At 44.2% G+C, this 115,343-nt stretch carries 89 protein-coding genes, 2 pseudogenes, 1 riboswitch and 1 other annotated feature (1 of these 93 cut by a window edge); of the genes and pseudogenes, 18 read left to right on the plus strand and 73 right to left on the minus strand.

The window, feature by feature from the left end; genetic code table 11:
- Positions 1-358: the 5' portion of a trimeric intracellular cation channel family protein gene (locus MKY44_RS16230; protein WP_341007866.1), read on the minus strand. The gene continues 344 nt to the left of window position 1, outside the view; 358 of the gene's 702 nt are visible here — the first part of the coding sequence; its start codon is at positions 356-358; the stop codon falls past the left edge of the window.
- 182 nt (positions 359-540) lie between these two features.
- Here MKY44_RS16230 and MKY44_RS16235 point away from each other — a divergent pair, with 182 nt between their 5' ends.
- Both MKY44_RS16235 and MKY44_RS16240 read left to right on the plus strand, forming a co-directional pair.
- A complete protein-coding gene (locus MKY44_RS16235; protein ID WP_341007867.1) occupies positions 541-1,182 on the plus strand; it encodes a thiamine diphosphokinase in 642 nt (213 codons plus the stop codon).
- Between the two features lie 296 nt (positions 1,183-1,478).
- Positions 1,479-1,979: a C40 family peptidase gene (locus tag MKY44_RS16240; protein ID WP_341007868.1), complete on the plus strand. Its 501-nt coding sequence runs from the start codon at positions 1,479-1,481 to the stop codon at positions 1,977-1,979.
- 109 nt (positions 1,980-2,088) lie between these two features.
- On the opposite strand, the gene MKY44_RS16245 is transcribed toward MKY44_RS16240, so the two are convergent.
- The 26 genes from MKY44_RS16245 to metH form a co-directional block, all read right to left on the minus strand.
- A complete protein-coding gene (locus MKY44_RS16245; protein ID WP_341007869.1) occupies positions 2,089-2,793 on the minus strand; it encodes a response regulator transcription factor in 705 nt (234 codons plus the stop codon).
- Positions 2,794-2,912: 119 nt separating this feature from the next.
- Positions 2,913-3,962, minus strand: coding sequence for a ThiF family adenylyltransferase (locus tag MKY44_RS16250; RefSeq protein WP_341007870.1), 1,050 nt, complete (start codon positions 3,960-3,962; stop codon positions 2,913-2,915).
- Positions 3,959-4,726, minus strand: coding sequence for a thiazole synthase (locus MKY44_RS16255; protein ID WP_341009873.1), 768 nt, complete (start codon positions 4,724-4,726; stop codon positions 3,959-3,961). The genes MKY44_RS16250 and MKY44_RS16255 overlap by 4 nt, the downstream gene beginning before the upstream one ends.
- A 2-nt stretch (positions 4,727-4,728) precedes the next feature.
- The gene (gene thiS, locus MKY44_RS16260; protein WP_341007871.1) at positions 4,729-4,932 is read right to left on the minus strand and encodes a sulfur carrier protein ThiS; all 204 of its coding nucleotides are present in this window, start codon (positions 4,930-4,932) and stop codon (positions 4,729-4,731) included.
- A complete protein-coding gene (gene thiO / locus MKY44_RS16265) occupies positions 4,929-6,101 on the minus strand; it encodes a glycine oxidase ThiO (protein ID WP_341007872.1) in 1,173 nt (390 codons plus the stop codon). The genes thiS and thiO overlap by 4 nt, the downstream gene beginning before the upstream one ends.
- Positions 6,102-6,118: 17 nt before the next feature.
- Positions 6,119-6,781, minus strand: a complete 663-nt coding sequence (locus MKY44_RS16270; protein ID WP_341007873.1) for a thiamine phosphate synthase — start codon at positions 6,779-6,781, stop codon at positions 6,119-6,121.
- A 224-nt stretch (positions 6,782-7,005) separates the two neighbouring features.
- Positions 7,006-7,115: riboswitch (TPP riboswitch) on the minus strand.
- A gap of 75 nt (positions 7,116-7,190) precedes the next feature.
- On the minus strand, positions 7,191-8,741 hold the full coding sequence (locus MKY44_RS16275; RefSeq protein ID WP_036613631.1) for an ABC-F family ATP-binding cassette domain-containing protein: 1,551 nt from the start codon (positions 8,739-8,741) through the stop codon (positions 7,191-7,193).
- A gap of 138 nt (positions 8,742-8,879) precedes the next feature.
- The gene (locus MKY44_RS16280) at positions 8,880-9,863 is read right to left on the minus strand and encodes a hypothetical protein (RefSeq protein WP_341007874.1); all 984 of its coding nucleotides are present in this window, start codon (positions 9,861-9,863) and stop codon (positions 8,880-8,882) included.
- Entirely contained in the window at positions 9,850-10,401 is a 552-nt protein-coding gene (locus MKY44_RS16285) for a hypothetical protein (RefSeq protein WP_341007875.1), read from the minus strand. Before MKY44_RS16285 ends, MKY44_RS16280 begins: the two co-directional genes overlap by 14 nt.
- On the minus strand, positions 10,398-10,796 hold the full coding sequence (locus MKY44_RS16290) for a hypothetical protein (protein ID WP_341007876.1): 399 nt from the start codon (positions 10,794-10,796) through the stop codon (positions 10,398-10,400). Before MKY44_RS16290 ends, MKY44_RS16285 begins: the two co-directional genes overlap by 4 nt.
- A 16-nt stretch (positions 10,797-10,812) precedes the next feature.
- The gene (locus MKY44_RS16295) at positions 10,813-11,298 is read right to left on the minus strand and encodes a hypothetical protein (RefSeq protein ID WP_062834890.1); all 486 of its coding nucleotides are present in this window, start codon (positions 11,296-11,298) and stop codon (positions 10,813-10,815) included.
- Between the two features lie 62 nt (positions 11,299-11,360).
- Entirely contained in the window at positions 11,361-13,427 is a 2,067-nt protein-coding gene (locus MKY44_RS16300) for a hypothetical protein (RefSeq protein WP_341007877.1), read from the minus strand.
- The gene (locus MKY44_RS16305) at positions 13,417-15,243 is read right to left on the minus strand and encodes an ATPase, T2SS/T4P/T4SS family (protein WP_341007878.1); all 1,827 of its coding nucleotides are present in this window, start codon (positions 15,241-15,243) and stop codon (positions 13,417-13,419) included. Before MKY44_RS16305 ends, MKY44_RS16300 begins: the two co-directional genes overlap by 11 nt.
- Before the next feature lie 7 nt (positions 15,244-15,250).
- Positions 15,251-16,081: a hypothetical protein gene (locus MKY44_RS16310; RefSeq protein ID WP_341007879.1), complete on the minus strand. Its 831-nt coding sequence runs from the start codon at positions 16,079-16,081 to the stop codon at positions 15,251-15,253.
- Entirely contained in the window at positions 16,078-16,791 is a 714-nt protein-coding gene (locus MKY44_RS16315) for a hypothetical protein (protein WP_341007880.1), read from the minus strand. Before MKY44_RS16315 ends, MKY44_RS16310 begins: the two co-directional genes overlap by 4 nt.
- Before the next feature lie 74 nt (positions 16,792-16,865).
- Complete coding sequence (locus MKY44_RS16320; RefSeq protein WP_341007881.1) at positions 16,866-17,885, minus strand: SAF domain-containing protein; 1,020 nt, start codon at positions 17,883-17,885, stop codon at positions 16,866-16,868.
- Between the two features lie 26 nt (positions 17,886-17,911).
- Entirely contained in the window at positions 17,912-19,390 is a 1,479-nt protein-coding gene (locus MKY44_RS16325; RefSeq protein ID WP_341007882.1) for a serine/threonine protein kinase, read from the minus strand.
- A 227-nt stretch (positions 19,391-19,617) separates the two neighbouring features.
- Positions 19,618-20,667, minus strand: coding sequence for an SAM-dependent methyltransferase (locus MKY44_RS16330; protein ID WP_341007883.1), 1,050 nt, complete (start codon positions 20,665-20,667; stop codon positions 19,618-19,620).
- A 6-nt stretch (positions 20,668-20,673) separates the two neighbouring features.
- Positions 20,674-21,453, minus strand: a complete 780-nt coding sequence (locus MKY44_RS16335) for an ABC transporter ATP-binding protein (RefSeq protein ID WP_445670653.1) — start codon at positions 21,451-21,453, stop codon at positions 20,674-20,676.
- Positions 21,450-21,767, minus strand: coding sequence for a thioredoxin family protein (locus MKY44_RS16340; RefSeq protein WP_074095486.1), 318 nt, complete (start codon positions 21,765-21,767; stop codon positions 21,450-21,452). Before MKY44_RS16340 ends, MKY44_RS16335 begins: the two co-directional genes overlap by 4 nt.
- Positions 21,767-22,105: a cyclic-phosphate processing receiver domain-containing protein gene (locus MKY44_RS16345; RefSeq protein WP_017688046.1), complete on the minus strand. Its 339-nt coding sequence runs from the start codon at positions 22,103-22,105 to the stop codon at positions 21,767-21,769. The genes MKY44_RS16340 and MKY44_RS16345 overlap by 1 nt, the downstream gene beginning before the upstream one ends.
- A 19-nt stretch (positions 22,106-22,124) precedes the next feature.
- On the minus strand, positions 22,125-22,973 hold the full coding sequence (locus tag MKY44_RS16350; protein WP_341009875.1) for a deoxyribonuclease IV: 849 nt from the start codon (positions 22,971-22,973) through the stop codon (positions 22,125-22,127).
- Positions 22,963-23,784, minus strand: coding sequence for an Fpg/Nei family DNA glycosylase (locus MKY44_RS16355; protein WP_091029323.1), 822 nt, complete (start codon positions 23,782-23,784; stop codon positions 22,963-22,965). Before MKY44_RS16355 ends, MKY44_RS16350 begins: the two co-directional genes overlap by 11 nt.
- A 6-nt stretch (positions 23,785-23,790) precedes the next feature.
- Complete coding sequence (locus MKY44_RS16360) at positions 23,791-24,600, minus strand: TIGR01457 family HAD-type hydrolase (RefSeq protein WP_341007884.1); 810 nt, start codon at positions 24,598-24,600, stop codon at positions 23,791-23,793.
- 356 nt (positions 24,601-24,956) lie between these two features.
- Positions 24,957-25,895: a ribonuclease Z gene (rnz, locus tag MKY44_RS16365; RefSeq protein ID WP_017688042.1), complete on the minus strand. Its 939-nt coding sequence runs from the start codon at positions 25,893-25,895 to the stop codon at positions 24,957-24,959.
- Between the two features lie 77 nt (positions 25,896-25,972).
- The gene (metH, locus tag MKY44_RS16370) at positions 25,973-29,413 is read right to left on the minus strand and encodes a methionine synthase (RefSeq protein ID WP_341007885.1); all 3,441 of its coding nucleotides are present in this window, start codon (positions 29,411-29,413) and stop codon (positions 25,973-25,975) included.
- A gap of 179 nt (positions 29,414-29,592) precedes the next feature.
- On the opposite strand from metH, the gene MKY44_RS16375 reads away from it, so the two are divergent.
- Entirely contained in the window at positions 29,593-30,138 is a 546-nt protein-coding gene (locus MKY44_RS16375) for a cupin domain-containing protein (protein ID WP_047843398.1), read from the plus strand.
- 96 nt (positions 30,139-30,234) lie between these two features.
- On the opposite strand, the gene MKY44_RS16380 is transcribed toward MKY44_RS16375, so the two are convergent.
- From MKY44_RS16380 to MKY44_RS16415, 8 genes are all read right to left on the minus strand, one after another.
- A complete protein-coding gene (locus tag MKY44_RS16380) occupies positions 30,235-30,909 on the minus strand; it encodes a GntR family transcriptional regulator (protein ID WP_091020712.1) in 675 nt (224 codons plus the stop codon).
- A 102-nt stretch (positions 30,910-31,011) separates the two neighbouring features.
- A complete protein-coding gene (locus MKY44_RS16385; RefSeq protein WP_341007886.1) occupies positions 31,012-32,646 on the minus strand; it encodes an ABC transporter substrate-binding protein in 1,635 nt (544 codons plus the stop codon).
- A gap of 100 nt (positions 32,647-32,746) precedes the next feature.
- The gene (locus MKY44_RS16390) at positions 32,747-33,619 is read right to left on the minus strand and encodes a carbohydrate ABC transporter permease (RefSeq protein ID WP_341007887.1); all 873 of its coding nucleotides are present in this window, start codon (positions 33,617-33,619) and stop codon (positions 32,747-32,749) included.
- A 12-nt stretch (positions 33,620-33,631) separates the two neighbouring features.
- Complete coding sequence (locus MKY44_RS16395) at positions 33,632-34,561, minus strand: ABC transporter permease (RefSeq protein ID WP_339177159.1); 930 nt, start codon at positions 34,559-34,561, stop codon at positions 33,632-33,634.
- A 588-nt stretch (positions 34,562-35,149) separates the two neighbouring features.
- Positions 35,150-35,941 (minus strand): HAD family hydrolase, encoded by a 792-nt coding sequence (locus MKY44_RS16400; protein ID WP_091029314.1) that lies wholly within the window; start codon positions 35,939-35,941, stop codon positions 35,150-35,152.
- A gap of 28 nt (positions 35,942-35,969) precedes the next feature.
- Positions 35,970-36,479 carry a hypothetical protein gene (locus MKY44_RS16405; RefSeq protein ID WP_017688037.1) on the minus strand — a complete coding sequence of 170 codons (510 nt, stop codon included), beginning with the start codon at positions 36,477-36,479 and terminating at the stop codon, positions 35,970-35,972.
- A 125-nt stretch (positions 36,480-36,604) separates the two neighbouring features.
- Entirely contained in the window at positions 36,605-36,814 is a 210-nt protein-coding gene (locus MKY44_RS16410; protein WP_017688036.1) for a DUF896 domain-containing protein, read from the minus strand.
- A 95-nt stretch (positions 36,815-36,909) separates the two neighbouring features.
- A complete protein-coding gene (locus tag MKY44_RS16415) occupies positions 36,910-37,287 on the minus strand; it encodes a LysM peptidoglycan-binding domain-containing protein (protein WP_341007888.1) in 378 nt (125 codons plus the stop codon).
- Between the two features lie 296 nt (positions 37,288-37,583).
- Between MKY44_RS16415 and lexA the strand changes: the two genes are divergently transcribed.
- Positions 37,584-38,210 (plus strand): transcriptional repressor LexA, encoded by a 627-nt coding sequence (gene lexA / locus MKY44_RS16420; protein ID WP_017688034.1) that lies wholly within the window; start codon positions 37,584-37,586, stop codon positions 38,208-38,210.
- Positions 38,211-38,315: 105 nt separating this feature from the next.
- On the opposite strand, the gene MKY44_RS16425 is transcribed toward lexA, so the two are convergent.
- The 6 genes and pseudogenes from MKY44_RS16425 to MKY44_RS16455 form a co-directional block, all read right to left on the minus strand.
- Positions 38,316-39,617: an aldehyde dehydrogenase gene (locus tag MKY44_RS16425; RefSeq protein WP_341007889.1), complete on the minus strand. Its 1,302-nt coding sequence runs from the start codon at positions 39,615-39,617 to the stop codon at positions 38,316-38,318.
- 543 nt (positions 39,618-40,160) lie between these two features.
- Positions 40,161-40,986 (minus strand): annotated as a pseudogene (locus MKY44_RS16435) (IS30 family transposase); the annotation flags it as partial.
- A 129-nt stretch (positions 40,987-41,115) separates the two neighbouring features.
- A pseudogene (locus tag MKY44_RS16440) lies at positions 41,116-41,283 on the minus strand (peptidase G2 autoproteolytic cleavage domain-containing protein); the annotation flags it as partial.
- A gap of 158 nt (positions 41,284-41,441) precedes the next feature.
- Positions 41,442-41,654 (minus strand): hypothetical protein, encoded by a 213-nt coding sequence (locus MKY44_RS16445; RefSeq protein WP_341007892.1) that lies wholly within the window; start codon positions 41,652-41,654, stop codon positions 41,442-41,444.
- A gap of 411 nt (positions 41,655-42,065) precedes the next feature.
- Positions 42,066-43,085 carry a phosphotransferase enzyme family protein gene (locus tag MKY44_RS16450; RefSeq protein ID WP_341007893.1) on the minus strand — a complete coding sequence of 340 codons (1,020 nt, stop codon included), beginning with the start codon at positions 43,083-43,085 and terminating at the stop codon, positions 42,066-42,068.
- Between the two features lie 300 nt (positions 43,086-43,385).
- On the minus strand, positions 43,386-43,508 hold the full coding sequence (locus tag MKY44_RS16455; protein ID WP_341007894.1) for a hypothetical protein: 123 nt from the start codon (positions 43,506-43,508) through the stop codon (positions 43,386-43,388).
- 970 nt (positions 43,509-44,478) lie between these two features.
- Here MKY44_RS16455 and MKY44_RS16460 point away from each other — a divergent pair.
- On the plus strand, positions 44,479-44,577 hold the full coding sequence (locus MKY44_RS16460; protein ID WP_341007895.1) for an Arm DNA-binding domain-containing protein: 99 nt from the start codon (positions 44,479-44,481) through the stop codon (positions 44,575-44,577).
- 32 nt (positions 44,578-44,609) lie between these two features.
- Entirely contained in the window at positions 44,610-45,515 is a 906-nt protein-coding gene (locus MKY44_RS16465; protein WP_341007896.1) for a tyrosine-type recombinase/integrase, read from the plus strand.
- Between the two features lie 167 nt (positions 45,516-45,682).
- On the opposite strand, the gene glnA is transcribed toward MKY44_RS16465, so the two are convergent.
- From glnA to MKY44_RS16560, 19 genes are all read right to left on the minus strand, one after another.
- Positions 45,683-47,011: a type I glutamate--ammonia ligase gene (gene glnA / locus MKY44_RS16470; RefSeq protein WP_340962918.1), complete on the minus strand. Its 1,329-nt coding sequence runs from the start codon at positions 47,009-47,011 to the stop codon at positions 45,683-45,685.
- 129 nt (positions 47,012-47,140) lie between these two features.
- Positions 47,141-47,554 (minus strand): MerR family transcriptional regulator, encoded by a 414-nt coding sequence (locus tag MKY44_RS16475; RefSeq protein WP_017687924.1) that lies wholly within the window; start codon positions 47,552-47,554, stop codon positions 47,141-47,143.
- Between the two features lie 82 nt (positions 47,555-47,636).
- Positions 47,637-48,890 (minus strand): methionine gamma-lyase family protein, encoded by a 1,254-nt coding sequence (locus tag MKY44_RS16480; protein ID WP_341007897.1) that lies wholly within the window; start codon positions 48,888-48,890, stop codon positions 47,637-47,639.
- Positions 48,891-48,973: 83 nt separating this feature from the next.
- On the minus strand, positions 48,974-50,260 hold the full coding sequence (gene hflX, locus MKY44_RS16485) for a GTPase HflX (RefSeq protein ID WP_341007898.1): 1,287 nt from the start codon (positions 50,258-50,260) through the stop codon (positions 48,974-48,976).
- A 124-nt stretch (positions 50,261-50,384) separates the two neighbouring features.
- The gene (locus tag MKY44_RS16490) at positions 50,385-51,356 is read right to left on the minus strand and encodes an AAA family ATPase (protein WP_036613563.1); all 972 of its coding nucleotides are present in this window, start codon (positions 51,354-51,356) and stop codon (positions 50,385-50,387) included.
- 110 nt (positions 51,357-51,466) lie between these two features.
- Positions 51,467-52,030, minus strand: a complete 564-nt coding sequence (locus MKY44_RS16495) for a DUF402 domain-containing protein (protein ID WP_036672757.1) — start codon at positions 52,028-52,030, stop codon at positions 51,467-51,469.
- Positions 52,031-52,330: 300 nt separating this feature from the next.
- Entirely contained in the window at positions 52,331-54,991 is a 2,661-nt protein-coding gene (locus MKY44_RS16500; RefSeq protein ID WP_341007899.1) for a PBP1A family penicillin-binding protein, read from the minus strand.
- A gap of 170 nt (positions 54,992-55,161) precedes the next feature.
- Complete coding sequence (gene hfq / locus MKY44_RS16505) at positions 55,162-55,404, minus strand: RNA chaperone Hfq (protein WP_017687918.1); 243 nt, start codon at positions 55,402-55,404, stop codon at positions 55,162-55,164.
- A 373-nt stretch (positions 55,405-55,777) separates the two neighbouring features.
- Positions 55,778-56,740, minus strand: a complete 963-nt coding sequence (miaA, locus tag MKY44_RS16510; protein WP_341007900.1) for a tRNA (adenosine(37)-N6)-dimethylallyltransferase MiaA — start codon at positions 56,738-56,740, stop codon at positions 55,778-55,780.
- Positions 56,721-57,506 carry a class I SAM-dependent methyltransferase gene (locus MKY44_RS16515; RefSeq protein WP_036613556.1) on the minus strand — a complete coding sequence of 262 codons (786 nt, stop codon included), beginning with the start codon at positions 57,504-57,506 and terminating at the stop codon, positions 56,721-56,723. Before MKY44_RS16515 ends, miaA begins: the two co-directional genes overlap by 20 nt.
- 17 nt (positions 57,507-57,523) lie before the next feature.
- On the minus strand, positions 57,524-59,752 hold the full coding sequence (gene mutL / locus MKY44_RS16520; RefSeq protein ID WP_341007901.1) for a DNA mismatch repair endonuclease MutL: 2,229 nt from the start codon (positions 59,750-59,752) through the stop codon (positions 57,524-57,526).
- A gap of 21 nt (positions 59,753-59,773) precedes the next feature.
- Positions 59,774-62,575, minus strand: coding sequence for a DNA mismatch repair protein MutS (gene mutS / locus MKY44_RS16525; RefSeq protein ID WP_341007902.1), 2,802 nt, complete (start codon positions 62,573-62,575; stop codon positions 59,774-59,776).
- Between the two features lie 207 nt (positions 62,576-62,782).
- Positions 62,783-64,033: a putative amidoligase domain-containing protein gene (locus MKY44_RS16530; protein WP_341007903.1), complete on the minus strand. Its 1,251-nt coding sequence runs from the start codon at positions 64,031-64,033 to the stop codon at positions 62,783-62,785.
- A gap of 201 nt (positions 64,034-64,234) precedes the next feature.
- The gene (locus tag MKY44_RS16535) at positions 64,235-64,795 is read right to left on the minus strand and encodes an outer spore coat protein CotE (protein ID WP_017687912.1); all 561 of its coding nucleotides are present in this window, start codon (positions 64,793-64,795) and stop codon (positions 64,235-64,237) included.
- Positions 64,796-64,870: 75 nt separating this feature from the next.
- Entirely contained in the window at positions 64,871-65,848 is a 978-nt protein-coding gene (locus MKY44_RS16540; RefSeq protein WP_036613548.1) for an aromatic acid exporter family protein, read from the minus strand.
- 348 nt (positions 65,849-66,196) lie between these two features.
- On the minus strand, positions 66,197-66,988 hold the full coding sequence (locus MKY44_RS16545; RefSeq protein ID WP_445670690.1) for an ABC transporter permease: 792 nt from the start codon (positions 66,986-66,988) through the stop codon (positions 66,197-66,199).
- Between the two features lie 38 nt (positions 66,989-67,026).
- Positions 67,027-67,821, minus strand: a complete 795-nt coding sequence (locus MKY44_RS16550; protein ID WP_341007904.1) for an ABC transporter ATP-binding protein — start codon at positions 67,819-67,821, stop codon at positions 67,027-67,029.
- Positions 67,822-67,850: 29 nt separating this feature from the next.
- Positions 67,851-68,855, minus strand: coding sequence for an ABC transporter substrate-binding protein (locus MKY44_RS16555; protein WP_341007905.1), 1,005 nt, complete (start codon positions 68,853-68,855; stop codon positions 67,851-67,853).
- A gap of 159 nt (positions 68,856-69,014) precedes the next feature.
- The gene (locus MKY44_RS16560; protein ID WP_341007906.1) at positions 69,015-70,529 is read right to left on the minus strand and encodes a carboxypeptidase M32; all 1,515 of its coding nucleotides are present in this window, start codon (positions 70,527-70,529) and stop codon (positions 69,015-69,017) included.
- A 349-nt stretch (positions 70,530-70,878) separates the two neighbouring features.
- On the opposite strand from MKY44_RS16560, the gene MKY44_RS16565 reads away from it, so the two are divergent.
- The 4 genes from MKY44_RS16565 (at position 70,879) to MKY44_RS16580 (ending at position 73,074) form a co-directional block, all read left to right on the plus strand.
- Positions 70,879-71,454: a beta-class carbonic anhydrase gene (locus MKY44_RS16565; protein ID WP_100527356.1), complete on the plus strand. Its 576-nt coding sequence runs from the start codon at positions 70,879-70,881 to the stop codon at positions 71,452-71,454.
- 173 nt (positions 71,455-71,627) lie between these two features.
- Positions 71,628-72,194, plus strand: coding sequence for a PadR family transcriptional regulator (locus tag MKY44_RS16570; RefSeq protein WP_036613540.1), 567 nt, complete (start codon positions 71,628-71,630; stop codon positions 72,192-72,194).
- A 98-nt stretch (positions 72,195-72,292) separates the two neighbouring features.
- Entirely contained in the window at positions 72,293-72,790 is a 498-nt protein-coding gene (locus MKY44_RS16575; protein ID WP_036613538.1) for a hypothetical protein, read from the plus strand.
- Between the two features lie 5 nt (positions 72,791-72,795).
- Entirely contained in the window at positions 72,796-73,074 is a 279-nt protein-coding gene (locus MKY44_RS16580) for a YxcD family protein (protein WP_017687903.1), read from the plus strand.
- 155 nt (positions 73,075-73,229) lie between these two features.
- On the opposite strand, the gene tyrS is transcribed toward MKY44_RS16580, so the two are convergent.
- The 8 genes from tyrS to MKY44_RS16620 form a co-directional block, all read right to left on the minus strand.
- Positions 73,230-74,492, minus strand: a complete 1,263-nt coding sequence (gene tyrS, locus MKY44_RS16585; RefSeq protein ID WP_036613950.1) for a tyrosine--tRNA ligase — start codon at positions 74,490-74,492, stop codon at positions 73,230-73,232.
- 116 nt (positions 74,493-74,608) lie between these two features.
- Positions 74,609-74,836, minus strand: a binding site (T-box leader).
- A gap of 120 nt (positions 74,837-74,956) precedes the next feature.
- Positions 74,957-75,385: a DMP19 family protein gene (locus tag MKY44_RS16590; protein ID WP_341007907.1), complete on the minus strand. Its 429-nt coding sequence runs from the start codon at positions 75,383-75,385 to the stop codon at positions 74,957-74,959.
- 20 nt (positions 75,386-75,405) lie between these two features.
- Positions 75,406-75,849 (minus strand): Imm63 family immunity protein, encoded by a 444-nt coding sequence (locus MKY44_RS16595; protein WP_341007908.1) that lies wholly within the window; start codon positions 75,847-75,849, stop codon positions 75,406-75,408.
- Between the two features lie 91 nt (positions 75,850-75,940).
- Positions 75,941-77,410 carry a protein adenylyltransferase SelO gene (locus MKY44_RS16600; RefSeq protein WP_341007909.1) on the minus strand — a complete coding sequence of 490 codons (1,470 nt, stop codon included), beginning with the start codon at positions 77,408-77,410 and terminating at the stop codon, positions 75,941-75,943.
- Positions 77,411-77,709: 299 nt separating this feature from the next.
- Entirely contained in the window at positions 77,710-79,026 is a 1,317-nt protein-coding gene (locus tag MKY44_RS16605) for a nucleobase:cation symporter-2 family protein (RefSeq protein WP_341007910.1), read from the minus strand.
- Between the two features lie 312 nt (positions 79,027-79,338).
- Positions 79,339-80,118, minus strand: coding sequence for an NRDE family protein (locus tag MKY44_RS16610; RefSeq protein WP_076317589.1), 780 nt, complete (start codon positions 80,116-80,118; stop codon positions 79,339-79,341).
- Between the two features lie 46 nt (positions 80,119-80,164).
- The gene (locus MKY44_RS16615) at positions 80,165-80,464 is read right to left on the minus strand and encodes a Dabb family protein (RefSeq protein ID WP_341007911.1); all 300 of its coding nucleotides are present in this window, start codon (positions 80,462-80,464) and stop codon (positions 80,165-80,167) included.
- 54 nt (positions 80,465-80,518) lie between these two features.
- Entirely contained in the window at positions 80,519-81,100 is a 582-nt protein-coding gene (locus MKY44_RS16620) for a TetR/AcrR family transcriptional regulator (protein ID WP_076317587.1), read from the minus strand.
- 223 nt (positions 81,101-81,323) lie between these two features.
- On the opposite strand from MKY44_RS16620, the gene MKY44_RS16625 reads away from it, so the two are divergent.
- The 3 genes from MKY44_RS16625 (at position 81,324) to MKY44_RS16635 (ending at position 84,452) form a co-directional block, all read left to right on the plus strand.
- Complete coding sequence (locus MKY44_RS16625) at positions 81,324-82,439, plus strand: NADH:flavin oxidoreductase (protein ID WP_341007912.1); 1,116 nt, start codon at positions 81,324-81,326, stop codon at positions 82,437-82,439.
- A 226-nt stretch (positions 82,440-82,665) separates the two neighbouring features.
- Positions 82,666-83,517 (plus strand): AraC family transcriptional regulator, encoded by an 852-nt coding sequence (locus tag MKY44_RS16630; RefSeq protein ID WP_341007913.1) that lies wholly within the window; start codon positions 82,666-82,668, stop codon positions 83,515-83,517.
- Positions 83,514-84,452: a DMT family transporter gene (locus MKY44_RS16635; RefSeq protein ID WP_341007914.1), complete on the plus strand. Its 939-nt coding sequence runs from the start codon at positions 83,514-83,516 to the stop codon at positions 84,450-84,452. The genes MKY44_RS16630 and MKY44_RS16635 overlap by 4 nt, the downstream gene beginning before the upstream one ends.
- A 70-nt stretch (positions 84,453-84,522) precedes the next feature.
- Here the strand turns inward: MKY44_RS16635 and MKY44_RS16640 are convergent, their stop codons facing one another.
- Positions 84,523-85,224 (minus strand): pseudouridine synthase, encoded by a 702-nt coding sequence (locus tag MKY44_RS16640; protein WP_076317583.1) that lies wholly within the window; start codon positions 85,222-85,224, stop codon positions 84,523-84,525.
- Between the two features lie 203 nt (positions 85,225-85,427).
- Here MKY44_RS16640 and MKY44_RS16645 point away from each other — a divergent pair, with 203 nt between their 5' ends.
- From MKY44_RS16645 to MKY44_RS16665, 5 genes are all read left to right on the plus strand, one after another.
- Positions 85,428-86,060, plus strand: coding sequence for a DUF1963 domain-containing protein (locus MKY44_RS16645; protein ID WP_341007915.1), 633 nt, complete (start codon positions 85,428-85,430; stop codon positions 86,058-86,060).
- 341 nt (positions 86,061-86,401) lie between these two features.
- Positions 86,402-87,610 (plus strand): MFS transporter, encoded by a 1,209-nt coding sequence (locus MKY44_RS16650; protein ID WP_341007916.1) that lies wholly within the window; start codon positions 86,402-86,404, stop codon positions 87,608-87,610.
- 89 nt (positions 87,611-87,699) lie between these two features.
- The gene (locus MKY44_RS16655) at positions 87,700-88,938 is read left to right on the plus strand and encodes an aspartate aminotransferase family protein (RefSeq protein WP_341007917.1); all 1,239 of its coding nucleotides are present in this window, start codon (positions 87,700-87,702) and stop codon (positions 88,936-88,938) included.
- 275 nt (positions 88,939-89,213) lie between these two features.
- Positions 89,214-90,263, plus strand: coding sequence for a zinc-dependent alcohol dehydrogenase (locus MKY44_RS16660; RefSeq protein ID WP_341007918.1), 1,050 nt, complete (start codon positions 89,214-89,216; stop codon positions 90,261-90,263).
- A 71-nt stretch (positions 90,264-90,334) separates the two neighbouring features.
- A complete protein-coding gene (locus MKY44_RS16665; RefSeq protein WP_341007919.1) occupies positions 90,335-91,072 on the plus strand; it encodes an HAD family hydrolase in 738 nt (245 codons plus the stop codon).
- Between the two features lie 145 nt (positions 91,073-91,217).
- Here MKY44_RS16665 and MKY44_RS16670 read toward each other — a convergent pair whose 3' ends face one another.
- The 4 genes from MKY44_RS16670 to fabD form a co-directional block, all read right to left on the minus strand.
- A complete protein-coding gene (locus MKY44_RS16670; RefSeq protein WP_017687885.1) occupies positions 91,218-91,400 on the minus strand; it encodes a YjfB family protein in 183 nt (60 codons plus the stop codon).
- 471 nt (positions 91,401-91,871) lie between these two features.
- Positions 91,872-101,693: an amino acid adenylation domain-containing protein gene (locus MKY44_RS16675; protein ID WP_341007920.1), complete on the minus strand. Its 9,822-nt coding sequence runs from the start codon at positions 101,691-101,693 to the stop codon at positions 91,872-91,874.
- Positions 101,694-101,728: 35 nt separating this feature from the next.
- Positions 101,729-113,614, minus strand: a complete 11,886-nt coding sequence (locus MKY44_RS16680) for an amino acid adenylation domain-containing protein (protein WP_341007921.1) — start codon at positions 113,612-113,614, stop codon at positions 101,729-101,731.
- Between the two features lie 270 nt (positions 113,615-113,884).
- Complete coding sequence (gene fabD, locus MKY44_RS16685) at positions 113,885-115,090, minus strand: ACP S-malonyltransferase (protein WP_341007922.1); 1,206 nt, start codon at positions 115,088-115,090, stop codon at positions 113,885-113,887.
- Positions 115,091-115,343: the final 253 nt, after the last annotated feature.

The raw sequence follows: 115,343 nt of genomic DNA on the forward strand, positions 1-115,343 counted from the left end.
TAATGGGATGTCCCATGTTCGCCGCGTACAGTGCCCCTTGAATTGCAAATGCTGCGAGTCCAATTGCATCAAACAACGCCTCTGTTCGCTTCCAGTGACTAATCCACTTGAGAGGCAATATAAACGCAACCGCTACAGATACTAAGGCTAACATAATAAGTGATCCCTGACTCCACAGTGTCGTTACAGGTATACCTATAAGTACATTCCGGATAATCCCGCCTCCGAATGCCGTGACAAGTCCAAGCACTAGTACACCCAGAATGTCATACTCCTCTTCCATTGCCACGAAAGCGCCGGACATTGCAAATGCGATAGTGCCTATAATGCTGAATACTTCAAAAATGTGTAAGTCCAACCTGTTCAAACCTCACTTTTCAAGTCATCTCCATGTCGCTCTACCCATTGTATCCGCGAGCACTTAAATTGTGCAACCACATTTTGTGGATTATACTGGTTTGGTGAATATATTTGTACAGGTTCCAACATTATGTTTGGACTATGAACTATTTTTCTCTGAATTAGGAAGGATGAAATAAAATGACGGCGAAACGGATTGTTATTTTTACAGGCGGAAACTTATCTGTAGAATTACTTCAGGAAATACGAGAAGATGATATGATCATCGCGGCCGATCGCGGTGCATTATTTTTAATTGAACACGGCATTCAGCCACACATTTCAGTTGGAGACTTCGACTCCATTAATGAAGAGGAACGTATCATTGTAAGTAACAATAGCATTCGATTCATTACATGTGACCCTGTTCATAAGGATCTTACTGATACAGAAATGGCTTTTGAGACAGCGCTAGATTACGAACCTTCTCACATCTTAATGTTAGGTGCTACAGGTACACGTATGGATCACACACTCGCCAATGTACATATCATGGTTCGCGCGATGCAGCATCATATCTCCTGTGCCATTCAGGACAAGCACAATTACATGACACTGACCACATCCAAAGCTGAAGTTGAGCACCGTGACTATAAATATGTTTCTCTGCTCCCCTTGACTCATGAAGTTACAGGAATAACTCTAGAGGGTTTTATGTATCCGCTAGATCAAGCCACCATACGCATGGGACAATCCTTGGGTGTAAGCAACCAGCTCTTAGGTTCCTCCGGTACAGTCACTATCGATAGCGGCTTATTACTGATTATTCAGAGCAAAGATTGAATCTATTCGAATGCTTTATAGTTATTTATTACGTTTTTGTAACCAGTGATTCAATGAAGAAAATAGGTTCACACATAACAAAGACCCTTGAATATCAAGGGTCTTTGTTGTTTCATCATTAATCTTCATCCGTCAATGATTAATTTTTTGACATTTTTAATCATATTTTAATAAACATACCCAAACCATTGTGGCGCAAGGGATTACACTCCCCTATCCAATTTCTAGGCTGTTACAAAGCTGTTATACTCGCTCTAGCAACTTAACGAAAACGAATTTTGGAGGTACTAACTAACATGAAAACAAACATCTTTGTCCAAAAGGCCGTAACCGTCGGGTTGTGCGCTACACTAGGTTTTGGAGCTGTATTAATGACTAACGCACCTGTTGCACAGGCAGCAACTGCTTCTGTATCCACAGGTCAACAGATTGTTAACTATGGTAAACAATTTACTGGAACTCCATATAAATTTGGTGCTTCAACATCAACAACCAAAGTTTTTGACTGCTCTTCTTTTATGAAATATATTTTCAAAAAGTATGGTGTAGATTTGCCGCGCACTTCCGTGAAACAATCCAAAGAAGGCACAGCTGTGTCCAAAGCTAATCTGCGTGTCGGCGACCTGGTATTCTTCTCCAGCGGTAGCCGTTCTACCGGTTCCAATGTCACTCACGTAGGCGTTTATGCGGGAAATGGTAAGATTCTGCACACGTACGGATCTCCAGGCGTAACCCTCTCTGATCTGGACTCTGGTACTTGGAAGAGAACGTATGTTAAAGCCCGTCGTGTACTTTAGAATTCTAAATTGCTAATAAGTAAAGGCCGGACGATATGTTCCGGTCTTTTATTTTTACCCTCTTTTTGCCACACTTTAAACTGGTGATTCATGGAACCAACTTCATAATCTAATTTTTATCATGCAGCATATAACCGATCCCACGCACAGTATGAATCAGTTTCACACTTCTTCCCTTATCCACCTTAACCCTCAGATGTTTGATATACACATCCACAACGTTGGTATCCATCGCATACTCATATCCCCATACTTCCCGCAAAATATCACTCCGGGTACATGCTTCATTCACATGCAGGGCCAGAAATTCAAGCAATTCGTACTCTTTTGGTGTTAATGTCAGGTATTCACCCGCACGATTTACCCGTCTTGAACGCAAATTCACTTTAAGATCATGAACTACAATTACTTCCTCACCCTCTGGTGTTGCATTCGCAAAAATACGCAATAAGTTTCGTATTCTGGCAAGCATTACGGTCATGTGGATAGGTTCCTCCAACACGTCATTAGCTCCATAATCCAGCCATTCCACGATGAACTGAGGAGATGCATTTGAAGTAATAACCAGTAGAGGTATAACCTGACCTTTATCTAACCATCGTTTTAATTCTAATTTCTGATCCTGGCCACAATGTTTCGTCCCCTCTTCCCGGTCTACCAGGATGATCAGATTAATATGCAACAACGAAGGCTCGACGGATTGGTTTAGTTCGGACCACTCCATTCGTTGCACCTCATACCCTTCGCTACATAAAACATCCTGAATAAGGCTGACCTGCTCTCCTGCTCCAATCAGCAAAATGGCTGTTTTCACTCTTTTTCACCCGGCCTGTCTCTATCCCCACTGCTCGCAGCAATGGTTGGTACAGTTAGCATGCCGTAAAATGAAAAAGTCCATTCCCTCAAGGGAACAGACTTTGCTTCTTTCTTGCTTTAACCAAAGTAACGATGGACGAGCGTACGTGCTTCAGCTGTGTCTTTTGTTCCGTGTACGAGGACACGTCCATCTTGGAAAATGACCATTCTATGGACTCCTGTTGTAAAAGAAACCAGAAATGGATTGGATTCCACTTTTCCTTCTTGAAGCCTGTTCAGGCGATCTGCTGTATGTTGAAGATCCAGATTCATGCGCCGTGCAGGTCGGATCTGAACGGTGTCCCTGCCACACAACACATCTGTTTTCTCCAGATTGGACGCAGAAAGATATGGATACGTTGCCGAAGTACCGCAGGAAGGACAGTCTTGCTTTTTCGCACCATCCACATTGATGGATATGTATTCGTTCCTCCACACGTCAAATGACAATAACTTACGTCTCAATGCATTTGCATTGCCACTAAGTAACTTCATCGCCTCTGCGGTCTGATTCGCCGTTACCATCTGTACGGCTTGAGGTATGATGCCAGACGTATCACAGGTATCTCCACCCAGAGGGACTTCACCCAGCAAACAATTTAAACATGGCGTATCTCCAGGCATAAACGTATAGGTGATGCCGTAACTACCTACGCATCCACCATAAATCCAGGGAATACGGTGCTTCTGTGCCATATCATTAATGAGTAATCGGGTATCAAAATTATCCGTTGCATCCATGATCAAGTCTGTATGCTGAACGAGTTCTTCCAACTCATCTACTCTGACGTCCAACACTTTCCCTTCCACATGAACCGTGGAATTAATGGCAGATAAACGTTTTTCCGCCGCCATTGCCTTCGGTATCCGCTCCATCGCGTCCTGTTCTACATATAATTGCTGCCGCTGCAGGTTACTCCACTCCACATAATCACGATCCACAATCGTTAAGTGTCCGACTCCTGAACGAACTAACGTTTCTGCAATTCCTGTTCCGAGTGCGCCAGCGCCTACAATTAAAACTCTGCTGCCCTTTAATCTGGCCTGGCCTTCCTTGCCAAGTGGCGCGTACCGTTCCTGTCTGGAATACCGATCGGCCTGCTCGGAAGATGTTATTTGATCTGTCATGTATGAACCATTCCTTCCACCGGACTACTGGCTGCTGCATAACGCTTTACGGGAATCATGCCTGCCTCATATGCCAATCTACCCGCTTCTACCCCCAATCGCATCGCTTTAGCCATGTTCACTGGATCCCCTGATCCGGATACGGCTGTATTTAACAAGACGCCATCGGCACCAAGTTCCATCGCATAAGCAGCATCTTTTGGGGAGCGCAATCCTGCATCTACAATTACAGGAACAACGGCCTGCTCTATGATGACTTCAAGGTTATATGGATTGATGATGCCTCTGCCAGCTCCGATGGGAGAAGCGCCAGGCATTACAGCATGTACGCCAAGCAATTGCAGCCTTTTGGCCAGAATGACATCATCCGAAATATAAGGCAATACCGTGAAGCCCTTTTCAAGCAAAATTTCGCAAGCCTTGTACGTTTCAATCGGATCTGGGAGTAACGTCATTCCATCTCCGATGACTTCGACTTTTATCATATCACAAAGTCCTGAAGCCCGTGCAAGCTCGGCAATCCGCACCGCCTCTTCCGCAGTGGAAGCCCCCGCCGTATTCGGAAGAAGTGTGTATTTATCCAAATCCAACGTATCCAGGAAATGCTTCTGATTACGTTCCTCCAAATTCAGACGACGAACAGCAAAGGTCAAAACTTCCGTTTCAGATGCTTCCACAGCCTGACTTTGCACTTCCAGATCCGAAAACTTGCCTGTTCCGAGCAACAATCTGGACTCAAACGTATATTTACCAATGTTCAACATCATCAACCGCCTCCTACAAAATGTACAATCTCAATTCGATCGCCTTCTCTTAATGCTGTCGTTTCATGATACTCGCGGGTTAAAATATGCTTGTTCAGCTCTACAACTACAGTCTTGACTTGCAGATCTAAAGATTGAAGCAGTTTATCCACACGATTCAATCTGTCTTCAATCTCCATCCGTTGACCATTAACGATGATATTCACTGCACCACTCCCTTTCTGTTCAATCGCTCAGGGCTCAGCGCCTCAATTCCGAGCTCTTCTGAGCTTTTGCCCGCGAGCAATTCAGCGATAAGCCTGCCAGTTATCGCACTAAGCAAGATACCGTTGCGGTAATGTCCAAAGGCGGCAAACAGCCCGGGAACACTTCCGCAAGCACCTATATAAGGCAGACCATCCGGAGTTGCCGGTCTTACGCCTGCCCACGCTCGTATAAATTCTGCTTCTTTCATCCCAGGCACCCAGTGGGTAGCCGCTGTTAGCAGCTTCTGAACACCCTGTACAGAAACGCTCAGATCCGTTCTGCCTGGCAGACTGGTTGCCCCGAGCCAAACCTCTCCATTGGCTTTGGGAACAATGTAGATATCCTCTGCATACACCGTTCTGTCAGGTCTGTACCCTGCATGTTCATCTGAGAACTGAACGGCGGCTATTTCACCTTTTACCGACCACACAGGCAAGCTCAGATTCACATGTCTCATCAACTCTTCACTCTGTAATCCAGCCGCTATAATGACATGTTTGCATCTCATCTCACCGATCGATGTGGTGATCCCCTGCACGCCGTGTTCGTTTGCTTGCACACGTATATCCTGTATGTCCTCCATAACCCTTGCTCCCAGTGCTTGAGCGGATTCAGCATATGCCTTCGTTAGATGGACGGGAAGAACCTCACTCTCGTAAGGTCTGTAGTAGGCTCCATACGTATCTCTGTTAAGCCATGATGCCTCCTGTTGCACAACGGAACGATCCCACCATACCTCATCAGCAGAAGCAGACAACGCAGACTTCCGATTGTCCTTGTAACTACTTAATTCACTGTATGAACGAAAAGGAGTTAGGAATCCCTGACGTTGCAGACCAACCTCTACCTCACTGAGTGTAGCCATTAGCACCTGTTGCTCGATAAGTAACTGTCTACTCTGCCTGGCGAGCTTAGCCATCAAAGGATGAGCAAAATCCTCACTATCTGCCGCCAGCATTCCAGCCGCCGCGCAAGAAGTGCCACCTGCAATCGCCGAACGCTCCAGCAACAGCACATCCTGTCCACGGGAAGCAAGCTCATACGCAATGGCACAACCAACAACGCCTCCGCCTACAATAATCGTTTCTGCATGAATCTTATCTGGTCTATCTGTAATGATCTTTTTCATCCTCTCATCTCCTTGATTCAGCGACTCAGACTTTCTGTAGCAACGATAGCCTGCCTTAATAATGCAGCCGCCCGATCCGGGGAATCGCTCGCCCATACATTCGAGATCACAGCGACTCCCTGTGCGCCTGCAAAGCGAATAGCGTGAATGTTTCCCGGTTCGATGCCCCCAATCGCCATGACAGGAATGGAGACACCAGAGCACACTTCAGCCAGAGCATATAATCCTCTTGGTTCAAGATCCGGCTTACTGTTGGTTGAGTAGACATGCCCGAAGAATAGGTAATCGGCTCCCCGTTCTTCAGCGAGTTTTGCCTCATCGATTGAATGAACAGATATACCCAGACGAAGGCGTTGCACATTGCTTATAACAGCAGGGTTATAGTTTCGTATCGCATCTTGCCCCCAATGTACACCGCCATAGATGTCATTCTGTGAAGGCAGCTCTGAACCATTGATAACGATACGACAAGATGGAACGCCAACACCACGCAGACTTTCAGCCCAACCGATCTTTTGTTGCCACGAGAGTTGTTTCTCTCGTATGTGAATATAGTCCACCCATGGCCAAACGTCCTTTGCAGCTTTTACAAAAGATGCTTGATCCCCTGCACCCGTAGATACAACATGCAATTCAAATGATTCTTGAACATGTTCATGAGAAATTACCGTACTGTTCATCTCCTTCCATGCGTGAATGCTATGAAAACACAAAAAAGCCACTCCCGTAGGGGAGTGGCTGCGTATTAATTATAGGACCAGATGACTGACTGATACATACAGTTCATTTCGTGCAATAAAGCTATAGACCCTATAGCCTTAACGTTATACACGCAACTGCATGTTTCAATTCGTTAAACAGACGGTTGAATCCTTCGAATTGCCGTTTGCTCAAGTCATTCACTGAAACGCGCTCGCCACTTCCCTACGCTGGTATGATCCAGATCAGGTGCAAAGGGTCCAGAATCGCATTCTTCCATCTCAGCCGCATCGTGCGGCCCCCCTAGTGTTCATATGAAGTTGTAGCCTATATTACCATAGACGGATTTTTTTGTCACCGTTCATTTCTATTAAGCATTGCTTGAATTGTCTAGTTTTTCTCAGACCATTCTTCAACATTCCATGTTTTGGTGACCCAACCCTCGTAGAAATCAGGTTCATGAGATACCAGTAACACCGTTCCCTTGAATTCTTGCAAGGCACGCTGCAACTCCGCTTTGGCTGTGACATCGAGATGGTTTGTCGGCTCATCGAATAAAATCCAGTTGCTTTCACGCATCAAGAGTTTGCATAAACGAACCTTGGCTTGCTCTCCACCACTCAGCATGTTAAGCGGACGGGTAATATGCTCATTTTTCAACCCACAGCGAGCGAGATGACCACGGACCTCATTCTGGGTCAAATGTGAAAACTCATTCCAGACATCCTCAATCGGCGTGATATTCCCAGCACGAACTTCCTGCTCAAAATAGGCCGTTTCCAGATAATCTCCCAAGAAAGTCTTTCCACTGAGTGGAGATATTTTTCCCAGGATGGTTTTCAGCAGTGTTGATTTACCCACACCATTACAACCTACGATGGCAATTTTCTCACCGCGCTCAATCGTCATCGTCATTTTGGGCAGCAAAGGATACGTGTATCCAATTTCAAAATCAATACCCTCAAAGACCGTTTTGCTGCTCGCGCGGGCATCCTTGAATTTGAACGTTGGTTTGGCTGCTTCATCTGGACGATCAATACGTTCAATTCTGTCCAGCTGTTTCTCCCGGCTCTTCGCTCGACCTGAAGTTGAAGCACGTGCCTTGTTACGCTGAATGAAATCTTCCTGCTTCTTGATGTACTCTTGCTGCTTCTCGTATGCATCAATATGCTGGGCTTTATTCATATCAGCCATCTCGAGGAACTTGTTATAGTTCGCTGCATATCTCGTTAATTTGGCAAATTCCAAATGATAAATGACATTTACGACTTCATTCATGAATTCCGTGTCATGGGAGATTAAGAGGAACGCGTGCGGGTAGTCCTTCAGGTAACGTGACAGCCATTCAATGTGCTCTACATCCAGATAGTTGGTCGGCTCATCCAGCAAAAGAGCTGTAGGTTTCTCAAGCAGAAGCTTGGCAAGAAGCACCTTGGTACGTTGTCCACCACTTAGAGCTGCGACATCCCGATCAAGACCAATTGCGGACAAACCAAGACCATTGGCCATCTCTTCCACTTTTACGTCAATCAGATAAAAGTCGCCCTGTTCCAGTTGTTCCTGAATATCGCCCATCTCTTCCAGCAACTGCTCCAGCTTATCTGGATCTGCATCTGCCATCTGGTCCGTAATATTCATCATTTCTTTTTCCAATTCAAGCAACGGAAGGAATGCATCTTTAAGCACGTCACGTATGGTTTTGCCTGGCGTAAGCTTCGTGTGCTGATCCAGATATCCATAACGGACCTTAGGTGTCCATTCCACTTTTCCACTATCTTTAAGCAATTTACCGGTAAGGATGTTCATTAATGTGGATTTACCCACACCATTGGCACCAACAAGTCCTACCCGCTCTCCGGCAAGTAAACGAAACGATACATTTTTAAATAACGTGCGATCTCCAAAATTGTGACTTACGTTCTCTACTGACAATAAACTCATAAGATGAGGTTGCTCCTATCTATTAGACATTACTTTTGTTATTGTTCCGAAACCCTATTCTAGCACAGGTCCCGTCTTTTCTGAAAGTAATGTAAACAGTTCAGGAACCTCTTACATGAATTTGTCATACAGGCTACCCTAACGATTAGAGCATTTATATTCGAAATAGCCTTGTGCAGCTGCTTGTCTTGCGTCTGTGAACACCTCTTCAGCACGGTAACCATTACCACATGTGGAGGGGTAATAGTACTTGATGTCCGTTAAAGGATCTACCCCACCTACGATGGCCGTTTTCTTCACAAGTCTGCCTCCACCAATCGCATAATTGTTGATCTTTTGGTCACCCACACCTATACCTTGGATAAAGGCCATAATCCCTGTATCGTTAATGGAGTTGTACCAATCTTCCTGCGCAATCAGGGGCATCGTAAACGTATAGGAAATACCGTTCTTTCTGGCAAACTCATTATGGCGGTTAATCACATCAGCCAGATTATCCTGCACAGTGCTTACAATTCGGCTTCGTCTAACTTGCTCAAATACGTCGGCATCCTGAAGCAAAGGAATCTGAGAGCTAGAAGAAAGTTCTTTTTGAAATCCCTCAATCCATTTCCCTGCGTTTGCGTCATAGGCATATACGTAGTCGTCCAGTGTAAAGTTAATACTGTTACCATTAAAATCTGAATATGTATAAGGTTTCTTGGCGCTCCACACTTGCCTGAAAGAATCTTCACGGTTACCCGTCATCTCTGTTTCTGTGGACAACATATAATAGCCATCATAATCCAGAATAACCACGGCAGGAATGTAATTAAACATGTTTCGAATAGCTGCGGGATCATCCTGAATCCCCATATTCAAAGCCATCGTCTGCGTAAATGTTAACAAGGCAAGCTCTTTGTCCGCTTTAACAAACTTGGTTGAATCATAACCTGCTTCATCATTTTGTTTCTCATTCTGATGCATCACTGCGCCTGCATCCATGACTGCGGTTTGAAGTGCAGATCTGTATCGTTGACCAAGATATTGAGCCTCTTCGGCATCTTGGGTATGGAGTGAGATGATCCAGAAGAGCGGGAAAAAGATCAGCACGAATACAATGGATAGCTCAGTAATCTTCATTGAGGACCATACCTCCGTATGTTACAAATACTGCTGAAGCCTGAACTGTACCACTCAACCATTCACCAATGAGCATGGAAGGTGTACGATTTGTATTTTGGAGCGTCACGGTGAAAAAATCCCCTGTCGTCAACGTATATCTTCGGCCAGGATCATCAACCTGTATCACACCTGAGGATGGGAATAGTCTTTCTCGAATCTGGGCTGCATAATATCCATCCTGCACTACCTCATAGGTCCCGTTAAAACTGTTATTGTCCATCGGGTCTGTATAATGAGGTACATATTTCTTATGTAAATGTTCCATCGACACCTCATACAGATTGCCCGTCTGGGCCAGTTGCTCCTCAAACTCAGCCAACATTCGAGGTGAAATATATCCTTTCGTTCGGACAGCATCAACAAAGCGTGTTACATTCTGAACAGCCGTCATACGTGCTATATCATCCTGCCGATCGGCTGTTTCAGCAGCTGGGCACACATAGAGCAAAAGGACTGCGAGCAATACGGCAAGCAGCTTGGATGCGGCATTAATCAATTCACACTGGTCTCCTTCCAAAAAACAATCTTGAGCAGTTCTCCAGTTTCATTTCGTATAAACTCCGGTCTGTAGGTGGCATCGAGCTGGACAGGAATAGTCGCCGTTTTGCTGACAAGTGGATCGATCACATACGAAGTTCCATCTACCTCCACAGGGATGCCTGTACCTGTCATCTGTCTAACGGTATGCAACACTTCCGCACCACTATACTGATACGGATTGGTGGTATGCAGTGTTGTTGTCAGCCGACCTTCCATGCCTGCTGTTGTCTGTACTCTGTCGTTCAATGAAGCTGATAAAAGCTTAACATTCTGTTGCCCGTACAGGCAGGCTGTCACAAACAGGACAACCGCCGTACAAAACAACATGAGATGCTGGGTATTCCGGGACATGTTAAACCAACTCCTGTCAGGATTGCTGGAAGATCAGCCCTCTTACCACGTTGGAACGGTCTTTTACGATAATGGCTTTGAATTTACCACTTGGATTGACATATTGATTGTCTTTTTCACTCATGGTCTGGTTAATAATTCCCACTTTATCGTCAGGTGCAATAACCGAGCCATAGTCCGCATTATTGAGATCCTGTGAAATGTTTAATTGATTGCCATACCATTGACCCGCTTTATTTTTACCTGTAATAACTTGAATACCGAACTGATCTTTGTCCGCGTATTTACGCAGCGCATTCGTTACCTGTGATCCACTGATGGTTGTTCCGTCATACACCGTAAATGCGGCTTGGGACAACTCGGTTTGGATATCAGCAAAATTGTTCTGGGCCGTCTTGGTTGCCTCCTGAGCCGAAATAAACAACAGAACTACAATTGTGATCAGAGCGATTGTTAAGAATATCCCTGCTGCCACCTTTAAAGCGCTTGATGCATTGTTCATGATAAATCCTCCCAAGTTATAAGTTATTAAACTATTTCAGACTGTCACACAGATAAATTGTGCTACAGTTTCTGAATTTGCTCATAATAAATGTTCATCTGCAAGAAACTCATACCAACCAATGGAATGACCAGATACAGAAAGATAAGGGCGTACATGGGTGTAAATCCGATGGTTCTGCCCCATGATGCTTTGACATCAATCATTTTGCTGTATTCCTGCTTGCGTTGTTCAAAATAAAATTCCATCATGCTCTCGAGATCATCGAAGGCTTCACGTATTGATATCTTGCCAAGGGCAAGCTGCAATTTATCAACCAGTCGCTGGAACTCGGGCAAGCCCGCCTCTTCCTTTAATTGTTCAAGTGCAAGCTCTGGTCCATGTTCAAAATGCAACAAACATTTTTGCAGCGGGCGCTTGAAAATGACGGCAAATCGATTAAGCCATTCCAATATCTCCTCGACTGACATCCGGTCCATCTCACGCAAAATGGAAATCACTGTCTGGAATTGATATATTTCATGTCGCATATCCAACCTTCGCATTTTCCGCTGAAATAACATGAGCCATACGGGCATGTAGTACCCAGCTCCACCCATAAGAATGGCTATAATCATTTCCCACCAACGTACATATTGCTTGTTATACACCTCAAGTTTCTGCATAATGCGCGTGATGGTCTCATTCTGGGTATCAAGGTCCATCTGAACGGGAGATAACTGCTGTAATGCGTTGGCGACTTCTTCGTATGTAGCTCCTCGGTTCATTTCTACACTTTTCAGCACGGATTGATCCAATGCTGTTTTTTCCTCAGCTTTCCTGAGATCCGCTTCAGCCATTGCACCAAACATTCGATCATCGCGAATTGGATCATACAAGATGTGGTTACGTTCAACCTGATGCAACAGCAAGATGCAACCCATTGTAAGAACCAAACAACCTGCGAATAACATCACTCGTCGAATGGCAAGCCATTCGTATTTCAACTCTGAGCTGCTCTCCCTCATGAGCCGTATCGTTTGACTGTACTGTGCACTACCAGGTTTTGCTGCAAACAACATCGCCAATTTCCGTATGAAGGTCTGCCTGTACAGAAACTGATCCAACCATGAATGCTTATGCCCTGACCGGTAACGTGTCTCATCGTATTGCTGGAGCCTTTGCAGAAGCAAATAGGCAAGGATGATGATGACATAGATCGATATTTTGGTAACAAAACCGATTTTGCTGCGATAAAATTCATCCATCGTTGGGAAACTGACTCTGGCCCAACGTTCGATTGGAGCGGTGAACAATACCGGAGCAAGAGCGATGATATTAAGTCCTTTGAGCAGGTAATCCAATTTATCACGCCGCAAAATCTCCAGATGAATCTCCTGAGTCAGGTTACCCAGTCCGTTAAGATAAATAGAGCCTTGTGCTCTGTCCTTATCCCCAAACTCCATAACCATATAGGAAACGCCGGCGAATCCTTTGAGAAAACGGTTTGGAGCCACTTCATAATAACGCTCAAGTGCTTCATTTGGATCTGGAGAAGTTAGAGCTTCGTAGATCAGTCTTACCTGTTCTGCTGCTTCTCCTGTACCTGCTTCAGCGGCTTCATAGAGCGCTTCCTCAACCATGCCATGCTGATGATACCGATGCCTTACATCGGCGAAGAGATCCAACATCTGCACCAGCAACCTTTTCTCGATACGACTGAGGCACATATCCAATACCAAGCTATTTAGCACCACAGCACAGAGTACAGAAAGTATCACAAAAGCGATTCCCGGCTGCAGAAGAAATAGAATGACACTTATGCCTCCATAACCTCCAAGAATAATCAGAACCACTGTCATCGTCAGCCTGCGAAGTGAAGGCTCATCCCCAACATGGCGGAATGAAATACGTTTCTGCACCTGTAGAATATAAGCTGATAGCAGTGGCACTTTCATTCCAAGACGGTAGGACTGCAACAAGATTGACCCCAGTCCCTTGAATCCCTTCCCGCTAGGAGCAAAAATCACGCCGGATTGACTTGTTGAACCACCTCCTCTGTGACGTAACATACTTAAAACCAGAAGTGTGATCAGCAAACCTCCTGCACAAATACTTAATACGAGGAGCAAAATCCATTTAATTGTCATGCTGATCACCCCAGTGTTGCTTCATAAACTGTTCAAATCTCTCAGCATCCTGTAATGTCATCTGTTCTCGCATATCCATCATGCATCCAGAGGAGATTGGAGCTGTTGCAACATACGCTCCATCTCTGTACTCCACAACATTACGAAATGTAAAACCTGCCCTCTCTTCCACACTGTCACCTTGATTCGCACGAGGAAGACATTCCGTAATTCGTTCGATATATCTTCGTCCCTCAGCATCTTTCTTCATATGAACATCAAAATTGATGACACTCACAACCTGCTCCTCAGCAATATGCTCATGCTGGAACATACCTGTCTTGAGCAAGGAATTACGGAGAGAAAAGACCAGATCACGAAACGTTTTGGCATGGTGGGTAAACAGGGTGAACAGACTGGCAACCTGAGACATTTGAATCATCCATGCGGCCACCTCATCACTCGCAACCTCACCGAGAATATTGACGGTACCATCCGTTTTTTTCTGCAAATCAAGCCCTTGTTGACCTGAAATGTGTTCAGTCTCTCGGAAACTCAAAATATTACGCCGACTATAGATCCGTCTTAATTGAAGTTCAAACGCCATCTCCTGCACACGAAGGGTGTACGATGCATAGATGTGTTTGACCATAGCCATAAGCAACGTCGTTTTACCAGAACCCTGTGCCCCGGTTACAGCTGTAATCCGGCTTCCTTTCATCAGGTATTGAAGCAGTGTGATTGGCAGTTCTGCGTTGTTACCCGTAATCAATTGTTCAAGTGAAGCATTCGGAATATCGAACTTCCGGACGAAGAACGCCCATGATTCTGCAAAAGGAGGACGAACAACAACAACACGGGAGCCGTCTTTCATCTCGTTCACCTTGTATCCACTTGCTTCCGACAACTGTCCCGGATAATTGTATTTGTATATATTCTGGCATACCCTTTTTAGTTCACGGATGCTTCCGAATGAAAGAAAGGATAGATGAATGGACTTACCTTTATAGAAAATCCAGACACTTTCCATTCCGCTCAGCGGTTCTTCATGTGCATCATCCTCCAGTCCTTGATCCAGCAAATCATTCCATGATGCCGGTTTTCGAAGTCCCATATTATGAACAGCATCAAGCATACCGCTGACACCACCACTAACGCCGTCAATACGTTGGTCCCTTATCTCATCAACAACCGAGAATCCTTTATAGTGTTGGTAGATACGTTGCACGATGATATCGGTCTTTTCTCTGAATCCAAGCTCTCGATATTCGCACTCGAAAACATACTGAATGTCCTCCTCAGAGATATAATAACTTCCTCCATCGTCCGTACCTTCCTCCATTCTCAGTCTGCCAAGATCGTAGGTATCAATCATTCGGGAGAGTGCATCCACACCGAATTGCTGTCGGTACAGATAGAACACAATTTCGAATCGGTCCTGGATCGTCAACAAATCTGGTTCTGCAAACAAAATAACTTCATCTACATTTGATTTGTTCAGCCCTATGCTTCGGGTCAGGAGATCCCCTATCAGATTTTTGACATACGTTTTGTCGCTGATACTGCCTGAGACACAGCCCTTCAGTGCTTTTCTCATCTCGGCACGCTGATTAATTCTTCGACGATATTCTTCTTCATGCAGACCCGCATCCGCGAGCTGACTATGACTAAGCTCATGAAGTGAGTTCTTCACCTTCTCAATCAACATATCAATCGTGAATGATTCCTGTTCAGGAACACGAGCATTCTTTTCACGAAGAAACGTTCTATACTTGAACCAGATATAAGTCAGGCACAGAATCAAAATCAAACTTATCCATATGGTATTCCAGAGCATCGGAGGTTCAGGCTCCCCTTTCCAGCCTCTTCAGAACTGTGCGCATACCTGCACCGTCCATAATCAGGCGAGCGAGTTCGCTCATGCTTGCAGCAAAGCTCCCTTTACGAATATCCTTATCCTCAGTCAAGCTTTCCAACTGCAAGTATCTAGCGACATCTCGCCGATTCATTGCATCCAGGTATCCGGTTGTGTACGGTATCGCAGATATCGTGCCTTTGTATCTGAACTGGCGCCGAATATTGGAAAGCGTTGCACGGGAATGCAAATCGTATTTGTTAATTACAACATGTATATTCTTATTGTTCATTCGTTCTGGCAGGATCTCTTCAAAGAACAACTCCAGATTTCGCATATTTTGATCGAGATTAATTACAACATAGTCCGCCTGTTGCAGCTTGAGCTGTGAATCAACACCAGCATGATCCGCATCCAGAAGAACCAGATCATAATACTCGTTAGCTACATTTAGCAGCTTTTTCACTGTCTCACCATGTTCCTGCGGGGAACGTTCCATCTCATCAATTCTTCCGGTTAGGAAATCAAGTCTTTCCTTCAGAAGTGGCTTGGTATAATCCCTGAGATTGTGCTTATTCAGACTGCCACTCGAATGCAGCCGTTCAATCGCATCCCAGCCACCCTCTTCAAAGGAGAACATAAAATCCGCTGAATCCGTATCTTTGGATGGTATAGCAGCTTCTGTGCCAGTTCCGGCAAGGCCTGCATTAACAAGTAACACTCTTGTCCTGTAGTGAAGTGCCATCGCATAAGCACTAATTAATGTGCTTGAAGTGCAACCTGTTCCTGCAAAAGGGCTCCAAAAGGTAATGGTGCTCATGCTCTCATCCTCTCTGCTTCTTTCATCGCACGGCGACTGCGAACACTTTCCCAACCTGTTAACTGCTCGACCACGCGACACAATGATTTTTTGTAATTTCGTGACAAAGGTCCAAGATGAACTCGGCGATGATGCTCATTCTCAAGTTTAACCGCAGCTGTTAACTCATCCCACGGAAGCACTAAGGATTCTCCTGTCCACACAAACGGACCGCCCTCCAGATACGCCCACAGATAACGAGCTTCAAGCTTGCAGTCAACCCCGTTAATTAAGATCCGCTGAAATGACAGCTCACCAGGCAATGATTGTTCTTCAAGCAGCCGCTTCAACCAACCCTTGCCACGTTCCAGATTGTAACGCTCATAATCACTCACCCAGACTCTTACATCAGCGGTTAGCCAGAGATTACGCGATGCAAAATGTGAGGTCTCCATGTCATATAACACATAGTCATAACTATCCAATCGCTCGCCATTTACTTCAAGATGATTCTCTACAGCTGCCGAAGTGACAAAATGACAAGCGATATCAAATCCTTCAAATTCCGTAATTCGCAAAGACTGCTGACTATCACCTACGCCGTACCCATACTTCTGTTGTAAGGTTCCATCTACGAGCAAGACCTTGTTGCCTGTCGAAGCCAATATCTTGCAAAGATATAACATGAGATCATTCTTCTCACATAAACCCGCAAAGATCCATGTATGCATAGATGTTCAACTCCTTTCTTTTTCTTAAACTCCCTGTTATCTGAATTTTTCTAAATTAAACCTCGGATTTCGCTCTATTCTCCACCCGTTAGCAAGCTCTGTTGTTCTGTTTGTGAAGCATCGACAGGATCATTTACGCTTCCAGAATTAGCTCCTGTTCCGTTCCCTGAACCATCATTCCACATCACTCCATCCGACGTTGCCGGATTATTTGATGATGGACGACTGTTATATGTAACTGAGGATTGTGCCACATCCTGTTCAACCCCTTTTGACGGTGCTGTCATGGAGGCGGCCAGTGAACTTTCAAGCGAACTTCGCACCTGTCTGGATAACTCCTGTTCGGCTCGTCGGACAATATTCGGATCACTCTCCAGCAGTTTTAACACTTCTGAATTGGCAGGATACGTCGCGATTGCAGGTGTCTGAAACTGTGGTTCTACATAGGTTAAGGCATAGATTGAAGCTTTATGTAAATAGGCATCTACAATTGCACTTGAGAGTGACAGAATCTCTTCCTCCGTCATCGTAATCCATAAGGTAGCTGCATTGAGTCGTTCCACTTTTTTCTTCGATAAGAGAACATAGTCTTGTCCGGTCGGGAATTGGATACGAACATCAATAATATCTCCCTTAACAAGTGAGGACGGCAGTAATACAACTTGCAGCTCTCGATTTCTTAAATCAGGCGGAGCCGGTACATCCTCATACACCATCTCGGTGGTAATGGCTGTTCCTTTTTTCAACTCTATTTTGGCCACTTGGCCTTCCATCTGCTTCGTACTGGACCAGAGGTTTCGCGGTGCTTGTGCATCCGGAACAGCAATGAGCTTCAGATCCTCCGGTAATATCGGTTCACCTGCTTCAATATCCCGAATCGTAACCCATCCTTGTGCCCCCGAATCCCATTGTTGCTTTAATTCAGCTTCCTTTTCCTCATATGCCGATAAATAACGGGATTCTACAGCTGACCTGACATCCCCCATCGTTTTGACATTGTAAATAACATATCCTCCGAACACCAACCCTACAGCTCCTGCTCCGATAAGTCCGGCATAGATCAGTTGACGGCTTTGTTTTCTTAATTTAGACAAAAGAGGCTCTCCTTTCGTAATCTCTTCTAATCATGTACTTTCCTTCGTGAAAAGAACGAACGTTTCTTGGGTTGTTGTGCCATCATATGCATTAAAATATGTGAAAACACTTTATCCATCTGTGCGTCCTTGTCAAAAGGATCAATATGCAACGGCAGCCCATATACACTCGATGTATCCAGAGCTTTACGAATGCGCTGAACTGCTTCACTTGCTGCCAGGGGCAGACAATATATCCATTTCTCTCGTGGATACCGATGATGTGATCGAACAAAAGCACCAATCTCCGCCTGTCTCCATTCGGCACCTGAGCCTATAACAATAGGTAGATCTGCACGCAGGAATTCTTCCAGCCGGTTCTGGTCCTGACCACTACCGAGATCCATCACGATGAATTGATAACTCCCCCCAAGCAAAGACAAAATATCCGCTCGCCCGGATTGTTTCCAATAATGCACACCATCCACTGCAAACTGTCTGCCTGTTGGCACCGGTTTACCCGCTTGAGCGATTTGTTGGATTCTTGCAAAGGATTGAGAGCGAGGTGACATTTCAATCACAGCTACTTTGAAGTTTTGCCTTTCGAGATAATGACTGATAGCTATAGCCGTGTGGGTAACCCCTACACCAGATGAAGTACCAGTCAGGGCAATAACTCTTGTTCCCCCATTCAAAGTCATCGTTGTATCTCCACCGGGCATTGTTCCACCGGGTATTCTGAGCAGTTCCTTCCTTACCTCATCAGCAGATTGGAATCGCTCTTCGGCGTTATACCTTAACAGTCTTCTCGCCACAGGGATGTATGTCCGCGGAACATCACTCCGGATAGAGCTTTCCACACCTTGAATCCATTCCGTATACGCACCACTTGTCATAAGATACAGGAGCAATGCTCCGAGTCCATAAAGATCTGAACGCGCATCGGTCTGACCAGAGCCATATTGTTCTGGAGCGGCAAAACCAGCTGTTCCCAACTTAACGGTATCTTCGGCACTTTGCGGTTTGTAACTTCTGGCGATGCCAAAATCGATTAATCTTACTTCATGTTCCGGGGTGATCATGATATTTGATGGTTTCAGATCCCTATAGATGACAGGTGGATTTAGGTTATGCAGATAACTCAACACATCCAGCAATTGTAGCATCAGCTCCGTCAACTGCTCCATCGGGATCTTCCCACGACACTGCTTGAAATACTCACTGAGCGTTAACCCGTCGATGTATTCCATCACCAGGTACGTGTACCCATCTTCATCCGGGACAAAAAAATCAACAATTTGCGGCAATCTTGGATGGCGAAGTGATGTCAGAAGAGCGGCCTCTGTCTCCATACTGCCTTCATATGGCATAATCGTTACACTCTCTTTAATTGCCCATATCTTGCCCGGCAACTTCAGATCCTCCGCCTCGTATACATGGCTCATTCCGCCTGTTCCCAGAATGGATACGATACGATATCTACCTCCCAGCAGGCTTCCGCGTTCCAGCCTGGCCGGATGTCTCATATCAATTCCTCCTTCATTACACAACAAAAAAGGGAAAGCTTCACCGAAGATGAACAGACCGGATATCCGGTTTTGTTCGCTTCGGGATGCTTTCCCTCAGATTTGTTATGGTTAATATTGGTATCATTATAGTACAGGCAGGAATAGATTGTAAAGCACAAAAATTAATGAGCTTAATCGAATCAATTTCATAATACCTTTAGCAGCTTTAATCAAGGCTAGATCTCTTAATATTTGACCATATAAAGTGTAATCTCTTCCCGGTTATGGAACAACTGCTTGGACCGTTGAATCTGCATCCGCGAACGCTCAAACGTATCGATAACATCCTTAATGAGTGCGAGCGGTTTTTTATGCAATAACTTCACGGTAACAATCGCTGTTCCCCCAGGTTGCAGACTGTATAGAAGGTCTGATACAAGTCGGCTCATCAGCTTCGGACTCCAACTCATATCACATACGAGCAGATCGAATTCTCCTTCGCGGAAGCGCACATCCCCTGCGTTTTTCTTCAAGAAAGTCAGTTTTGGTGATGCCAGCAGTGTTGCATCCATCTTCGCCGGATCTACCGCCGTTACTTCAAGCCCGCGTTCAAGCAGGAACGAGGTCCATCCACCTGGTGCTGCACCAATATCAAGTGCTTTATGAAATGAAGTAAAGTCAATGCCAAACGTTTGCTCGGCTTCAAGCAATTTGAACTTAGCACGTGAGATCTGTCCATCTTCTTTTTGAAAACGTACGGCTCCCCCGCTCCAGTCTGACAGGTTCTGTTCAGGTCTGGATACGCCCGCATACAACATATCATTCGCAACAAATACGGAAATGACATATTCAGCATCACGTACAACCCATTCACATCCCAGTTCATCCAGCTTTTCAGTCAGCAATTGCTTCAATGAGGCTGCATTTTCTTGCCAAAAGGACCCTTCTGTCTTCCGTACCTGTAGCACGACAGAGGCACCGGTCAGTTCCTTATGATTCAACAAAATTGCAATCAATCTCTCGATAGATTGCTCCAAATCTTCTGTATTCTCTTGAAACTGAACAGGTTGGATATGACGTAAAAACGTTGGATACTCTTCCAACAGTTTACCTGCAACTTCTTCCTCTGCTACAGGCAGACCCGCAAGCAAAATTTCTCCTGGTACGAGTACTGTGCTCTTCACCGCACCAAACGTACGGCGTAATTCTTCCTGAGCATAAGGGGCAAAGCCATGATTGGCTGTGCAGATAAAACGGGAGAAGTTGCCTTCTTCCCAAGACGATTGTGTACTCAAATTGTGTTACCCTCCAGAACGTACGCGTATCCACGGACGACCGTCATCCCACTGGATATCGACCGGAACATCGTACGTATGCTTAATTGTATCTTGTGTCAAAACTTCATGTTTGGGGCCAGCTGCCGCAATACGTCCATCACGGATCAAGGCCACATGTGTAAATAAAGGTACGATCTCTTCAACATGATGTGTTACATACACAACTGTAATGTTACGCTGGCGCAGACGATCAATCTCAGCCAGCATTTTCTCACGTTCATATAAGTCTAGCCCGGCACAAGGCTCGTCCATAATCAGCAATTTTGGCTCAGCCATTAATGAACGAGCAAGCATGACTTTTTTGCGCTCCCCTTGGGATAACGTTCCAAGCGGGTTGTTAGCCAGGTTGGCAAAACCCATGTCATCCAGCAAACTCTTAGCCTTTGCTTTTACTTCATCAGGAATTGTCTGATAAAAACGCAAAAAAGCATAAGCTCCTGTAGCGACGACCTCCCATACCGGATCTCTTGGCGTGAGTTTCTCAATTAACGTTTGGCTGATATAACCGATTTCCTTACGAACTTCCCTGACGTCACATTGTCCATACAGATTACCGAGCACTTCAATGCGCCCCTGGCTTGGAAACATATATCCATTCATCATTTCCAACAACGTTGTTTTGCCAGAACCATTCCGGCCCAGAATAACCCAATGTTCGCCTTGTTCGATGCGCAAATGTACGTCATCCAAGATTTGATTTTCTTCTCGTCTAAGTGAGACATGTTCCATCGAGATTATACTCATTTCAGCACCGCCTTCCGGATCTCCGAGAGCAAATGCTCTACAGAGCTCATCCGATAAACCATTTTTGGAACATCTAACTGGCCATCAAAGAGCATCACTGCTGGAACGCTTGAAATTTTAAATTGTTGTACAAGTTCAGGAATGTCATGAATGTTCATTTCGAATAAAATACCTTCTGGCAGCATGTGCTCAACAACCTCTAACATACGCCGTGCTGCCGCACATGTCCCACATAAAGGGGTATATATAAATACAGCCTGTGGCATGCCTTCCCATACACTGCGCATTAACATTTTGGATGTAATTGGCTTCATTAACTTTCTTCTCCCGCGGCAACACGCAGCATGACCTCACCCGTCATTGGTCCATTATGAATGGTTACCGAATCCGGTTTATTGCTATATAACATCTCGTACATCTGGCGTTTCCCAAACATACTGGACGTATGCAAATAGATCTCGCGCGGAAATAAACCTTCTCGTACAATAGATGCCGCGACCTCACCGCCATTTGGCGAATCTGGACCAAGCTCATAATCCAGAGACAAAATGTCCACGTCACCTTCTCTTAGCAGCATCAGGCACTCTTCAGCATTCGTTGCCAGAACAAATCCTTTCGGACATGCCCGATAGTCATCCAAAAAAACATGCATACAATCGCTCCTCTCCCCATTATAACCAGGAACGCATGAGCGCTATATCATCACGGTGCGTTCCATCTTCGCCCGTTTCTGTCTCGAGCACAACAACCGCATTTTGGAACTCAGGCGCGGTTAACAATGCTTTCATTGATTCATTTCCGATATATCCCTGTCCTATCCTCGCATGTCTATCCTTACACAAACCAGACGCATATTTGGAATCATTAAAATGTACAGCAGCAACATTATCCCAGTATCCGAGCATCCTGCCTTTATCAAGCATCGCCGCTTCGTTGCCTGACGACCACAAACCTGAAGCAAAAGCATGGCATGTGTCAAAACAAAAAGCAATATGCTCCGGATATCGACTCAATTTGCGAATCTGTATCAATTCTTCCATTGTCGTGCCCATTGGGCCATGATCACCTGCCTGATTTTCAATCAGCACCTTCGAATGTCCATTCCAATTCTCCAAGGCGGTATCCAGACAATGAATGAGGTTCTGATAACCCTCCAGCGGATTGTTTGTTTTGATATGTCCAAAATGGACCACCGTCCCGACAGAACCACAAGCATTCGAAATTTCAAGATCATTGCGAATAGAAGCTATTGTAGCATGAAACCCCGCCTCTCCACGGGTCATGCCCAACGCCGGATTCGTGGGATAGGGTGAATGGGCTATCGAAGCAAGTCCCTGCTGTTCACACCAATCCCTGCACTGCTCAGCATCCTTGAGGTCCAGACTTTTCAGGCTGAGACTACGCGGGTTCTTCGGAAAATACTGAAACGCCGTTGCCCCCATCTCATACGCTCTCTTGGCTGCCTGAAGAAATCCGCCTCTGGTGCTGACATGTGCCCCGATACCGGTTTTAGGCCTCATGCTGGCATTTCGGACAGAAGAACGCCTTCTTGCCCGTAATTTCCACTCGTTCAATCGTTCCCCCGCAGCGCGGACAAGTCTCGCCTTCCCGATCGTACACTCGACATTGCTCGTCAAAGCTCCCTGTCTTCGTATCCCCTTGCATCAGCGGCATTTCCATATAACCGCCCTCAGAAGCTGCTTCGCGCAACACCGACTGCATCGAATGGAACAAGCGCTCCGTCAACTCTGGTGAAGTCGCGATGTTCTGCGTTTTGGAGCTTGGTCTCAGACCAGCAGCAAAAGCAATCTCATCCGAATAACAGTTGCCAATCCCTGCAATAATATGTTGGTTTACCAATGTTGTCTTGAGCGTACCCCGGCGACCTTTCAACAGGGAAGCAAAACGTTCCACGTTCATCCGTCGATCCAAAGGTTCAGGTCCAAGATCAGACATCGCCTCTTCGGTTTCTTTCGAAGTAAGCAGATGTAAATAACCCAAGCGCAGTCCAATGAAGAATAAAATGTGATCGCCAAACTGGATTTCCACTTGTGTGGAACGATCAGGGCGTTCCTCTTCCGTGCCCCAGAAAATCATACCGCCCAACATGAGGTGCAGCACCAGACGTTTGCCATTAGCCAAGTGGAAAATCAGATGCTTCGCTCGGCGCTCAACAAATATGATGCGATTACCTGTAAGTTCATTGATAAACAAATCAGGCTCCGTATTTATCGTTTTATCGCGGTTAATTACAACACCTGTAATCAGTAGATCAAGTATTTTCTCGGACAGCAAGGTCCGGTAATTTTCCATTTCCGGCAGTTCCGGCATCGTACATTACCCCTTTTTGGAAGTTTGGTCTGCCTCTTGCGACAGCCACTCCATCAATTTATGCAAATCTTCAAACACATGATCAGGTCGAGCCTTCGCTGCTTGTATGTGTCCATCCATATTATCCCGTGTTGTCACACCGGTAAGTACCAACAGCGTCTCACACCCTGCTGCCACTCCAGCTGCAATATCAGTTCGCATATTATCTCCGATCACTGCCACTTCATGAGACGCCAGGTTTAGTCGGCTAATGGCTGACTTCATTATAACACTCGATGGCTTGCCAATAACGGTAGGATGAACTCCGGTTGCTGCTTCAATTGCTGCTCCAATAGTCCCCGCCCCAGGTGTCAGTCCATCATCGGAAGGAAGCTGCAGATCCGGGTTGGTCATGATGAATTTTGATCCCGCATTAATCCACCTTAGCGCCTTAGTCAGCTTATGATAGGAAAATTCACGGTCAATCCCCTGTATCACGTAATCTGGTGCATCTTCCGTCAGCTGTAGTCCTGCTTTTTCTATGGCTTCCAGCAGTCCTGCTTCTCCAATACATGCCACTTTTGCACCTGGGGACTCTTCAGCAACATATTCAGCAGCCGCCACAGCAGAAGTACATACTTGAGACGCGTCGGCAGGTATGCCCATCCCGTTCAGATGATCTGCCACACCTTGTGGTGTACGGGAAGAATTATTTGTTACGAATAAATACGGCTTTCCTAGCTCTTGCAGTGTTCGAATAAGCTGATCGGCTCCTTCGATATGATGTCTGCCATGATAGAGCGTACCATCCAAGTCAATCAGATAGGCCTTAATCACACATAGCACTTCCTTTCTTCATTCCATTAACGTTTCATGCCCTTAATCATTTACCTCGAACTTGACCGCGAACCTATGTATTCAGGCAAAAAATAATGGCTTGCTGACATATGCACGCAACAAGTCGAACCGGATCGAACACCGACGGTTTAACTCGCGCGTCTTCTGTACAAGCTTGTCATTTCCTGCGCTTTCCCGGAAAATAATTTGAATCATTTCCCTCTTCATATTGCCCATCCTACACGCTTTCTGACCAGATTGCAAAAGGGACCGCGGGAGTTCCTCTCCCTCAGTCCCGTGCAATTACCCGCATCTTTATATGACGTGTTTAACCGTGCACTGGTTCGCAATCCGGGTTAAGATTCTTGCTTGCGATGCACGACAGGAATAAGCTGGTGTTCGTTTGCAAGTCTGGTATTCGGGAATACGGACTGCGCCTCTTCCAAAAGTGGCTGAAGTTGATCCTCATCCTTATAGCGTGAACTGAAGTGAGTCATGATTAGTTGCCCTACATTGGCTGCTCTAGCCGCTTCTGCCGCTTGTTTAGAAGTACTATGATAGTACTCATGCGCTGTATCGGCCAGATCATGCATGAATGTAGCTTCATGTACAAGTACATCTGCATTGATGGAAAGTGGCTGGACATTGTCACATGGACGTGTATCACCCAATATGGTGATCACCATGCCTCGTTTTGGCGCTCCCAATACATCTTCTGGACGAAGCGAATCACCGTTATCCAGCGTAATGGTTTCTCCACGTTTCAGCCGGCCGAACAATGGGCCTGGTTTCAAACCGTATTCCGCCAGTTTGGCTGGGTCCAGGCTTCCTGGACGATCTTTTTCTGTGATCCGGTATCCATAGCTATCAATCCGATGCTCAAGCAAAGCAGCTTCCACGATAAAACTGTCATCCTCGAACAGGACGCCGCCCGTATGTTCCACGATATTCAAATCATAGTTAACCCGGGATTGGCTCAGCTCCATTGTTGTACTGATCATTCGTTCCGTACCTGGCGGACCATACACGGTTAATGGTGTGGTGCCACCTTGATAGGCTCTGCTCGAAAGCAGTCCTGGAAGTCCAAATACATGATCACCATGCAGGTGAGTAATGAATATTTTCTCCAATTTACTCAGTTTAAGCGGAGAACTTAAAATCTGGTGCTGCGTTCCTTCCCCGCAGTCAAACAACCACAAAGCTCTGCGCTCATCCAACATGCGTAGCCCAATGGAAGTTACATTCCGTTGAAGCGTAGGTACACCAGCATTAGTTCCCAGGAAATATAGTTCCATTCTGGATCGCACCTCTTTCTGTTGCCAGCAAAAAACCTCCGACAATGCGGAGGGCTTTGCCTGACACTCTACTGAATTTATGCCTTCTCTACATTAAAATACTTAGCTTGCGGATGGCTGAATACCATCGCTGATACGGAAGCTTCAGGTTCCATCATGAAACCTTCCGTCAATTCCACACCGATATCCTCAGGCTGTAGTAACTTGAACAACGGCCCTTGGTCTTCCAGATCCGGACAAGCCGGATATCCAAAAGATACTCTGATCCCTTGATAACGTGCACCGTGACGTTGCTTCATGGTCATTTGGGCAGAATCCGGGAATCCCCATATATCTCTCATCATATGATGCACACGTTCAGCTAATCCCTCTGCTACTTCAAGCGCTACGGATTGCAGAGCATGCGAGCGAAGGTAATCCCCTTGATCTTTCCACGCAGTGGATAGTTCACGCACACCGTGTCCGGCCGTAACAACCATGAAACCAACGTAATCCATCTGACCGGATTCAACAGGTTTCAGGAAGTCGGACAGGCACAGGAACGGCTCGACTTTTTGACGTGGGAACGTAAATGTATGCAAAATATTACTGGTGTCCTTTGGATCATAGATAATGACGCTGTTACCACTGGATTGAGCCGGGAAGAAACGATACATGGCATGTGCCTGAATAATCCCGTCACGAACAGCCTCTTGCATGATATCATCCACGACTGCTTTCAGGTCGGTAGCCTTCTTATCACCTGAAGCAAGCAGTTGTTCTACTGAACCGCGCAATCCCAGATGATGTCCAAGCAACATCTGCATGTTCACATATGGCAGGATATGTGATAATGGGTAGTTACGCATCGTATGCCGCTCCAGATCAGGCGGGACAAGAACCGGATGATCTACAGCAATATCCGAACGCTCCACTCGCGTAAGCTCTGGAAGAGCCTGAACAGCTACAGCACCTGAAGCATCAGCTTCTTTTTCTGCTTCCATCTCCAGTTGCATCGCTTCACGTGAAACGGGATTCATCAATTTGTTCGCCAGATCCAGACCGTCCATCGCGTCTTTGGCATATACAACCATTCCGTTGTATTCGGGACGGATACGATTTTTGGTGAATTTACGTGTTAGCGCCGCTCCGCCAACCATAATAGGCACATCAATACCTGCTGTTCGCAAATCCTGAGCGGTAAGAATCATCTGTTGCGCTGATTTTACCAATAGACCCGAGAGGCCGATCGCATCGACTTTTTCTTCTCGGTATGCCTCAATGATACGTTCTGGTGGTACTTTTATACCCAAATTAATGATCCGGTAACCGTTATTGGACAGGATGATCTCTACCAGGTTCTTCCCGATGTCATGCACATCGCCCTTGACCGTGGCCAGAATGATCTTGCCTTTAACCGAAGTCTCGTTCTTCTCCATGAATTGCTCCAGATATGCTACAGAAGCCTTCATAACCTCCGCACTCTGCAACACCTCGGCTACAATTAACTCATTGTTGTTAAAGAGACGACCTACTTCCTCCATCCCCCGCATCAGTGGACCGTTAATCACTTGAAGTGCTGTGTATTTGGCAAGTGCCTGTTCGAGATCTGGCAGCAATCCTTCTTTACTTCCTTCTACTACATATGAAGCGAGACGCTCTTCTAATGAAAGGTTCGAGATTTTTTCCTTCTTCTCAACCTTCTTGTTACGGAACGCTGCTACGAACGCCGCCAAAGTTTCATCATTCGTGTTATATAAAAGCTCTTCCGAGAGCCTGCGTTCTTCTTCTGGAATGGACGCATAACGCTCCAGTTTCTCTGTGTTCACGATGGCATAGTCGAGACCTGCTTTGGTACATTCATACAAAAATACAGAGTTCAGCACCTCACGGCCCGCTTCAGGCAGTCCAAATGAAATGTTACTAATCCCGAGGATCGTATGACATTCTGGCATCGCTTCCTTAATCACTCTTATACCTTCAATGGTTTCTTTCGCTGAACCGATGTACTGTTCATCTCCAGTACCAACTGGGAACACCAACGTATCAAAAATCAGGTCTTCTGGTTTGAGTCCATATTTGTTCACCAGCAAATCGTAAGAGCGCTTGGCTACGTCAAGCTTGTCTTCCCGACTAATCGCCTGACCCCGTTCGTCAATCGTTCCGACAACTACTGCACCACCATATTTATGAAGCAACGGTGTAATCAGCTCAAATTTCTCTTCGCCATCCTCAAGGTTAATGGAGTTAATTATCGCTTTACCTTGCGAGTACTGGAGAGCCAGATCAATTACTGAAGCATCTGTCGTATCGATCATGAGAGGAACCTTTACTTTTTTCACAACCAATTCAAGGAACTTCACCATGTCTTCAGACTCTTCGCGGTCTGGATCTTGTACACACACATCGACAATGTGCGCTCCATTTTTCACTTGAGCACGTGCAATTTCCGAGGCTTCTTCATATTTGCCTTCTACAATGAGGCGTTTGAATTTCCGTGATCCCAGCACGTTCGTACGCTCACCAACCATATATGGACGATTGTCCTGTTCAATATAGATTGGTTCTATACCAGACAATGCTGGTGGATGTGTTCCGTTCATTTCTCTTGGGGGGTACTGGGCAAGTGTATCGCGCATAGCCCGAATATGTGCAGGGGTTGTCCCGCAACATCCACCAGCAATATTCAACCAGCCCTGTTCGGCAAAAGCACCAATCTTCTGTGCAAGCGAGTCTGGTGACTCATGGTAATTACCATTCTCATCCGGAAGACCCGCGTTCGGGTAACAACTAACGGCAACCGATGCCATTCCGGAAAGTGAACGAATGTGATCACGCATGAACTCTGGACCCGTAGCACAGTTTAGTCCTACCGAAATTGGGTTAAGGTGTTCTAAGGATATATAAAAGGATTCGATGTTCTGACCTGCAAGGGTCGTTCCCATCGGTTCTATCGTTCCTGATATCATCAGGGGCAGTGTAACACCACTCTGTTCGAAGGCCTGCTGAATTCCAATGCTGCCTGCTTTTACATTGAGGGTATCCTGTGAGGTTTCGAGTAGTAGCGCATCAACGCCTCCCTCTATTAAAGCAAGCGCTTGCTCCAAATAACTGTCGATAAGTTCCTGGAACGTTACTCCCCCAGTTACAGACAGTGTTTTGGTTGTTGGTCCCATCGCTCCTACTACATAACGTGGAGATTCAGGTGTAGAGAAACGATCAACCGCAGCTTTCGCAATTCTGGCTGCTTCTAGGTTGATCTCGCGTGCCCGATCCTGAATATCGTATTCAGCAAGCACAACGGATGTGGCACCAAATGTATTGGTTTCAATTAAATCGGCGCCAGCCTCCAGATATTCTTCATGAATGCGCTGGATCAGCTCTGGACGAGTAAGCACTAACATTTCATTACATCCATCCAAATCTTCGCCGCCAAAATCTTCGCCAGTCAGATCAACTTGTTGAATCATGGTCCCCATTGCACCGTCGAGGATTAATATTCGTTGTTTTAATGCATCGTGTAGACTAATCTTATCCAATATCTTCACCCCCGCAAAACGTTAAATCTTAGTTTAACAGAAACTAACTTAATGTGAAAGATCGGGTTTGGTCCCGAAAGATGGCGGGTTTGCACGAATATGAACGGAATTTGAGAATCGACAAAAACAAAGCAATCCGATATAATTCAATTAAACCAAGTGGAAAAGAGGGAAAGAACATGGCTGAAATTGTTATCCGAAATACGAACGAACGCATCACTGGTGACGAAAATGTTCGAAATTTCTTGAACAAATACGAAGTATTATATGAGAAGTGGGACGCTTCCAAACTGAACACTGATCTGCAAAATAACTTTGGATTAACTGATGAACAGAAAACCGAGGTTTTGGAAACTTACGATTATGAAATCAGAGATTTGGCTGCACGTCGCGGATACCAGATCTGGGATGTCATCACGCTGTCCGAACAAACACCAGATATCGAAGAAAAGCTGGCCAAGTTCGAAGAGATCCACACCCACGCTGAAGATGAGATTCGTGCAATTGTTGCTGGTAAAGGAATCTTTGTTATCAAAGCTACAGATGATGTGGGCTACTTTAATGTAGAACTGTCTCCTGGAGACGTTATCTCTGTACCTGAGAATACACCGCACTTCTTCACTTTAATGGAGAACAAACAAATTATTGCTGTACGTCTGTTCATCGAAAAAGATGGCTGGATTGCAGATCCATACCCTGATCCTACTTTTATCAAACAAGCCTAACACTCTCGTGTTACAACTTGCTTAACCAAAACCCCTGTTCAATTGAACAGGGGTTTTCGCATATGCATATGGAGAGTAGTATACAACATCGGTGCATTATATAAAATAATGCGGGTATTTCGCCTTAATCGATTCCTGTTCAATAACAACTAGTCTAAGATGAGCTTCCATCACCTGAACAGCTTGCTCGGTCTGACGCTCTGTGATAAGACGATAAATCTCTTTGTGTTGGGAGATAATGACCTCCAGGTTGGAGTCCTCGGCTAGACGTAATAAACGCAATCGATTAAACGGGATATTCAGTTGTTGCAACATTTTCCATGTTCTCAGCTTACCCGTGCCCTGGAACAAAATCTGATGAAACTCTTCATCCAGTTCAAAAAGCCGATAGAAATTGTTTTTTCCTATACAGACTTCCTGCATTGCAATGTTGGTTTCAAGTCGAAATCTGAACTCTTCAGGAAAAGAAACACAAGCCAAAGTAACGATTTCCTTCTCCATCTTCTCCCGCATAAACCTGCCTTCTTCCACATGCTCCAGATTAATATGAGAGACGATCGTTCCACTCTGGGGAATAATGTCCAGCAGTTCTTCTTCAGCAAGCTTCATGAATGCTTCTCTAACGGGTGTTCTGCTCACCTGCAGTTCATCTGCAATCTCTTTCTCTGAAATCTTGGTGCCCGGCTTAAGTTCCAGGTGAAGAATGCGTTCTTTTAACAGGTTATATGAATATGCCCGGGTCGAGCCTCTAATTTTTTGATTAAGTGACATGCCTAGACCTCTTTCTATCAGCCGTATTCATTCATCTTAGCACAAATTACCGTTCCACTTATATATCGGTGTGAAACGGTAATCTGGCCAACATCAACTAAATTATTTCTTGTTTTCTTTGTAAGCTTTGTACGTATCATTTGCCAGCTTCAGATAATTAGATAATCCTTGACTCTCCAGCTCTTTGGCAAACGTATCAAATTCAGACAAGTTCCGCTCACCCAAGATAAATTTAAGTGTATTTTGATCCGAATAGTCTTTCAGTGGTGTGCTCAGAAGTGTCACCCGTTCACGATCTTCTGAAGAGTAAGGAATTGGTGGTTCTGCCGGGATCACTTCCTTGGTATCCTTCATGTCTTGTTGGAATTTCAACTCTTCTTCACTAAACATGGATTGCAGCAGATCTGTCGTACCCCCGTAGGCAAATACTCCACCAGAGAAACCAAAGTCAATACGCAGATCCTTCGTGCCTTTAGGATTCAAGCCATTGTAGTTCACATCTTCTACCAATTTACGTTTTCCGCCCTCTTTGGTAAATGTTTCGCCTTCAACGCCCCATTTGGCAAACTCTTGACCCTCATCACTGTAGTATAACCAATCCACAAATTGCATAATGGCTTTGAAGTTTTCGCTTTTTTGAATTTTCCCGGATATCATGACACCGTTTTCAAGTCTGGAGCCAGACATTAATTGCCCTTTTGGTCCACCAGGTACTGTAATCTTTGCAACTGAGTATTTACCTTCTCCAAGCGTTTTGTTCATATCATTTCGGTGCAGCACCACCGTTTGGGAATTACCATTAATCATGAATGATTTGCCGGATACAAATTTCTGTACAGCCTGATCATCATCCTGTGTAAAACTTTCTTTATCGAGCAATCCTTCGGATACCAACTTGTTAAAGTACGTTAGCATCTCTTTGTATTCTGGTGTTGTAGCTGTGTATACAAATTCATCCTGATCTTCCTTATACGTCAATCCGTTACCAAAACCCCATCCAGCCTTGGTACCAAAGCCAGTAGCAGCGATGTTCAACGTACTATTGAATTGGAAACGATCCGAGAATGGAATGGAATCCGGATAAATCTCTTTCAGTTTCTTCGCTGCATCATACAATTCGTCCCATGTGGTCGGGATGGCGATGTTATTTTCTTCAAAAACATCCGTTCTTACGAGTAATGTGTAATCTGGCCATACTTCTTCATGCAGACCCGGGAGTACATAGTACTTTCCATCTTCCTGTCGAAGTCCTTCAAGTTCATCTTCCAGATCCCATTTTTCCACTTTATCCTTGAAGTTTGGCATCAAATCAATATAATCACTAATTGGCAGGATCGCACCGGATGATACAAATGCAGACTCTTCACCAGGGTACGTTTTAGGAATAACCAGTGGTGCATCACCGGAGCTAATCAACAGAGATCTCTTCTGAGGGTAATCACTCATGGGTACAATCGTTGGCTCAAGCGTAACACCCGTCAGTTCGGTAATTTTATCAAAAAGTAACCAGTCTTTTTTATACGGATAACTAGGTTGATCACTATATAGTATGGAGAGATTAAATGGCTCGGTCGCCTTGAATGTATCCCCTACATTGTACGTCTCCATCGCTGCCTTGGTTTGAACTTCTGTGACGTCACCTCCAGCTCCGGTACCGCTGCTACATGCTGCCAGAACAACGGTCATCATTGATGCCAACACCATTTTACCAACAAACTTACGTGGCTTTTGATTCATTTAGGTTATCCCCCTGAATTTGGTTTAGGTTGACCTTGCCATAGAACTTTTTAAACAACCTCTAAAAGTTAATCATGTGAATCAATTTGTCTGGTACGCATTACTGTTTAACAGACCCTAACATGATACCGGTTACAAAGTATCTTTGGACAAATGGATAGATGGTAAGTATCGGCAAGATGGTTAATACCATCGTTACTGACTTAATATTGGCAGCAATCTGTGTCAGGTTATCAGCTGAGGTTGCACCGGCAGATGCCCCACTTGTCGCTCCTGCAATCATATTGCGCAAATAAATGGTGACCGGGAACAGTTCTTTTTTGTCCAGATACAGAAAGGCTGGGAACCAGGAATTCCAATGACCTACTGCGTAGAACAGCACCATGGTTGCCATAACTGCTTTACTAAGCGGCAATATAATGCGTAACAAAATCCCGTATGTGTTCAAACCGTCAATGGAGGCAGCTTCCTCCAGTTCTTCAGGCATATTTTCAAAAAATGACTTCATGATCAGCATGTTATATATGCTAATTGCGCCAGGAACAACAAGTGCCCACATGGTGTTGTTGAACCCAAGGGAATTAATCAACACATAGTTTGGAATCAATCCACCACTGAAGAACATGGTGAATACGGCAAACATCGTCAGAAACTTGCGACCCATCAACCTCTTTTTGGATAGGGCATATGCGAAAATGGTCGTCATGAACATTGAGATTATCGTACCTACTACAGTGTAGATAATCGTATTTTTATAATTCGTCCAGAACATGCTGTCACGTGAGATGGTTTTGTATGTCTCCACATTGAATCCTCTTGGGAACAAACTAACCTTACCTGAATTAATATAGGACTCACTGCTGAAGGATTGTGCCACGACATTTAAGAATGGATAAAGTGTTATAAATACCACGAACAGCAGAAAGATAACATTGAATACTTTAAACACCTTGTAAGATCTGGATTCCTGCATGATGCTCCTCCTTTACCATAAGCTTCTTTGTGTCAGTCTGCGTGAGATGGCATTTACGGAGAACACCAGAATCAGACCGATCAGCGATTCGAACAAGCCAATTGCGGTAGCATAACTGAAGTTACTCGATTCCAGTCCCACCCGATACAGGTAAGTGGAGATCACATCAGATGTCTCATAGATAAGCGGATTGTACAAGAGTAAGATTTTTTCAAATCCAACTGCCAGGAAATTACCCATGTTCAAAATCAATAACGTCACAATCGTTGGCAAGATCCCTGGTAACGTTACATGAATCGTTTGCTTCCACCGATTGGCACCATCGATACGCGCAGCTTCATACAAAGAATCATCAATGGTTGTCAGTGCAGCCAGATACAGAATCGCTCCCCAACCCATACCCTGCCATACCTCAGAAGTGATATAGATTGTTCTGAACCACTCAGCCCGCTGCATAAAAGGAATATTGTCTCCGGTGAAGAAAGCCACCAGTCCATTAATGGAGCCATTCACTGCTGTCAGCTGCAGGATCATACCCGCAACGATAACGATAGACAGAAAATGAGGCAGATAAGACGCGGTCTGTACAAACTTTTTGAATCGTTTACTCTTCACTTCGTTAAGCATCAAGGCAAAAATGATTGGAACCGGGAATGTAAAGAGTAACGCAAGTCCGCCTAACATCAGCGTATTACCGAATACTCTCCAGAAGGTAGGGTCCTCAATGAACATTTTGAAGTACCTTAATCCAACCCACGTTTCTCCAAATATACTTCCCCCGGGAACAAAACGTCTGAACGCAATCACATTACCAATCATCGGCCCATATTTGAAAATAAGGAGATAAATGATGGGAAGGATTAATAGTGAATACAGCTGCCAGTCTTTGCGAAACAAGGTTGCTGCGGTTCGTAATCTGCTCTCTTTACGTAAAGATGTCATGGTTAACGTTGTTTTAGCGGTTTCCGACTCCATGTGTTTTCACTCCGATCCAGGACTTGATAAGTAAGAGTAATTCATGTACAATCCCCATCGTTTCTCCTCTTGTAGAAGACAACAACTCCTTTAACTTCACCCCCACTACCAAATAGATAATTGCTGAATGTAAGCGATATCAATTTGGTGTATTATGTAGAATCACACAAACCAAGGTGTTTCACATCATTCATTAGCACTTACTAAGTGGTGTGATCTCCAAATCGAAAGAAGATATTCTAAAAATTAAGCGCTTACAATCAATTCAAAATAATAAGCAATAACTCCCTGCTTCCATTTTAATGAAGTAAGTCAAAAAGGAATTGCTTTAGGACAATCTAAATACTAGTCATACTAGTATGTTAGTTATATTCTAATCCAGCTTCCCCCTAATTTCAATAACTTTTAGCAAAAAAAATGGAGATCTCATTTAACAAGGTAATTTAGTCAATAAGTTCAAATAAAAAAACATTGGTAACTTCAAGAACGACATCATCGTTCATTGAAGCTTCCAATGTTTCAGGGTGCTGAGGAAAGATGTTATAGCAGATCTGCTTAGAAATTAGCAATAAGCTGATTTAATTCCGATAAATGTGTTATTTCATGGTCTGGCGCATACGTTTCATTGTTGGTCTTATGCTCACGGTTAATCCATACGGATTGGATGCCAGATGATAAAGCACCACGAATATCAGTCGTTAACTTGTCTCCAACCATCATGCTCTCTTCGGGTTTAACACCCAGTTTATTCAAAGCATGTTCAAATATCGACGGATCTGGTTTTCCTTTTCCGAAGTTACCCGAGATAATAATCTCATCAAAGAAAGGAGTCAACTCAGGTACACCATCCAACTTTTCTTGTTGCAAAGCAGGGCAACCGTTTGTTAACAACAACAGTTTGTACTTTCCTTGTAACTGACGCAAGGTATCCATCGTTTCTTCGTACACATGAGGTCTGGATCTCCGTTCTACTCCAAACTGCGCAGCAAGTTGTTCAGCAAGATCTTCCCGATCTATACCCAACTTCAACAAGCCACGACGCCAGGATTCTTTACGATAAACTGGAGCAAGCTGTTCCAACTGACGGAACTCAGGTTGATCCCCACCAGTAAAGTTAGCCCAAAGGCCTTCAAACGGATTGATTCCAATCATTTTGGTAAAAGGAAAGGTTTCATATGATTCATACAGCCCACGTGCCTCATTACGAACAGCTTCTTCAAGTTCTTCTGGTTTGACCCCAGTCTCTTTCGCTGCGATTAGACAAGTCTCATGAAAAGCTTCTCGAACACTACGCTCATCCCATAATAAAGTATCATCTAGGTCGAACAAAATCGCTTTTAACGCCATTCCGATCATCTACCCCTTTATGCAATAATTACTTTTCGACGGTTTCCACGGTGATCTGGTGTGCTTTTGCAAATTTCAGCAAACGTTCTGCAATCGCATCTGTATCGTAACGGTTCAATAACTTGGTAAACACCCATCTTTTCCCGCGACTGTTATGTTCGATAACAACTGTACCTGGTTCAATTCTGAATTTGACAATATCGTCAACCCCGATTGAACGTTCACGATTTCCCTTCGTCGTTATAATCCGATTACTGCTAATTTTGATGTATGGACGGCGAAGCATGAAGATGACTGCCAAAAATACGTAAAGCAGCATGGTCACCCAGTCCCAAGTTGTCATTGGAGCTTGCACAAGGAATGTGCTCATAAACAGATACAAAAAGGCGAGACCGATCAAAAATATAGGGAACAAAAGGCTGCGTCCCTTAAAGACTTCTTCACCTGGTGTACCTGTGATTGGTTGACCACTTTTTTTGCGTTGCTGATTTAACTGCTTGGAATTTTTCTTAACCGTTCTCTCGAACGAACGCGACATGAGAATCCCCCTTATGTGTCTTTGTATCGGCTTACATAACTGTAAACCAACATTTCCCCCTATAAATTGCACACTCAAAATAACAGGAAGAAACCTAAATATCATAATGATATCCTTAGGTTTCGTTAGTGTTTGAGTTTGCCTTGGTGGCCTTTGTCATTTTCATCATCAACAATCTCAATGGTATCCAGTTGTTGTCTGAAATTACTGCGAATATTGCTCAAATAAATCTCTCTTAGCTCGGCACGTTCAGCAAGTTCTTCCTCCGACAATCCAGTGGACTTTTGCTTACGAGCCAATTCGTTAATGCGTGCTACCAGACTATCTATATCCAAGCTTGTCCCCTCCAAAAATACAAAGTCATATTAACTTTGCCATGATAAAGGCAGCTTGTCAAGCTGACACGCGCTAACACTCATTGATCTGCATTTTATTCTGCAAATTGCGGTAGAGCTAGTACTTGACCCACTTGGATGGAAGTTGTATGAAGTTGATTCACTTTCTTAATTGCTTCTATATAAATACGTGTATCCATATTCGTCGGTTTATGTTCCAAAGAAATACTCCATAATGTTTCCCCTTGTGAAACAGCTATCTTTCCTCCAGGCTGAACATCATTCTCATTGCCGGCAAATACAGTTAAAACGGTGCTGCATCCAATAAATATAATCATAGAGGTAATGGCTACCTTTAACATCCATGAAGAAATCTTGAAACGCGCTAAAACCTTCATGTAGTTCCCTATGTTAGACTTCACCAGTTCCGAATTCATCGGTTCATAAATGCTTTGATAAGTAGAATATCTCATTAAATACCCGCCTCCAAACGTTTGTTCCTATCTGTTGAAATCAATATAACACGAACACTTGTTTTGTTCAATAGATTTTTAGAACAATTGTTCGCTTCTTTTTTGAAGGAGAAATATCTTCATTGAAGTTCTTTTGCAAAGTATTTGCAGTATTATGCTCTGCCTTTTGGACAATTACTGTTCTATAAGTTAAAAAACACTGATTTAATGCTATTTTATTTAGAACTTATGTTTGTACGAACGGAGGTTCTATGTTATAATTTTCCCAAACGTTACTAAAATGGGGTTGATACGGTATGTCGAAGATATCCAGCAGGCAGCAGGCTATTCTGGAGTTTATACGAAATGAAGTCCGGTTGAAGGGGTATCCTCCTTCCGTACGGGAAATTGGTGAAGCTGTTGGACTGGCTTCCAGCTCAACAGTACATGGACATTTGGATCGTTTGGAGAAAAAAGGTTTGATCCGACGCGACCCTACCAAGCCAAGAGCCATTGAGCTTTTGAGCCAGGAAGAGTCTGAGCATTCTCATCAATTTGCTCATAGCGTTGCACGTATTCCTGTTGTTGGTAAGGTTACAGCCGGGGTTCCAATCACTGCAACCGAGAACATTGAAGACTACTTCCCTCTTCCTACACATTATGTAGGCGAACAGAAAGTGTTTATGCTTTCGGTAGTGGGAGATAGTATGGTGGAAGCTGGAATCGTTAACGGAGATTACGTTATTGTCCGTCAACAGCAAACTGCTGATAACGGTGATATCGTCGTTGCAATGACTGAAGACGATGAAGCTACAGTGAAAACGTTCTATAAAGAGAAAGATCATATTCGCCTTCAACCGGAGAATGCGACCTTCGAACCTTTACGTTTGAAACATGTTAGTATTCTGGGTAAAGTCATAGGCCTTTTCAGAGATATTCATTAATATTTAACTAAAGTAACAAAACTAGATGTAATGAAATACGAAAGAGGTTGCCCTGATGAACAGGACAACCTCTTTTTTTCATGTTTATGTTATTTTAGCGGCTAATTATTCACTGCGTTTCAGAACACTTTTGTGATGCGAGAACACATCAAAGCTCTGTTGTCCGTGATATGAGCCCATCCCACTCTCTCCTACACCACCAAACGGGAGATAGTGTGAAGTCATATGAGAAAGTGTGTCATTAATACATCCCCCACCGAAGGATACTTGATTCAGAACCTGATCCTGCAGCTGCTCATCCTGTGTGAAGAGATATAGTGCCAATGGTTTTGGCCGGCGAACGATCTCATCCAGCATCGGGTTCAGGTTACTGTAGGTAAATACAGGAAGAATCGGACCGAAGATTTCTTCTTGCATAACAGGTGATTCCCAGTTCACATCTCCAAGTACAGTCGGCTCAATAAGCAACTGCTCAAATACAGAACGCCCACCAATTAGCGTTTTGCCATCTGTGAGGAATTTCGACAACCGATCAAAGTTACGCGCGTTAACAATATGCGGGAAATCAGCGTTCTGTAACACATCATCCCCAAATTTATCTTTGATCTCTGCGCCAATCATATCGATCAGTTCATCATGAACTTGTTCATGCACAAGCAAATAATCCGGAGCAACGCATGTTTGCCCTGCATTCAGAAATTTACCGCGAACAATACGTTGGGCCACCAGCTTCAGATCTGCATCACTATGGACAATAGCAGGGCTCTTGCCGCCCAACTCAAGAGTTACAGGAGTCAAGTGCTCCGCAGCTGCCTTCATAACAATGCGACCAACACCCGTGCTACCTGTGAAAAAAATATAATCAAACTTCTCTTTTAACAATGCCGTGCTAGCTTCGACTTCTCCTTCCATGACCGCAATATACTCCTGAGGGAAGATCTCCTGAATCAGATCATACGTCAGACGAGATACGGCTGGTGTTAATTCAGAAGGCTTAATAACTGCACAGTTACCAGCTGCAATTGCTCCAATCAGTGGACCAAAGGCCAGTTGGAAAGGATAGTTCCAAGGTGCAATAATAAGAGCCACTCCGTATGGTTCAGGGTAAATGGTACTGACCCCATCCGGCATAACCGAATTGGTTGGGACTTGTTTAGGTGCAGCCCATTCCTGCAGATGTTCTAATGCAAAATCCAGTTCACCCAGAACAATGCGAATCTCGGAACCGTAAGCTTCCGCCTCAGATTTGTTCAAATCTGCCCGAAGTGCATCTTGAATCCGTTGCTGATACTTTTCAATTCCTTTTCTAAGCTGTTGAAGCGCATTAATTCGATACTCGATCTTTTTAGTTTGTCCTGTATAAAAAAATGTACGTTGTTCTGTCACTAGTTGTTTTGCCTGATCCATAATAACATCTCCAATTAATTATTTAAAATTAAATCGCTCAAAATTTAATTAAAGTATACCTCTTCTATATGAAACTTTCAACATACAGTTGAAACATCCATTTGTATGTATTTGGACGATGTTTGCAATTTTAAATGTGTGAATGCTAGTATTCCTTTCTATCTCGTGGCAATCAGAATTTCTAAGGAAGTTTGATTTAAATCTTTTGCTTCAGACAGTTTAACATTAATGAAAAGTGAGTTTTGCGATCATCTAAATCGACGAACGAATGTGTTTGTTATAAAGGTAAGCCTTGGTTACAGATAAACACAAAAATGTTACGTGGGGCAAATGAAGAAGAATCAGGGGACATGTTTTGACAATTTGCTTTCAGAGAGCAGATTTTAATCCAACAACTACTCCTGAGAGCGGTCTTAGAAGAAAGGGTGAAATAATATCAAATCAACTTGTACTACTTCTATATAAAAGAGTCATCTAGTATTTCACTGATCCGCTGCATTTCATGATCGTCCAAATCTGTTTAGAGTGGATATATTCTTATTTAGTACCCTTGGGGTGGAACTCTCGGAGTAATCCATTCCCATTTTCATTGGATCCGCGTTGCCAGGAGGAGTACGGATCAGCAAAATAAACGTCTAGGCCATGAGTAGTTTCCACACTGGCATAGTAAGCAAATTCCTTGCCACGGTCAGCGGTGGCGGTGAGGAATGTCCCTTGGGGGTATTGTGAGATGGCTACACCCAATGCGATTTCCATGGACAATGCCGTCCGATCGGCATGAGAATCGCCGTATACAGACGTGTCATCCGTTCAATGATCATGGCTACGCACCCTTTACTTTTCGCACGCCCTGAAACTACGGTATCCAGTTCCCAGTTTCCAAACGTTTCACGAGAACGGACTTCCTTCGGGCGATTCGAAATAGACTTTCCAACCGTAAATTTACCGCGAGTTTCAGTGGGTTTCTGACGCTTCCCTTTGTGCCTCAGAACGTGTAGTATACCTCGAACCAGCCTCCCCGTGTAAATCCAGCGATAGATGGTTTTGAAAGAGACTACAGGTAGACCATCGAAGCGAAAACGTCCAATAATCTGTTCTGGAGACCATGTGGCCTCAAGTTTTTCCTCCAGTGAAGCAGCCAGAGTATCGGACCATTTACCGTTAGGTATCGAAGCCTTACGACGTTCCTGATAAGCACTTTGAGCTGGCCCCGCCTGATAGGATCCAGATGAAGCTGCACGCTCTAATTCACGGCAAATGGTCGAAGGATATCTGCCCAGTTCCCTTGCCATTGCTCGTGAACTTTTGCCTTGCTGGTGTAGGATTTCTAGCTTGCTCGTTCAATTATGCTAAGATGTCTGTAGCTCATGGCTGGATTCTCCTTGTGTGAATGTGGTGTAGGAACCTTCATTCTACATGAATCCAGCCATGGGCTCTTTTTTATTTATTTCCAGTAGGTGTCGCACTTCATATTACAATCCGTCTACACAAAAAAGAACTAACGTTCTATACAGTACCCGTTCTCTCGACATGTGCCATCATCTCTTATCAGAAGTTTTCCCATCATTCCTACAGCTACCCATTCTGGACGCTCCAACCTAGAAACGTAAGTCTGTAAAGGATCATACTGAGGATTGATTAATGCTGTTTTCAACGTGTGTGATGGTACTGTTACCTCCCCGTTTCCATCTTTTCATGGACGCTCTCCTCATTTCATTTAGTGTATCTGAGGTGGCTTCGAGTGTCCAATTGGATTAGGAGGCTTTAAAGATATAAAAGGGGTTCTTAATAAATACATTATGCTAATTCTGCAGAATATGAAGTTTAAAGCTTCACATAATCAATGGTTTGATGCAGCTCTGCCTTCTCCATACTTCCAAAAACATTAAATTCTCTGAGGAACTCATCGAACTTATCCCTCAAATCGATGACCAAGGAGCACTTCGAAGCTCCCCCTCCAGCTTCGTTGTTAACTTTACCGCATACGTACTCTCCGTATAGGACGGATGCTTTCCATATAAAGGCTCGATCTTCCATAATGCCTCAACCGTATTTTGCATCTCGCTGACCTGAACATCCGGCGCAAACCATCAAGCCCCTAGAAAAGAAAAAAAGACGACCCACCAATTCGAGTCGCCTTCATTCCAACTCAATGCCAGTTTAAAAAATCATGAAACGACCCAAACAGCTCCGTCAAAATACACCCCGAAAATGAAGGGGAACTAGAGAAGCTGAAGAACAATTGGATCGGACAAACTTCATGAATAAGCATAAATCTTCATAATAAACAGAAAAGTTTCAGCGCTAAGTACACAAGTAGATCTTATATAAACTCGAAGTCATAGCTCACGTTTTAAAACTTGATGATATGAACAAACACTCTAAACAGCGACCTATTGTAAATCATCACCATAAGATATCATTATTTTAGCCCGGTATCGGTTAGTATTAATCCACATTTACAGGCTCGATCACTTCGAATAAAAATGGATTACCATTTAAATATTCTCTTATGTATGCTTGGGCATACTTTTGTTCATCGATTAAACTGGTTGTTTCTCTTGGATCAGAGGAGTGATGGCAGGTGTTCTCGATCATGAACATGACAAAAAAACATTCCAGATCCCGAATATAGTCCGTTTCCAACTTCCTAATACTCTCATAACCTTGGATAAGCATCCATCGATGCTTTGGCCAAAGCTCCAATATGGTGCCTGCCATATCGTAGAGATAATATCCGTACCCACATCTTCCAAAATCAATCGGATAGGGTTGATTATCCTCAAAAACCATATTACCGGTATGTAAATCACCATGAATGAGCCCATAGTTATGTTCACTTGGATGCATCGTGTTAAGTTGGGATACAACCTTCTCAGCTGCATCTTGATACAGCTTCCATCCCTCTTCGGATAAAAAACGTTCATAATAACGTTCCAACTTAGCCATTTCACGTTTAAAACTTTCTACTCCCCAAGTAGGTCTTACAAAATCAGAAGGTGGATTGAAATCCTTTGCTGCTTCATGGAGCCTGCTCATCAATACACCCATATTATATGCTTGACTATCTGTAAATTCACCTGCTGCTTTTTCACCCTCTATCCATCGCATCATCGTTACATAAGGGCGCCTATATCCTATCTCTGTTTCGATGTCCAATACATAAATACCATCACAATTTGCCATCCCTTCTGGTACAGTTAGATTTTTCGATTTGTTCAGGGCTTGTAACAGTTGGAGCTCCGAACGAATTTCCTCTCTGCTTAATCGGTCCGAATGAATGCGAAGTAAATAATTGTTATCTGTACTGGTTTCAATTTTATACGTGATCGTATCGGATAGTTGAATAAACTGGATGTTATCCCATTCTAAGTCATACTTTCGAATTGCAGATAAAGCGACTTTCCTTGCTCTGATTAATAACGCCCGCCGTTCTTCATCAGTATCAAATCTAAAAAAATCATTCATTTGTTATCCCCCTACAGTTTTATGAAGTAAATCAACTACTTCTCTTATATGTTATTATAACGATAGTAAAAGCTTGAAAATATGTAGTAAACAATTTAAACTATACTATACACAAAAAAGTCATATTAGAATTTCTTCCAATGCGACTTTTGTTAAACTATTATTTTGTATAAACGATCTTTTTAATAGTATCGCTTGAAAAGCAAAATCGATCTGAAAGTTTCTCGATAGTGTCACCATCGAGAAACTTTCGCCGGATTTCATCATTTCTAAGATTAAAATTTTCTACTGCCTGAATTTTCACCCCAATTTTTTACGCAAACCTTTTGATTTAGGGACGTAAACGAATCCACCGTTAATATAATTTTGTATTTCATTTAGTAATTCTTCTGGAAAGATGATGTCGGCATTTACATATCTCATGATAGCCGCTCCTTAAAATAGTTGAATTTTAAGGTAGCAAAGTCTATACTATAACAATTATCACTATCCGGATTACGCGGTTACTTATATTATTAGCTCTATACAAACAACCGCCGTTGTTCATAAAATAGACTTTGCATAGAACATATCTCGAACATTGTCATAGTGTCTCCCCTTCATAGATAACATTCAAACTAAAATATGTCTTCATTGGAAATAGAATGCTATCTCAATAGTAACATATTACTCCAAGTGGGCGAAGTGTCAACACTATACAATTAAGTCGTTTGATCTAAACTGTCACATCTCATCTATTCCTTACGGACCATCAATATTAGACACTCCACATGTATCGAGTACGTGAATACTTTAAGCTCCTTCCTGCAAACTCAGCGTTGCCGATGCGATATCCAGTTCAATTCTCTGCTTTATCACTAGCGATGATATGGTTCACCGCAGTTAATCTTAAACTAAACTGCCCGCTAGCTTAATGAATTAGAGCAGTGACAAGTAGTTAAATACTTATCTAATCGGTAATCAGATCATTTCCTTTTCGGCAATCGGTACAAGTTCTGGTCTCGAACCAAGGACAAGAACTTTAAAGCTAAAGTATTGTAAAATCCTGTGAAATAGGGTGGAATTGTTTTAGTTACTTTTCCGCAAGAAACCTCTGCACTAAGCCAAACATAGTTATTGGAGCCAAATATGACTCCTGCACAAACGAGCCTTAGTTAGCGAAGGCTCGTTTGTTGATGATTTTTTTAAAATATCTTTTCCGACTCTAATTCGAAGCTCTTTCTCCTTTTTCATCTTTAACCCAGAACATTTCACTACTCTGCTCAAAATTGATTAACTTACGCTTACACCGCTGTGATACGGTTTTACACACAAAAAAAACTAACATTCTAGTAGGAGGAATGAAATTGGCAAGTTTCAAGAAATTGAAAAGGGGCTGGAGGTATCGGTTAAAGTGCACCGATCGTTCACTCAACAACAAAAAGAGAAATCCGAGTCTGGTTTTCGAACTAAACCAGAGGCTGAACTAGCTGCTGCTGAATTTTTAAGGTAGCTAAAGCAAGGGTTCGAACAGACAGACATTCTTTGATCGATTACATTCGAAATTGGATAGATAACTACAAAAAAGGAGTTGTACGAAAGAATACGATCAAACAACATGAGAATAACTTAAACACCCATATTAAATCTTATTTTAAGCGTCTGATGCTCAAAGATTTAAAACCAGATATGTATCAGGTCTTTTTGGACTCTCTGTTTAAAAAGGGACTCAGCAAGCGTACGGTCGAGATCACCAACTCCACTGTATACTCAGCCATAGAGCATGCGTTGATTCAAGGGAAAATATTACGAAATCCATGTAAAGGTTCAATTATTAAAGGAGAGCACAAAAAGAAGACGATCCAATTCATTGATTCAGAGGACATTCCCAAATTTCTTCATACGGCTCGAGGTGATGCGTACATTTATTGGATTTTCTTCAAAGTGCTCATTGAAACGGGTTTACGAAAAGGTGAAGCTGCCGCTCTCAAGTGGTCGGATATCAATTTCAAAGAAAAGACGATCCGCGTGGATGAAACACTCGATTTTCAAGCCGCAGAAGAGGATGAACTTTTCGGAGATACAAAAACCAAAAAATCTACACGCACCATTAGTGTAAGTAACGGCATCATAAATGATTTGAGATATCATGCCTCATGGCAGAATCAAAATAAAATAAATTTAGGAGAGTCAATGTACAGACACGATTTAAATCTGGTCTTGTGCAAGAATGACGGTAGTCCGATGCCTAAATCTAGTCTCTTTAATGCTTCAAAGAGAATTTTGAGAAAGGCTTGTTTGAGTGAAGATTTAACGATTCATTCCTTAAGGCACACCTATGCAGTGATTATGCTTGAAGCTGGGGCTGACATAAAATTTGTACAAGAGCAGCTTGGGCATCGAGTGTGCAAATTACATCAGATGTGTATGCTTATATTTCCAAGAAGTTAGAAAAGCGTAACATTGATAAGTATGAAGAGTATACTTCCCGTATTTTTGGATCAGAAAATCAAAAACCGGGGGACGTTTGGGGGACGCAACCTCAATAGAAGTGCAATTCCCTCAAAACGTCCCCCGGTTCATTCCTTCAAAACCCCGTAGTTACAAGGTTTATTCAATTAGTACAAAGTAATATATTGATCGCGTTCCCATTGGTGGACTTGTGTTCTATACATATCCCACTCAATTTCTTTCAGCTCATAGAAGTGAGCCAAGGCGTGGTCGCCGAGAGCATCACAGATGACTTCGCTGCGGATCAATTCATTCAATGCTTCTTTCAGGTCAGCTGGCAAGCTTGGAATGCCTTCTTCCACACGCTCTTCTTCTGACATGATGTAGATGTTACGGTCAATTGGAGCTGGTAAGGAAAGCTCACGTTTGATTCCGTCCAGACCTGCTTTCAACAGAACAGACAAAGCCAGGTAAGGGTTAGCAGCCGGATCCGGGTTACGAACCTCAACACGTGTACTCAGACCACGGGAAGCTGGAATACGAATCATTGGGCTACGGTTACTAGCAGACCATGCTACATAACAAGGTGCTTCATAACCTGGTACAAGACGTTTGTATGAGTTCACAGTTGGGTTAGTAATTGCTGCAAATGCACGCGCATGCTTCAGAGTTCCAGCCATGAAGTGACGAGCAGTTTTGCTCAGACCCAACTCGTCCGACTCATCAACAAATGCGTTCTCATTGCCTTTGAACAAGGATTGGTTACAGTGCATACCGGATCCGTTCATACCAAACAACGGTTTTGGCATGAATGTAGCATGTAAACCATGCTGACGTGCAATCGTTTTAACAACGAGTTTGAACGTTTGGATCTGGTCAGCAGCTTTCAGAGCATCAGCATATTTAAAGTCGATCTCATGCTGACCTGGAGCTACCTCATGGTGGGAAGCTTCGATCTCAAAGCCCATTTCTTCAAGTGTGATAACGATGTCACGACGACAGTTTTCACCAAGATCCGTAGGCGCAAGGTCGAAATAACCACCTTGGTCATTCAATTCGTTAGTTGGGTTTCCTTTTTCGTCTGTTTTGAACAAGAAGAACTCGGGTTCAGGACCAACGTTAAAGGAAGTGAATCCCATATCTTGGGCTTCCTGCAGGTTTCGTTTCAAGATGCCACGTGGATCTCCTGGGAACGGATTACCATCCGGAAGATATACGTCGCAAATCAGACGTGCAACACGGTTCTCTGCAACCCATGGGAAAATAAGCCAAGAATCTAGATCTGGATAGAGGTACATGTCGGACTCTTCAATACGTACATAACCTTCAATGGAAGATCCATCGAACATCATTTTGTTATCCAGAGCCTTAGTCAACTGACTCACAGGAATCTCAACGTTTTTGATAGCTCCAAGCAAATCAGTAAATTGCAATCGAATGAATCGTACGTTTTCTTCTTTCGAAATGCGGAGAATGTCTTCTTTTGTATAACTCACTATAACCTCTCCCTTTCTTATCTGCGTATTTGGCTTGCCTGTTATATTTGTACATTAGAAAGTTCCACGGGTCAAGGAGTCTCACACCAAAAGTACGTGTTTTCCCCTCACTCGCCAAGTTATGCGAATTTAATTTTTATTAAAGAATCGGGAAAGCTCTCCCTGAATGAGAGATACTTGTCCTGGTCTCTTACCTGATACTAGCTGCTGCTTCAGCAAGCGGTGCAACTGCGTATCGGACAGCTCTCTGCGTTTAACTTCAGTATCTGGCGTGATCACTGTAGCTTCCTCGGATTCTTTTGAAACAGGATTCATCACTTGTTTGATGCCCGCGATGTTAACTCCTTTTTCAATCAAAGCCTTGATCTCTAGCAATCTCTCTACGTCATTAAAAGAGAATAACCGTTGATTACCTGACGTTCTCGCAGGAACGATCAAGCTGTGCTGCTCATAGTAACGAATCTGACGTGCAGACAGATCCGTAAGTTTCATTACAATACCAATTGGGAATAAGGCCATATTTCTGCGGATTTCATCACCCATGTTCATCAACCTTCCAGTCATCTATTCTTCACCCTATTGTACATTTAGTTATTACCAAGTGTCAATGACGTGTTAGATAAACTCACAATAATTTACGATCTTTCATCGTCTGTAACGCCATCAAAACGCCATATTTGACATGAGAGTACGTTAATCCGCCTTGCATATACCCGATATACGGCTCCCGAATAGGCGCGTCGGCTGATAATTCCAGACTTCCACCCTGAATGAACGTACCTGCCGCCATAATGACAGGGTGCTCATAACCAGGCATATCCCACGGTTCAGGAACCACATGACTATCCACAGCTGCTGCACGCTGAATCCCCTGCACGAAGGCAATCAGATGCTCGGCAGAGCTAAACTTAACAGCCTGGATCAGATCTGTGCGAGCTTCATTCCAGGCGGGTTTGGTTACAAATCCGGATTCAGCAAACATCGCAGCAGCAAACGTACTTCCTTTGATAGCTTGTCCTACAATTGTCGGTGCCATGTAAAGTCCTTGGTAGATGCCACGTGTTGTCCCCAGCATTGCTCCAACCTCTCCCCCAATTCCAGGGGCTGTTAGACGATAAGCTGCCAGCTGTACGTATTGTTCCTTCCCACATATGTATCCACCGGTTTCCGCAATGCCTCCACCAGGATTCTTGATGAGTGATCCGGCCATCAGATCAACTCCGACTTCTGTCGGTTCAAGTTCCTCCGTGAATTCACCGTAACAATTATCTACGAATACGATGACATCTCCCTTAAGCGCTTTAACACGCGTAACCATGTCAGCAATCTCAGCAACACAGAAGGAGGAGCGCCAGTCGTAACCACGTGAACGTTGAATTCCAATGACTTTTGTAGCCGGTGTAATGCTTTTTTCAACTGCTGTCCAGTCCACTCCACCTTCATCAGTTAAGGCCGTCTCACGGTAACCGATGCCAAAATCGCGTAATGAACCTGTGCCATCACCGGGTTTGCCAATAACTTTATGCAATGTGTCGTAAGGCTTACCCGTGATGTACAATAATTCGTCACCTGGACGCAAAACTCCAAAGAGAGCTGTACTAATCGTATGAGTACCTGAAGCAAAATGAGGACGCACCAACGCGGCTTCCGCGCCGAATACATCAGCATATACTTCATCAAGCACTTCACGCCCACGATCGTTATAGGCATAACCTGTTGAACCTGCAAAGTGAAAATCACTTACTTTTCGCTGTTGGAAAGCATTAATCACCTTCCATTGATTGTGATCTGTGATCCGATCAATCTGTTGCAGTTGTCCTTCAATCTGACGCTCCACTTGACGTTGAAGTTCAGATATTTCTGAATCAAAGCTTACCATCTTACTTCATTCCCCTTCATAGCACGAATCTGACGTCGAATATCCATTATCGTGTAACTTATCACATCAATATGTCATGAATATTACAATTCAATGAATTCTTCAAGCATATAACCAAATTTCTCATATTCACCTTTTTGCAATTCAACTTCATAAATGACATCATTCTCTTCAAAGCTGGTCTCCACAACATCACCAATTTTATAGAGTACCGACGTAAGATCACCACGTTCTGCTGGAATACGGAAGCGCTTCGTATCACCTGTCAACTCTGTCTGAATGAATTCACGGATTTTAAGCAGATCCTCCGAGTCCAATGCGCTTACTTTAATATGGCCTTTATCCAATGGAAGCATCTCAAGCTGCTCTGGTGTGCACGCATCTTTTTTGTTATACAGGACTAACTGCGGCTTGTCCCCTGAACCAAGTTCTTGCAGAATCGTATTAACCGTCCGCATCTGATCTTCACGCATAGCTGATGAGGCGTCCACAACATGCAGGATCAGGTCTGCTTCATTCACTTCCTCCAGCGTTGCACGGAATGCTGCAATCAGATCATGCGGTAGATTTTGAATAAATCCAACCGTGTCGGTAAGTACGATTTCTTTTCCACTTGGAAGTTCCATCGTACGTGATGTGGGATCCAATGTAGCGAATAGCTGATCTTGAATATACACATCTGCAGCCGTCAACTGCTTGAGCAAGGTTGATTTGCCAGCATTGGTATAACCAACAAGGGCTACCTGAACAATACCTGTTTTTTTACGGCGTTCACGATGCAATTTACGATGACGAGTCAATTCTTCCAGATGACGCTTCAGATCATCGATACGACCACGAATGTGACGGCGGTCTGTCTCCAGCTTGCTTTCACCCGGGCCTCTTGTTCCGATTCCGCCCCCGAGTCTGGACAGGTTCTTACCATGACCCGACAACCGTGGCAGCAAATAGCTATGTTGAGCCAATTCCACTTGAATGATACCTTCTCTAGTGTTGGCACGTTGTGCAAAGATGTCCAAAATCAATTGGGTACGGTCAATAATTTTGAGGTCGAGTGTTTCTTCCAGATTACGAACCTGTGCACCTGACAATTCCTGATCAAAAATAGCCGTAGTTGCTCCCAGTTCCTCTGCAATCGCACGGAGCTCTTCCACCTTACCTTTACCAATGAACCATTTGGTATCACGTTTTTCCCTGTTCTGAGAAAGTACACTTAGCACTTCCACTCCAGCTGTCTCGGCAAGTTTCACCAGTTCCTCTAAAGAGTACTCAGGGTTGATACCTGTACGTTTTACATCATCCGTGACAAGACTCACCAAGACGGCACGATCTTTTTTGACCATATCTGTATCATGTGTACCATTTGTCATGTATATGTTCACTCCCTCTAATTACTAAATTAATCCATTGATCTACATTGCCACGAATATGCCATGGCATACCTTAAGCCGAACCGGTTGGCCCGGCCGGCTGGTGTAAAAACTATATTATCGCTTACTTTCGCTCAAAGTTCAAATCCTCTGTACGGATTGTCATCAGCTCCAGTTTTCCTGGACTGCCTTCCGAGTATTGTTCCAACAAACGAACCGCCTGATGCCTGATCGAACGCTCAATGGCATTACGAACGTATCTGGCGTTACTGAACGCATGCAGCGAATCATTTTTTTCCTGAAGCAAATGCTGCTTTAGTTTGAGTATGGTCTGTGGCATTAGAATATAATCGCGCTCTTTGGCCATAATCTCAGAGATTTGAATCAACTGATCAATGCTATAGTCTGGAAACTCCACTTGAATGGGAAAGCGGGAAGGTAATCCGGGATTGGTCTGGAGAAAAAAATCAATTTCATCTGAATAACCAGCCAATATGAGGATAAATTGGTTTTTATTGTCTTCCATTGATTTTACAAGCGTATCAATAGCTTCCTTTCCAAAATCTTTCTCTCCACCGCGGGCCAAACTGTAAGCTTCGTCAATGAACAATATCCCACCGAGTGCCTTCTTAACCAGATCTCTTGTTTTCTGCGCCGTGTGACCGATATATTCTCCAACCAGATCTGCACGTTCTACTTCAATAAGATGACCTTTACTTAACACACCCATCTTCTGAAAGAGTTTGGCAACGATCCTAGCCACGGTGGTCTTACCGGTTCCCGGATTGCCTTTGAAGATCATATGATACACGTGCGCACCACTAAGTAAGCCTGCTTCGGTACGCATCTGAGCAATCTGTAGAAAAGCATAGATCTCAAACACCAAGTCTTTGATATTTTCAAGTCCAACCAGTTGCTCCAATTCACCCTGTATCTCTTGGAAGTGCGCATGTTTGGTTATACTCTTGGCTGCCTGTACTGCCGCTGCTTCATCTTTGACCAACATCTGAGGTTCCTGGTTACGCAACACAATATTAATTTGTCTGGATGGTCTGCCTCCTGGTTGCTCTCCTGCAGCCATGACCCGTCCGTTCATTCGCCATCACCTCTATTTTATCGGGCTGAACTCTCCTGATTATTAATGTATTCTATCAGGTGCTCCAATATTAGAAGGATCATGAAGAATTCTACGGATAAGTAGATGTCTCAAATCTGAATGTTTTTTCGAAACTCTCCGTTCTCAAACAAACTCGGCCTATGCTTCAGTGATAACTGAAAGTATGGGAATACATGTGCATCAATGGCATGCAGCAGTTCCTTAGCCGTCTTGTTAGCCAAGTCATAATCACCCGTTGTAATATGCTTCCGTGACAGTGCGTCTTCAAGCTCATCTTCATCCAGCAAAAATACTTCTCCATCTTTCAGTACAACGACATCCAGATACAGGTCATCAAACCAAGGAACACCCTGATCGGTTATCCCCTGACTACGACATGTATCAATATACCACTCTACAATTCGTTCCTGATCGTCAAACATCGCTGTAACAACAAAGTGCTCTCCCTTCGGATAGTATTGCAGCCAGGAATAACCTTTATCTGCGATACAGAAGGTACTGCCTCCATATGTTTTCCACAGAGGTTCTTTCAAATCCTGTATGGTGTACAACGTAATATAACCTGTGAAAATTTTGGATTGAACGAACCGGCATGTGAATTGTCGGTTCGTAATCCGGCGCCAGTTCGCGCGATCCCCGAATTTCCGTTTCATACGAACCCCTCTTTGCCGACTACAGGTCCGTGACCTGCTCTGATGTTATTGGTGAACAATGTAATAACGTCCGCCTGATGGATTCCAGCGCTCTGGGCCCGCCCTTGCACAACGTATTACGAATAGCTACAGCTTACCATATTTAAGGTTTACACTCAAAATCAAGCTTTGTCCCACCTATTCATCAAATCAGCTTCCATTACAGTTGGTTCCGTATAACACAAAAAACTGCTTCACCGGTTTCCCGGGAAGCAGTTTTTTCAATGTAGCTATAATGTAGCTATTTAGTGATTCATTCGCTTAGCCGCCGGTGCCAGCTTGAGAATCTGCAGGTGCATCTGTCCCTCCAGTATCCCCACTTGTTCCGCTGTCCGGAGTTACAACCTCGCCTGGCGTTGTTACGGCCCCATCATCGGGACCTTCACCATTTCCGCCAGGATCTGTTGTGCCCTGACCAGGCGGGGTCGTATTGCCTTCCCCAGGTTGACCGTTTCCGCCGTTATTACCACCGTTGCCATTGTTTCCGTTATTACCATTACCATTTCCGTTGTTGCCATTTTCATTTCCATTACCGTTATTACCGTTCGAGTTGCCATTATCCGGTGAACCATTGTCCGGATTCTCCGTACCTGGCTGCTCAGGATCTATCTCTGTTCCAGGGTCTATACCAGGATCAGGTTCCTCCGGCGGCATTTCCTGTGCTTCAATCATCAAGGAAATGGTGTTGGAAGGATCCGTCTCAAGTCCTGATGCCAAGTCGTAAGCTGTCACATAGTACTCATAGGTTAGACCAGGCAACGCACTTAAATCTTGTGCATTGGTCGCTCCTATTGCATCAATGAGATGAGTGAACTGGGCTTCAGATGTTTCTTTCCGATAAATCCGATATTGCGTACTCGCGTCACCCGTTCCAGTCCAACTCAGGGAGACGGTTTGTGCATTTGGATCGTACGATCCACTCAGCCCACTAACGGACAGAGCCGACTTTTCTGGTTCTTCTACTGGCGGAGGTGCCTGCCCTCCAGCTGGTGCTTTGAATTGCTTCACTGGAACGCCTTTTAAAGCATCTCCCATGACTTTGGCAAAGAAAGCTGCTGACAGCTTACTGCTGTTCTTAAGCATATGATTGGCATCCGGATTGTCATAGCCCATCCAGACTGCGGCAGTCCATTCCGGTGTGTATCCAACAAACCATACATCACGGTTGGCACTGTTGCCAGAGATACCACTTTGAACTGTTCCTGTTTTACCCGCTACCGGACGATCCAGACGCGCTGAACGCCCTGTACCGTCATTAACAACGTTCTGCAGCATCTGTGTAAGCTGATACGCATTTTGCTCGCTCATGACACGCGTTGTGTCCGAGTTATCGTGTTTGTACGTGGTTTTGCCTGCGCTATCCTTGATTTCCTTAATCGAATAGGCTTGTCGGTATTCTCCGAGGTTGGCAAATGCACTGTAGGCTTGCGCCATTTCCAGTGTATTTGTACCTTTACTTAGACCACCGAGGGCAATCGCCAAGTTTTTGTCTTCATCTGTAAGCTGTATACCTACACTCTTGGCAAAATTAATGCCTGTGTTAATACCTATTTTATCAAGCAGCCAAACCGCAGGGATATTTTCCGACTTCGTAATGGCATCCGTCATACTGATCGTTGAAGAATATCCATGCAAGTTACCAGGGCAGTAGTTACCAAAACATTGCTTCGCATTACTCAGCGACGAGTTGGCACTGTAATTTCCTGATTCAAGCGCCGGTGCATAAGATACAATCGGTTTAAAAGCTGAACCCGGTTGTCTGCGACTCTGCGTTACACGGCTATAACCCTTGGTCTGATAATCCCGTCCGCCCAGGAGGGCAACGAGGCTACCATTCTCATGGTTCATGATAACCATGGAACCTTGGACTTGTTGATCGTCTTTGCTTGCCTCAAACAGACTATCATCTGTAAAGGCAGTTTCCATGACTGTTTGAGCCTGAGCATCCATAGTTGTATAGATTTTGTATCCGCCGATATTCAGATCATCTTCCGTTTTGCCTGTTACACGTTCAGCTTCACGGAGAACATAATCAATAAAAGCTTGATATTTCTGGTCTTTTTCTGGTCGCTTGTAGTTATAATCTACCGCTTTAGCTTTATCCATCTCTTCCTTCGTAATGTAGCCTTGATCATACATTAGCTGGAGAACAACGCCACGTCGTGCCTTGGAATCGTTCGGATTGCTTACAGGATTGTAGGCAGAAGGCCCCTTGGGCATCGCTGCTAGTGTGGCAATTTCCCACAATTCAAGTTTATTCAGATCTTTTTCTCCAAAATAAAATTCAGATGCCGCTTTAATCCCGTAACGCTGATGACCGAAGAAAATCCGGTTCAGGTACATCGTCAGGATTTCGTCTTTTGTGTACTTGCGCTCTAATGCCATGGCAATCGATACTTCCGTTGCTTTACGGAAGAACGTTTTGTCACGGGACAAGAACATGTTCTTGGCAAGCTGTTGGGTTAGTGTACTACCACCTTCCACCATGGAACGAGCCATGACATCCTTAACCGCCGCACGCCCAATGGACCAAATATCCACGCCTTGGTGATCGTAGAAGCGTTTATCCTCCGTCGCAACAAAGGCTTGCTTCACAAGCTCAGGAATATCATCTTCTTTGACGGGTTCCAGCTTCTGAATGGATAGCTCCCCCATTAATTGGCCATTGCGATCATATACTTTTGAAGTTTCATTAATTGTGGTTTTGTCCTTATTGGCTTTGAGCAGATTTTCACCACTCACCATAATAAATAAATATCCGCCTAGTGCACAGAATATGGCGATTGCCATTGTGAAAAATAGTGTCCATCCAACGCGTTTACCCGTAATTTTTTTCTTTTTAGAGGTCTTTGGCTTCGCTTTTTTGGGTGACTTGTTATTGTTGTTGCGATTGTTAGACCTCGACAACGGATCGTTTGGCATGTTACCTCCTGACTCCCTTTCGGTTGCATAATTTCTAATCGTCTGTAGGCTCAGGCATATATTAAACATATTTTGCCCGGAATGAAAAGAACAACCCTTTATTCAGGTTGCTCTGTTTCAATACCTATACTTGTAGACGAAATGGTTGGTGAAAAGGTTTCGTAATTTTTTTAAGCTTCGCCGCTGTTATCTTGCTGCATCAGCGATACGCTGCGTTGCGGCGTGAACGTGGAGATGGCATGCTTGTAGACCATTTGCTGGCGTCCGTCGCTGTCAATGACGATCGTAAAATTGTCAAATGCCTTGATCGTCCCGCGAATTTGGAAGCCGTTGGTCAGATAGACCGTAGCAGGAATATTTTCTTTCCGCAGTTGGTTCAAGAACGTATCTTGGATGTTGATGGACTTGTTCATTAGCCGTACCCCCATTGGTTCATTTGAATTCGTGTTCAAGTAATATTCAATATCGCTGAGTAGCTTTCGTGCTATTATATCATGAACAGTTTCATATAATCCACAAAAACCCCTTGTCTGCTATTTTACCCCCACTCTTAGCGAGGTGAACAAATAGAAGACTTATCCATTATACACCGCTTGTCTGTTTTGCAAAAGAGGGACAAATTCTTCATTTTAAAGCACATTTATTCGTTGTTTGCCGAATACTTAATCTCTACCATCTGTTCTAGTGATAAATAAAAACCTCTATCCTTTTGATGACTAAAAGGTAGAGGTTTACATATCTTGATCTAATCGATGCCTGTCAGAAGAATATTAATCATCGCTCAAATCAATCAAATTTCCGTGTAATCAATTCACTTATCTGCTTGTATTTCCCTTCAAAATCCTGGGTATCGGTCATGTCCACCCATTCAATATCCTTCATATGGCGGAACCAGGAAAGCTGCCGTTTGGCAAACCGACGCGTATCCCTCTTCAACCACTCAACCGCAGCTTCCCAACTCACTTCCCCTTGCAGGAACGCTGCAATCTCCTTATACCCCAGCCCTTGCATGGAAATATGACCTCTGGCCACTCCACGTTCCAACAGGGACTTCACTTCATCCACCAGACCTTGTTCGATCATCAGATCAATCCGCTCTTCTACCCGGGCGTACAACTTCTGCCGATCCATTGTCAAACCAACAATAAGAAGGTCATAAGGCGACTCTTTCTTCTGTACTGCCAGCTGATCAGACCACTTCTCTCCTGTGAGATGATGGATCTCAAGCGCACGTACAATTCGCCGCTGGTCATTTGGATGCAGACGATCCGCACTAACGGGATCAACTTCCCTCAATCGATCATGAAGGGCCTGAGCTCCATTTAGCTCAGCATAGCTGAATTGTTCCTCTCTGAACGCTTCATCTGAACCGCTATCCGAAAATTGGAAGCCGTAACATACCGATTCCACATACAGACCGGTGCCACCTACAATAAAAGGCATTTTACCGCGTTCATGGATTTCACTAATCAATCGTGTGCAACTCTCCTGAAACTCGGCCACAGAATACGGATACTCCGGTTCATGGATATCAATGAGATGATGGGGTACACCCTTCATTTCTTCAGAGGTAATCTTGGCAGTTCCGATATCCATTTCACGATATACCTGCATCGAATCTCCTGAGATAATCTCACAATTGAAAGCTTGGGCAAGCTCGATGCTCATTCTTGTTTTGCCTACTGCTGTTGGTCCAACCAACACAAGCAGTTTAGGTTTTGTTTTTGGTTTAACTTCCACTTTCAACATTAATCACTCCGTACAGGGTTTTTGCATTCGCCCGATCAAGTATTTCAAATCCGAGCCTGTCAAACTCCGCGCTGCCGCGCTTTTCTTTCATGACTACCCGTTTACGGGCAACCCGTTTTGCTTCCATAATGCTCTGTTCATCCAGCGCGTGAGCATTTGCATAATCTCGCAAGGGCTGTATAGCACTTGAATCCATCATCGGTTCACGGAACATGGGGTCAAAATATACGGTGTCACAGCTTTGATCTGGCAACGATCGAAGCAAATCGAGATGATTCGCATGATGCAGCTCAATACGCCGGAAAGCTTCATTTACCGCTGGCTTGATCGTCTCATACTGAGACATCCCCTCCACTAATAGTGTATATAGCGGAAGAGAGCTCTCACATGCAATCACCCGTCCACTTTTGCCCACTGCAACCGAGAACACCAGTGCATCCGTGCCCAGTCCGGCTGTACAATCGATGATGGTATCCCCTTCATTCACCGCCCCCGCCTCCAGCAGTGGATCAGGTTCTCCTCGCAATATACGTTTGGCACGAACAAATCCCATGCTGGGGTGGAACTCCAGCAACGGTGAATCCTTCCGAAATAGACGCACTTTACCCTGGAGTACAACCAGAACCTCCTCCGCCTCGTAGTGTTCAATCATCATGGGCAGAGACATTTTATTACGGCGCACGTAAGTACCCCCTGTTGTTTCAGCAAGGTTTCGGGCCCGCTCCACAAGTAAAGCCGCTTCCTTTTCACCGGTTGTAATATACATAGATTCCTCCTAAATAGCTACATAACACGTTTGAACAATTTTTCCAGATCATATGTTGAAAATGAAATCACAATCGGCCGCCCATGTGGACAAGTGTAGGGCTGACGACATGAACCCAGACGCTGAATTAGCACTTCCGCTTCCTGATCCGTCAGCTTTTGGTTTGCTTTGATGGACGCCTTGCAGGAGCACATAATGGATGCAGCTTCTCGCATCTTGGCCACATCTATGCTGCGTTCACTAAGAACCCATTCGGACATTTCTTCGATAATGTCTTTCTCGTCCCCTTTGGGGAACCAGAACGGATGGGAGCGCACACGGAACGTCTGTCCACCAAAATGTTCCAAATATACACCCGCCTGTTCGAACCAGGCCAGCCTTGTTTTCAGTTTTTCCGTCTCCGAAGGTGTAAATTCGAGCGTAATAGGCAGCAGTAACTCTTGTGAGGCCTGGGCAGGGTTACCAAATTTCTCGTAATAGTACTCATAATTCACGCGTTCATGAGCGGCATGCTGATCAATCAAATATAAACCTTGGTCATTTTGCGCAATCAAATACGTACCATGATGCTGTCCGATCAGACTCAGCTCCGGAAATTCAGGCATGGATGCATCTGATTTAATGGCAGCAGCAAGTTTAGTGGCATCAGGCAGACCTGAGGTTTTCCACGTCCGTTCCCCTCTTGCAATCGAAGACGGGTTGTAGGTTGACCGAGCTTCCCTAACCAGTGAATTTACGGATTCGGAGCGATACGTAGCTGGTTTACCTTCAGCCAAAGGTTTTTCTGTTGCTCCACGATCCCCACCATCTTGAGAAGAGAGGTCAGATTTGGGAACAGTTTCGGTAGAACTTGTATTTGAACTTGTACTTACATCCTTAGTGCCTTCTTGCACGTTAGCGGATGTCTGCCCCTCGCCATGACTAGCAATCTTCTGCAAAATATCCCCGTTCCAACTTTCTAACTGCTCCGGGGGCTGTGTAACCTCAGGTGGAGCTTCGGGCAACGGCACTGAGTGACCCTGTTCAGATACCGGCTGTGCTGTGGACACATCCGCCGGAGCATCCAAATCCAGATCATCATCTTCGGCAGTCAACTTCAGCGGTGCAACAGTAGATTTCCCGAGTGGACCTTGTTGCCCATATCCTTCTGCATCAGATGCATCTTTCAGCGGACCACGTGGAAAGAGGAATTGCTCCTGGATAAAGGAACTATCGTCTCCACGTCGAATCTGCTGTTTTTTGACCTGTGGAATTAATACCTCCTGCCGGAGTATACCCCGCAACGTCGTCTCTATAAATTCATACAGTTCTGGTTCCTTGCTGAAGCGAACCTCCAACTTGGCCGGATGCACGTTCACATCCACAAGAGAGGGGTGCATCTCCAACTGCACCACGACAAGTGGGAAGCGATTAATGGGCAGCAAGGTATGGTAGGCTTTGAGAATCGCCTGATTGAGACCGTAATTGCGAACAAATCTCCCATTAACAATCGTTGACATACCATTACGATTCGCTCGTGTCCATTCTGGCAGGCTGATCAGCCCGCTCACCCGGTAATCCAGACTTTCTCCCTGTATGGGAAGCATCGCTTTGGCAGCACTTGTACCATAGATCGCTGCAACCACTTGCAGGAGATCGCCGTTGCCCAACGTCTGAAGCAACACATTCTCATTATGGCGCAGTCTGAACGAAATATTTGGGTGAGACATCGCCATCCGGTAAAGGACATCGGATATATGTCCCAGTTCCGTCTGAATCGTTTTCATATATTTAAGTCTCGCTGGCGTATTGTAAAATAGTTCTCTCACTGCAAAATCTGTACCTTGGGGTGAGGTTGCATCTTCATGAGAGACAAGGTTCCCGCCTTCAATCACGATGCGGCGCCCCCGCCCATCATTGTCACTTGCCGACAATACCTCTACCTTGGATACTGCGGCAATACTCGCCAAGGCTTCGCCACGGAATCCAAGACTTGTGATCTGGAACAGATCTCGGCCATGGGCTATTTTACTGGTCGCATGACGATAAAAGGCAGTTTCCATATCCTCTGGCTCGATACCTGAACCATTGTCTTTGACACGAATACTGAGGAGTCCGCCCTCTTCCACCGTCACTTCAATCTTGGTGGCGCCTGCATCCACCGAGTTTTCGAGCAACTCTTTGACAACCGAAGCAGGCCGTTCGACCACTTCACCCGCCGCAATCTGGTTGGCAATATGTTCATCAAGCACATGTATTTTCGCCACAGGTTTTCCCCTCCCTTATACTCAGGATAATTGCTGTGCCTTCAATTTGAGTTCATTCAATATCTGCATCGCCTGAAGAGGCGTCATATTCATGACATCGATATCTTTCATCGTACGGATGAATTCTCGCGCTGGTTTATCCACCGCAACTACATCCGGTTTCGTTGCCACACTTGGCTCATCATCCCCAAAGATGGACAGTTGAACCACATCCGAATGGTTTGCGCTGGACTGTCCTTTGCTGTTTGATTTCTTGGTATGTTGCTTCCCGGCCGACTCTTCAATAGAAGGTGTGTACTCTGCACTCTCCACAATCTCATGTTCCCGAATCAATAGTGCTGAATCCGTGTGTTGGAATTCTACACCTTTTACATTCGGGCCTGCTTCCTGCTTTTCGTTTCCGATGTATTCACTGCCCACAGCTACTTGTGCGGCCGCATGTTCAAACCCATGCAACAGTCCATTCGCCCGCTTTATAATGCTATCAGGCAGACCTGCAAGGCGTGCACAATAGATACCATAACTGCTGCTGGCTGCCCCGGCAATCAATTTGCGCAGGAAATTAACTTTGTCACCACTCTCCTGTACCGCCATCGAGTAGTTGGCCAGCTTGTCCAGACTCTCCTCCAGATGAGCAAGTTCATGGAAATGAGTTGATACAAGGGCTTTACAGCCGATAATATCATGTACATATTCAATAACAGACTGAGCAATCGCCATACCTTCGCTGGTCGATGTCCCACGTCCCAATTCATCGATTATAATCAGACTGCGTGGAGTGGCTTTGTCCGTCATGACCTGAATGTCGGCCATCTCCACCATGAATGTGCTCTGTCCACCAATGAGATCATCCGCGGCACCGATCCGTGTGAAAATGCGATCCATGATCGGCACTTCCGCCTGACCCGCAGGTACAAAACAACCCACTTGTGCCAAAATGGAGATTAAAGCGACCTGTCGCATATACGTACTCTTACCAGCCATATTCGGACCGGTAATCAGCAGAATACGTGCCTCTTCCTTGGTCATTGCGGTGTGATTGGCAATAAATGCGCCATCTCGCATAACCGCCTCAACGACCGGATGGCGTCCTTCTTCCACAACCAGATCATAACCGTCGGTCAACGTAGGACGTACAAAGTTTCGCTCAGCACTGATCACCGCAAAAGATTGATACACATCAATTTCTGCTACCTGTTCAGCCAGCTTCTGCAATCTTGCAATCTCTTTGTTCAGCCGCTCGCGAAGCTCTGCGAACAGTCCATACTCAATATCAACCATTTTGTCCTGAGCTTCGAGAATCAGTGTCTCTTTCTCCTTCAACTCCGGCGTAATATATCGTTCTGCATTGGCAAGTGTCTGTTTACGTTCATAACGTCCCTCTGGCAACGAGGACAGATTGGACTTGGTGATCTCGATATAATAACCAAACACTTTGTTATATCCAATCTTCAGCGATCGAATGCCTGTCGCCTCACGCTCTCTCGCTTCAAGCTCCGCAATCCACTGTTTCCCGTTAACCGAAGCCCCACGCAATTCATCCAGACGTTCATGGTACCCTTCACGGATCAGACCTCCGTCCCTTACCGATACCGGCGGCTCGTCCACAATGGCTTGCCCGATGGCTTCACGCAGATCATTGCAATCATCCATCGTTTCGGCAATATGTTGCAATGTTGCGGAAGATGATCCTGCGCAATGCTGACGAAGTCCTGGAATTTTCTCCAGCGATGACTTGAGCGCATTCAGGTCACGACCATTGGCATTACCAAACGCAATCCGGCCTACCAAACGCTCCAGATCATAGATGTCTTTAAGTTCTGCCCGCAGGTCCTCACGCAATATAAACTGGTTGTACAGCGTATCCACTGCTTCAAGACGCTCATTAATTTTCCCTTTTTGCAATAATGGCTTATCGACCCAGCGACGCAGCATTCTTGCACCCATGGACGTCTCCGTCCGATCAAGTAACCAAAGTAATGAACCTTTTTTGGAGCGTTCACGCACAGTTTCAACCAATTCCAGGTTCCGGCGGGTAAACGGGTCCAAGATCATGTAATGATCGGGCTCATACGTTGAGATTTGAGTTAATTGCCCCAGAGAACGTTTCTGTGTCTCACTCAGATAGGAGAAAAGACGCGCAATGCACGCTTGACGTTCAGGCTCTAATCTTGCCCATACAGCCTCGCCAAACTGCTGACGGACCAAATCCTCCTTATTTTTTGTCCACGACGTGTAGACCACAGGGCGACCGATTGGAGACGCCTCGGCTTCTACCGTTTCAAGCAGCGCTGCATCCCCCACCAGCTCTGATGGTTCGTAGATGCCGATTTCATCTTTAAGCCATTCCTTGGAATAGGGCACGGATGTCACATATAACTCACCCGTTGACAGATCACAGGCCGCGAGCGCCAGCGTATTTTGATTACCTGTAAGACAAACCATGTAGTTGTTGGATTTGTCACCCAGTGTCTTGCCTTCCATTACCGTTCCGGGTGTAACCACACGTACAATTTCACGTCGTACCATGCCTTTGGTTACACTTGCATCTTCCATCTGTTCGCAAATTGCAACTTTATATCCTTTTTCAATCAGACGCTGTATGTAATTGTCAGCCGAATGATAAGGTACACCGCACATCGGAATTTTGTCATCCGTGCCTCCATTACGTGCGGTCAGCGTGATCTCAAGTTCACGAGCAGCATTAATCGCATCCTCGAAGAACAGTTCATAGAAGTCACCCAGTCTAAAAAATAGAAAAGCATCTTGTGCTTCGGCCTTCACTTGCAAATATTGTTGAATCATTGGCGTATACTGAGCCATGATGAATATCCTCCATCCTGTTCCTATAATGTCAGGAAGAAACGCGTCCTGGAAGGACAATAAGACGGTCAGGCACTGTGTTTGCGCCTCCGCCTTATGTGTTGGCTAATCGCCACTTCCTTCAAAGGTTGCTGCTCCATATCTTCCGTAGTAGCTTATTACTCATAAAAGACTTGTTTCTTATTATATCAAAAAAACGTCCGTACTTCATGAACCTGCCCGAATATTCCAGAGTTTGCGAATATCGCGGCTCTCATCCCAAGTTCTTCCTAGTTTTAATTGAAGGATTAACGGAGACGCATACCGTTCATAACGTGCATATCCATCCAACCTCTTCAGATCATCTACGAGAGCTGGAATGTGTTCCTTAATCACTTCACGCTTTCCTTCATAAAAAGCGGTATGAACCTCAGCTTTCGCCAAAGGACGCTGCCGTAATTGAGTATACCCGCTCGCGATCAGACCTGCCAAGGCCACAACACCTTTTGCAACAAGGGGCGACACAAGAAAGCTGGGTAACGTACGATACTCAAACCCACCATAGGATTTCAGGCGAAAATCACCAAGTGCTCCATAACGGGGTCGTCTTCCCGATCCTCGTGGGTCTTGCAGAAATGCCAGTGGCAATGCCAGATAATTGTCCAGTGCACGAAGCAGTTCCCCGGTAAGATTCACCCCGCTAAAATGAATATGACCACCCAGAGGTAATCCCCGTTGTGGCATCCCTCCTGCCTGCCAGATGAGCGAGTGATCACTGATACTGCGGGAAGCGGCTGCGAATGCCCTCATCAGATGGGCCAGCAATTCTCGTGGTTCGGAGCTGGGAGTCGGTCTCAGTTCGGCAACCGGATATATGCGCCGTCCACCAATCGTCACGGAATCACAGCCTGCCAATCCGGTACGTTCAAGAAATTTGGAGGCGGGTACGATTTTGGATTCCGGCATCTGAACCAGAAGGAACTCGGGGTCCATGCCGAGTATCGGAGTGGGTCTGTGACTCACTTCCTCATCCAGCAGTTCCTGATGCTGCTTCCAGCTTTCCCTATAGGTAGCAGCAAGGTTGGTCACCCCTTTCCAGGGACATGGATCAATCGAAATCACTGCACAACCGCCGTTCCCTGAGGATTCCATTCGAACAGCTCCATGATCCAGTCCTAGCGTATACAGCGTTTTGATCGCAAGTCGTTCTATGCGCTTGAATAAGGTTGAACTCGCTTCACGCTCCAATAGAGTTTCCTGTGCCCCTCCCATGCCACTAGTATCCTTGCGTTTGATCCGAATCGCCTGCAGACAGCTTATCTCTACGTCATAGCGTACACGCAAGCCTGGTTCACGTTTGCGCCGATCGTGCAGTGACAATACTTCAATGCCTGCCTGTTTCAACCGCTCTGCACGTTCTCCAGAAGTCATCCTTTCATATCGGCGCAGCGCTTCCTCCGCTTGTTCCATCACATTCATTACGTCCCCCCTCCCGGATCATGCAACTAAAATAAAAATAACCCCGCAATGCGGAGCCTTCCCGTGAAAGGTATTCCAGGCACATTGCGAGGCTCGTTACCACCCATTTTTTAATATTTAAGAAGAAAGAGGGCTTACGCCCTCTTCACCGCGCCTTCTGGCGCATATGATACCTTAGGTTATCAAATACAGGCGTCAAACTCACAGCTCATCGTCGAGCAGATCGGGATCGAGATCGTCATAATCTCCATCGGCACTGCCAAAGTCATAGTCCTTGTCTTCGTAGTCACCGCAACCATCTGTGCAGACCTTCACACAAACTTTGGTTTCGGCAACGAGTTCCACAGCGAATTCCCGTTCTACCCGGATAATTACACTGCTTCCACCTGCTGATACTGTGGCTTCCACACAGCTAGGTTCCTGCGTTGCATCCGCAGATACCTCTACTGTGGAAGTCCGGTGTTTCGGGTCCAGATAGGACAAAGGCACATGTTCTACATACGACACCGTTTCTTTGGCTACATCCGTCTGCGAATTCTTGTCATAGGAATACCAAATGTTGATATCGTAAGTACCAATAACTTCAATTCCGTCACCCGCTGATACGGCTTCATATTGGTGGTTGATAATCCAAGCCCCCAAAATACTTGTCGGACCATTTGGCGGAGTCACGGTATGTGTTACGGTAGAGAACTTACGACCTTTGCCGCAGATCGCCTTCGTGATAATCTCTCTACATTGATGTTTATGACTCAATGACATCTTTAAACCTCCTCCATACAATCATTCACTACAAGTGTATGCAGGGCATTCGTCTAGGGTGACAACTATTTTCTATTATTCGTTTGTAGATTGGGACCGGTCCGATATTGGGGACGGCGCTTTGTCCTTCTTCGCGACTTTCAGATACAGCGCGAGTTCACGGCACAGCTGGAGAATTGCGGAACGAATCTCGAATTCTTCCCTTGTATCCGGCAGCTCCATACGTTTGAATTCTTCTTGCACATCCGCAAGAAGTTTTTCAGTTCGTCCGGTGTAAGATTCAGTAAGTACATCCTGACTAAGCTGATCGAACAGCTCCGATACCATTTCCGCATGAGGCATCTTCTGATAGATCTGTGACACCAGATGCATCATGTGCTGGATGGAGTCCAACTGCGTTTTGCGCATATAGAAGTAGACACTCCATTCCTCATTCGGATGAATCACCTGATTCTCCAGAGAACGCTTGGCAGCATCAATACCGCCCAGAATCGCTTTATCTGCTTCAATCAGCTCTCTCCCCGCCCACGCTTCATTGGGATTACGCAGCGTGGCTGCAAATTCCTTAAAAATCTTCGAGAAGAGTTCATCAATTCGTTTGCGAATGCGCAGCATCTGTGGATCTGCTGCCGGCATATAGGCCAGGTTCACCGCCATTGCGGAACCAAGACCAATTAACAGCAAAGCAATTTGTACGAGGACGACATGCACGTCCATCTCCCCGCCGCCGAACACCCGAAACACCACAACAGAACCTGTAACAATACCTTCTTTGAAGCCTACCCGGACAATAGCCGGGAATGCGATCAATATGTATACCGCCAGCACCCAATAATGGAAGCCTAGAAAGTGAAAAAGTACACTTGCAAATAAAAGTCCAACTACGGAAGCAAAGAACCGTGCCGATATGGTGCGAATACTTCGTTTTCTCGTTACATCCACGCCAAGAATGGCAAGCAATCCCGCTGATGTTGGTCCCGGCAAGCGACACCAGTCTGCAATCAATACAGCCATTAATGCGGCGATTGCAGTTTTAATTACCCTAAAACCCATTTAACATTCCATCTCCTCTAAGCTGCAAAAAAATTCTTAGCCAGCTCGTCGCCTCATTCATTTATCATGACTAGTATGTCTCATCCAAATGTAAACTAGACGACATCAACCGACATGCGCATGCATGCCGGTCACAGCAACACGCCCCGAATGAGGGACGCTGGCAAGTTAGATCGTTGCGACAGAACCTCAAGGCCCTCTTCTCCAATCATCGCATTCATTCCGGATCTGCGCGGAATAATCATACTAAATATGGTACTTGATTTTACGGTATCGGGCAACGTGACACCCCTTGTGAAATTGTATACATATCATACCCGGTCACATTGCGAGTAAAACACTTCTGAATCACCTGCGGCCAGACAGCATTTTGCGTTCTGCATAGACAACAAGTTGGTACATGGCTGTTGCAACTGCAGCAATAATTAACAGACTCGATAATACAAGTGTGAAGTTGAATACCTGGAATCCGTAGATAATGAGATAACCGAGCCCTTGTTTGGCGACCAAAAACTCACCCACAATTACACCCACCCAAGCCATGCCCACGTTCACTTTCAAAGTGGATACAATCGCCGGAAAAGAAGCAGGTAATACAACTTTTGTAAAAATCTCGGAACGGTCTCCACCAAACGTACGAATGACTTTAATATAATTGGGATCCACTTCATTGAAGCTGTTATACACGACCAGCGTCGTGATAATGACCGTGATGGACAATGTGGTCATGACAATCGCTGTAAAACCCGCGCCGAACATCACAATAAAGATCGGGCCAAGTGCTACCTTTGGCATACTGTTGAACACAACCATATAGGGGTCCAACACTTTGGACAAAAAAGGAGACCACCAAATTAAAACCGCAAGCAAGGTTCCCACCAGTGTTCCCAATAAAAAACCAACTGCCGTTTCCCCTACGGTTACCCCAACATGTGCCCACAACTCGCCACTAGCGATGTCCTTGCCAATCTGGGCAAAAACCTTACTCGGATAACTGAACAACAACACATCAATCCAGCGAAGTCTGCCTGCGACTTCCCATAGCAAAAACATACATACTAGCATAGATAACTGTACGGCAAGCACTTGATGTCGCCATCTGGCCACCTGCTGAATATGATTCCGATGCAGCTGCCCCATCCATTCGTCACGCTTTTCCTGCTTCGGATTCATTGGATTCACGCGTCTCCCTCACCTCCCCCGGACTGATCCAGTTCACTCCACAACGCCTGAAACAACGCATTGAATCCTTCTTGCTCCCTGGCATGGAAGGGCTGAGCCTTCCGAATTTCATCGGGGATGATAAACTCACGACGGATGCGGCCGGGATTACGATCAAGCACAATGACGCGGTCACTGACCGCAATGGCTTCAGACAAATCATGGGTGACGAGAACAGAGGTTTTTCCAAACTGTTTTAACGTGTCCGAGACCAGATCCTCCAGTTGCAGCTTGGTTTGATAATCAAGTGCTGAGAATGGTTCATCCAACAATAAAATTCCCGGGTCGGTTGCCAACGTGCGCACCAGAGCCACTCGCTGTCTCATACCCCCTGAAAGTTCTGACGGGTACTGATTCTCCGTTCCGGCCAACCCCATACTTACCAGCAGTTCCCGTACACGCTCACGGCTCCGTTCATCCAGTCTGCCTGTCAGTTCAAGACCGATCAAAGCATTATCCAGAATGGTCCGCCATGGAAACAGATAGTCCTGTTGAAGCATATAACCAATCTGTGCTGAGGGGCCGCCAACGAGTTTGCCTTTAACCTTAACCTCTCCTCGGGTGGGTGTGAGCAGCCCGGCGATGATCGACAACAATGTCGTTTTACCGCATCCACTCGGTCCAACCAGACTGACGAACTCTCCTTTTTGGATCTCCAGACTCAAGTCCTCAATCACCAAGGAAGCTTCCCGCTCGCTGACGTATACTTGAGAGATCCCCTCCAGTCGGATCACACTTTCGGATTCAGGCATTCTGCTCACTTCCTTTCCTGAATACCCCATTACTTTGATTTCGTAACTTCTTCCGCATAGGCATTATCCACAATGGCGTTCAAATCCACACGTTCTTTCAACTCTCCGGCGGCACTCATGACATCAAGCAGATTGTTCCACTCTTCCTCATCAATGATTGGGTCCGTTGCATAGCTGCCCTGTTCCTTATAACGATTCACACTGCTTACCATAATGGCTGGATCGATGTCTTTGAAAAAAGGAGAAATGACTTCAGCAATCTCTTCAGCCGTATGGGAATCCACCCATGCCTGCGCTTTGTGTAGACCATTCGTAAACTTCTGTACGATATCCTTATTGTCGTTAAGATAACTCTGTTTCGTCATGAAGACGGTGTAAGGCAGAAGACCACCTTCTGTTCCAAACGATGCAACAACCTTACCCCGACCTTCTTGTTCAAAGATGGATGCCTGGGGTTCAAACAGTTGAACATAATCCCCCGTGCCTGAGGCAAAAGCAGACGCAATGTTGGCAAAGTCCACATTTTGAATCAGCTCCAGATCACTTTGAGGATCAATGCCATGTTTGTTCAGTGCAAACTCCCCTGCCATTTGCGGCATGCCGCCTTTGCGTTGACCGAGAAATGTGGAATCCCTCAGTTGCTCCCAATCGAAGCTACCTTCTGTGTTACGAGCGAACAGAAATGTACCATCCGTCTGGGTGAGCTGGGCAAAGTTAATGACCGGATCTTCAGCTCCCTGCTGATAGACGTATATGGACGTCTCCGCTCCTACCAGTGCGATATCCACCGAACCTGCGAGTAATGCCGCCATCGTTTTGTCACCACCAGCAGTCGTTTGAATATCCACCTCAAGTCCCTGCTCTTCAAAAAAACCTTGAGCCACAGCCACATACTCCGGTGCGTAAAATACCGAACGAGTCACTTCGCCAATCGTAATCTTGGCTTCATTCTCTTCCTTATTACAGCTGGTGAGCGCCACAATGATAATCAGCAGAATAACGATGCCCCGGACGAACCATGGCGTGTATTTCATGTTGTTTCCCTCCTTCACTGGTTTCAGCAGTTTCTCTCTATTATGGATATGCCGATGCCCAACAAAAGGTTAAGAACTTAAATGCAAAAAAGAGCCGGGCAATAATACCCGACTCTTCAGCTCTTCGAAATGTTATTTAATATGTTATTTATGGGATATCTACAGCTTGTAAATCTCGGCATATTTGGCTTCCAGATAATCAGCCAGATAATCCGGGTTCAATTCTTCACCCGTTACGGCAACAATCAATTCGGAAGGTGTGCGACTTCTACCATACCGGTAGATCTTGTCTGTAAGCCATTCCTTAATTGGAATCAGATTACCGTCGGCAATGAGGGTATCAAATTCCGGCATTTCCTTGCGCAATGTATGTAGAATTTGAGCTGCATACATATTACCCAGAGAATACGAAGCAAAGTAACCAAAGTCACCACCGGACCAGTGAACATCCTGAAGAACGCCGTCTCCATCATTCGTTGGCATAATACCGAGATATTCCTTGTATTTTGCATTCCAGGTCTCCGGCAGATCTTTCACTTCCAGACCATCATTGAATAACATTTTCTCAATCTCATACCGGATAATAATGTGCAGGTTATAGGTCAGTTCATCCGCTTCAATCCGAATGAGTGAACTCTCCACCCGGTTGATTGCACGATAGAAATCTTCCAGTTCAACCTCGCTCAGTTGCGGGAAATGCTGCTGCAAATCTTTGTAATAACGTGTCCAGAATGGCAGACTGCGCCCAATCATGTTTTCCCAAAGACGGGACTGGGACTCATGAATCCCCATGGACGTTCCTTCGGCAAGAAGGGTACCCGCAAGACTGTCATCAATATTTTGCTCATACAAGGCATGTCCGCCCTCATGTAGTGAACTGAAGACTGCGCTTGCTACATCATCTTGCAGATAATGTGTTGTGATCCGCACATCACCCGGGTTAAGACCCGTTGCAAAAGGATGAACACTCTCGTCCAATCGTCCAGCTTCAAAGTCATAGCCCATTTGTTCCAGGATGAACAGACTGAATTTTTCCTGCTGTTTGGTGTCAAACAACTGATTCAGGAACTCTGTATTTGGCTTGTTTTCTGAAGCATTAATCTTCTCTTGTAGAGGCACCAAACGTGCTTTGAGGCGGGCGAACACAGCGTCCACTTTCTCAACCGTCAGATCCGGTTCATACATATCAAGCAACGTATCATAACGGGTATCCTTCACACCCCAATAATCAATAAACTCCTGTTTGAGCTTAACGATATCTGTCAGATAAGGCGAGAAACCTGCAAAATCACTGTTATGCTTGGCATCTTCCCATGCCGTTTCAGACTTGGCAGTTAGCACGGTATATGCTTGTACTTTTTCCGGTGGTACGGATTGACTGCGATCATATTCTTTCTTGCAATCTTCAACCAGACGACGATCTATATCTTCGAGCTGTTCCAATACTGCTGGAGTCGTTAATGCATCCAGGTAAGTCTTCATGTCAGCCGAGGTTTGCAGCTTGAATGCTTCGGTGGACAACATACCCAGCGTCTCCGAACGAGTCGGAACGCCTTTTTTCGGCGCACCTGTGCGCAGATCCCAGTGAAGCAAACCAATGGCTTCATGATAGCTCTTAATTTTACGAGCCAGATTACGGAAGGATTCCAAATGTTCCTGTGTTTGTTTATCCATTGTTATCGTTCACCTCTTCAAAAAAAATGTTATACCCTATTGATGATACTTTTTGCATTGCGTATAATCAACTTTTAACAGATGAAAAATGCATTGTTCTCCTAAAGATACGTGTTCAAAAAGTCTGGTTTTCATTACCGATAAGATAGAAATGGCGTTCAACTTCGATGCTGATGATGCCCTCAGGCATGATTTGTAATCAAAAGTGGACTTTTTGAACAACCTCTAAAGGGTTGGAGTAATGCCATCTGCTGACCGTGAAACACTATTAATGCAAAGGCGCGTAGGACAAGCTGCATCATATGCAAGTGGCCGTGCTCGTCGTATTGGATAACAGGAGGCAATGGACATGAACAACATTCAAGAGATTTTGGCTTACAACAAATCATTTGTCGAGACCAAAGAATACGAAAAGTATACGGCTGGCAAGTTTCCAACCAGAAAGATGGTTATCATCACTTGTATGGATACACGTCTTGTGGAATTGCTGCCCAAGGCCATGAACCTGAAAAACGGTGATGTGAAAATCATCAAAAACGCAGGCGCAATTATCTCTCAGCCTTTCGGGAGTGTAATGCGTAGTGTACTTGTCGCCATCTATGAACTGGGTGCAGATGAAGTCCTGGTAGTGGGGCATACGGAATGTGGTATGGCTTCCCTTCACGCTGAGACCATGATTGGACATATGGTTGAGCGTGGCGTATCGGAAGAAGTCATGACAACCCTGGAGAATTCAGGCATCCGTTTGCAAAAATGGTTGCGCGGGTTTGACAGCGTCGAAGAAGGGGTAAAACATACTGTGGAAGTGATCAAGAAGCATCCTTTACTTCCTCCCAATGTACCCGTCCACGGCATGGTTATCGATTCTGCCACAGGTGAGCTTGATCTTGTCGCTGAGGGGTATGGACAACAGGCATCTCTCTAAATGGTTTGGAGTGCGGACCTTATGGTTCGCACTTTTTTTGTCTAAATTAAGGCAGTTGTTCTGTCAGGTTGTCAAACCATACAGTTTCAGTGTACACTTTTTATGAAAGCGGTCAAAGAAAGTAAAAACGATTGTTCTCTCTGACCTAGCCCTAATATTAAGGAGACATGTGCATGAACATACTTTCCTACGGATTACTCGGGCTGCTTACCCGCGAGGAGTCATCGGGCTATGATCTGATGCTGAAAATCCAGCCTCATTGGCAGGCGAAACACAGCCAGATCTATCCACTCCTGTCCAAGATGGAAAACGATGAGTTATTGGCCTCCCGCTGGGTACAACAGTCTGACAAACCGGACAAGAAAATGTACGCAGTTACGGAAAAAGGCATTGAAAAGCTCTTGGAATGGATGATTACTCCTGTTACCGCACCGGTTACACGCGATGAATTTAATTTGCGTATTTTGTGTGTTGGCATAGCGGAAGACGGAAGCATGAGACGCATTCTTAACGAGCGTAAAAGCTGGTTTATGGAACGCATACGTTATTTCGAGGATCTGAAGTCACGTATACCTCAGGATAATCTTCGTGTAGGCAACCGAGATTTTGGAAGCTACATCCTGGTACAAAAAGGGTTAATGCACGCACAAACAGGCCTGGAATGGTGTCATTGGGTTACCCAATTGCTTGATGGCCAAGCTGCAATTCAAGACCCAAGTCCAAGCGTTTCAGAAATTTAATAAAATTTGAAACGTTCCTGCAAGTTGACCGTATTACATGAGTAAGGCCCATTTTTGGGCGATTCAAACAAATTAATCGGGGGGTTACGATCTTTACAATGAAGAAAAAATTCGGAGTTAAACATCTAATGATGGTATTTATGGCCTTTACATTATTGTTCGCAACAGTGGGAGTAACGAATCCGGATTCTGCAGATGCAAGACGTGGTGGCGGATTCAAATCCGGTACAAAAAGTTATAGCAATACACCTAAGAAATCCGACAGCAATGTAAGCAAATCGAATACGAATAACAACTCCAGCAATGGAGCAGCTACAACGAACCGTGGCGGATTCTTCGGCGGTGGCGGCGGATTCATGAAAGGCATGATGCTTGGTGGTCTTGCTGGTATGATGTTTGGCGGATTGTTCGGTGGCATGGGCGCTCTGGGTAACATCCTTGGATTGCTCGTGAACGTTGCAGCAATTATGTTGATTGTTATGCTGGCTATGGCACTCTTCAGAGCCATCTCCAATCGTCGCAAACCTGCAGCGGATGGTCGTTATGACCGTCGCAATGATCGTGATGATGACCGTAACAGAAACGGACGGTACTAATCTCTATGGTTCTTAGCATGGATGAAATTGTGAATGCAATCTGTATTCACATGGCAGAACGTAAGGGTGTACGTCCAACCGATGTGAATGTAGAACTGAGTTGGGAAGAAGATACAGGTTATTCCGCTGAAGTTTGGATTCAAGGCCGTAGTCAATATCTGGTGGAGTCCAATATGATTGAAGCGATTCTTCGTTACCTGCACAGTGAATACAACATCCGGGCGTACCGTGAGAATGTACGACTTGATCTGGATGAAGAAATCACAGCGATTGTTAATCAATAAGATAGGTCAGTCACTGGCCTGATATACGAAAGACCGCCTCCCCTCTGTCGCCTGACAGAGATGGAAGGCGGTCTTTTTTTTCTGTATTTGTAGCTTTATTTGTGTGTCTATTATAGTCTCTATACGTCTCTGTGTTACGTTCTAATTCTTGGAAACTACGATTGAAGTTTAACCAGGCTGTAGTTCTTCTTACCTTTACGTATAATGATGAATTTACCGCCAATGGCATGCTCTGCCGAGACTGTGAATTCAAGCTCTGTGATTTTCTCACCGTTCATGGAGATCGCGCCTTTAGTGACATCCTCACGCGCCTGGCGTTTGGATGGCTCCAACCCCAGATCTACGAGCCAGTCGACGATATTTTTCGCTTCGCCGTCCGTTTCGAATGTTGGCATTTCCTTGAAACCCTGCTCGATTTCATCTGCTGTTAGGGAACGGATATCACCACTGAACAGCGCCGCTGTAATACGTTTAGCCTGTTCGAGCATTTCTTCGCCGTGAACAAATTTTGTCATTTCTTCCGCGAGTGCTTTCTGTGCTTCACGTCTGTGCGGTTCTGTCTCTACCTTTTCAGCCAAAGCTTCAATTTCTTCTTTGCTCAGGAAGGTAAAGTATTTCAAGTATTTGATCACATCACGGTCATCTGTATTCGCCCAGAACTGGTAGAATTCAAATGGTGTCGTTTTGTTCGGATCAAGCCAGATTGCTCCGCCAGCTGTTTTACCAAATTTCGTACCGTCGGATTTGAGCATGAGCGGTATGGTCAGACCGTACGCCTTCGCTTCAGATCCTTCTTTTTTACGAATCAGATCAAGACCACTCGTGATATTCCCCCATTGATCAGAACCGCCGATTTGAAGCTGTACATCTTCGTTTTGGAACAGGTGCAGGTAGTCGAGTGATTGAAGGATCTGGTAGGAAAACTCGGTGAACGAGATTCCGCCCTCCAGTCTGCTCGCAACTACATCCTTAGCCAGCATGGTGTTGAGGTTAAAGTTTTTACCGTAGTCACGCAAGAATTCAATCACATTGATTTTGTGTGTCCAATCGTAGTTGTTCACCATGCGAACCTGATTATCGCCATCTGTTACGAACAACTTTTTCATCTGCGCTGTCAGTGCATCCACATTCTCCTGCACTTGCTCCATCGTTTGCAGAGAACGCTCTGCCTGACGACCACTTGGGTCACCAATCGTGCCTGTAGCTCCACCAATCAGAATGACTGGACGATGTCCTGCCAGTTGAAAACGTTTCAGCATCATGAATGGAATGAGATGTCCGATATGCATGCTATCCCCCGTAGGGTCAACGCCGCAGTACAGTGAGATTGATTTGGTTTCAGTCAACTCACGCAGTCCCTCTGCATCCGTCTGCTGGTTAATAGCGTCACGCCACTGTAGTTCATCAATAATATTCATTTGTATAACCCCTTTTCTATCCTCAAGATTCAGTCATGATCTACGTTAAATTACGAAATAACACCCTGGAGCGGCTTTTTTGGACACAAAAAAATCGCCTCCTTGTCTTCATTAGACACAGGGACGATTATCATAACCGTGGTACCACCCAAATTGCATGGACAACACGTGAGCTTAACACGTTATCCATACCACTTTTGGCAATATATCGTTTGCCCATCCGCTTGGCATTACCCAAGTACTCCAGAGTGTAATTCGCAGCCCTTGTATGTATCAGGTTCCATCAACCCCTGACTTTCTGTAACAGGGACAAAGCCGCTACTGCGCTCTATCAACGTGATTCATGTATTCAATTTATAGCAAGTATAGCCGAACGTCTCAGTCATTGCAAGACCAAGTATGCAATCTTTGAACAGAAGATCGGATGCATAATTGAAACCAGATTATATAATCATCATGTTCAATTATCCGTGATAATAACCATAGGCTTTCTCCGCAATCTGATCCTCATTGTTCCAAAATTGCTGATCCAGCGCATCTAACTGGTCCTCTTGTTCCTTTGTCAGTAATTTAGGAATATCCCACAGTTCAGTAAGCCTTTCATCCTCTTTCAGATGCTCCATGCAGCCGTATGCTGACGTTATAATCTCCACGACTTGAGTCGCACCAATGGTATGTAATGCCCGCAACGCGTAACGGTATACCTCTTCCCCCCAGTTACAGAAAAACTGTATAAAACCGCCGTTAAAGATATCCGCCTCTAACAGCCATAAAGCAACAATGTCCTGCTCGTTCGAAGTCAACGAAGCCCAGCCCTGTTCAGATTCATTCTTTTTTTTGACAAATAACACAGCATAGTCATACCATACATCATTAATATCTTGCTCGCTCACGTAACACACCTCATTTTTATTTATTTCATGCCCTCTAACTCCTGACGTTTACCCGTCTGATGCCAATGTAAATACGGATCACCGATCTGCTGGAAGGCTTCCTGAACACCCCTGTTTAGTTCCTTCATCACATCATTTGTATAGTTCAAATGCGTCTCTTTATTATCCACGCCATGTCTTTCCAACAACCCTACATGCGTCGCGGTGAAAATAATATCTTCCAGCAACCAATAGATGACTTCATCCGGCTGTTTCACCCGTTTCTCCAATGAGACGAGACCACGTTCGTATATTCGTACGATATACGTATCTTCTCCAGTCTCTACATAGGGCACCCCATCCCATTTAAAGCTCTCAAACAAGCGGTTAACATAGTTCTGCATCTGTTCCCTAGGGAAAGACGTACGCTCTAAAAGCTGTAAAAGGATGTCTGCCAATTGTTCTTTGCTTAACATGTTGGACATGAATGCACCTGCCTCTATAAAAGTAACGTCGAAGACAGAATGAAAAAATGAAAAAGCTGCCGAAGGCAGCCTCTTCTTCCATACTGTTCAATCAGGTCCCACAAAAAGTCTGATACGAAGTATTGCACTGTGCAGGCAGTTCGGCATATTCAGCCTGCTCAGGTGAGTGCGCGAACGGGTCTGAAAGAACTGCCAAAAGCTTCTGCATCACGCTAAGATCTCCGTGGTTCTCCGCTTGCTCAAGGGCTTCCTCGACCCGATGATTGCGGGGGATGACCGCTGGATTGTTCGTTCTCATCAACTGCCGAGAGACTTCCTTCTCCTCTTGCTGTCTGTCCAATCTTGCTTGCCACCGCTCATGCCATTCAGCAAATTCTGTCGTGCCAAACAAAGCTGTCCCTTCCAATGTATCAAAAGTCAAAGCCAGGAACGTATTGGTGTAATCTGCACTATGCTTCTCCATGAGTTCAAGAAGCTCCTTGATCAATGCTTCATCTTCGGCCTCTTCATCCAACAAGCCCAGTTTGGCACGCATTCCCTGGAGCCAATGATGATGGTACAATTCAGAAAATTGTGCGATAGCATCCTGAGCGAGTTGCACGGCCTGTTCTTCATCTTCATGCAACAACGGCAGAAGCGTCTCGGCAAAACGAGCCAAATTCCACCCGGCAATATACGGTTGATTACCATAAGCATAGCGACCTTGCCTGTCAATAGAGCTAAATACCGTTGACGGATTGTAAACATCCATAAAAGCGCATGGACCATAATCAATGGTCTCACCACTAATGGCCATGTTATCCGTGTTCATCACACCATGAATGAAACCAACACGCTGCCATTGGGCAATGAGAGCCGCCTGCCGCTTAATCACTTCCTGAAGGAGCAAAAGATAGCGATTCTCAGCTTGAGCAACATCAGGAAAATGTCGATGCAACGTGTAATCAGCCAACGCCCGAAGATCTTCAACAGACCCCCATCTAGCTGCGTACTGGAAGGTTGCTACCCGGATGTGACTGGAAGCCACACGGGTCAATATGGCCCCAGGCCGCTCTGTTTCGCGGATAATGTTTTCTCCTGTTGATACCACCGCCAGACTGCGTGTCGTTGGGATACCCAGTGCATACATCGCTTCACTAATAATATACTCTCGCAACATGGGCCCTACAGCAGCACGTCCATCTCCTCCACGAGAGTACGGTGTTCTCCCTGAACCTTTCAGCTGGATATCCACTCGCTCGCCCTGTGGCGTAATCTGTTCACCCAGCAGCAAAGCGCGTCCATCACCAAGCATGTTAAAATTGCCGAATTGATGTCCTGCATAGGCCTGAGCCAAAGGCTCGGCCCCTTCCGGAATCAAATTACCTGCAAAAATTTGCGCTCCTTTATCACTGTCAAGAGACTCCACATCCAGTCCCAAGCTGGATGCAAGCAGTCTATTAAAAATGATTAGCTTTGGTGATTCAACAGGCACTGCGCCCTGACTTGTAAAAAAGGGTTGCGGCAACTGCGCATAACTATTCTCCAAGTTCCACCCTTTGTTCAACGTTTCTTGTAGCATGGTGATCACAACTCCTTTTCTGTACCAGGGGATATCCCCTGGTTTTATTTTAGCCTTGTGAACCGATGCTCATTTATGTAGTCGCATGGAAATTCAATGTAGGGAACATCTAAAATGTTCTTGATGAAACTTTAGCATATTTGCATGCCTTTTGCATTCCTCATGAATCGTAAGCACCAAAAAATCCAAGAGGTTTCTTTGCCAAGTGGAATCATTGTCTTGCATTCCACTTCTCAGAAAACCATCTTGGATCTATTCCGCTTACTTACTACCAGATGACACGTCTGTTATTACATGGATTACGTGTGTGCTTCCTGAGCCTGTACAGGCTGTACTGGCAAGCTCTCTTTTTTCCAAGCAAGGTTAAAGAATACATTAAGCAGGATCGCTGACAGGCTTCCCGTGATAATACCATCGCTAACAATAATCCGAATACTTTGAGGAAGCTGGGCAAACAGGTCGGGTACAGCAGTAACACCGAGCCCAAGTGAAACGGAACAAGCCACGATTAATAGATTGGATTGTTTGCCAAAGTCGACGTTTTGCAGCATTTTGATCCCGGATGAGACGACCATTCCAAACAGGACAACAGTTGCTCCTCCGAGGACAGCACTTGGAATAATGGTTGCAAAAGCAGCTACCTTCGGAATGAGTCCCAGAAAGACCAGTATACCTCCGGCTGCAACAACAACATTGGTCGTTTTCACTTTGGAGAGCTGAACCAAACCAACATTCTGTGCAAATGTATTGTATGGAAAAGCATTAAATATGCCGCCAAGGACAAACGCAAGACCTTCCGCGCGATATCCCCGTGCCAGATCTTTTTCGTTGATCGGTTGATCACAGATTTTGCTCAAAGCCATAAATACACCTGTTGATTCGATGATAACCACCGTACCTACAATAATCATTGTAATGATTGGACCGATTTCGAAGGTAGGCCATCCGAAGTAAAAGGGTTGAGGTAAATGGAACCAGGAGGCTTCCTGTACAGCGGCAAAGTTCACTTTTCCCATGAAAGCTGCGATGAGGGTCCCCACGATAATACCCAGGAGAACAGCCAGAGATTTAACAAAACCACGAGCATATCGATTCAGAATAAGAATGAAAAGTAATACACCAAATGAAAGCGCCAAATTGTCCAAACTTCCGAAATTCTCGCTGTTTGCTCCACCCGCCATGTTTTTAATGCCGGTTGGGATTAGCGCAAGACCGATGATGGTTACCACTGTACCGATCACAACTGGTGGAAACAATTTGACGATTTTGCTGAAAAATACGGCAAAGATGACGATAAATAACCCGGCTGCGATGATCGACCCATATATGGCAGGAATTCCATATTGCGATCCAATCGCAATCATAGGTGTCACCGCTACAAAAGAACTTCCGAGCACCGCTGGCAAACCTATACCCAGATACTTCCCTTTCCGAGCCTGAAGCCATGTTGCAATCCCACACGTTAACAGGTCAATGGATACCAGATACGCCAACTGCTCTGCAGTCAGATTTAGTGCTCTGCCCACAAGCAAAGGCACCAGAATTGCTCCCGCATACATCGCGAGTACGTGCTGAATCCCCAGTGAAAAAACTCTCATCTTTTTGGTTTCTTTCATCCCACGTTGCCCCCCTGAAATTAGAATCAACAGAACCGCTGCAAAATCATGTTATGTTGATTCACATTATATAAACTATTCAGGGAAGTTCCATGATTCATAACATAGAATTGTGATAAGAGATAAAGAGCCCAACTAAAATTGGGCATGTTATACAAAAGGTATTCTCATACCGTTTATTTCGCGTTATATTAGTTAACACAGAATAACGAAAGTACTCTTTACACTCAGAAGCAATGAAACATGAACTTTGGATTTAACTTCAGTGATTCATGTAAATGCATAATGTCAGAACATCAAATTTTCCTATTCTCAGCTTGTCGAGTTAAGAGGTTTGATGTTAAAACGTTGCTCTATTACCTCTCCGTTCTGGTGAACCCTCTCCGTAAAAAACACTTCTTCTCTGTTCATCAGAACAACGGATGAAGCTCTGGTTCCATAGTCGAATTTTTCACTTTTTACGAAGATGGGAGAAAGCAAACGTTCCCATTCCAATGGAACACCTGTATGAGGCAATAGTTCATCCACTGAAGGGTCTGCCATTTGCAGCAAACCTAATATTTGTTCTGTCAGGGTACCTTCGTCCTCCCCGTTGATGATTTTCTCCAGCCCTTCTTTTCCACGTTTTACCTTGGGCCAATCTGTATTGATCAAGTGATTACTAATCCCGTATATTCCCGGTTTCAACTTCATCACAACATTACCCACATTAGAATAATAATAGAGGTCGTCAGGATCACCCACTAACAAATTGTAGCCAGGATAATCATTTTGGCTTTGCTCCGCATATTGCATATATTGCTTGGGTGTGGACGTTCCCTTTAAAAAATCTGCAACCAGATCTCCTCTTGAACCTTTGGCATGTACATCTTCATTCGGATCACGATAATTCGTGACAGCAGCCAGACGCCCCTCTGTGGTTACGCCCATCCAGGTTCCCATTTTCAACAAATCCCGGCCAGCCAATATATGAGGATGATCTTCCCAATAGTGTGCTTGAGCCGTAGGTCTATGATAGAATTCATCCCTATTTGATCCCAATATAAGCGGATACTTTGGATGCATGTTGTAAGCAAATAAAATTAAACACATGGGAATCTTCAACTCCTATATTCGTTAAACCTCTAATTTCGCGCCTTTATATCGCATAGTCAACTACAACTACATCTTCCACCCAACCATCCAGGGAAGCTACAAATGCCTGATGAGCAGGATGTGGACCATAGGCGCGCAATGCCTCCTGATCTTCAAACGTCACTCTCAATCCAATGGTATAACCTTGAATACGGTCCGTTTCTTCCGTTGTATTGATCCCTGCAGTCAGCGCGACAATCCCCGGGATTTGTTCCTGTAACGCGAGTAATTGATCCACCAATTCCTGCTGTTTGGCTAGTGTAGTTTTATCGTTAAATTTAAAAACAACCAAATGTTCAAACATCTTTTTATTCCTCCTATGTCCATTCGAATAGTAAGGCAATTTCGTTAAATGAAGTCAATTCAACAATTCCAATCCGCCCATCATATAGGGGACCACTCTGTTGGCTAATTCAGCCGGGGATTCCTGCCCGCCTTCAATATTCCATCGATAGGTCATTCCATAGATCGACCAGCTTAGCATCGTTGCCGTAATTTTCAGCGTTTTGGGATCTACATCCCCCGCTACTTTGCTCATTAATTCAAGAAGGAATTGCTCCAGTTGAGTCTTGATGTTCTCTTCAATAATTGGTGCAACTGTCTCATATTTTTTGATGCATCCATTACTTGAGACGTGATAGTCACATAATGAAAATATAAGCTGCTGTATGGTTTCGGCTGATAACCGGGCATCCGGGTCCACCCTTTTCGTTACATATTCCATAAAAGCATCCGATAACAAGGCTTCAAGCAGTGCATATTTATCCTGAAAATGGGCGTAGAATGTAGCCCTGTTAATTGTGGCTTGTTCCGTAATGTTTTGAATCGTAATGCTGTTGAAATTTTTAAGATTCAATTGGTTTAAAAACGCATCAAGAATTAATTGACGTGTGCGAATCACACGCGGATCATTCGAGTTTGGAGACAATACACCAGACATGTACCAATCCTCCTTTGTACACAAAATATTTGGTTAGACTCCTTCATTATAGATAAGTGTTATTTGTTCAACAAGTGAAAGTAAGTACAAATACACCATACAATAATCCGTGTCTTTCGCTTAAGCAACAAAATGCTCCGATTGTTGGTTGAGCATGCCTATAGACCTTGTTAAGATTGCACTCGTACCCGCTTGATGGTGCATAATAATGGAGGTGCTTAGTTTGAGTAATCAACAACATAATGTTATTTCTACGGAGTTTCTGTTCCAACCATACACTGTTCAAAAATTAACCCTGTCCTCGCGCATCGTTATGTCCCCCATGGCTCGTGCCTTCTCCCCGGATGGTGTCCCGGGCCCCGATGTAGCCGCATATTATCGTCGGCGTGCCGAGCATGGTGTTGGACTCATTATTACAGAAGGTGCGACGATTGAGCATCCATCAGCATCAAGTGAGCCTAGAATCCCTCATATGTATGGAGAAGCAGCTCTTCAAGGCTGGGCTGAAGTGGTCAAACAAGTCCATGAAGCCGGCGGCAAGATTTTTCCGCAGATTTTACACATGGGAATCGTTCGTCCTTCCGGATCTCAGCCTCACCCCGAGGCTGAATCACTTAGTCCATCGGGAGTTGATATGGAAGGTACTCAAGTAGGTGCACCCATGACGGAGGCAGAGATCGCAACTGTGATTCAAGCTTATGCCGATGCAGCGGCCAATGCGCAAAGTATTGGTTTTGACGGAATTGAGCTTCACGGTGCGCACGGTTTTCTGATCGATCAGTTTTTCTGGAAAACAACGAATAGGAGAACGGACCGCTATGGCGGTGACCTTCAGAAACGAACTCAATTTGCAGTTGAACTTGTAATGGCAGTTCGTGCTGCGGTAGGTCCTGATTTCCCTATTGCGATGCGGATTTCCCAATGGAAGATGAATGATTATCAAGCCAGACTGTTCGACACACCCGAACAACTGGAACAATTCCTTCGTTTGCTGGTTGACGCTGGTGTAGATATCTTCCACTGCTCCACACGACGCTTCTGGGAGCCCGAGTTCGAAGGATCTGAACTTGGATTTGCAGGTTGGGTACGGAAGCTGAGTGGTCAAACCACCATTACCGTCGGTTCTGTGGGTATGCCAGATGAACCTGAAGCAGGAGCAGATAAAGCAACACATCCAGGTATGGGCGAACTCATGAAGCGATATGAGCAACAGGAATTTGATCTGGTAGCTGTGGGACGTGCACTCCTTGGTGATCCGGCGTGGGCTGCCAAAATACGCGAAGGCCGCATATCTGAGATACAGGCTTTTACACCTGAAGCACTCGCTACGTTACACTAAGAACAATTACTTATTGTTCCAGAGATTTTTTCTCCCCTATATATAGGTTTGAACTCATGAATCAACTATACTAAGCAAAGGGCTCGCTTTCCCTCCGGGATTGCGGGTATTTTGTTTTTTGGAGATATCTGTCCGATCAGACACTTCGAGCAATAGCAATATCGTTCAAGAAAATTCCTTCTTTGCAACCTATAATGATCTTAACTTACCAGAAAGAAGGTGCATCATGACTCGGGAAGTCCGGACTGTCGTTTTTGATAGCGATTTACAGCTAGAAGCTTATCAATTTGAAGGCATTATGCAGAAGTTTCCCAATCATTTTCATGACTATTACGTCATTGGATTCATTGAACAAGGCAAGCGACACCTCGTCTGCAACAACGAAGAATACATTCTGAATAGTGGTGACATGATTGTCTTTAATCCACATGATCCTCATGCCTGCGAACAGGTCGATGGTAGAACCCTCGATTATCGCTGTATCAACGTCCAGCCTGAGATTATGCGAGAGTATGCAAAAGAGATTACTGGACAAGCTTACTTGCCACGGTTCACATCCCCCGTTCTCTATCAGAGTGAACTTGTGGGTTCCCTGCACGAGCTTCATCAGATGATTCTGGAGGAGCAATCGGATTTCTGCAAAGAAGAATTGTTACTCTTTCTGCTGGATCAATTAATGCGAGATTATTCGGATGCTGAACCGCCTGTTTCCACACAGGATGTTACCTTGGAGATCAGACGCATATGTGATTACATAGAAGCTCATTACATGGAGAGCATCTCGCTGAACGAGTTAGCCGATTTGACGGAGATGAGCAAGTATCACCTGCTGCGTTTATTCACTCGCCAGAAAGGCATATCACCCTACCGCTACCTGGAGACGATTCGTATTAACCAAGCCAAACGTCTGCTGGAACAAGGTCTGCTTCCCATTGAAGTAGCTGCACAGACAGGATTCAGTGACCAGAGCCATTTCACGAATTTTTTCAAAAAACTGATCGGCCTGACGCCCAATCAATACAGACGTATCTTCAATCATGATACGGAGTTGAAACGAACCACCACTAACATCGTATGACGAGTCATCATGGTCATCAAAACACTAAAGCCCCTACCGGACATCTACTCGCTTTGTTTACTATACTGATCTGGGGAACTACGTTTGTCTCGACCAAGGTTCTTTTGATTGATTTTACTCCTGTAGAAATTTTATTTTTCCGTTTCCTGATCGGGTATTTGGTACTGTTATTGATCTATCCACGTTCACTGCGGACCGCCTCATTCAGAGAAGAATGGTTATTTATCGGAGCAGGACTATGTGGAGTGACTCTATATTTTCTCATTGAAAATATTGCGTTGCTTTACACAACGGCTTCCAACGTGGGTGTTATTGTCTCCATTGCACCGTTCTTTACTGCCGTACTCGCACACTTCTTCTTAGATGGTGAGAAGTTAACGCGCCGCTTTATCATCGGATTCGGGATTGCCTTGAGCGGTATCCTACTCATCGCCCTGAACGGCAGTTTCATTCTGCAACTGAATCCGATAGGTGATCTGCTTGCTTTTATAGCACCTGCGGTATGGGCGATATACTCTGTATTGATGCGCAAAATTGGCGAGCTTCCCCATCACACTATCGGTGCCACACGCAAAGTGTTCTTCTATGGCCTGATCTTCATGCTGCCAGCTCTTTTCCTGTTTGAATTCCATTGGGAACTCGGGCGCTTCACAAGTATGACCAACCTTTCTAATGTTCTCTATCTCGGTCTGGGTGCTTCCGCGTTGTGTTTCGTGACCTGGAACCAGGCCGTGAATCTTCTCGGAGCTATCAAAACGAGCGTATATATCTATCTGGTGCCTGTCATTACTGTTGTGTCATCTGCACTGATTCTTCAAGAGCAGATAACTTGGGTGATTGTACTCGGTGCGTTCTTAACCCTACTTGGCTCTTACATTTCAGAACAAAAAGGACACAAGCTTAACAACAAAAACACTAATCCGCATAGGGGTTAGTGTTTGCTTCATTTTTCACTGATAAAACTGAACATCGTGGTTGACCACCGCTGACATGCGCAGAAGTCATTCATTTTATCTCATTTAATTGAGACAGCAGAATCTCCAGTTCCTCTTGCTCCAGTTGACGCCATTGCCCCCGCTCGAGTTGATCCAGCGTAATATTCATAATTCGTACACGCTCCAGCTTGAGGACTCGGTACCCCAAGGCTTTGCACATTCTCCGGATTTGCAGGTTGAGACCCTGTGTCAAAATAATACGAAACACATTGTCACTTTGCCTATACACTTCGCAGGGCTTGGTCACCACGTCCAGAATTTCAACCCCTTCAGACATGGACTTTACAAATTGATCTGTTATGGGTTTGTCTACAGTCACTACATATTCTTTATCATGATTATGCTCCGAACGCATCATCTTGTTCACAATGCCTCCGTCATTCGTAAGCAAAATCAACCCCTCAGATGCCTTATCCAGCCTGCCTATCGCAAATATGCGAGAAGGATAATTTATATATTGAATGATGTTCCCCTCCACATGTTCTGCTGCTGTGCAGACAATACCGATGGGTTTGTTCAGAGCAATGTAGACAGGTTCGCTGTCATTACGAGGAATCTCTTTCCCATCAATGTGTACTACATCGTGAGGTTCAACTTCCGCCCCTTTTTCACATACCCTGCCATTGATCGTTATACGTCCAGCTGCAATTAAACGGTTCGTTTCCCTGCGGGAGCAGAATCCCGTTTCACTTATGTATTTGTTAATTAACATGTGTCACCACTTCTCATCTATAGTATTGCCACTTGTTCTTAGAGTGCTGGTACGTTCTTCGCTTCGTGCAATGAGTTAGTACCTTGTACTGATTTTCATTCCACATCATCTCATTTATACTGAAACGAAGCAATAAATTGTTATATAAAAACACATACAACGTTACATAGGAAAGCCAAAATACACTCTGGAAGGAGTTTCTCATGTACAAAGTTACTCGATTTACAATTGACCCCGATAATCCAAACCAAGACTCTGGCATGTGGATTGGTGGAGAGACTGCATACGTTTCCGACTGGCCACTCAACCCTGAGGGTCAGCCTTTATTACATCTGTTCTCCATCAATTGCAATACACTTTCACAGCAGGTCCATATCCCATCTTTACCACAAGATAAATATATCTCGGTCTTCTCAACCTACTCTGCCTCCGAATATTTTCTGGATCAGGTAACCTATACGGGAGATGAGCTGGAATGGAACGAGAATATTGTTGCCGGATGCACTTATGTCTCGGTATCTTCGCATCCACTCACTTCCGTATGTCCCGTTCCACCCATTCCGTTAAGCGGCGTACGTTTAATTGAGATGGAGTTAGACGATCAGGAGTTCCCTGCATTTCCATTTTTCTCTCCCACTGTACCAAACGGTGTGAAAGGAATTGACCATTTGCTAGAAGAACATCAACTGGTTTGTCAAATATATTCCGGAGATTTTCCTGAGCCTTATCGGGATATATTGGGTCTTCCCGATGCAAACGGTTATTTATTTTTGCGAAGGGGTCCCGCGTCTGCTCACGCACCATTCGATGGAATTTTCTTTGTACAGACTGCTTAATAGCGATACGTGGAAGTCAGGTTCATCATATAGAAAAATTAATTAGAACGTTTCCCGTCTACTCAGACAGGGAACGTTTTTTATATATGTACGTGTTACTATCTTCGATCAATACAGATACCAAACACTGTTAAAAAGTCATATGGATTGAATCATATCTACCCTTTCGACACGAAATCGTTTTAGAAAAAACTTAGCACAAGAAATATTTCTCTTCATCAAAATTTAACATTATTTTACAACAAAAAGCATGTACATTTGGACAATTATGGTATAAGTTATATATGAAATAAACATTAATTACATAATATAAAATTTATATCCAACTAGGAGGCGGGCTTTTGAAAAGAATATTCGCTCTAAGCTGCGGTTTTTATCTGTTAATCGGCATAACCAGCGTTGTGCTCGGTGCACTTCTTCCTGTTTTATTGTCACATTATGAGCGCGGTTACAGTGATGGCGGATTTTTGTTATTTCTGCAGTTTCTTGGATTTCTTGTCGGTGTAATCGCAGCTCCTGCTCTGACAGCCCGTATCGGAAGAAAAGCGATGCTGACCCTTGCTCTAATCTGTATTGTAGCCGCCTATATAGTACTCGGTTTTCTGCCATCCTGGTCTGTAGTTCTTCTTCTCACAATTATCGTAGGTTTCGGTTCAGGTATCATCGAACCCTCTGTAGGTGCATTCACGATCGAATTCACTGAGAATCAAAAGGCGGTCGCCATGTCCAAGCTGGATGTCTTCTTTGCTCTTGGAGCACTTCTCATCCCGGTGGTCGCTGCTTTATTCATCTGGATGGATCTGTGGCATCTTACTTTTTATACGGTGGCCGTGTTGTCACTGGTTCTCATGCTGCTGTGGATCACTATGCCCCGGCCAGCCGCACTGTATCTGGAGCAGGCTGGCGAGAATACAGTGGCACATGCAGCAGGTAAAGCCCGATATTCGAGAAAACATCTGGGTCTGCTGACAATCTTTGTCATCTTCTTTTTCATCTACATGGGATTGGAACTGGGATTGATGAACTTCCTGCCCTCCATCCTCGTAGAACGATTGCACCTTCAGGAATCTGTCGCATCGCTGAGTGTCTCCATCCTGTGGATTGCGATGATCATCGGTCGTCTTTTCTCCGGGAAAATAGCGGAAGCCGTCAACTATATGCCATTCCTGATCTGGAGCACGGTTGGCACGCTTTTGTTTACGGTCGCTATGGTATTTGTAACTGGACAGTGGGCAACGTATGTGCTCATCTTCGGAACCGGTCTGTTCATGTCGGGGCTGTTCTGTATCGCACTGGTCTATGCAAATGTTCTTATTCCCGGTATGACCGAGCGGACAACCAGTATCCTGATCGCATCGGGTGGTATTGGAGGTGCCATCTTGCAGTATGTGACTGGATGGAGTATGAGTACAGGGCCTGTCGTGAATACGATCTGGATTTTGGCCGGATTCTGTCTGATCCTGCTGCTCACATTGATGATCTCTCATCTATGGACTGTAAAAAATAATGCAGTACGTACTGCTCTCGCACAACATAGCAAGGAAATGTAAACATCGTTTCTTAAGGGAGGTGATGCCCGCATCATCCGGATTGTTGAGCTTCGTTCGAGCTAGTACACCATTATATTGGAGGAAATCGTATGCAAACTTTAACCAACAACCGCTTCATAGCCGGAAAAGGGATTAAGTTGATTGACGATTCAGGTGTTGAATACCTGGATGGCGTGTCGGGCACGTTCAATCTGTCACTGGGCTATAATCACCCACATGTTGTCAGCAAAATTCAGGAACAAGTCGGCAATCTGACGCATATGTCTTCCTCCTTCACCGAACCGTACGTAAATGAAGTACTTGATCACTTAATCGAATATGCTCCAAACGACATTAATGCCGGATGGATGCGGGATATCACTGGTTCAACTGCCAACGAATGTGCAACCAAAATTGCACAGAAGTATACCGAATCAACAGACATCATCAGCCTGTATCTGTCCCATCATGGGCAGACCCAATTTGCCACCGGGATTTCGGGAAATGCCTTCCGGCGGAAACGCTTCCCCAATTCGGCTGTTGCTAACGCTGTCCATGTACCTGCCCCATACTGTTATCGCTGCCCATTCAAATCCTCAAATGGAGACTGCGGCTATCAATGCGTTGAAGCTACATCTGATGCGATAGAATATGCAAGTTCCGGCTCAGTCGCATGCATGATTATCGAACCCATTCTTGGAAATGGCGGCAACATCATCCCTCCCGCCGGGTATTTCAAACGTCTGCGTAAACTGTGTGATGAGTACAATATTATTCTCATTGCCGACGAAGTGCAGACCGGAATCGGTCGTACCGGAACCATGTTTGCCAGCGAACTGTTTGATATCCAGCCTGATATGATTACCCTTGCCAAAGGTCTTGGCGGGATCGGCGTACCTGTTGCTGCGGTGTTAATGCAATCCCGGCTGAATGTGCTCGAAAAGCACGAACATTCCTTCACCTCAGGAAGCAATCTGATCTCCGTAACTGCTGCCAAATCCACCTTGGAAGTGGTATCCGAACCCGGGTTTCTGGATGCGGTGAAACGCAAAGGTGAAATTTTGGGTGAGTTGCTGCATGAATTGGCTATGAAATACCCAAGTATCGGTGAAGCTCGTGGTGTCGGGTTAATGTGGGGGTTGGAGATTGTAGGTGACGGTAATGAACCGGATACGCTCAAAACCAATGCCATTGTTGACCGCGCTTTTACAGATGAGCATCTAATCTTGAGAAGTTCAAGATATGGCTTCGGCAACGTTGTTAAGGTCCGGCCTTCCCTGACCACAACCGAAGACGAACTGGTTGAGATTGTGGAGCGGCTGGATTCAGTGCTCGCCAGCGTTAATTAAAACATTTCAATGCAACTGTTCGAAGTGGTCGTTTCGGTTACGAATCGTTCTTATGATGGCTGTTATCCACGGATTTTCTTGATTTCCCTTTCCCAAGGGAAAAATCCATTGATAGCGTATGCTTCCGAAGCAGCTTTCTTTCAGAAAGCTTTGAGGCGAACGCTTCGCTTCTCCAGAATCGATTTCGTCCCCTTCACTACTTTCGTATCTTGAAAAAACTATTTTAAGATGAATCGCTATATTTATATTTTATATAATTACAAGGAGGTTATATCATGCTTGCATTGGTATACAAATCGGCTTGGGATGTGGCGCTTGAGGAACGGCCTGTCCCGGAAATTACAAGAGATAATCAGGTGTTGGTTCGTATTCGGGCGACAGGTGTATGTGGTACCGATCTCGGTATTGTCAGCGGCAAATATCATGCGGTTCCTTCTGTCATTCTCGGTCATGAGTCTGCCGGGGAAGTCATTGATGTTGGCTCTGCGGTAACGACATTACAACCGGGCGACCGTGTTGTGATCGATCCTACCTACTATTGCGGACAATGTGACATGTGCAGAACAGGCAGACAAAATCATTGCACACATAAGTCTGTTACCGAGACAGGTGTGAGTGCTGACGGAACATTTACAGATTATTATGTGACCGAAGATCGCTTTTTGTACAAATTGAAGGATCATGTGAGCTATGAAGAAGCAACTTTGACGGAACCACTCAGCTGTATGCTGACGGGGATTAATCAGATTCATCTACTGCCGAATTTCAGAACAGTTATCCTGGGTGCAGGCCCGATTGGCATTCTGTACAGCTACGCGCTCGCTTCCAAAGGGGTTACCGGCTGTCTCGTCGACATCTCCGAAGAACGCTTAGCCATTGCCGGTTCCATTGCACCTGATCGTTGGGAAGTTCATTCATCCTTCGAAAATGCAATAGAATCACTGTCACCCGCAACCCATCAGGTCGATATGATTGTGGATACAACAGGTGTCGTAGGTACACAAGTGCTCTCCCAGCTCGCCAGTGGCGGTTATCTGATGCTGGTTGGTCTGAGAGATGGAAACACATCCTTCAATCCCAAGGAAGTTGTGGACCGTAGTCTGAAAATTATTGGTTCCATCGATTCTCTGGGGACTTTTGCTACCGCACATTATATGATTGAACAAGGGATTATTCCGGCAAAAAAAATCATCACCCACTCCTTCCCGTTGGAGGATTACGAAGAGGCATTCCGTACACTTGGCTGCGATATTCAGGGACGCACACTTCAAGCCTCTTCACATGCCATTAAAGTTGTACTGCAATCCAGCGGTTCCAGTTTCTAAAGTGGCAGGTTAACCATTAATGGATTACATTAGAGACATATGTTTACACAATCCTGGAGGAGGAATACAACATGGCAGCAAACAAAGAATCTAACGGACTGGGAGTGCCCAATGATGACATCATTCAAGCGGTCATTTTTGACATGGATGGTGTACTGATTGACAGCGAACCGATTTATTTCGAGATTGAGCGGAGCTCTTTTGCCCATTTTGGAGCAAGGGTGACTGATGAAGAACATCATTCCTATGTTGGAGTTACGCTGGAATCCATGTGGCAGCAAGTATTGGACAAACATCAGCTGACAGCTACGCTGGAAGAAATATTTGCTTATCATCAGCATAATGTGATGCAAACCATGCTTGCCCATCCGAATCTGACGGCAATGCCTTCCGTGGAACGCTGGTTAAGCTGGCTGCATGAGCAACACGTACCCATAGCCGTTGCTTCTTCCTCTCCACGTGCACTGATTGATTTGATCATGGACAAAACCGGACTTGGACAATACTTTGAGGTGCGAATGACAGGTGAGGAAGTTACAAACGGCAAGCCGGCACCAGATATTTTCCTGACCACAGCTGAGATGATTGGTGCATCTCCTTCGAATTGTCTGGTGATCGAAGACTCGCGCAATGGTGTTCAAGCAGCCAAAAGTGCAGGCATGCGCTGCATCGGATATCGCAATCCGGGATCAGGGAACCAGGACTTGTCCAAAGCCGATCTTCAGATTTCCAGTTACGATGAGTTATGGACATTGAAGGATACGCTGCCCTTTGAAGGCAGATTGCCAAGTTTGTCAAAGATTCGCTGAGAAGATCGTAATAAATATATCGTAATTTCGGAATGAGTATTTTAGAAAAAAACAACCCAAATGGCTTCAATTCATTTGAATTGGAGCTGTTTGGGTTTTGCTTGCTGCAATGGGTGTTACATGAGGACACATGCTGTAATTTCAACTAAACCGAAAGATCGAGACTTCCACCCAGATTGGGATGAGGAGCAGGCATTGACTTCAACATTTCCGCCATCTGCTGCCCTTGCTGCTGTGCCATGTCTTTTGTAATCGACATCACTTGCAAGCTTGCCGACTGCACTACTGAAGCTTGGCTCATCGCCATTGATAATGCTGCAATATCCATGTTCTGCACTCCTTTCACTTTCTGATTACATAGATGTACTTATTATATATCGGTTAGAAGGGAGGAATTGTTAAAAGGTCGATCAAAATGTTGATCCGACCACGTAAGAGACTTTATTTCTCCATCTACAGTAATTTTCCAGCTATCATCATTAACAGAGCACTAAAAGGGGCGTCCCATAAGTCATGAGCATGACTGAGGACACCCCTTATTAAGGTTTTTTATTCTAATGAACCTGGCACACGCTATTCACTCTGATTTGCACAAGTCTGTGGTGTAACGAATCACAGAGACGTTATTTCATCGATTGGGTCGTTTTTTAGGATCTGACACCCTGATATGATGAAATAACGTTACTGAGGTTCGTTAAAGATTGCCATTCATGTCGATCTACCTCTTAAGACGCGTCAGATTCGTTAGCGCTTTGAGTGAGGAGGAAACTCACTTTTGGAGCGGCCCATTACTTGTGCATTAATAACTGTTCGACGTACTCAACGCAAGTTCGTTTATTTTAACTTCCGGGTTACTTACCACCTGTTGAATCATGGAAATAAAGTGTTTTTGAATCTGTTCAACGGTAGATGGGTCATACACATTGGCATTGTACATCAAAATGATCTTCATTTTTTCATGGGGTTTGACAATCAAAGTAAAATCAAAACTATTATGTTCTGTACCCCCAACATTCATAATCTCAAGCGGTATTTCACCTTTCTGACCCAGACTCTCCATTCGGTTCTCTACCGGGAAGTTCTGATACACAACAACATGGTTAATTAGAGATTGTTTTTGCTTGGTCAGATTTTGAATATCATATAACGAATACGTATCATATGCATGTGACTCCACAGCTTGTGCCTGATTCCTTTTCATTAGAGATATAAATGACTCATCGGCCTGAGCCTGGATACGAACAGGAATCGCATTAATAAATAACCCAATCATACTTTCGATCCCAGGAATGACAGGTGGTCTGCCCGACACAACACTTCCAAATACAACATCATTGCTTTCATTGTATTGCTGCAACAATACACCCCAGGCAGTCTGCACTAACGTATGGAGCGTTACATGCTGCTGTTCCGCAATCTGTTTCATTTGCTCGATTAGTACATCATCCAAATAACAGTTTAGCGTTCTGGAATCCTGTCTTTCATGTTTTGGTTTGATTTTTTCTCCAGGCAATTTCGTTTGCCCTTTATAACCTTCCAGGTAATGACTCCAATACGTTATTGCACCTTGATGATCTTGCTGTTCCAGCCATTCAATGAATTGACTATAAGGTGTTAATAGAGTCACTTGAGGTTTTCTATTTTCCCGAATCGCAAAATAATTTTCAAATATCTCTTTGCTTACCAGAGACATACACCAGCCGTCCATCAAAATATGGTGAAAACTCCATATGACGCGGTATTCCTCAGGCTTTGTTCGTAAAACAGACATGCGTATTAGCGAATCTCGTTGTAAGTCAAATCCTCTCGCCTTGTCCTGCTCGATATACTCGTCAACATACGTTTTACGTTGCAGCTCACTTGTGCCAGCTACAACTTCATAGTTAAATTCAAATTTCTTCTCTTGATACACGATTTGAAGAGGGATATCCACGAAATCACTGTAAAAATTAGTTCTTAATATCGCATGCCTTTGCATTAATTGATCCAAACTTTGCGCAAAAGAGGTAACATCCAAATCACCACGCATGTCAAACATGATTTGTACAAAGTAAGCGCCCGAAATTGGATTCCGTTCACTTTCGTACAACATTTCCTTCTGTAATGGTGTAAGTGGGTACACATTTTCGATTCGACCGATGTGCCCAGTTTGTTCCACGATTTGATCCAATTGATCAATGGTTAATGACTTGCATGAAATATCACTTGGCATCAGCTCGGTTTGTTCCTTCGTTACACAATGTTCAACGACTCTATTAAGGCCTTCCTTATAGAGACAAGCCAGTTGCTCCATCGTTTCCCGCCGATATTGTTTTGAACTATAGTTAATGGACAGCGACAACCGACCCTCTGTAACAATGCCATTGATATTAAGCACAAATGGTCTCTTGTTGTTTTCACTTACGGATGGTCCGCTGGAATAAGGCGAGAATTTAATGCCATCTTGGCCCGAATCCTGATTCACCTGTCCCATATAGTTGAAACTAATTTCGGGATTTTTCTCTAACTTGAATCCTTCATTTCCATGTGACAAATACCTCGAAATCCCGTAACCAATGCCTTTGGTTGGGATCTGACGCAGTCCTTCCTTGACGGTCTTAATCTTCCTTGATAAGTCAGCCCCGGACTCCATCGTAATCATAACGGGATACATACTCGTAAACCATCCCACTGTACGCGTAATGTCCAGCTCTGGCAGGATGTCTTCTCTACCATGCCCCTCCAGATTTACGAGGATTTCTCCCATGCCTGTCCAATCATGAACAGCCATTCCTAATGCCGTTAGCAATATATCATTAATTTCCGTATGGTACGCATGATGTGTTTGCTTTAATAATTGCTCGGTTTCCGCTGCTGTCCAATGAACGGTGATCGTTTCACTATTTTTGCCAATCGTCTCATCACAATCCATATCTTTAGGCAGCGGGCTTAGCTGGGCCTGCTCCACACGACTCCAGTATGGATTCTCTTGCTTCATCGCCGGGCTGTCTGCAAACGTAGACAATTGTTCTGCCCATTGTTTAAACGAGGTCGTTTTTTGAGGAAGCCGGATTTCTTCACCTCTTAAGAACTGGTCTTGCCCTGTCTGAATATCTTCATATAAAATACGCCATGAAACCCCGTCTACCAACAAATGATGAATGGCAATAAGCAGGTGATCCCCTTCAGCACATTGGAACAACCCAAGTTTGATCAAAGGTCCGTGAGACAGATCCATACCACTCTGAATTTCTTTTGCTTTATTTTCAATGAACGATGCGGGATCTGCTTCTGTTTTGAGGTCAACGATTTCAAGGCTGTATAATCCTTCTTCGTCTGCCCCTCGATTCCACGCTTCATATCCGCCTTCAGGCGCTTGTCGATAAAGGATACGGAGAGCATCATGCTGTTTCACGATCTTATCCATGATGCTGTGAATAAAACGGACATCAAATCCCTTTTCACGAAAGAACATCATTTCCTGATTGTAATGATGTGCGTCCACCATATTTTGATCAAAGAACCAGCGCTGAACAGGTGTTAGCATCACTTGTCCCGCAACTTCCCCTTGGTCAGAAATAGTGCTCACGGATGTAACGTGTTCACTCAACTCTGCTACTGTCGGATAGGTGAAGAAATGCTTCATTTCCACTTTATACCCTGCTTGAAGCAGTCGTGAGGAAACTTGAATACATTTAATCGAATCGCCCCCGAGTTCAAAGAAATGATCTGATGTGCTAACCTTTTGAACACCAAGCACAGCTTCCCAGGCAGAGACGATCGCTTGTTCTACAGCGTTTTGCGGCGCCATATACTCGGTTCCTTTTTGCAAATGTTCTTGTGGAGATGGCAATGCCTTACGGTCAACCTTTCCATTGGAAGTTAACGGTATATGCTCTAATTGAACAAAATAAGACGGGATCATATAATCCGGAATTTCATGAGATAATGCCATTCTGATTTTCTTCGCTGTCAGTGAGCTGTCGCCTTTCCAATACGCACACAACTGCTTCGAACCATCCTCATGTTCACGGGCAATAACGACCGCTTCCTGAATGGAGTCTATTTGCAAAAGCGCAGTTTCCACTTCGCCAAGCTCAATTCGGTAACCACGGATTTTCACTTGATGATCGATTCGTCCCAGATATTCAATATTTCCATCCGGCAGCCATCTTGCGGCATCTCCTGTGCGATACATTTTCCCTTTTGTAATCCAGGGATGATCCACAAATTTCTCTGCGGTTAAATCAGGCCGGTTCAGATAACCTCTGGCAAGGCCCTCACCTGCTACAACTAATTCTCCCTGAACACCGATTGGTTGAATGCGTTGATGTTGATCCAAAATATAGGTCTGCAACGTCGGGATTGGTTTGCCAATATTGCTCTTTCCAGCATGTATTTCAATGTCGGTTATTTCCTTATAAGTTACATGAACCGTTGTTTCAGTTATCCCATACATATTAATTAACTGGATAAATGGATATTTCAGCTTCCATTCCTTCAATAACACGGGATTGAGGGCTTCTCCTCCAAAAATCACTTTTCTTAATTTCAGATCTGCTGCATGACCTCCCAGTTCTTCCTGAAGAAGATGATAGAAGTAAGTCGGCGTTTGATTCAATATCGTCACTTGCTCGTTTTTTAACAATTGTAGAAATTGTTCGGGACTTTTTGCCGTCATTTGAGGTACGATAACCAGTTTTCCGCCATAGAGCAATGCCCCATACATTTCCCATACCGAAAAATCAAAACAAAAAGAATGGAATAATGTCCACGTATCTGATGCATTAAAATCAAACAAATTTTTACTGTTGAACAACAATCGCACCACATTTTTATGTTCAATACATGTCCCTTTTGGTTTACCTGTCGTTCCTGAAGTATAGATCACATAGGCCAAGCCTGTTGGTGCAGCAGTCATTCCCAAATCGGAATGATCTTCATGATAGGACTCAGGTTGATCCAGGCAAACGACCTCTCCTGCAAAAGAGATGCGTTCTTGCAAATGACTTTGCATTAATAATACATGTACACCCGAATCCTCAAGCATGTAGTTTATACGATCCTCCGGATATTCAGGATCAATCGGCACGTATGCGCCACCCGCTTTCAAAATCGCAAGGATTCCTACAACCATGTCTAGCGAACGATCAGCGATGATCCCGATTAACTGATCATTTTGTATACCTTTGGCCTTCAGCGTTCTTGCCAATTGGTTGGCTTTCTCGTTCAGCCCTTGATAGGTCAAATGTTGATCCTCAAATACAACCGCAACGTGTGCAGGAGTCCTTGCCGCCTGTTCCTCAAACAGTCCATGAATCGTCTTGTCCATTGGATATTCAGCCATAGAATCATTAAATTGTTCCAAAATTTGTGTTTTCTCCTGTGTTGTAGTCAAGTCAATGTCATGGATCGGAATATTCGGATTGTTGACCACTTGCTTCAACATCTGAATCAAATGACCTTGAATGCGTTCTACGCTTGCCCGATCATAGACGTTAGCATTGTAATAGAACATACATTTCATGGATTGGCCTGGTTTAATAATCAGATTAAAGTCATAGTTCGTTTGTTCATCTGCTTCTATATTCGTAATCCGAAGAGCTGTCTCCTCCTGATCCCCAAACTGTTCCATAATGCCCTGTACAAGATAATTCTCGAATATCAGGATATGATCAATCAAATTTTGCTTTTGCGATGTTTCCGCTTGAATCTCGTATAACGGATACGTGTCATGTGGATGAGAAGCAACAGCATGTTCCTGATTCCGCTTCATAATCGCTGCAAATGTCTCATTACCTTGAGTCTGAATGCGTACAGGAATGGTATTGATGAATAAACCAATGATTCGCTCCACTCCAACAATCGCCGCAGGTCTGCCCGACACCACGCTTCCGAATACAACATCCTCACTGTCGTTATATATCTGTAGCAACATTCCCCATGCTGTCTGCATGAACGTATTCAGCGTCACCTGATTCTGACTGGCCACTTGTGCGATTTGTCCGGTTAATTCCTGAGTAAGTGTACAAATCATATGTTCTGAATGATATTCATCACTCTTCGTAATTGAATGTTCTTTTGGCAAAGTGGTCTGCTCATCATAACCTTCCAGATAGTCACGCCAATATTTCAGGGATGCATCATGATCTTGGTTGTCCAACCATTCGATATAGTGTTTGTATGGAATCGTACCCTTTGCCTCCAGTTTTCGTTGTTCCTGAATAGCATAATATCCATCAAACAACTCCTGGATTACAAGCGACAGGCACCAGCCATCCATCAAAATATGATGATAATTCCAAATGAAACGATAGGTTTGGTCATACGTTTGCAAGATCGAGATACGCATTAACACATCCTGGGACAGGTCGAAACCTCTTATTTTATCTGCTCTTGTATAGTCTGCCACGTATGCTTCACGATCTTTTTCATTCATCTCACGCAAATCTTCGTATATTAGCCCATTCCGTTTATGACGGTATACTACTTGCAGGGGTTCATTCTTCCATTTGCTGTGGAAATTCGTTCTGAGAATCGAATTACGCTGCATCAACTGATCCAGACTCTTCGTAAAAGCTTCCACGTCTAACGGACCATGAAGATCCAGCGTGGTTTGAAGGAAATACGCTTCCGATTTTGAATGAAGCAAATGATGAAAGAACATCCCATTTTGCATCGGTGACAAAGCATATATATCTTCGATTTCACCAATGTGTTCCGATTCTTGAACAAATCCTTCTAATTCTTCAATCGTAATTCCTTTTAACGTTAGATCACTTGGTGTACATTCCGACTTCTCTTTTGTCACACAATACATCACGATTTCTTGCAGATGATCTCTAAAATATGTTGCCACTCGCTCCATCGTTTCTTTTTGATATTGGGTGCGACTATACCGAAGAGACAACGTCAATTTGCCTTCCACAATTAAGGCATTCATATCGATAAGAACATTTCTTCTGTGATTGTCGCTTGCTGTTGCTCCGCCTGGATAGGGAGAAATCTGCATCCCGCTATTCTGAAGATCCTGATCAAATTGACCCAAATAGTTAAAACTAATTTCAGGATTCAAGGTATAGGGCGCTTCGTGATGATGTGCACTTAAATATCGTAAAATACCATAACCAATCCCTTTTTTAGGGATTTGACGAATCATTTCTTTGTTTGTTTTGATGAAAAGAGACATATTTGAACTTGCTTCCATATCAAGTACAACCGGATACTGGCTCGTAAACCATCCGATCGTTCGTGTAATATCGAGATCCGGTAAAATTTGTTCTCTTCCATGTCCCTCCAGATTGACCAGCACTTTATCCATGCCTGTCCATTGGTGAATAGACATGCCTAGTGCATTGAGCAGCAAATCGCTAATCTCCGTTTTATAAGCACGATTCGCTTGTTTTAATAATTGCTCCGTTTCTGCCGCTGACCATTCCATCGTGATTTCTTCGCTGTCTTTTTCCAGTGCATGATCCGCTTTGAAATCTGTAGGTAATCGCTTATAGGTTGCCTGTTCAATTTCATTCCAGAATGCAAGCTCTTGTGTTACCGCTTCACTGTTCGCATACAACTGGAGCTGTTCTGCCCATAATTGGAATGAAGCCGTTTTTTGCGGTAGTTGAATGGGTTCGCCATGACTTAATTGTTCATAGCCCCTCGATAGGTCTTCGATCAAAATTCGCCATGAAACCCCGTCGATGACTAGATGGTGAATAACGATGAGTAAATGATCTCCGTCTGCACATTGAAATACGCCCAGCTTCATCAAGGGTCCACGTTCCACGTTAAACGTGCTTTGCATTTCATTTGCTTTCTTCTCGATTTCTTGAGACGGATCTGCTAATGACTTGAAGTTCATCACTTCAAGTGTATATAAGGATTCCCTTGCCAACCCTTCATTCCACGCTTCATACCCCTGTTCTGTAAGGCGATATACTGTACGAAGTGCATCATGATGCTCACTCAATTTATCGAATACACGGCGAAGTGTGCCTTCATGAAAACCTTCTTTCCGATACAACATCACGGACTGATTATAATGATGGCCGTCCACCTTGTATTGCTCAAAAAACCAATGTTGAATTGGAGTCAGCATCACTTTTCCAGTGATGATTCCCTGTTCTGACATCGTACTTATGGGTTGGACATAGGGAATTAAGCTTGCTATGGTTGGATTTTTAAACAGATGATTCATCTGCACCTGGTAACCTGCTTGATATAACCTCGAAGAAACTTGAATGGATTTAATCGAATCTCCTCCAAGCTCGAAGAAATTATCCAAAATCCCGATGTTCTCTACCCCAAGTACCTCTTCCCAAATCGATACAAGTTGTTGTTCCACCATCGTTCGGGGTGCTTCGTACTCCATGCCCTTCAACATATGTTCTTTGGGAGCAGGCAAAGCTTTGCGATCGATTTTCCCGTTAGACGTGAGCGGCATCTGATCCAGCTGTACAAAATAGGACGGAATCATGTAGTTTGGCAGCTGCTGGGACAGCGCCTCCCGCAGTTCCCCGATCGTGATTGCATCCTCTCCTACCAGGTACACACATAATTGTTTGGTTCCCGTTTCATCTTCTCTGGCTATGACGATGGCCTCTTTTATCTGGGTACTATTTAGAAGAGCCGTCTCCACTTCACCAAGTTCAATCCGGTGTCCACGAATTTTCTCTTGATGATCTACCCTTCCTATATACTCTATGTTCCCATCGGGCAGCCATCTTGCGAAGTCACCTGTCTTGTACATTTTTGCTCCCGAAACAAATGGATCATCCACGAATTTCTCCGCCGTCAGATCTGGACGGTTCAAGTAACCTCTGGATAGCCCTGATCCGGCTACACATAATTCTCCCTGAACTCCAATAGGCTGCAATTCATTCCGTTCTCCTAAAATGTAGACTCTATTGTTCGCAATAGGCTTCCCGATTGAGATATTTTGATCTGCCGACTTGACCGACAGAACTGTGGATACAACACTATTTTCGGTTGGACCGTATTCATTACACACTTCGATGCGTGGATTGATGCGCTGCAATTTGTGTATTAAGGCAGGAACAATTTTCTCTCCCGCAGCCACCACATTTTTCATGGATGCCCAATCTTCCGCGCTTACTTGTTCCAATAGGGTCATCAAGAAACTGGGTGGACTTTGGATGTGCGTGATTTGCTGTTTTTTGACCATCGTATTGATGGCTATAGCATCTTTACACTGTTGCTGGTTTAACAAGTACACTGTCGATCCAGATATCATCGGACCAAAGAAATGGGTAATAAACGAATCAAAAACGAATGGATTCAGCATTAATACCCGATCATCTCCGGTAAAATGATAAAAATCGGATTTCCATTGCAGGGAGTTCACAATGCTGGCATGTTCAATCATTACGCCTTTGGGATGACCTGTTGTTCCAGACGTGTAGATCATGTATGCCAAATCACTGGAGATCGCTCCATCTACCAAATTTAAATGATCATCATAGTGATTTATTTCAGAATCCAGAATGACACATGTCCCTGCATAATGTTCGGGTTCCTGTATATGACCTTGATGCAGCAACCAAGCCACTTTTGAATCCTCAAGGATATAGTTAATACGATCTGCCGGATATTCCGGATCGATTGGGACATATGCCCCGCCAGCTTTTAGAATACCGAATAAACCTATGATCATCTCAAGTGAGCGCTCTGCCATAATGCCAACGAACTGACCCGCCTGCACCCCCTTAGCTTGAAGCAATCGGGCCAATTGGTTGGATTTTTGATTTAACTCTCTGTACGTTAACTGTCTATTCTCAAATACGACTGCCGGATGGTCCGGTGTTCGTTCCACCTGTTCTTCAAATAATTGATGCATCGTCTTGTTCTGTGGATACCCAACCCCTGTATCATTAAAGTCATATAACAGCTTGTTTCGATGAAACTCTGATAACATATCAACTTGACTTAGCTCCAGATCAGGTTGGTTCAGCACAACGGAAAACAATTGGTCAAGATGCTCTACAATTTGTACCATATAATCGCGATCATAACGATCATCATCATAAACTAATCTTAACTGAATGGAGTCGTTCTCCAGATCAAAGTGGAACATTGTTGCCGCTTTTACGTTATTTTCATCAAGGGCAGGATGAATTTCATTCAACGAAACCAAGGTAGGAATCAGAGGTACATGGTTCGAATCATACTGAACATTTAAACGTTCAACCATTTTTCTGAAAGGGATTCGTTGATGCTGAACGGCTTCGGTTAAACTGGCCTTTACTTGATTAAATAAGGACTTGAATGACATCGCATGATTGATATTATTTTTTAAGATAAGAACCTTATTCGAGAGCGATAGATCATTGTTCTTTTCTTCCATCGTTGGTATACCAATAATCATCTTGGTTTCATTCGTGTATTTATATAACAGACACTGAACTCCCGTTAATAAGATCGTATATATCGCCATAGGAGCATTTCGCGACATGGACTTGATTTTATATGAAACATCGGCTGACAAAGACTTATATATATCATTCTGGTGCTGCGTATCGTCTGAGTGTTTGGAGGTTGTCTTGCAATAAGGCAAATGAACAAGATGATCATCATCTTCAAATCGGCTTGCCCAATACGATTCCTGTTTCTTAAAAATAGACATACGGCACCCCGATCACATTTATATTTTTAGTTATTTTAGAAATCTACTTCAATTAGATCAGCCAGCGTATCCCCATCTATTAATTCTTCAACCAATTGAATCTTCTTGATTTCATTATGAGGGTCGTTGGCAATGGTTGTTAATATGACCAACAGATTTTGTGACATCGCTTCAATCGTTGTTTTCTCAAATAAAATCGTACTGTATTCAAAGGTCACTTCTAACTTGTGTTGTAATTCGGTAACATACAGCGTTAAATCGAATTTGGATACTTTCGTATTTGGAATATAAGGCTTACAGGTTACCCCATCCATCTGAATCTCTGAAGCATCTGTATTCTGCAATACAAACATGGTGTCAAACAACGGATTCCGCCGAGCATCTTTGATTACATTCACTTTCTCAATCAATTCTTCAAACGGATAATCCTGATTCTCATAAGCGTTCAACATATTTTCTTTCACTTCCAGCAGATACTCCGTAAATGTTTTATCCGCGGCAGGATAATTTCGAATAGCCAGTGTATTCACGAACATCCCCATGACCGGCTCCAGCTCAGCATGTGTCCTGCCTGCAATCGGCGTGCCTACAATGATATCTTCTTGCCCGCTGTATTTGGATAATAGAATGGTATAGGCGGCTAATAGAATCATGTATAACGTTGTTCCTGTCCGTACTTCCATGTTCCTTAAGCCTGGAAGGATGTCTTCCTCCAAAACAATGTCCAATACATCTCCCGCATAACTTAGCGTTTCAGGTCTTTCGTAGTCTGTTGGCAGATCCAATAGCGGGATAGTCTCATCAAACACAGTAAGCCAATACTTCTCCTGCTTTTTCATCCGCTTACTATGAAGCTGCATTTGCTGCCATTCAGCATAGTCCTTATACTGAATTCGAAGAGGAGACAGCTCCTCTCCCTTATAGAACTGGCTAAGTTCAGTCATCAGAAGATGCACAGATAGTCCGTCTGCAATGATATGGTGGAGATCTACCAGCAATACATGACGCTCCTGCTGGAGTTCAATAAGTCCCACCCTCATAAGAGGTGCTTGCCCGAGATCAAATGTGCGAACAAACTGTTCAATTCGATCTTCGATCTCTTCTTCCGTTTTCTCGATCAATTCAATTCCAAAGTTAACTTTAGGGTATACGATCTGTTTCGGTTCTCCGTGTATGACTTTGAATCCAGTCCGAAGCGATTCATGACGATGAATCAATTGTTGGAATGCTTCTTCCAATCTGATCCGATCTAGCGATCCTTCCAACATAAACATACCTGACATGTTGTACATGAGTTCCTTACCAGCTTTGATGCTCATAATGTACATTCTCATCTGCGCTGAAGAAATAGGATAATATTCTTTTTCCTCCACTTGAGGAATGGACACTAATACTTCCTGTTCCATTTGTTCAATAGATTGAGCCATCTGTTCAATGGTCTGCCATTCAAAGACGTTTCTTACCGATATGCGGATATTCAGCTCTTGGTTGATTTTGGCGGCCAGCTTGGTCGCACGTAAAGAGTTGCCTCCAACATCAAAAAAACTGTCTTTTACACTGATTTTTTTCACGGCAAGCACATCCTGCCAAATAGGCAGCAACTGTTTTTCCACCCCAGTTTGGGGTTCTATATATTCACTTCCCGTTTGTATGTTTTCTTCTGGACTCGGAAGCGATTTGCGATCGATTTTCCCGTTCGCTGTCAGAGGCATGTGATCCAATTGTATAAAGTAGGCTGGTACCATGTAATTTGGCAACACCTTAGAGAGGCTTTGTTTTAACTCTCCCACCGTCAGCGTGGAATCCGCTGTAAAGTATGCACATAACGATTTGTCTCCATGATCATCCTCATGTGCAATGACGATAACTTCTTTCACACACTCTAGATCTAACAGTGCCGCTTCGACTTCTCCTACTTCGATCCGATATCCGCGAATCTTAATCTGGTGATCCATTCTTCCCAAATACTCGATATGGCCATCGGGAAGCCATCTCACCAAATCTCCCGTTTTGTACATTGTCGCTCCCTGTACATACGGATCACGCACAAATTTTTCTGCTGTCAGCTCAGGTAAATTCAAGTATCCTCTACCAACCCCATCGCCAGAGATACATAATTCCCCTACGACGCCTACAGGCTGAACTTTGCCATGTTTGTTCAATACATACAGGCAATTATTTCCTAATGTTCGACCAATCGGTAGGTGAGCTCGTTGATTCGCTGTATCCAGGTGTTCTGGAAGTACACGGTATGTCGCAACATCCACACAACATTCTGTTGGACCGTACACATTAATTATGGTTGGAGGCGTTATATGATTGAGAGCAAATAATGATGTGATATCATTTACACTTTGCTGAGAAAGAGCTTCACCGCCAATGAGCATATATTTTAGCGATATGCCTTGAACGTTTTTTGCCTTCGAAAGCAATTTCAGGTGTGCAGGTGTTCCGTCCGTCAAATCAATTTGGTGGTGCTGATAATAATTCATTAAATCTTGTCCATCCAGTACCGTGTCCTTGTCTACAATAAACAAGGCATGTCCTGATAACAGTGCGCCAAAAATCTGCTTCACAGATGCATCGAAATAGTAAGGCGCAAGTAGAGCGACATGCATGCTGCTATGCTGATCATCTATAACTTGACTGTACAACGCTTTAACCAAGTGATGAACCTGACGATGTTCGATCATCACACCTTTTGGCATGCCTGTTGTGCCTGAAGTATAGATCACATAAGCCAACTGCTCGGAATCCCCGGCCGGTTCCAGATTCGAAAGATTAGCTGCATAGGTTTTTTCATCGTCCAAATCAATCATTTTTCCATTAAACGATACCAACTGCTTCAAATGCTTTTGCGTGACTAACAACGTTGCCCCCGAATCATGCAGGATATAGCGGATACGCTCTTCAGGAGAATCCGGATCAATCGGTACATACGCCCCGCCTGCTTTTAGAATGCCAAAGATGCCAACGATCATCTCAATCGAACGATCTGTCAGAATACCTACAAATTGATCCTGCTGCACTCCCTCAGCTCTCAGCGTATGTGCTAATTGATTCGCCCGTTCATTCAATTGACGATACGTCCATTGCTCATTTCCAAAACTAACAGCCAATTGATCAGGTGTCCGTTCCACCTGTGCTGCGAATAACTCCTGAATGGTCTGATCCCGGGAATATTCTAAGTTGGTATCATTAAAGTCATATAAAAGAACGTTCTGCTCATGTTCAGACAGCATTTGAATATCGGACAAGGCAATATCAGGTTCGATCACAATGTCTCTGAGGATGTTGAACAGATGTGTTTTCATTCTGTCGATGGTATCCCGTTCAAACAGCTCCGTCTTGTAATTAAAGTGCATTTCCAGACACTCGTTATCATCCTCAACGATGAACATCAGATCATACAACGATACACCGACATTTAATTCTCTAACTTTAAAGCTGCAATCCTGTTCTTGCCGTTGATTCAACGCGGTATTTAAGAAGATATACATCGTATTAAAAAGTGCTGTCCCGGTTGTATCCCGATGCGTGTTTAATTTCTCTACAAGGTTGTCAAAAAGATAGTCCTGGTTATCCAATGCATCCAGGGATTGTTTTTTAATTTCCTCGAGATAGGATCGAAACGACTTATTTCCCACCGGCTGTGATCGAATTGCTACCGTCTGGATAAAGACACCTATCATATTCTCGACATCCGGATGGTTCCTGCCTGATGTTGGCGTGCCTACAATCATGTCTTCTTGTGCTGTGTATTGATGAAGCAGCACATTATACGCTGCCAATACCACCATAAACATCGTAGTTCCCGTTTGTTTCGCAAGCTTCTCCAGCGACTGCTTCAAGTGTGCGTCCAACACAAATGACAATCTTGAACCTGCCGAAGTCAAATGAGGTGTCCGAACAAAATCAGTAGGCAGATTAAGGTTTGGGAGTTCTCCTTTGAATTGATCCAGCCAATATTTTTCTTGCTGCTTATAAGACTCCCCCGTCAGAAATTCTTTCTGCCAAGCTGTAAAATCTTTGTATTCAATCTCAATTTCCGACATGTTTCTTCCGTCATACACATCGATCAGTTCATTCGCAAGAATGCCAACGGAATATCCGTCCGATATAATATGATGCATCTCGATGAGAATCTCTGCATGATCATCGTTTACACGAATGAATTCGGCACGTATTAATGGCGCTTTGGAGCAATCAAATGGTTTGGCAAACGCCTTAACATGTTGTTCGAATGAAGCAGAGCTTTCCTGAGATCGTTTCACTTCAAAATCAATCGTTGGCGCGATACGCTGGTAAAGCTCTCCATCCATCAGATGGAAACTGGTGCGAAAAGCTTCGTGACGGTGTACGATTTGTTCCAATGACGAAATCAATTTAGCTTCATCGATATTTCCTGTGACCGTGATATGACCGCACATGTTCTGAAACACACTATCCGGCTCAAATTGATCCAGAAAGTAGATTCGCTGTTGTGCAGATGACGTCTCATAGAACTCCTTCACGTCCAATGCCTTGATTGGAATGAATGTTTCCTCGTTCTCGCCTGTAATCAGACTGGCAAGCTCTTTCAGATGTTGGTTTTGGAAGAATTGAACGATTGAAATTTTGTGTTGAAACTGCTCATGTACCTTGGATAGCATTACAGTCGCCTTGAGCGAGTTACCTCCGAGATCAAAAAAGTGATCATGTCTCCCCACTTGATCGAGGGATAATACGTCCTCCCAGATCAAAGCCAGCTTTTTCTCTACGTCATTGACTGGTGGCTCGAATATAGCTGCATGATTAACGTGAGGAAGACGCTCCGTAACAAACCGATTATATATTCCCTGTAATTGGTCCTGTTGCTCGGATGAGAACAACGTCAAAGACGAGATTTCAGCCTCTGGATGACTCACCATTTTTTGAAGCAAACCCTTAAATCCTTCGGACCACAGTTTCATCATCTCAGGTCCAATGAGATCGGTATTGTAATCAAAATCCAGGTACAATTCATGGCTAACATCCGTAATATTAAGAAACAAATCGTAAGAAATATGTTTGATCGGATACGACATGAATTCAGTCTTGATATTTTCAAATTGAAGATGATGAATCGTTCTGTCCATATTGAATAAAATCCGGGTATCCGGTGTAGTCATATGAGCAAGCTGTTCGGATACGAGGGTCAATGGAACATGCTGATGCTTCATGACGAGAGCCAGCGTTTCCTTGAGCTGAAGAACATGGTCTACAACGGATTGCTTCGTTAACAAGGCATGATGAACAGGTACAATGTTGACACAGTTGCCAATCAGTGCATTTTTTCGCATATGAGACTGACCCGCTGTAGGGACGCCGATGACAAGGTGAGACATCCCTGTTAGTTGATGCAAATATAAATGAAACGCTGCAAACATCGTTACAAATAAACTGCTCTTATTATTGATGCTTAACGTTCGCAATGACTCTGTTAATTGATGATCCAGCTTGATGGAATATCTTTCTCCGTCATATCCCTTAGGCACATCATAGGACGATGCCGTTGGAAGTGTAATGTTGGGATAGGATAAGGAAAATTGTTCTTTCCAGAACTGGACTCCTTCGGTAAATGACCCTTTTTCATGTTCAAGTCGTTGCCATCTTAAAAATTCACGGAATGGAGTGGCTTCAGGTAATTGAACCGGAACTCCTCGGACCAGAGCAGAATAGGTATGTTCCAACTCTTGAATGAATACAGCAATCGACCAGCCATCTACAACAATATGATGAAATGTCAGTACCAGAAGGTATTGATCGGCTTCCTTTTTAAGCAAGGTGATTCTAAATAGAGGTTCCCCAGACTGTAAATCGAAGGCATCATTTGCATCGGCAGATAACCAATTGGAAATTTCCCGTTCTTGATCCTCACCCGCATATGCCGAGAAATCCAACCATGTACATTGAAATTCCATTACGGATCTGATTTGTTGTGTTTCACGATCGGCATGAATGACTGTTCTCAGGGCTTCATGACGCTGTGCGATCTGATTCACGGCCTGATCCAGTGTGGAAGGCTTTATTCCACCTGTCATTTTTAAAATAACACTCTGATTTAATGCAGCATTCGCATCTTCCCCATGTAATGAAGTTAACAATAATTGTTTTTGCTCTAAAGAGAGCGGATATTCCGAAACAGGCGATTCACCAGGGATAAACCCCCACTCGCGTAGTTCATGGATCGTCTCTTTCACGATTCTGATTATCGTATCCATGTCACCCATGGAATGCACAGTCGATATAAAACAGTTACGACCTTCCCAAATATATAAACCTTTATAAATTAAATGGTAGAAGAATAATTCCATATCTCCGAATGATATAAATCGAAATAAAGATCCATAGTTCACCATTTGCATCGGTACATTCGCTGTTTTGAAAAACGTATTTAATTCTTTAACAAGATAATCTGTTTTTTCATTTAATTCCTTATATAAGGTTTCTGCTTCAGATTGAAGATACTGTAATACCGTTAACATCACTCTCATCGTAAGAGGGTGTGTACAGAAGGTTCCACCGACAAACGTTTTCTTATCTGCATCTGAAGGGTAAGAATCATCACCAAAGTTCCAGGTTCCACCATCTACCGGATTCATAAATTCAGCTTTACCCGCGACTATGCCAATAGGCAGTCCGCCACCGACCACTTTCCCATACGTAACCAAATCTGCTTGAACCCCAAACCAATCCTGTGCCCCACCCAGACCAATTCTGAATCCAGTGATGACTTCATCGAAAATAAGTGCAATGCCAAACTGTTTCGTGATCTCTCTAAGTTCCCGTAAGAATTGTGTTGGCTGCATATCAGGTCTTCGACTTTGCACCGGCTCTACAAGCACAGCGGCCAATTCATCACCCAGGTTCTGAATCATATCCAGTGATTGCGGATGGTTATAATTAAGAATAATCAAATCATCTATAGAGCTATTTACAATACCAGGAGCCATAGGTAGCGCAGACGATAAAGCATCCCCAGGATTCGCTACACCCAACACGCCATCATGTGTACCGTGGTAAGATCCTGAAAATAATACAACTTTGGAACGCCCCGTTGCTGCCCTCGCTAAACGAAGTGCAACCATGACAGCTTCTGTTCCTGAATTATAAAATGCGACACGCTCTACACCCGTTAGCTCGGAAATTTTAGCTGCGACATCTCCTGCCAAGTCTGACATAGGGCCCAATGGAGGCAATTGTTCCTGGAGGCTGTCTGCTATTACATTTTGAATAAATGCTGGATTATGACCAAATAGATTTACTCCAAATCCCATCGTCAGATCCAAATACTCATTCCCATCCATATCCCATAGCTTAGATCCCTCTGCACGCGTTGAAATGATGGGATACACCATTTCCTTCCAATACGAACGAAATCCAGATACATTGCGATTATTCGCATGAACCAAACGTGTTTGGCCTGTTTTTAATTTGGAGCCTTTGGTTCTTGCGGTATACTTTGTTACAAATTGTTCAACATACTGGTTCTGAAGCGGTGATAATCCACTCTCTTCATGAATCTTCAACGATTGATACGGTATAAAAGGTTTGGCTTCCTTCGATTCCGAATTGGATTGGATCTCTTTGGTTGGTTTGGTTTCATGATGTTTCATCTCCAAAAGAGGCGATTGAACAGCATTCATTTGCTCGCCTAACAGCACATTCAAACTTTTTAATTGGGACTCCATGAGCTGAATGGCAGACATCACAATTTGTTCCGACACATTCCCTGATGATTTTGCCGTGTTTATATTGTTCACAGATGCCAGATTTCGTTGTTCAGTATGCTCCTGAACTGTTTGATTGTTTATATTTTTAGATACATCATTATGCTTGATATTCTCTGACACATATTTAACTAAGGAATTAATATTTGTAAGGGTTTCAAAAAACATTTCCATCGGGATATTCAAACGGAACAGCTCTGAGATCTCCTTCTGAATCTGCACAAGAATGATGGAATCCAGTCCCATTTGGAGAAAATGAGCTTGATGATCCAGCTCTTCCAACTTCAAACCAGATGCACGACCGATGCTTGTTTTAATCTTTAATTCAATATCGTTTGTATTCATCTCCATTTGAACCTCATTCCTCTCTGACCTATGTCCCGCTGGTATCGTATGTTTGACTTCAATCCAACACCGCTTCTGCTCAAATGGATATAGAGGCAATGGAATTTTTCGAATGACTTCATGATTATAAAACCTTTCCCAATCAATCACTGCCCCCAGTGTATATAACTGACCGAGTTCATTTAAAGATTCTGCCTTTCCCCGAGCATAGAGATGATCGCTAACAAGCGTTTTGTCTTTTTTGGCATAACCAAAATAAACATTTGGCAGTTTACCCTCTCCGCTTGCAATTCGTTTCAATTTTTCATGTAATTCTTGTGTACTCGTGACCACGATGGCAAGCCGATAATCCAGATTAGCCCTTCCCGTACTGGCTGTATAACAGATTTGTTGAATGGAAACATCCGTGTGATCGGTTAGATATTCATGATACGTTCTGACCAATTCATCCAGCGCCCGTTCCGTGGCAGCAGACAGAATAAATAGATTAGGCTCTTGGGACATTCTTTTATCTACGGTTGGGGAAGGAACATATTCTTCGAGAACCACATGCGCATTCGTGCCACTGAAACCAAAAGAACTAACCCCGCATCGCAAAGGACTCTCTTTTTCACCAAAAGCCATTAACTCCTGATTCACATAAAAAGGTGAGGCTTCAAACTTAAGCAGGGGATTAGGCTTGTCAAAGTGAACCAATGGTGGAATCTTTCTATGTTGAAACATAAGAATAGATTTAATTAATCCAGCGATCCCCGCCGCTTCAAAACCATGTCCAATGTTAGCTTTGGCAGATCCGATTGCACAAAATTGTTTCCGATCCGTATATTTCTCAAAAGCTTTACGCAAAGCATTGAACTCAACCGGATCACCTAATTTTGTCCCTGTTCCATGTGCTTCAATGAAGTTAAGCGTATCAGGAGAAATGCCGGCTTCTTTCCATGCTTGTTCGATCACATTGGTCTGTGACTCCGGGTTAGGTGCTGTGATTCCTACCGTCTTGCCATCCTGATTAATCGCACTTCCCTTAATCACACCATAGATATGATCCCCGTCCTTAATCGCTTGCTGCATTGGCTTCAACATGACCGACCCAACACCTTCGCCAAATCCCGTGCCGTTGGCATCTTCGCTAAACGTTCTCGTCAATGCATCTGGAGATTCCATATCCAGTCCGATACTTATCGGTAATAATGCCGTTCGAATGCCTCCTGCGATTGCCATTTCACAGTCTCCAGCGAGCAATCCTTTACATGCCATGTGAACAGCAACAAGTGAGGAGGAACAAGCGGTATCAATCGTTAAGGCCGGGCCTTTTAAATTCAAGAAATATGCAATTCTGCTCGCCAGTACAGATGGTAAATTTCCAATGATATAATTTTTGAGTTCTGCGGGGTAACTCGCCGTCACGAGCCGTTCGTAATCATACCCAACTTTGGAATACCCCACGTACACGCCCACATTTCTTCCATTGATTCCTTCTCCTGCATACCCGGCATCTTCAATCGTATGCCATGCCGTTTGCAAGAACATCCTTTGATTCGGGTCCATAAATTGTGCAGTTTTTGGGGTTATGCCAAAGAAAGAATAGTCGAATTGATCAATTTGATCCAAGTAACCACCCTTGATCCATTGAACTTCGCTCATTGCACTTCGCATGGATTGTATATAATCTGCTGCGTCTTTTATCCGACTTTCAGGGTAGTCCCGAATGTTATGCGTTCCATTTTCCAAAACACGCCAAAAATCGCCTGCATTTGATGCACCAGGGAGATTCAAAGACATACCGATAATAGCAATGTCTTTGGATGGCGTATGATCCTCTTGAGTTTTGTTGACTTGCATGGTCTCGCTGTAGCCTCTAGCCAGATATGCTGCCAATTCAGTTATCGAGGGATAGGTAAAGAGGTCCGTAACAGCAAGCTCTTCTCCGTATTTTTGTTCTATACGTTCAGCGATTTGGGCCAGCTGTAATGAAGTTGCACCCATATCAAAATAGCTATCCTCAAGTTCAACCTTTTTCCCAACCAGCACTTCAGAAAATAGTGAAGTTAATTCACGTTCTATGACTCGAATCGAAACAGCAGCCTTTTCTTTTGCCTTGTCATTGTCATTCTTGATCCAGTCATGGATGAATGCAGATTCTGTTGAGAATTTGCCTGCTTCATACTGCTTGGCTAACTGATACCGCTGGATTTTCCCACTTGTTGTTTTGGGTAATTTTTTGATGGGCAGTACCTCTTTGACACTCCATCCCCCATGTTTATATAGATGTCTTTTGATTTCTTTAACAAGCGGCAAGAAGTGTTCGATCTTTTTTTTGTACACGACAAACACAATAATTTCTTCACTTTGACTATTCGAATCATACACACCACAAGCAGCAACTCTTCCGAGTTCAATATCATCTAATTGTATGGCGACACGTTCAATGTCATGGGGATATACATTTTTACCATTGATAAAAATAATGTCTTTTTCCCGCCCTGTTACAACCAGTTTTCCGTTCATGATAAAACCCAGATCTCCTGTATTCACCCATCCATCGTGCGTTAATAACTTCTCCGTTGCTAGTGAATTGTTATAATAACCTTGGGTGACGTTATCCCCCTTGATTTGAATTTTTCCAATAACCAAATCGGGAACACTGTTCATTTCCTCATCGCAAATTCTAACATGGCAATAATCAATTGCTTCACCAACGGCAACAAATGATGCCACATGTTCAGCATGTTTCTCGACTTCGATGACACGCTCCCCTAAGTTCAGATGATCCCGGTGAACGTACACCGCAGTAAATTCTTCTTCTACCTTGGGAAAGGAGACGGCAACAGAGGCCTCTGCTAGTCCATATACGGTAAACATGGCTGTTTTCTTTAAGTGATATGCTGACAATACATTTAGGAATTCATCACACACTTCGGGTAATATAGGTTCCGCCCCATTATAAATGACTCTTACAGATGACAGATCCCATCCCTCCGCTTTGTCTTCGCGAAAGAAATTCAGGAAGTATCTATAACCAAAGTTAGGAGAAGACAGTATGGTTGCTTTGTGTTCATTTACTTTTTTCATCCATAGAATCGGTTTGCGAATAAATAATTCCGTTGGGAGCAAGTACTGATGAATTCCTGCCACGAGGGGTACGAGATGAAATCCAATCAAACCCATATCATGGGTAAGGGGCATCCAGGAGAGAAAACTATCGTTTGAACTAATTTGTGTGCCATTAATAGCAGCACAAGCATTATAAATGAGGTTTCGATGGGTCAGCATAACGCCCTTGGGGTCGCCGGTTGATCCGGAAGAAAATTGAATAAATGCCAAGTCATCAGACTGAGGTTCAACTATATTATTAATAGATTCATAATGGTATATGGTGTCTTGGATCAGATCCGTTCTGACTTCTAATTGATGATGGAAATCAAACATGTCATGTTCCAAAACAAATCTCTTCATTTTATCCAGCACCTTCTCAGATGCAATCATGAAAGGGTTATTTAGCAAATTCCAAATACGGCATACTTTCAAGTTTTGTTCTTCATCTTCACCAATACTTACAGGGATAGGGATCATTCCACCGAGTATACAAGCCCAGAATGCGACTAAAAACCGTTTATTTTCTTGAATCTGAAAAATAATCTCTTGTTTAGGTTTAATTCCGATGGCTTGTAGATAACCTAAATACCCTTGTGCCTCAGTAAATAATTGATGATAAGATATAAAAATTTCACGTTTGTCCGCATCGATAAAACGAATACCGCGGTCCGTTATTTTACCTCTGTCTCGGATAATATCCACTAATGTTTGAAACTGATTAGTATACATATCTCTCCTCCAAATGAATCATCTCTAACATGCTTATCTAATTATTTACACATATTTCAAGCAAAATTTTACCATAGAAATATATGTAAAATCAATCAATTTATTGTTACTATATGGTAAAAAATAGAGATTGATTTGTGGGTTATTGACATATTTATTACAAATATCTGAAGCTTCAACAAGTTCAGATGCACTAAAGGACAAAAAGACTACCTTATAAAAAGGCAGTCTGTTGCTGTAATATAGTCTTGCAAAAGAACAGATCGAGTACTAGATTGCATCAATCAACGCGGTTCCATCCAATGGAATTTTTTTTGCTATAATAATGGAATGACATACCTGTAGAGCATCATTTATCTCTTCTTCACTAAGTTCATATTCATTGTTGTTTACTTGTTCCTTTGCCCGTTGTAATTGGTGAAATAATGGCTCAACCGTTTGGGTGTATGATATCGAATCTGGGTTATAATTCCGTGAAATGAGTGCGGTTACTATTAGTTCTGATAACAACTTTTCACGAATTGTTAAGCGTTTATTTTTCCTTTCTTGTGTATTTGTAAGCATAAGTAAATCGGAAGGCTGACTTAGCGAGTAAGGTACAATACGCTTCGTTATTTTACTCATAAGACTAACTAACACATGTTTAGAACCCAACTCTATAACTTCAGTAACCCCATTTTCAACCAGATAGAGCATAGACTCTGACCATCTTACAGGCATCGTCATTTGCATGGTTAAATAATCCGTGACAGATCGATCAGATTCATAGGGTGCTGCTGTAACATTTGAAATAATCGGAAATTTAGCATGGGCATATTGATATTGATCCAATTCAACTTTGAATTGTTCTGCTGCGGTTTGCATCATGGGAGAATGATAGGGACCACTTACATTGATATAAGAATGTTTCGTTCTCAGGTTTTCTGTCCTTTTAATAATTTCTTGTATGGACTGGCGATGTCCCGATATGACAAACTGCTGGTCAGCGTTCATACAAGCCACACAGGCAGGACGTTCTTTTGTTGAAACTTCTTCGCATATGTTTTGAAGTGTATCTAAATGAATACCTGAAATGGCGGCCATGGTACCTTTCTGATCCGGGTCTGCATTGTGCATAATGATCCCTCGTTGTCTTACCAGTTTAATGGCATCATGAAATGAGAGAACACCTGCGCATACCAGAGCCGAATATTCTCCCAAACTATGCCCAGCCAAATAAGCGGGTTCCATCCCTATTTCTTGCATATACACCTGATACGCTATGACACTAACAGTCAAAAGTGCAGGCTGAGCATTCATCGTCATTGTCAAATCAGCCATGCTACCTTCAAAACATAACTTTCTCAAATCGAAAGAAATCGCATCACTGGCTTCTTCAAATAATTTCTTAGCCACATCGAAGTTATTCCAAAAGTCTCTACCCATCCCAACCATCTGAGAACCTTGTCCAGGAAACAACAGAGCTACATTACTCATCCAGCATCCTCCATGTATCAACTTTATATCTCATGCACTTCGACAACAAAAAACCAATAAATTCCTTGTTTGCAAATTTATAATAAACTCTCATTAGGAGTTATGCAATAATAAAGTCAAAAGGAGGGTCATCTATTTCTATGAACGGAAAAAAATTCGTGGTTCTTTTTGGGCTCCTTGTTGGCCTCTGTATTGGAACATTTAGTGTTGTTCTTTACTGGATCTTGTCTGTAGTCTGAGTAATAATGCAAAT

The organism is Paenibacillus sp. FSL R7-0026 (assembly GCF_038004485.1).
Classification (GTDB): domain Bacteria; phylum Bacillota; class Bacilli; order Paenibacillales; family Paenibacillaceae; genus Paenibacillus; species Paenibacillus xylanexedens_A.

Excerpts from the sequence above, each read along its gene's own strand:
- MKY44_RS16340 (WP_074095486.1), bottom strand. The coding sequence starts at position 21,767 with ATGAAGCCAATTACATCCAAAATGTTAATGCGCAGTGTATGGGAAGGC.
- MKY44_RS16240 (WP_341007868.1), top strand. The coding sequence starts at position 1,479 with ATGAAAACAAACATCTTTGTCCAAAAGGCCGTAACCGTCGGGTTGTGC.
- mutS (WP_341007902.1), bottom strand. The coding sequence starts at position 62,575 with ATGGCTCAGTATACGCCAATGATTCAACAATATTTGCAAGTGAAGGCC.
- MKY44_RS16500 (WP_341007899.1), bottom strand. The coding sequence starts at position 54,991 with ATGCCAAACGATCCGTTGTCGAGGTCTAACAATCGCAACAACAATAAC.
- MKY44_RS16600 (WP_341007909.1), bottom strand. The coding sequence starts at position 77,410 with ATGCTACAAGAAACGTTGAACAAAGGGTGGAACTTGGAGAATAGTTAT.
- MKY44_RS16615 (WP_341007911.1), bottom strand. The coding sequence starts at position 80,464 with ATGTTTGAACATTTGGTTGTTTTTAAATTTAACGATAAAACTACACTA.
- MKY44_RS16540 (WP_036613548.1), bottom strand. The coding sequence starts at position 65,848 with ATGGGTTTTAGGGTAATTAAAACTGCAATCGCCGCATTAATGGCTGTA.
- MKY44_RS16560 (WP_341007906.1), bottom strand. The coding sequence starts at position 70,529 with ATGGATAAACAAACACAGGAACATTTGGAATCCTTCCGTAATCTGGCT.
- MKY44_RS16270 (WP_341007873.1), bottom strand. The coding sequence starts at position 6,781 with ATGAACAGTACGGTAATTTCTCATGAACATGTTCAAGAATCATTTGAA.
- MKY44_RS16390 (WP_341007887.1), bottom strand. The coding sequence starts at position 33,619 with ATGCAGGAATCCAGATCTTACAAGGTGTTTAAAGTATTCAATGTTATC.
- MKY44_RS16675 (WP_341007920.1), bottom strand. The coding sequence starts at position 101,693 with ATGTCTATTTTTAAGAAACAGGAATCGTATTGGGCAAGCCGATTTGAA.
- MKY44_RS16275 (WP_036613631.1), bottom strand. The coding sequence starts at position 8,741 with ATGAGTTTATTGTCAGTAGAGAACGTAAGTCACAATTTTGGAGATCGC.
- MKY44_RS16655 (WP_341007917.1), top strand. The coding sequence starts at position 87,700 with ATGCAAACTTTAACCAACAACCGCTTCATAGCCGGAAAAGGGATTAAG.
- MKY44_RS16385 (WP_341007886.1), bottom strand. The coding sequence starts at position 32,646 with ATGAATCAAAAGCCACGTAAGTTTGTTGGTAAAATGGTGTTGGCATCA.
- MKY44_RS16665 (WP_341007919.1), top strand. The coding sequence starts at position 90,335 with ATGGCAGCAAACAAAGAATCTAACGGACTGGGAGTGCCCAATGATGAC.
- MKY44_RS16425 (WP_341007889.1), bottom strand. The coding sequence starts at position 39,617 with ATGGATCAGGCAAAACAACTAGTGACAGAACAACGTACATTTTTTTAT.
- MKY44_RS16350 (WP_341009875.1), bottom strand. The coding sequence starts at position 22,973 with ATGAGGCCTAAAACCGGTATCGGGGCACATGTCAGCACCAGAGGCGGA.
- MKY44_RS16310 (WP_341007879.1), bottom strand. The coding sequence starts at position 16,081 with ATGAGCACCATTACCTTTTGGAGCCCTTTTGCAGGAACAGGTTGCACT.
- MKY44_RS16355 (WP_091029323.1), bottom strand. The coding sequence starts at position 23,784 with ATGCCGGAACTGCCGGAAATGGAAAATTACCGGACCTTGCTGTCCGAG.
- MKY44_RS16480 (WP_341007897.1), bottom strand. The coding sequence starts at position 48,890 with ATGGTAAGCTTTGATTCAGAAATATCTGAACTTCAACGTCAAGTGGAG.
- MKY44_RS16415 (WP_341007888.1), bottom strand. The coding sequence starts at position 37,287 with ATGAGATATTCTACTTATCAAAGCATTTATGAACCGATGAATTCGGAA.
- MKY44_RS16575 (WP_036613538.1), top strand. The coding sequence starts at position 72,293 with ATGAAGAAAAAATTCGGAGTTAAACATCTAATGATGGTATTTATGGCC.
- MKY44_RS16630 (WP_341007913.1), top strand. The coding sequence starts at position 82,666 with ATGACTCGGGAAGTCCGGACTGTCGTTTTTGATAGCGATTTACAGCTA.
- MKY44_RS16555 (WP_341007905.1), bottom strand. The coding sequence starts at position 68,855 with ATGAAATACACGCCATGGTTCGTCCGGGGCATCGTTATTCTGCTGATT.
- MKY44_RS16495 (WP_036672757.1), bottom strand. The coding sequence starts at position 52,030 with ATGAAACGGAAATTCGGGGATCGCGCGAACTGGCGCCGGATTACGAAC.
- MKY44_RS16550 (WP_341007904.1), bottom strand. The coding sequence starts at position 67,821 with ATGCCTGAATCCGAAAGTGTGATCCGACTGGAGGGGATCTCTCAAGTA.
- hfq (WP_017687918.1), bottom strand. The coding sequence starts at position 55,404 with ATGAACAAGTCCATCAACATCCAAGATACGTTCTTGAACCAACTGCGG.
- MKY44_RS16475 (WP_017687924.1), bottom strand. The coding sequence starts at position 47,554 with ATGGGTGATGAAATCCGCAGAAATATGGCCTTATTCCCAATTGGTATT.
- MKY44_RS16455 (WP_341007894.1), bottom strand. The coding sequence starts at position 43,508 with ATGAGATATGTAAATGCCGACATCATCTTTCCAGAAGAATTACTAAAT.
- MKY44_RS16380 (WP_091020712.1), bottom strand. The coding sequence starts at position 30,909 with ATGTCACTTAATCAAAAAATTAGAGGCTCGACCCGGGCATATTCATAT.
- tyrS (WP_036613950.1), bottom strand. The coding sequence starts at position 74,492 with ATGAATATTATTGATGAACTACAGTGGCGTGACGCTATTAACCAGCAG.
- MKY44_RS16295 (WP_062834890.1), bottom strand. The coding sequence starts at position 11,298 with ATGAACAATGCATCAAGCGCTTTAAAGGTGGCAGCAGGGATATTCTTA.
- MKY44_RS16305 (WP_341007878.1), bottom strand. The coding sequence starts at position 15,243 with ATGCTCTGGAATACCATATGGATAAGTTTGATTTTGATTCTGTGCCTG.
- MKY44_RS16595 (WP_341007908.1), bottom strand. The coding sequence starts at position 75,849 with ATGTCCAACATGTTAAGCAAAGAACAATTGGCAGACATCCTTTTACAG.
- rnz (WP_017688042.1), bottom strand. The coding sequence starts at position 25,895 with ATGGAACTATATTTCCTGGGAACTAATGCTGGTGTACCTACGCTTCAA.
- MKY44_RS16345 (WP_017688046.1), bottom strand. The coding sequence starts at position 22,105 with ATGCATGTTTTTTTGGATGACTATCGGGCATGTCCGAAAGGATTTGTT.
- MKY44_RS16280 (WP_341007874.1), bottom strand. The coding sequence starts at position 9,863 with ATGAAGATTACTGAGCTATCCATTGTATTCGTGCTGATCTTTTTCCCG.
- MKY44_RS16565 (WP_100527356.1), top strand. The coding sequence starts at position 70,879 with ATGAACAACATTCAAGAGATTTTGGCTTACAACAAATCATTTGTCGAG.
- MKY44_RS16445 (WP_341007892.1), bottom strand. The coding sequence starts at position 41,654 with ATGGAAGATCGAGCCTTTATATGGAAAGCATCCGTCCTATACGGAGAG.
- MKY44_RS16635 (WP_341007914.1), top strand. The coding sequence starts at position 83,514 with ATGACGAGTCATCATGGTCATCAAAACACTAAAGCCCCTACCGGACAT.
- MKY44_RS16255 (WP_341009873.1), bottom strand. The coding sequence starts at position 4,726 with ATGTTGAACATTGGTAAATATACGTTTGAGTCCAGATTGTTGCTCGGA.
- MKY44_RS16530 (WP_341007903.1), bottom strand. The coding sequence starts at position 64,033 with ATGAATGTGATGGAACAAGCGGAGGAAGCGCTGCGCCGATATGAAAGG.
- MKY44_RS16375 (WP_047843398.1), top strand. The coding sequence starts at position 29,593 with ATGGCTGAAATTGTTATCCGAAATACGAACGAACGCATCACTGGTGAC.
- MKY44_RS16400 (WP_091029314.1), bottom strand. The coding sequence starts at position 35,941 with ATGGCGTTAAAAGCGATTTTGTTCGACCTAGATGATACTTTATTATGG.
- MKY44_RS16325 (WP_341007882.1), bottom strand. The coding sequence starts at position 19,390 with ATGAGACATCCGGCCAGGCTGGAACGCGGAAGCCTGCTGGGAGGTAGA.
- hflX (WP_341007898.1), bottom strand. The coding sequence starts at position 50,260 with ATGACAAATGGTACACATGATACAGATATGGTCAAAAAAGATCGTGCC.
- MKY44_RS16620 (WP_076317587.1), bottom strand. The coding sequence starts at position 81,100 with ATGTCTGGTGTATTGTCTCCAAACTCGAATGATCCGCGTGTGATTCGC.
- MKY44_RS16235 (WP_341007867.1), top strand. The coding sequence starts at position 541 with ATGACGGCGAAACGGATTGTTATTTTTACAGGCGGAAACTTATCTGTA.
- MKY44_RS16570 (WP_036613540.1), top strand. The coding sequence starts at position 71,628 with ATGAACATACTTTCCTACGGATTACTCGGGCTGCTTACCCGCGAGGAG.
- fabD (WP_341007922.1), bottom strand. The coding sequence starts at position 115,090 with ATGAGTAATGTAGCTCTGTTGTTTCCTGGACAAGGTTCTCAGATGGTT.
- MKY44_RS16670 (WP_017687885.1), bottom strand. The coding sequence starts at position 91,400 with ATGGATATTGCAGCATTATCAATGGCGATGAGCCAAGCTTCAGTAGTG.
- MKY44_RS16315 (WP_341007880.1), bottom strand. The coding sequence starts at position 16,791 with ATGCATACATGGATCTTTGCGGGTTTATGTGAGAAGAATGATCTCATG.
- MKY44_RS16545 (WP_445670690.1), bottom strand. The coding sequence starts at position 66,988 with ATGGGGCAGCTGCATCGGAATCATATTCAGCAGGTGGCCAGATGGCGA.
- MKY44_RS16335 (WP_445670653.1), bottom strand. The coding sequence starts at position 21,453 with ATGAGTATAATCTCGATGGAACATGTCTCACTTAGACGAGAAGAAAAT.
- MKY44_RS16640 (WP_076317583.1), bottom strand. The coding sequence starts at position 85,224 with ATGTTAATTAACAAATACATAAGTGAAACGGGATTCTGCTCCCGCAGG.
- MKY44_RS16300 (WP_341007877.1), bottom strand. The coding sequence starts at position 13,427 with ATGACAATTAAATGGATTTTGCTCCTCGTATTAAGTATTTGTGCAGGA.
- MKY44_RS16515 (WP_036613556.1), bottom strand. The coding sequence starts at position 57,506 with ATGTATATTACAACCGGTGAAAAGGAAGCGGCTTTACTTGTGGAGCGG.
- MKY44_RS16450 (WP_341007893.1), bottom strand. The coding sequence starts at position 43,085 with ATGAATGATTTTTTTAGATTTGATACTGATGAAGAACGGCGGGCGTTA.
- MKY44_RS16680 (WP_341007921.1), bottom strand. The coding sequence starts at position 113,614 with ATGTATACTAATCAGTTTCAAACATTAGTGGATATTATCCGAGACAGA.
- MKY44_RS16580 (WP_017687903.1), top strand. The coding sequence starts at position 72,796 with ATGGTTCTTAGCATGGATGAAATTGTGAATGCAATCTGTATTCACATG.
- MKY44_RS16290 (WP_341007876.1), bottom strand. The coding sequence starts at position 10,796 with ATGTCCCGGAATACCCAGCATCTCATGTTGTTTTGTACGGCGGTTGTC.
- MKY44_RS16535 (WP_017687912.1), bottom strand. The coding sequence starts at position 64,795 with ATGTCATTGAGTCATAAACATCAATGTAGAGAGATTATCACGAAGGCG.
- MKY44_RS16645 (WP_341007915.1), top strand. The coding sequence starts at position 85,428 with ATGTACAAAGTTACTCGATTTACAATTGACCCCGATAATCCAAACCAA.
- MKY44_RS16610 (WP_076317589.1), bottom strand. The coding sequence starts at position 80,118 with ATGTGTTTAATTTTATTTGCTTACAACATGCATCCAAAGTATCCGCTT.
- lexA (WP_017688034.1), top strand. The coding sequence starts at position 37,584 with ATGTCGAAGATATCCAGCAGGCAGCAGGCTATTCTGGAGTTTATACGA.
- MKY44_RS16490 (WP_036613563.1), bottom strand. The coding sequence starts at position 51,356 with ATGAACGGACGGGTCATGGCTGCAGGAGAGCAACCAGGAGGCAGACCA.
- MKY44_RS16395 (WP_339177159.1), bottom strand. The coding sequence starts at position 34,561 with ATGACATCTTTACGTAAAGAGAGCAGATTACGAACCGCAGCAACCTTG.
- MKY44_RS16660 (WP_341007918.1), top strand. The coding sequence starts at position 89,214 with ATGCTTGCATTGGTATACAAATCGGCTTGGGATGTGGCGCTTGAGGAA.
- thiO (WP_341007872.1), bottom strand. The coding sequence starts at position 6,101 with ATGAAAAAGATCATTACAGATAGACCAGATAAGATTCATGCAGAAACG.
- MKY44_RS16250 (WP_341007870.1), bottom strand. The coding sequence starts at position 3,962 with ATGACAGATCAAATAACATCTTCCGAGCAGGCCGATCGGTATTCCAGA.
- MKY44_RS16605 (WP_341007910.1), bottom strand. The coding sequence starts at position 79,026 with ATGAAAGAAACCAAAAAGATGAGAGTTTTTTCACTGGGGATTCAGCAC.
- miaA (WP_341007900.1), bottom strand. The coding sequence starts at position 56,740 with ATGTTGAAAGTGGAAGTTAAACCAAAAACAAAACCTAAACTGCTTGTG.
- MKY44_RS16405 (WP_017688037.1), bottom strand. The coding sequence starts at position 36,479 with ATGTCGCGTTCGTTCGAGAGAACGGTTAAGAAAAATTCCAAGCAGTTA.